This window comes from Alkalihalophilus marmarensis DSM 21297 (assembly GCF_000474275.2).
GTDB classification, from domain to species: domain Bacteria; phylum Bacillota; class Bacilli; order Bacillales; family Bacillaceae_D; genus Alkalihalophilus; species Alkalihalophilus marmarensis.
The window spans coordinates 1-81,903 of sequence record NZ_ATAE01000067.1 but is presented as its reverse complement, the minus strand read 5'-3'; the positions used below and the strand labels follow the sequence as shown (position 1 = coordinate 81,903).

Here is an 81,903-nt window from a genome sequence, read left to right as displayed (position 1 = left end):
TAGCATCTTGTTTTAAAAATTGACGAGATATCATGTATCTCTATTTCGCTTGGCTTTTGTTCAGTTTTCAAAGAACTTGTTTGTCGTTGTTGGCGACTTCATTATCTTATCAAATCGTGATTTGAATGTCAACAACTTTTTTTAAAATGTTTTTCGTGCGTAACAACTGTTGTTGTCAGCGACAAGTAATAATTTATCACGCACGTAAAACAAAGTCAACACTTTTCATCAATTTTATTTTAAGTATTTAATCTATAACGAATATGGTGGATTCCTTGTGCTTTTGATTCATGATGATCTATTACCAGAAACTCTTTCTCTATTAAGAAATTGACCAACAATTCAAGGTCGATCCGGTAATCTTGCACCTCTGGTATCTCCATCATTTCAGCAATCGTAAATGAGTCTCCTCTATCTGCTAGTAATGAACGAAAATGCTCAGAACCAATTTCTGTTTTAGAACGGACAGCTATTTCAGTTGCTAAGATTAATAATTCAATCCTTTGTTCAAGCGACTCCTCACTCTTAAGAAGTTCTCTATAGAGCTTGTATGTTTCAGGTTCAATCTTTCTTACTTGGTCCCACACAGTCACCTCTGGATAATACCCATGATTAATGACTGCAAGTCTTGCTAAGTGATGAAGAGAATGCATCATGTTACTGAACGCATCAAAAGGTTGTTCATTATAGAATAAAATCTTTCCCTCATCGAATCGTCTTAGCATCTTTGTAAATTGAATGGTCATCTTCTTCATTCGATCACCAGGAGGAAAGGTTTCAATTCTTTCTTTTACTCCTTTAAGGAATTCGTTGCGATCAAATACTACTTTACCATGAAAGAGCCAATCCACTAACCTGCGATGCGTTCCTGCTATTAATGAATGGTGCATTGTTGTTTGACTTAACGAATGCAGAGCTACTTTCATATCATCCATTTGATAGTGTTTAACATGCCAGTCTACTTCTGGATTATTTTTTATGACTAACACAATGGCATCAAAGCCATCTAATATTGATAACGGGGATAACTCTTTTTGGATCACTAATATTGCAAACGTATCATCCTCACTTGCTCGATCTTGATACAGCTGCCTCAGTAAAACATTCATTCCTATTCCTCCTCATTAAGCAAAACCTTACGCAAAACCTTACGCAAATTCTCTCGAAAAACCTCTCATAAAAACTTCTCACATCAACCTCGCATACCCTATTCGACAATTAATGGGGGAATCCTTCACAAAGTAGTGAAATTCTTACTTGATTCATAGGTTGTTCCTATCTTATATGCTATACTCGTATCTAGGAGGGACGAATATGGCTATTAAATATACAAACAAAATAAATAAGATTCGAACGTTTGCTTTATCGCTTGTATTTATCGGTATTCTCGTTATGTACATAGGAATTTTCTTTAGAGATTCTCCTATTCTCATGACGATCGCAATGCTAATAGGCTTTCTTTTTATTATTGGAAGTACGGTGGTTTATTTCTGGATCGGCATGCTTTCTACAAAGTCTGTTCAAGTAGTATGTCCAAGCTGTAAGAAACCCACAAAAATGCTGGGCCGCGTGGATGCGTGTATGCACTGCAGCGAGCCGCTTACACTAGACCCTTCTCTAGAAGGAAAAGAGTTCGATGAATCATATAATAATAAATCAAAACGAAGCTGATCGGCTTCGTTTTTTTATGCACAAAAAAACCTTAAGCAATGTGCTTAAGGCGTAAAATAATAAAAGATTTAATGCTGTACTTTTTTGGTGCACTCAGTACACGTTCCGTAAATTTCCATACGGTGGCTATGCACCTTAAATCCAGTCACATGCTCAGCAAGAGTTTCCACTTCATCAAGACCAGGATAGTGAAAATCAACAATCTTACCACAATCTTGGCAAATGACATGATAATGATCAGATGTAACACAATCAAAGCGGCTTGAAGAGTCTCCATACGTTAACTCTTTTACAATTCCTACTTCTTTAAACACACGCAGGTTGTTATAGACTGTTGCTACACTCATATTAGGGAAACGGCCCTCCAAAGCTTTATAAATGTCATCAGCAGTTGGATGCATTGACGTTTCATATAGAAATTCTAAAATGGCATGACGTTGAGGCGTCATACGAACACGGGTGCTTTTAAGTGCATCAATTGCATCTTGCAAGCGATGATTAGACATCGTCATGCACCTCACTTTCAACAAACATTCTTACTTTATAATATTTATAATTAGTATAATACATCTTGGCAGGATAAGTCAATGTTCTAGGCAGACTCCCCTATATGCGTTTTATCAATTATAAAAAAGGAACAGCATGCGAAGCGTTCACTAAAAATGACGTGTACCGATGAGCTGTACTTGATTTTCTTTTTTTCTTTCCTTCTACTGTAAGACACGCGGCCTTTAAAGCCGTTTTCAACTTAGGAAGGTCTTCTTCTTCTACACCAAACAAAAAGGTTGTATTCCCCTTCTTTAAAAAGCCACCTGAACTAGCAAGCTCGGTCATTCGATACCCCTCATCTCGCAGTTCCTTTTCCACTTCATCCGCATAAAAATCATCAATGATACAAATTAGAAGCTTCATGGCCTGCCCCCCCTTTTATTAATACCCTTTAGTTAGATCTATTCTATTTGTGAGGGTTTCGTTCCTTCCATTTAGATAGCCAATTAAGTTCTTTTTAAAGATTTCCATTGCTCTACTTTGGTATTTAGAGGACAACCCAGAGATATGAGGGGTGATCGTTACGTTTTCGTGCTTCCAAAAAGGATGGTTGGCATCTAATGGTTCTTCTTCAAACACATCTAATCCAGCTCCAGCCAATTGACCGGCATCTAACGCTTGGATTAATGCGTGTTCATCAACTGTTTTCCCACGTCCTATGTTAATAAAGTACGCTCCTTTTTTCATAGAAGCAAACTTTTCTTCATCCATAAATGAAGCTGTCTTCTTAGTAAGAGGCAGAACGTTTACAATAAAGTCTGACTGTCTTAGTAATGCATCTACCGTATCTTCTGTATACATTTGTTCGATAAACAAGGCATCATTACCTGAACTATTCATGCCAAGCGTTCTCATCCCAAAAGCCTGACATAATCTAGCGACTTCTTGTCCAATAGCCCCTGCCCCAAGGATTCCTACAGTTAATCCGTTAAGCTCAAAGACGGGTACGCTTCTCTCCCAGTTTGCTGACCCTTCATTTTTTATAAATGTTTTTGTCTTCTTAGCCATTTGCAGCATCATGTTAAGAGTATATTCCCCCATCGGAACAGCATGAATTCCGCGGACATTAGTCACGATGATATTACGTTTGCAAATAGCCTCATGCGGCATCTTCTCTAGTCCTGCAGCAAGGACCATAATCCATTTAAGCTGCTTGGCCTCTTTTATGTGTTCATCCGTTAAATCTTCTCCGTATGTAAGCAGCACCTCACAGTCCTGCACTTCCTCTCCTACTTCTTTCATGCCATAACAAAAGGAAAAGTCGATATGAGGAAAGTCCGCTACGAGCTGTGCTTTAACCTCATCTTTTAACCTTGCTGAAGAGACAATCTTCATAGTAGTCCCCACCTCCTGTATTCCAAAAAAAGCGAGAGTCCCCCCTCGCTTTTATGCTTTATGATTTTTACACTTCTACTTCTTCTTTAATGAAAGTCAGCGCTTCTTCTACGTGGTCTTTCACACGTACTTTACGCCATTCTTTTACGATTTTGCCTTCTTTATCAATCACAAAGGTGGATCTTTCAATCCCCATATATTCCTTGCCGAAGTTTTTCTTTAATTTCCACACATCAAATAACTCCGCCACAGCATGATCCTCATCTGCTAATAAAAGAAATGGGAGATCATATTTTTCAATAAACTTCTCATGTCTTGCTAAAGGATCCGGACTCACTCCTAGAATCACTGTATCTAACGATTCAAATGATTCAACTCGGTCACGGAAATCACATGCTTGAGTTGTGCATCCAGGTGTCATATCTTTTGGATAAAAATACAGCACAACATTCTTTCCTCTGAATTGACTTAAAGAGACTTGCTCCCCGCTGCTTGCTTCTAATGTAAAATTTGGCGCAACTTGTCCGATTTCAATAGCCATATTGCCACAACCTTTCTAGATCTAGTGATATGAATTAGGATACGGATTCTTCGTGTTTATTACAACTATTCTACCTTATTTTCTAGACGAATAACAGTTGTGACGACAAAAGCTGCTGGCAGCAGATAACCAAATAAAGCTTGTATGATCGCTAAAATCCTACCTACTCCCATTGGTACAATATCACCGTATCCGACGGACAAAAGTGTGATCGCACTAAAATACACCACATCTAAAACTAAATGAGTCAACTCTCCACCCACGTTTCGATTTGCTTCTGCTAATACAGGAATACCGAGTAACTCAAGCACCATATACATTAACGCAAACGCCAGCATTACCGTCACATACACATTTACCAACATTGCAAAATGTCTTAGCGAGACCTTGTGCCGCCCTCGCATCGGTTTATACCTAAGCAGCAACAAAAAGCTCATTATGACACCTAATGCTGCAACAAACATGCAAAAATACAACAGCCAATGGTCCATCAGCCCACCTCTTTACCAGAAAAACACTAATGTAATGTTGCTTATTAAATATATGACTGAGTATTCAAATAAATACTAGCCTTAATCATTTAACTGTATTATGATGAAAGGAGAACGATTGTTTGTTTTAATCACATCATACACCCTGTCTTTTATACCTCCTAGAATGTAGTGACGTTCATTGTAAAAAAGGAGGTCGTTTAGTTATGCACTCATTATCAGACGAAGTGTTGATTCTAAGTTATTGCCGAGCCCAAGAGTTTGGATTAGAAGAGGATTTCGTCGATATATTATTTCAAGAGTTATGCAAGCGCAATCTTCAACATCTCGCATCGCAACTTTCTACACACCCACAAGAATAAACCTCAATTTCTTCTATGCAGCACCTATACATACTGCTTAGCATTCCCTATAGCTTGTCCTATGTCCCAGCTTATGATTGAATATCTATATACATGATCTACATTTAACTGCTGTATTGAATGAATATGATTTAATCTATTATTTATAGTTCAATAGGCAGGATACTTGAGTGTTTGGAGGAAATATTTAGATGAACTTTACAAATTCAGAAGCCTTATATAAAGAGGCCCAAGAACATATCGTCGGCGGTGTGAACAGTCCTTCCCGTGCTTTTAAAGGGGTTGGCGGAGGCTCACCTGTTTTTATGGAACGTGCAAAAGGTGCTTATTTTTGGGATGTAGATGGTAATCAATATATCGATTATTTAGCCGCATACGGTCCTATTATAACAGGCCATGCTCATCCACATATTACGGAGGCAATTACAACGGCCGCCCAGAACGGAGTCTTATACGGTACACCGACTAAGCTCGAAAACAAATTTGCCAAAATGTTAAAAGAAGCGATTCCTTCATTAGAAAAAGTCCGCTTTGTCAATTCTGGTACAGAAGCTGTAATGACAACCATTCGTGTTGCCCGTGCGTACACAGGACGAGATAAGATTATTAAATTTGCCGGCTGCTATCACGGTCACTCAGATCTAGTTCTAGTAGCAGCAGGCTCTGGCCCATCTACACTAGGAACACCAGACTCTGCAGGTGTAACCAAAAATATCGCTAAAGAAGTTATTACTGTCCCATTCAATGATATTGAAGCTTATAAGGAAGCACTCCGGAAATGGGGCGATGAGATCGCTGCTGTTCTTGTTGAACCGATTGTCGGGAATTTCGGGATTGTGGAACCAGATCCAGGGTTTCTTGAGGCAGTTAATACACTAACCCATGATGCCGGGGCACTTGTTATTTATGACGAGGTAATTACAGCATTCCGTTTCATGTACGGCGGCGCTCAAAATTATCTAGGCGTGGAACCGGATATGACAGCATTAGGCAAAATTATCGGCGGAGGGCTTCCGATTGGAGCTTACGGCGGTCGTGTAGATATTATGGAAAAAGTTGCACCGCTTGGACCAGCATATCAAGCAGGCACTATGGCTGGTAACCCCGCTTCAATGAGTGCAGGCATTGCTTGTTTAGAAGTCCTTAAAGAAGATGGTGTGTATGAAGAATTAGACCGTTTGGGAGCCATTTTAGAAAAAGGGATTGTTGAACTTGCTTCTAAACATGAAGTGGAAATTACGGTGAACCGTTTAAAAGGAGCATTAACGATCTACTTTACAACTGAAGTGATCCGTAATTATGACCAAGCTGAGAAAACAAATGGAGAACAATTCTCTATTTTCTTTAAAGAAATGCTAAAACAAGGCATCAACTTAGCCCCATCGAAATATGAAGCATGGTTCTTAACAACCGCTCATACAGACGAGGATATCACTAAGACGTTAGAAGCTGTTGACCATGCATTTAAATGTGTCGCTGAGAAGATCTAACGAAGGTGATAGACCGCCGATTGGTAATTGCGTGATTTAGAGAGATTTATGCGCCGGTTGATTAGTAAATTGCGCTTATCTACTTGTTGATTGCGTTGTTTACCGGCCTAATTGCGTCTCTCTAGTCTTATTGCGTCCATTCAATCTTGTTATGCGTCATTCATTAGAATAAATGTATCACTTCATCGGTTGATTGCGTCACTTAGGTTCAATTAACCATCATACGAAAAAAGCGCTGGTTTAAACCGGCGCTTTTTTTAATACACTAAAAGAGGGTATGGTTAAACAAACAGACAAAAAAAATAAACGCTTACAATTTTTGTTTTTATAAAAAGTGGTTGATTCTTTTCAGTGGTCGTTGTATAGTACGTTCGGTATGATTTTATTAATGGATGCTATCGTTACTTCTTTTTAAAGACTAGTAAAAAAAAACGATGAGCAGAAAGGACATTTAGTTACCATGAAACTTGGAGCTCGTATATTTAAGACGGGTCTTGCCATTATTGTATCTTTATATTTTGCGATATGGGTTGGTCTTGAACCGCCAATGTTTGCAGCACTTGCTGCCGCATTTGCGATCCAGCCATCTATCTACCGCACATTCCAAACGATCTTAGAACAAGTTCAAGCGAATGTGATCGGTGCGGTCCTTGGAGTTATTTTCGTGATGACATTTGGTCATGAACCGTTTGTTGTCGGGTTGGTTGTTATTTTAGCCATTGCCATTATTCTTAAAGTGAAGCTTGAGCCTACAACGATTCCTTTAGCGATTGTTACCATTATCATCGTTATGGAAAGTCCAGCTGATAATTTTATCGAATTTGCTACAGGCCGATTTATGTTGATTATTATTGGGGTGTTTGCTGCCTTTTTAGTTAACCTGTTATTTATCCCGCCCCGATACGAAACAAAGCTGTATCATAAAATGCTAAAGGCAACAGAAGATATTATTCAATGGACGATGCTTTTCTTGCGGAAAGATGCTGACCCAAGAATGTTAAAACGTGATATCTCAAGACTTGATGAACAAATGGTTAAATTAGATAATTTGTATCTCCTTTATAAAGAAGAAAGAAATTATTTTCTGAAAAATAAATACGGAAAAGCACGAAAGATTGTGTTATTCCGCCAAATGCTGATCACAACGAAAAAGTCATTTATTGTCTTGAAGAATCTTGAACGGCGATCAGAGGAACTGCACCAGCTGCCTTGTGAAGTCCAAAAAGAAATCGAGATGCAATTAAATCGCTTAACCCAGTACCATGATCGTATCCTCTTACGATATGTAGGAAAAGTTCAATCACTTCCTGCTGATGAGACGGTACAGGAGATTATTGATGGGAAAGCCGCTTTAACGGATCTGTACATTAATTTATACGATGATCCGGATACTGTTCGAACGCAGTGGCTGCATATTCTGCCAGCCGTCTCGCAGATAGTAGAATATCAAGAGCAGCTTGAACACTTAGATCACCTAGTAGACAGCTTTTTCTGTTATCATAAAAAAGAAAATAAAGTAACCGTGCAAGAGCAAGAAGAAGAATAATTAAACAAAAGACGTCCATTACACTTAATCCTAAGTGATGGACGTCTTTTATTATGATAATTGCTGGACATCAAACAGTTTCTGATAATGCCCTGCTTTTTTCATTAATTCTTCATGGGTGCCGCTCTCAACAATCTCGCCGTTTTCAATTAATACAATCCGGTCGGCATGAGTAATCGTTGACAGACGGTGTGCAACAATAAAGGTCGTTCGATTTCTTGCTAATTTTTCAAGCGCTTCTTGAATGTAGTGTTCACTTTCTAAATCTAGAGCAGATGTCGCCTCATCAAAAATTAAAATAGGCGGATTTTTCAAAAAGACACGTGCAATCGCCACACGCTGTTTTTGACCTCCAGACAGCTTTACACCTCGCTCACCGACTTCGGTGTCATATCCATTCGGCAAGTTCATGATAAAGTCATGCGCATTCGCTGCTTTTGCTGCAGCAATCACTTCTTCATCAGTCGCTTCTGGATTTCCCATTAAGATATTCATTTTGACGGAATCACTGAACAAAATATTATCTTGAAGCACCATTCCAATTTTATCTCTGAGCATGCGCACTTGAAAATGTCTAATATCTACTCCATCAAGCGTGATCCGTCCGCTCGACACATCATAAAACCTTGGAATTAGACTGATAAGCGTACTTTTTCCGCCTCCGCTCATCCCTACAAATGCGACCGTTTCTCCCTCTTTTATATCCAGGGATACGTTTTTTAAGACCGGCTTCTCTTCATTATCATAATAGAACGAAACATCCTCAAACTGAACTCGTCCACGTGCGGAGTCGAGCGGTTGGGCATCTAAAGAGTCTTCAATATCATACTTTTCATCGATAAACTCAAATACACGGTCCATTGAAGCAATAGCCTGCGTTAAGGTTGTAGATGAGTTAACAAGCCGGCGCAGCGGACCATATAAGCGCTCCATATATAAAACAAAGGCCGTCATTGCCCCAATCTCTAGATTTCCTGTGATGACAAAGTAACCTGAGACTAAAATAACTAACAGCGGAGCTAAGTCTGTAATTGTATTTACCACCGCAAACGTTTTAGCGTTCCAGCGTGTATGGTCTAGGGCACGGTCTAAGAAATGATTATTACGCTTTGCAAACTGGTGCTGTTCATGCTCCTCAAGTGCAAAGCTCCTAATGACATTCATCCCCTGAACACGTTCATGCAAATGTCCCTGCACTTCTGCTAAAGCTTGTGAACGCACTCTCGTTAGATGCCTTAATCTTGCATAGAAAAACTTCACTGAAAAGCCGTATAATGGAAACATAGAAATGGCTACCAGCGTGAGCCACACATTAATATTTAACATAATTATAATGGCAATAATAATCGTAAATAGATCAAGCCAAATATTCATTAAACCAGTAATAACAAAGTTCTTCGTCTGTTCAACGTCATGTATCACACGAGAAATGATTTCTCCTACTTTTCGATTCGAATAAAATCTAAGACTTAATTTTTGGATATGGGTAAATAATTGATCACGTATATCATACAGCACCTTACTGCCTATCCACTGTGCATAATATTGCCTTAAGTATTCAATTGGAGGTCTGAGGACAAGGAAAATAAAGAACAATCCTCCCATAATCCAGAACAGCGTTGAAAGCTTCTCATCTTGCGGCATTCCTTCAACCAAAATAATATCATCAATGACATACATCATAACGAGCGGAAGCAATAAAGGAATCCCAAATTTTAATACACCGATCACGATTGTCCAAAAAATTTGCTTCCAGTACGGCTTAACAAAGACCATATAACGTTTCATACTATTCAATTATGCCCACCCCCTTTTTTAGTAGTATGACGGAAAAGAAAGCCTGGTAACCAGGCTTTCCTTCAGTGTCTAGTATTTTTATCTATATTGCAGAAAGCGCTCATACCAGCTCTCTACAAATTGCGGGGCAAATGGACCCTTGCGTTGATGAATCCATGAAATCAATTCATCGACACTACGTTTTAGAATATCATCAATCTCAGGCGGATAATTCATTAATTTACTATGCAGTTCGTATTCATCTTCATCTAAGAGCTTAAAGGTCATATCTGGATACACTTTAATATCAAGGTCATAGTCAATGTATTTTACTGCTTCTTCATCCCATGTAAACGGGGTGCCTAGATTACAGTAATAGTAAATTCCATCTGCTCGAATCATACCGATCGTATTAAACCATTGCTCAGAATCAAAATAACAGATCGCTGGCTCACGTGTTCTCCAGTTACGTCCATCTGATTCTCTCACAAGAATTCGATCATTACCTCCGATTACAACCTTTGACGTCCCTTTAAGCACTATTGATTCTTCCCAAATCCGATGAATGGATCCATTGTGTTTATAACTCTGGATCTGAATAGTACTGCCTACTTTGGGAAAATTCATAAACGTCTCCTTTCCACTAGAAGTTTGGACGTCTGTAAGTAGAGTAGTCTCTTTTACGCTTGTACATTGTTAGCCACACCATACACTTCTACATTCTACCCTACAAACTGCTTATCGCCATTCCAATTTCGTCAACTTTACTTTCATTCTCTTCTATTATACAGTGTTCCCCATCTTTTTGAAACGGTAAGCGCCTGTAACGAATAAAATTGGCCATTGACTCAAACATTTTTCATTTATTTTATGTAAAAAATATAAAAAAGCACCCACAAGACGTATTGTCTGTGAGTGCTTTTCTCATCGTTTGATTAACGATTTTGTTGGTTTTGTTGTTGCTTGTAGTTTGTAGAAGCTTGGTTTTTGTGAGCTTCTGATTGAGCGTTTTGTTGACGAACTTCTTGAGCGTTCGTTTCGCTAGCAAACTCAGTGTTGTAGCTGTTTCCTTGAGCAGAAGCGGCGTTTTGTTTTTGTACCTTTTGAGCGTTTGTTTTAGACGCTTGTTGCTGTTGGTTTTGTTGTTGGTTGTTCATGTGATATCACCTCCACAAAAGTTAATATGTACAGAGGTGAATCATTTTATTCAAAAAAAATTAAGTTAATAATGAAATCCCGCCATCAACAATAATCGTCTGTCCGCGAATCATTTTTGCTTGATCAGATAATAAAAACATTACCGTATCCGCTAAGTCTTCTGCCTCCACAATTCTTCCTGCCGGGGTGCGTTTCGCTGCATCTTCTAATAATTCTTCACGGTTTGGAAAATGAGTTAACGCATCTGTATCAACAGCTCCGCCAGACACGGCATTGACTGCGATTCCCATCTCAGCAAGCTCTACAGCAAGATAACGCGTTAATGCTTCAACTGCTGCTTTTGATACCCCTACAGTCGTATAGTTCTTTAAGTAACGAATCGACCCTAGAGAGCTTAAGCTGACAATTCTACCACCGCCCGTTTTCTCCATTCGCTTAGCAGCTTCCTGTGCACAAAACAATAATGCTTTACTGTTAATATCCATTGTCCAATCCCAATGACTTTCTTCAAGCTCCATTAAAGGACGAAGCACGCCGGATGCGGCATTATTTACAAGGATATCTAATCGGCCGTATTCTTCATCAATCTTCTCAAACATTTCTTTAATCTTCTCAGGCTTTCCTACATTCGCTTTAACTACAAATGCCTTTCTTCCTAGAGCTTCAATTTCAGCCGCTGTATCTAGGGCTGCTTGTTTACTTCTTGCATAATTAATCACCAAGTCATATCCCTGCTCAGCTAATCGTAGAGCAATTCGTTTGCCGATCCCTCGGCTGCTTCCTGTTACTAATGCCACTTTTTGTTCCATATGTATATCCTCCATCATTATTAGTCTTTTTACATTATATCGCATAGAGTTCATGACGAACAGAAACACTAAGGAAAACTTCTTCTACCTAGAAGACCATAGATTAAAGGAGCTGAGCTAGATGTATGTCGGACGAGATATGACGGAACTTACCATGATAAGCAAAAAAGAATGGACGGATAAAGAACTTGCCTTTTTTCATCATGGTCTCCAACAGATGACCCCCTACCTAAATAGTGAAGGTACGACCATCCACAGGGAAATCATTAAAGAAATTGAAGCAAGAGGCGGTCTTAAACAAGAAGCAACATGGACGCAAGGAACAGAAGTACATTATGACTAAGATAAGCTGCGGCTTATCTTTTTTTCTTGTGTGAGACTAGGTTTTTTCAGATTATTCAGCTAAAATAATATAGAAGAATATTTTATTTTATTTATTTAACTATAGGTTGATTGAGGAGAGTTACATATGTTTTCACCATCAAAGAAATTAGATCACTTAACAACTAGCGTATTTACAGAACTATCCTTACGAAAACAGGAGAAAGAAGCCGCAGGGGCCACTCTTATTGATTTAAGTATTGGCAGCCCAGACCTCCCTCCTCCTGCTTTTTTGAAAGAAGAATTAATCAAAGCCGTTTCAAATGACTCGGACTACGGATATGCGATTACAAGCGAATTGACGTTTAGAGAAGCAGTGTGCCGTTTCTACGCGGAACGTTACGGTGTCTCCTTAAACGAAGATCACATCCTGCAGTTAATGGGCTCTCAAGACGGGCTTGCTCATCTAGCTATGTCTTATATGGATGAAGATGATATCTTACTTGTCCCAAACCCAGGGTATCCCATATATGCAGCAAGCGCAGAAATTGCAGGGGCCACATTGCACCCTTATCCGTTAAATGAAGAGAACAGTTACCAATTTGACTTTCGTTCCTTGCCACACGATGTAGCTGATAAGGCTAAAATTCTTATTTTGAGTTATCCGAGCAACCCAACGGCAGCTACCGCTTCAAAAGATTATTTGGAACAGGTTATCGCCTACGCAAAAGAACATCGCATCCTTGTTGTACATGACTTTGCCTATTCTGAGCTAATGTATGATAACCAAACGCCTTTAAGCATCTTATCCATTGATGGTGCAGACGAGGTTGCGATCGAATTTAATTCAATGTCAAAAAGTTTCAACTTTGCTGGGGCTAGAATCGGCTATGCCCTTGGTAACCCTGAACTATTGAAGCCGCTTGCCATCATTAAATCTCATATTGATTACGGGGTTTTCAAACCAATTCAGCATGCTGCAACAAAAGCTTTAACGAACTCAGGAACATTTTTGGAAGACCAGCGCCTGCTTTATAAAAAACGGCGTGACACACTAGTCAGCGCGTTGAGCGAAATCGGCTGGGAAGTTCGCTATCCAGGCGGCGGGATGTTTTTATGGGCAAAGATTCCTCAGGCTTATACCTCAATGTCATTTACATTGGCTGCTCTTGACCTTGGTGTCGTCGTTACACCTGGTATGGCCTTTGGCAGTGAAGGAGAAGGCTTTGTCCGGATTGCTCTTGTTCAAAACGAAAAACGTTTAAAGGAAGCAGCGACAAGATTAAAACCACTATTTGACTAAGGGGATGAGAATATGCATGTAATTCAGTATAAAGAATATGGCGAGCCGAATGTGCTAACTGTAGGGGAAATGGAAAAACCGACTTTAAAACAAGGACAAGTGTTGGTAAAAGTAGGCGCGAGCGGAGTAAACCCTGTTGATACGTATTTTAGAAAAGGGATTAGAGAAGTTAACTCGTTTCCACATGTACCACATTTCGATTTAGCTGGTGAAGTCGTTGAAGCAGCAGATGGAGTTCAGAATTTGTCTATTGGTGACCGTATTTGGGCAACCAATGCAAAAGGCGCGTCAGCAGAATACGTGGCGCTTGATGCCTCTGCTGCATTTCCGCTCCCTTCTCATCTTACTTATGAAGAGGGTGCCGCTGTTGCGATGGCTTTTATGACCGCACATTTATCTCTTTTTTACCGAGCAAATCTTAAAAAAGAGGAAAAAGTACTGATTTACGGAGCAGCAGGTGCTGTAGGACAAGCTGCTGTTCAGCTAGCTAAACGCGCAGGGGCGTTTGTCATTGCTACAGCAGGAAATGATGAAAAGTCGCAAATTGCCATAAAAGCCGGTGCAGATGTGGTCATCAATTACAAAGAGGAAAATGTGACCGAAAGAGTTCTTGGACTTACTGATGAAAAAGGCATTGATGTTATTTTGGATATGAGTGTCAGTGAAAATTTAGATAAAAACTTAGACATGATTAGAAACGGCGGGCGGATTGTCACAATAGGCTCACCTGTAAACAATACGCCAGAGCTCCCTTGGAGAAAACTTAATATGAAAAATGCAGCTCTCCTCGGTATTCTTCTATTCACCGTTGATCCAAATGAGGTAGGAAAAGCAGGTCATGACATCTCAGCAGGCCTCGCTCAAAAATTATTAGGCGCACATATTGGGGAAGTCTTTTCATTTGAGGAAGCTGATAAAGCTCATGCTATGCTTGAGTCTAAATCAGTAGATGGCCGCATCATCATTAAACATTAATACGATTTATTTTTTGACGGGAAAGCTGTAGCTTTCTCGTTTTTTTAATGGATTCCTCATTTTTTGGTGATCATAAGAGTAGCACCTTAAAAGGAGATGAAGACGATGGAAAAGCAATTGTATTATGTTAATTTGAACCCTATCAGTATGGATACGATCAGCCCGACAAGAGTCGATGACGGGCAGCTAATCGAGTATGAAATTGAAGCAACTGCGACAGAAAAGAAAGCATTAGAAGAATTATTACATGAAGTACAGTCTCATGACGTCGAGCTTGGCAACTTAATTACATTCAGGCATTTTGATGATCAAAAAGGAGATCGTGATAAAAACGAGTACCAGCGAGGACTAAATGATGTATATGAAGCCCTATATAATTTAGGTACAGCAGAAACGAAGCAAAAGATTCAAGAGATCCACTTAGTAAATAATGATCAATAGTCTATGAGGGCAAACAAGGCTCGTGCTGGGCATTAATATGGTGAGGGCAAGGCTCGTGCTCAGCAGTAATTGTATGTTTTCAAGCTGTTTATGCGTCAGTCTAAAGAGTTTATTTCACGGGTTCAACATGTAATTGTATGGCTGCTCGGCTGATTGCGTCACTCTAGTCTAATTGCGTCCTTTGGATCAATTTATGCGCTAATGCGGGGCACAATAGTATCACTTCACCGGATAAATGCGCCTCTTCATTTATATGAACAATAACAAAAGAGCTGTCCCCTCAGGACAGCTCTCCCCATTTTAAAAGTTTGCATTTGATTGACCGCCATCTACATTAAGCGTAGCTCCGACAACCCAAGATGCTTTATCAGATGCTAAAAACAGCACCGCATTCGCCACTTCCTCGACTGTACCAAATCTTCCTGCTGGTATTTCCTGTTCAACAAATGCATTAATTTTTTCCGGGTTTTCATCTAAACGTTTTTGCCAGTTTCCTGTCGGGTGAAGGATAGACCCAGGGGCTACGCCATTTACTCGGATTCCGTCTTTGATCGCTTCATCAGCTAATGCTTTGGTAAAGCTGATCATCGCTGCTTTCGCACTGTTATACGTTGGCTTGCCTCCAGATTCACGTCCGAAGATGGATGAGATATTAACTATCGCACCACCCTGCTGTTTTTTCATTTCATCTAAAGCAAGTTTGCTGAAATGAACAGCAGAGAAGTAATTTAGCTCAAATGCTTCTCTAAATAAGGATAGCTCAGTCTCTGCTACCGTTGAGCCGTTGCTTCCGCCTACGTTGTTAATAAGAATATCAATGCGCTCCTCTTTAGTAAGGATTTCATTCATGACGTCATTGCGCGCATCTTCCTTAGTCAGATCAGCTTGAATAGCTGTAATTCCTTCTTTATGATCCATTTCGTTTAATGACTCTTCTCCTCTTGCTGTTACATACACTCGGGCCCCTTCATGAACGAAAGCTTCTGCAATCGCACGGCCAATCCCTTTCGTACCTCCTGTAACAAGAACCACTTTATTATGTAGGTTTAAATCCATGATCTCACTCCTAATTATTTTACAAACTCATTTTTAACATACTTACTTTTAAAATGCCTCACTAAAATAGTGTTTAATTATCTTTTGATGCGAGACAGGAAACGCAAAATCTTCAATCTGATATTGATCGACAAAACGCTGCCCTTCTTTTTCCCATTCTTTTATAGGGATCACCGCGGTATACACATCAATATCCCATACAATGTGAGAGAAGACATGCTCCACTTTTTGAATCCGGTCACGAATACTAATTGGCTTACCAATAGCCAGAGACAATGCTTCTGCCATCTCCTCTTTATTAAATGAATGACTCTCTACTTCTACGTTCGGGAACTGCCACAATCCAGCTAGCAGCCCTTTATCTGGACGCTTTTCAATGAGAACCTTTCCATCTTCATCTTTAACGACGAAAGCCGCCATCAGCTTGCGTTTCGCTTTCTTTTTCTTTGATTTTACAGGCAGTGTATCTTGAATTCCTTTATTATACGCCATGCAATGTTCACGAACCGGACAGAGCAGACAGCCAGGTGAAGTTGGTGTACAAATCAGTGCACCGAGTTCCATTAATCCTTGGTTAAAAGATGACGGGTCCTCTTTAGAAATGAGGTCATAAATGATGGCTTCGAATGTTTTCCTCGTCTTCGCTTTAGCGATATCTTCATCTATTTCAAGCACACGAGAAAGAACACGCATTACATTTCCATCTACTGCTGGTTCAGGTTTTGCATAAGCAATGCTTAAAATCGCTCCCGCCGTATAAGGGCCTACTCCCTTTAAAGCGGAAATTTCTTTCAGGGTATCAGGCACAGCCGCATTGTACTCTTCTACTACTTCTCGTACAGCTGTCTGGAGGTTTCTCACTCTTGAATAATAACCAAGTCCCTCCCATGCCTTTAAAATACGGTCTTCCTCTGCATAGGCTAAGTCCTCTAGTGTTGGAAACTCACGCATAAAGTTTAAATAATAAGGGATCACAGTGTCGACCCTTGTTTGCTGCAACATGATTTCAGAGACCCATACTCGATACGGGTCTTTATTTTCTCTCCAAGGGAGCGTTCGTTGATTTTCTTTAAACCAGTTAATTAAATCCTGTTGAAATTGACTGATGTTAAACTCATTTAACTTTTCGTGCTGCACAGCTCTCCTCCTAAATCATTTTTCTCTTAAATGCCCAGCAATGAACCTTACTAGATCCTCCTGCTACATAGGCTGCGAAATCTTTTGTTAGAGATTCACTTTCATCTTGTCTTAGTGACTTTATTTTTTCATAAGCGGCGTAATCTTTCACTTTAAACATTTCTACATATAAGTTGGGTTGATCGGCGGCTTCATACCACTCAAAATCTGATGCCCCCACTTCTTGTACTCGTTCTTTGATCTTTTTCATGCTCTCTTCATATGGTTTAACATATTTTTCATGAATTTTATACTCAATAAATACGTCTAATGCTTGAGTCATTGCCATTCCCCCTTTTGAATCATTTACAATTCGGGTATAACTAAACTATATCATGCCACGATCAAAAGCGATTGTCTTGAATTTTGCATGAGATTCTGTATGATTAATACACAATACTTACTGTAACTTATAGAAAAAGGGAGGTGCCATGTAATGGATACAGGTACACATGTAGTAATGGGTATAGCCATAGGAGGTCTTGCAACGCTTGATCCTAATGTCAGCGGCGACCCAACGATGCAAAGTGCCGTTATGATTGCTGCGATCATCGGTTCTCAAGCTCCTGATTTTGATACGGTTTTAAAGCTTAAAAATAATGCCGTATATATTCGAAACCATCGCGGCATTACCCATTCTCTGCCTGCCCTTTTAGTCTGGCCTGTATTGCTGACAGCCGGTATCACTCTCTTTATGCCAGGTGTTGAATGGCTGACGATCTTTTTATGGTCGCTTCTTGCCGTCGTTCTGCATGTGTTTGTTGATATTTTCAATGCCTACGGTACCCAGGCACTGAGACCAATTTCAAACAGATGGATTGCACTTGGTGTGATCAATATTTTTGATCCGTTTATCTTTTTTATGCATCTTGGTGCAATTGCTATGTGGGCATTTGGTTCTCATCCTGGCATAACCTTTTTACTGCTTTATGTTGTATTAGCCCTGTACTACATTTGGCGGATTTATGAGAAACAAAAAGTTGTTAAACATGCGCGCAGGCTTCACCCAAATGCAACTCACATTTTTGTGTCGCCAACAATCAGATGGAATCAATTCCATTTAGTTATTCGGACGCCGACAACTCTGTATGTTGCTGAATCACGTGATAACCAAATAAATTTCTTTGAGAAGTATTCCTTTGACCCTATTCCTGATGACCCGGTCATTAACGCTGCAAGAAAAGATAAAAATTTAGCAGCCTTTCTTTCCTTCTCTCCTACATACCGCTGGGAAGTAGAGATGAAGGATGATTTGACGGAAGTACGCTTTGTTGATTTACGTTACCGCAGCAAGGGTCACTACCCTTTTGTTGCCATCGTTCAGCTAGACGATAACTTGAACATTCTAAGTTCATATACAGGATGGGTGTTCTCTGAAGAAACACTGCAAAAGAAATTAAACTTAGAAGAACAGCTGTAAACATCAACAAGCCTCCAGCCCTAATTGGGTGGAGGCTTGTTATTTTGTTTAGTTTTTAGGTTGATTATCTTGGTTTAAATGCGCGAATTTTTCTTGTTTAGGTGCATATTTGTGCAAATGAGGACCATATTGCTTTATCCACTTTAGCACAATTTGTTCCGTTACTTCCTGCCCCTTATACTCACGCCCTGCCTTTGCTCGTGTCGTTTCAAAATCTTCCCATAAGCCTTCTACCCACGTACGAGCAGCTTCAGCAGATAACTCATCATTTACAGCTAATAATTCTTCTGTCAGTCGTTTAAAAATAGTCTCCATCTTTTCTCTTTCCTCCATTAACAATATCTACGTCTTATCTTTTATGAAAACAAGCTTATACTATTGATGAGCCAGTTACTAATTAAGATGATGGCTTACTGCCTTAAAATGGCGTTTAATTAAAGGAGGTTCACCTCACGATGCGTAATAAAGCGAAAGACTTCCCAGAATCAAGAAAATTTACCGAAAAAGAAAACGATGCTTTTTTATCTAAACGTCCAGATGGATCAATTAATGATCATCCCCAAGAAAGAATGGCACGTGCAAATAAAAATCAATAGCAACGATTCTTACGGAGGTGTATGTGATGGGCAAGCCACATAAGAAGTTTCCTTATAAAGATCCTTTTTGTTCGCCGCGCGCTAATCCTAAGCACGCTTTCCATCAAGTGAATGGTGAAACCGAACAAAGTTACCACAATATTGTACTTGAAGTACAAACAAGAAAACGTTCGTAGCCCTATATAAGGATGAAGCCTCGCTTCATCCTTATTTTTGTTTTAATAACGAAATCGGCACCGCATCAAGTGTAGTCCCGTTATCACGATACCCCCATGCAAAATGGCCATTTAAGTAGGAGATTTGAAAGGTGGATCCCTCATCATTTAACATGTATTCTTCGCCCGGTTTAAAATCAGCTGGGTCTAATAAATAGGCTTTAGCCATAATCATTCGTCTTTCGTGTACGGCAAATTCATTCATCATTCCAAGTTGTTCTGCCTTCTTTGCTTTCTCGTTCAACTTTTGAATTTCTTGTTGAAGTTCATATGTTGTCATTTCACTGAAACGTTTCTCATCCACTGTTTTAGCCCCCATTATATTTCTATTTGTAGTATAGCAAATAACCTAAAAAAATTAATCCATATCGTCTTCTTTTTCTCGTGATAAGTACTCATTAATCATATCGATTGGAAATCCCTTTTGGTATAAGGCTTGCTTCATTCGCTGCTGATATTCATATCCCTCATATTTAGAACTGTATTTCCGCTTAAGCTTGCTCGCTTGATACGTTAAAGCTTCCCATTCCTCTTCATTATCTACTTCAAAAGTAACTTCTCTCATGGCCTGTTCAATAATAGAGTGCGTAAAACCCTTATTCATTAACTGTCCTGCAAGCTTTTGTTTATAGGCACTTACAGATTGCTTTGGTTTACGGCTCTCTTTTTTTGCGATCCATTTTATAAGCTTATCGATTTGCTCTTCTTCTGTAAAATCCTCGAGTGCAGTTTCAATATGTGCTTGTCCAACTCCTTTTTGACTAAGCTCCTGTTTTAATTTTAAAGGGCCTTTTAATAACGTAAGTTTTTTTGATTCAATGTAGGATGCAGCAAACATTTCGTCGTTTAGGAGATTCTGATCAAGCAGTCTTTTTACTACAGTATCTATATGTTTTGGTTCACGTTCTTTTTTCTGAAGATACTCCATCATCTCTTTGACCGATCTCATTCGATAAGATAAGAAATGAAGAGCTAGATGATGTGTTTTCTTTTCCTCATCCTTGTCTAGAATTTCTTTTAACTCATCTTCCTCTATTTCAAGCCCCTTACGTAGTCCAATCTTGATTAGGATATCTTCATCTACACTAAATCCGTATTCTTCACCTTGCCCTCTGTCTATAAATATGTTGTACCGTTCTTTACTTCTTTTTTGCACGGAAACCTTTGTAATTTTGATCATTGAGTTCTCCTCGCTTCCCTTCCATACATCGCTTCAACTATCATGAAAGCAGCCCAATCAGTGAGACTATTTAAAGCTATAAATGGGTAAAGTCTTATATAACATCTAAATTAGGAGGCTCATTATGAAAATTGCTGTAACAGGTGGGACTGGATTTATCGGTTCTAAATTAACCTCTGCCTTAACAAAAGAAGGTCATTCTGTTTACATTTTAACAAGAAACCCAGATAACAAACCAGAACAACCGTCTGTCACCTATATAAAGTGGTTAAGTGAAGGGGCCAACCCGGAAAAGGAATTAGAAGGCATTGATGCGATTGTTAATCTTGCTGGTGAGTCTATTGGTGAGGGCAGGTGGACAGAAGAACGTAAAAAAAGAATTAAATCGAGCCGAATTGATGCAACAAAAGAAGTGATCTCCATTCTCGAAAAAGTAGATAAGAAACCTGACGTCTTAGTCAATGCTTCTGCGACAGGCTACTACGGAAACTCTTTAACAGAAACCTTCACTGAAGGGTCATCACCGGTTGAACGCAATTTTCTCAGTGATGTTGTGATTGAATGGGAAAAAGAAGCTCAAAAAGCACAAGAGCTTGGCATTCGCACTGTTTTTACCCGCTTTGGGATTGTCTTGTCAAAAGAAGAAGGAGCACTAAATCGAATGCTGCTCCCTTATAAACTATTTGCAGGAGGTCCATTAGGTTCAGGTAAGCAGTGGTTTTCTTGGGTTCATATCGATGATGTCGTCGGTTTAATCTTATTCTCTTTAAAACAAAAAGCCGCAGAGGGTCCGATAAATGTAACCTCCCCTCACCCGCTTCAGATGAATGATTTCGGGAAAGTGGTTGGGGACGTATTAGGTAGACCACACTGGCTGCCTGCTCCGTCTTTTGCTTTAAAAATGGCGTTAGGCGAAATGAGCACACTGGTGTTAGATGGGCAGAAAGTGCTTCCTGCAAAAGCTGAAAAGTTAGGCTACACGTATCATTTTAGAGACTTAAAACCCGCTCTTTGCGACCTGCTTAAATAGTGCTTGTTTTTGTAAAAATTTCTTCAATATTTTTTTACAAAAAACAGTATCTTTTTTAACAAAAAACATTTAATATAAAGAAGGATTAAGGAGCATACACGCGAATACGTATTTAATATACACCATATCACCACTTAACCTAATGTATTGCTACTATATCGTGTTATTTGACCTTATAAACAATTATATAAGCTTTGGGAAGGCAATTGGTGCGCCACCATTCTACTGGTTCTAGTGGGTTCGATTCCCACCCCGAATTTGATACTTCATTATATTAAATTCGAGGGTGGGAGAACTCACCTGCCCTCATGTTAAAAGGAGGGTTTTTTGTGATTTTAAAGAGACGAGACGTCGCTGATTCTCATGCTTTGTTCGAACTGATGGTGGACCCGGCTGTTTTTCCATATGTTCGTCATAAAGCTTCATCTTATGATGAGTTTGCTTTCTTAACAAAACAAACCATTGAAGCTGAAGAACGCGGCGAACTCATATCCAGAACGATCGTCGATGAGTGGGGCGAGCCGATTGGAACGATTAACTTGTTTGATGTTCACGATCATAGCGGGTTTTTAGGTACATGGATTGGCAAACCTTATTTTGGCAAAGGCTACAATCAAGCAGCCAAAGATGCCTTTTTTAGTGAATTATTTTTTCAACTTGAGATTCAAACGGTATTTATGCGCATTAGAAAAGAAAATATCCGTTCAATCAAAGCTGCAACAAAGCTTCCGTATTGTACGTTAGCAAATGAAATTAGACCAGATGTGTATCAACAAATTAATAAAGACCAAGAAGTATATGACTTGTTTCAAATTGAAAAAGATCAGTATCACCTGCACTTAATGAGACAAGAGCTTGAGCAATCTCAACCATTTTCTCAACCATACTCTCAACCATTTGAAGCAAAAGAAGCGTAGTGGATTATTTTTCTATTATTTGCCTACACTAAGACTATTCATAAGTGAAAGTGAGGGGTAAATATGGAGAGTAAAAAACGTCACGCAACAGAAGAACGAAGTACATTACGCAAAGCACAAGAAGTTCGTTTTGCTTCTGAATTCAGAGCTGCAGACCGTGCAGCAAGACGTCCTGCCAAAAGCTAACACTTATAGTACCTTTCGTTCCATCCATACTATAGGTAGATAAGCATATCACTTGCTTATCTGACATTTACCTACAGGGGGAATGAATCATGGCAAAGAAGAATCGTAATAAGCAACAACAAGCAATGCAGCAACAGCAACAACAACACCAAGCAGAATTTGCGAACGAATTTGCTGAAGGTTCAAGTGCTGAACAAGCTCGTCAACAACAGCAAAAAGCTGCTGGAAAGCGTCAAAAGAAAAACCAACAATAATCTTTACAAAAAACACACAATCGGCCCTTCGCCTGTTGTGTGTTTTTTTATAGGTCCTACATATCAGTCAAACCCTATGCTAGATAAGGGTTATATAACTTTAATACTAGATTTTTCTGATTGTTTGATTTTATCGATTTGTTAGAATACTTAACGATACTGAAGCATTTAAAACAATCACCGCCCTTACCTACCTTCACCCCATCTAAGCCCTATATAAGCGTGATAATCCTTGTTAAGCTAGTTTGCGATCATCCACGCATCATCATATGATTAAATACGTAATAACGACGATCAAAAGAAAAATGTTAAGGAGGAAACTGACATTACTAGTCAACAAGCAACTGCAACTGCTAAAAATGTAACTGATATTAACCTATTGAAACCAACTGTTAATGATGGGGCAGCAATGTGGGAATTAGTTAATCATTCTACATTGGATCAAAATTCTGCTTACAAGTACATTATGATGTGCGAATTTTTTGCAGAAACATGTGTCGTTGCAAAAGATGAAGATCGTGTCGTTGGTTTCATCACCGCTTTCATCCCTCCCACAAAACCAGATGTCGTTTTTGTGTGGCAAATTGGAGTGGATACCTCACAGCGAGGACGGGGCCTTGCCTCTCAAATGCTAAACGAATTAGTAAAAAGAGATGGTTGTAAGGACGTTCAATATGTAGAGGCTACAGTCACCCCATCCAACAAAGCGTCACAATCCTTGTTCAAAAGGTTAGCACGTGATCACAACACAGAGTGTGAAATCCTTGAGTGTTTTCCCGAAGAATTATTCCCTGGAGATAACCATGAAAAAGAATTAACGTTTCGAATTGGACCATTAAGGTAACTTAAAAGTTATTAATATGTTTCACGTGATAACCTATGAACCAACTAAATACCCATACCTAGTAAGGTAGTAAGTATATAAAGGAGGAGAAAGTAACGATGAAACAAACTGATATGAATATATTCGCTCAATTAGAATCTGAGGTAAGAAGTTATTGCCGTAGCTTTCCAACAGTCTTCACTAAAGCAAAAGGGTACAAAATGTGGGATGAAGCTGGAAAGGAATATTTAGATTTCTTCTCTGGTGCCGGCGCCCTTAATTACGGACACAATGAAGACAGCATGAAAGAAAAGCTGGTTAATTATATTATGAGTGACGGTATTACCCACTCTCTTGATATGGCTACTCAGCCAAAAGCCGAGTTCCTTGAGACATTCAATGAAGTTATTTTAAAACCACGTAATTTAGAATACAAAGTCATGTTCCCAGGACCGACTGGTACGAATACAGTTGAGAGTGCCCTAAAGCTTGCTCGTAAGGTCACGGGCCGCACAGATATTATTAGTTTCACTAACGGATTCCACGGCATGACAATTGGTTCACTTTCGGTAACTGGTAACGCCTTTAAACGTAAAGGTGCTGGAATACCATTACAAAATGTAGTAACAATGCCATACGACAGCTTTGTAAACGAAGGCCTCGACACTCTGGAGTATCTCGAACGCTTCCTAGAGGATGGCGGCAGTGGAGTGGACATTCCTGCTGCGATGATTCTCGAGACAGTCCAAGGTGAAGGCGGTATTAATGCTGCAAGTTTCGAGTGGTTACAACGAATCGAAGCGATTTGTAAGCGTTGGGGCATTTTACTCATTGTCGACGATGTTCAAGCTGGTGTCGGCCGTACGGGTACGTTCTTCAGCTTTGAAAAAGCAGGGATTAAACCAGACATCGTATGTATGTCTAAATCAATCGGCGGTTATGGTCTACCTCTTGCTATCACTCTTATTCGTCCAGACTTAGACATTTGGGCACCAGGTGAACATAATGGTACCTTCCGCGGAAACAACCATGCATTCGTCACAGCAACTGCTGCATTAGAATTCTGGAAGGATCCTGAATTTGAACACAACATTCAAAAGCGTTCTGAGCGTATTTACTCTTTCTTAGAAAGTATTGTAGAGAAGTACCCTGAAGTAAAAGGCGAAGTACGTGGACGCGGCTATATGGTTGGTATTGGATCTGAAGTGGAAGGGTTATCTGAAAAGATCGCTGCCGAAGCATTTAATCGCGGTTTAATTATGGAAACATCAGGACCAAAAGATGAGGTATTCAAGCTCTTCCCACCATTAATTATTGATGATGCAGGTCTTGAGGCTGGCTTTGAAATCATTGAAGCAAGTGTTAAAACAGCTCTTGAAGCAGCTGAGCCTGTTGCTAACTAAGGACGCACAATTATGAGGGAGTCCTGACTGCTCCCTCTTCCCTTATTATTTCAACACGATAATCATACTAAATTCGGAGGTAATCAAACATGAAAGTAGTAGCTCTTAAAGACATTATCGGATCAGATCAAGAAGTAAAAGGTGAAAACTGGACGAGCCGCCGTCTGCTTTTGAAGAAAGATGGCATGGGGTATTCTGTCCATGATACGGTTATTAAAGCAGGTACAGAAACTCATATTTGGTATCAAAACCACCTAGAAGCGGTCTACTGCATTGAAGGTGAAGGAGAAGTAGAAACGCTTAAAGATAATAAAGTTTGGCCGATCAAAAAAGATGAGATCTATGCGTTAGATGAAAATGATGAGCACCTTCTTCGTGCAAAGACAGATATGCGCATGGTATGTGTATTCAACCCTCCTATAACAGGAAACGAAACACATGATGAAAATGGTGTATATCCAGTAGTTGATGACGAATAAATGTTGAAGCACAAAAAGGCTGGGACAGAAGTGTTTAATTGATTGTCCCAGCCTCTTTTTCTGTCTAATGAAGGATCATTTGCTTGAACTCAACATCGTCTGCACTTAACCCTAATTTAGTTACAAAAAGCACGGCTTCAGATAGGTCTTCTACTGGGTATTGGGTAAGACAGATATTAGATGCCTGTTCTAGATTTACTTGAAAGTATTTGTCTTGTTCGAGATCATTTTTTAATTCATAAAGAATATTTAATACTGCTTCATCTTTTTCAAATGTAACATAGCCATCTCGCTCATTAAAATAAGCAATTAGAGGAATTTGAGTATGTGGATGAACAATATGAGCTTTATATACATTCATAATAGCTCCCCCTTTTCACTACGATTATCTTAAATCAAACGAACAGAACTATCCCTTTACCCCTTCCCCGCTTATGTATAAATAAACCATACTTTTTCACATTATTAAATATAACAGCTCTTTTCCCCTCTTGAAAAGAGAATGGTTGTTTTCTATCTTTGCTTTTTATTAAGGGAATCAGTTTACTCCCATATTCTACTATAAGTTCACATATTATTTTCAGAAAATTTTATTTTATGTTATAATTCTGTAATGTAGAGCCCTTGAATTATTTACATACGGCTCTTCTAAATAAAAAAGGGGGAATTTGATGAAGAAAAGTTATTGGAAATCAGTAGTATTTGGCGGACTGCTCCTTGTGGCTACTGCCTGTGGCTCAGAGGACACGAGCAGTGAGGCTGATAACGGTGCAGCGGCTGAAGACGGAGAAAGAGAATCTTACGTTGTAGCAACAGATAATGCCTATGTCCCTTTTGAGTTTTTAGATGAAGAGACTGGGGAACTTGTTGGGTTTGACATTGATCTAATGACAGCTATTGCAGAAGAAGCAGGTTTTGATATTGAATTTGAAGCGATGGAGTTTGATGGAATCGTAGCAGGAATTGGTTCTGGACGCTTTGATATTGGGATTGCAGGTATGACCATTACAGAAGAGCGTAAAGAGAATATCGACTTCTCTCAGCCATACTATGATGCCGGATTAATTGTTGCCGTTCACGCGGACAATGATGAAATCAACTCTGTTGATGACTTAGACGGAAAAGTAGTAGCCACTCGTACAGGCTCTACAAGTGAAACGTACATCCGTGAAAATACGGGAGGAACGCCAGAAGCATTTCCTCAAATTACAGAAGCATACCAGAATGTTATTCAGGGGCGTGCTGATGCTGTAATCTATGACATTCCAAACGTTCAGTATTATGCATCAACAGAAGGCGGAGGCCAGTTAAAAACAGTTGGTGAGGCGCTGACTGGTGAAGAATATGGTATTGCTTTCCCTAAAGGTTCAGAGCTTCGTGATATTGCAGATGAAGCCTTAACGACATTAAAAGAAAACGGAACTTATGCTGATCTATATGAAAAATGGTTCGGCGAGCGTCCTGATGGAATGTAAGTAAGATCGAAGTGGCGTGACAACTGCGTGTCACGCCATTTTTCTTCTAATCTATCAAATAATAGCTGAAAAAAATTAAATTGAGGTGAGAACGTTGACTACATTCGCATTCATCAGTCCTCATTATATGAATGTCCTTCCTTATTTGCTTAAAGGACTCCAATTAACATTGCTTATCACTCTAGTTGGTGTTGCAATTGGTTTTGTCATCGGAGCCTTTGTAGGACTTGCCAGAGTATCTAAAAACAAATTTATTTATGGACTTGCTACGGTGTATGTTGAGGTTATTCGAGGCACTCCCATCCTAGTGCAAATTTTATTTATCTATTTCGGTTTTCCAGATTTGCTCGGGATTACACTAGATAAAGTTACTGCCTCTATTATTGCGATCGCTTTAAATGCGGGAGCATATATTGCAGAAATTGTGCGTGGTTCTGTTGAGTCCATTGAAAAAGGCCAGCGTGAAGCAGGCCGCTCTCTTGGATTATCCGCTTCTCAAACGATGCGCTATATTATTTGGCCCCAGGCGTTAAGACGAATGATTCCACCGCTTGGAAATCAATTTATTATCAGTTTAAAAGATACATCCCTCTTCTCTGTTATTGCAGTGGGAGAATTATTATACCAAGGCAGACAATATGCCTCAGCAACCTTTACATATTTTGAACCTTATTTAATGGTATGTGTGCTCTATTTAATGATTACCATTCCAGCGAGTGTGTTTTTACGTCGAGTTGAACGGAGGTTAGACCGCTGATGATTCAAGTAAAAGATCTACGTAAATCATTTGGAGAAACAGAAGTATTGAAAGGGATCACTACAGAAATTCATGAAAAAGAAGTGGTCTGTGTCATTGGCCCTTCTGGTTCTGGTAAAAGTACGTTCTTACGGTGTTTAAATTTGTTAGAAGACGTGACCTCAGGCGATGTTATCGTTGATGGCAGCAATTTAATCGACCCAAAAGTAAACATTAACGATGTCAGGTCTAGAGTAGGGATGGTGTTTCAGCACTTTAATCTGTTCCCGCATATGTCGGTGCTTGATAATGTAACCCTTGCTCCTATCAAAGTAAAAGGCCTCTCAAAAGCTGAAGCAGAGCGCGCAGCTAAGCCTTTATTAGACAAAGTTGGATTAGGAGAAAAAGCCAACGTCTATCCAAACAGCCTGTCTGGGGGTCAAAAACAGCGAGTCGCGATTGCCCGCGCCCTAGCGATGAACCCAAAAATTATGTTATTCGATGAACCTACCTCTGCACTCGATCCAGAACTTGTTGGAGAAGTGCTTGAGGTTATGAAAGAGCTTGCCGAAGAAGGAATGACAATGGTAGTTGTCACTCACGAAATGGGCTTCGCCAAAGAAGTCAGCGACCGAGTCTTTTTCATTGATGAAGGAATTTTCATGGAAGAAGGAGAACCGACCCAAATATTCGATGACCCCCAACATCCAAGACTAAAAGCATTTCTAAGCAAGGTGTTGTAGGAAAAGCTGAATGATTCGTTTAGGTATGAGGGGGCTGGAGCTTTGACAATGAGAAGCGCTTTTTGCTTCGTTTGGCAAAGTGAAGGCACCGATTACCTGAATCATGAAGCTAGACAGTAGGAAAAGCTGAGGCGACTGGGCTGGCTTGCGGTAAAATAAAGGGGAGCGATATGAAGACGCTTTTTGTCTTCATACGATGCACCGTTTTTACCCGCAAGGCAAGGAGTCGAAGCTAGACAAGAGGAAAAGCTGAATTGGCTGTTTAGGTCTAAGGAGGGTGGAGCTTTGACAAGTAGAAGCGTTTGTTGCTTCGTTTGGCAAAGCAACAAGAAAAAATAAAGGAGCTAGCCCAGTGGCCAGCTCCTTTCACTATATTTGACGCAATAGTCAGCGGAAATAAAACAATTAAGCTTAGCACTGACGCATAACTTCGCTGAATAGACGCATATACACGAGATCGGCGCAATTAACTCTTCACCTCACGCAATAACTACAAACACCCACGCAATAAGCTCTTTGACTGACGCTTAAACAGCCTGAAATTATACAATTGCAGCCTAATGTCCAGCTGATCGCTCTCTCTTCTTACTTCTTTATCATCTGATCAATAAACTTCATTAACATGCACGGTGTGACATCTGTAAAAAATGGCAGATGCAGCCGCTCTGTACGTTTATGTGCATCTTTTCCATATGGTCCAATATTCACAGTAGCCATTTGTAAACTCTGTATGGCGGTGATTGGCAAGTCATATCCATTTGATAAGGCAGGCATTTCTCGCTCAAGGGTTTGTTTAACTTTTAAGTCCTTATCCATTTTCCCATAGCTAACATCAGACAGGCCCGGGAAATAATGCATTCTGCTAATGTTCTCTCCAAATGTTTCTTCGGTCCACTTTTGCAGCTCTCCTACCTCATGAAGCAATGCTGCTTCATCCGCATTTTTCTCTTCTAGTCTTACCGAAGGATAAAATGGCGGCGCGAGCATCACTAGATAGAAAGGCGCAAGGTCAACAAAATAGTCTCCAACTTCTTTTGCAAGGGCAATGGTGACATCTCGTGTATCTCCCCCATTTTGATATACACGCTTTGAAATGCTCTCTAATTGAGCTGTAAAAGATTCACCGTATAAAGCCGTTCCTCTCTCTTTAAGTTCTCCGTACGTATAAACAGAAACAGCAGGGTGCTGACGCTTCACTTTATACGTTTGATAACGGTCGCTTAGTCTTTGATTAATTTTAGTAGCAGAATCAGATACAACCTCGTTTACTTCATCTAATACATCCTGTACGGTTTTCGTATAGGTCAAAATATTAAATGTTGCATAAGCAAATGTAGGAGTTTGCACATTGTACTCATACTTCAAATCAGCAAGACGCAGCACCGTTGGCGGGGGAACGATCTCCTCCCCGCTTTGTTCATAAAAACGGTCAGATAACTCCATCTCAGAAACTACCTCTGAGATCATCCAAGATGCATTCACTCCGGCAAGCGGTTCACCAACATGCGTCTCAAGTCCAACCGCACAAACAAGCGGCAGCATTTTACCAACTGAGCCAGTATAGACATATTTAGATTGATCTCCAGGAAAGCTTGTGAAGCTAGGCTCTGAACAAATCCCGACCATTTGATCATATCCTTTTGTTTGCTTCAACTCAGCTAACCACTCAACAGCCGCAAGCATTCCTTCTGAGTTTCTTTCTTCATCTGGGGTTGCAAGCAAAATAAGATTGATTGGTTTCCGATTCTCAATCGCATCACTCATTACGGCCAGCTGGACTGCTAGACCGGCTTTCATATCCATTACTCCACGTCCAAAAAGCCATTCTCCAGTTGCTAAGTCTGCTGCTGCATCTTCTGAGAGATCTTCAAGCTGCTCTAATTGTTTCGTATATCTGTGGTGGTCAAAGGCTAGATCTTTATATTGACCGAAATCATCCACCCCTACCACATCAAAATGACTTAATAGAACGTAAGCCGACGAATCATCTGGATTGCCTTCATAAACTGCTGTTACACTAAAACGATTCCAATGGTCATCCTTAATAGGAATTCTGCAAACGGCCTCTGGATGTGCTTTGAAGTATTCAATCTGTCCAACAAGCTCTTCTATCTTCTCTCCCATTTCTACTTCTTTAGACGTTCCCACGACACTTTCTACTTCAGTCAGCTCTCCAAGTAAATGAATGAGCTTCTCTTTTGAATTCCAATTACCTTTCATATTCCCACTGCCTCTTATATCCCGATTCATTGCACCACCTCATTTCAAACCTTGCATGTCAATCTACATTAGCTTTTCACATGTCTTATGTCAGAATATCACAACTATTCAATCTTTCCTATGTATCCTTTTTAACTACCTGCAAGCCTTATGGTAAAATAATGAAAGATTAAATGAAAGATTAACGGAGGAGAGGGTAGAAATGAATTACTTAATTATCACAGGCGGGACAAGAGGTTTAGGAGAAGAGATTGTGAAATCATTTGCCAAAGAAGGTACTCATATTATTAGTATTGCACGAGGAGAGAATCAAGAGCTTCAAGCATTAGTTGAAGATAGAGGCGGAAAGTTCACACCTATTCAATTTGATCTTGTGAATATAGAAAAAATGGAAAATTTAATGGACGAAGTATTTAATCGTATCGATAAAAAGAGTGCTAAGAGCATCCATCTTGTTAACAACGCTGGCATTGTTGCTCCTATCAAGCCAATAGAAAGATGTGATGCTGAAGAGATCATTAAAAGCCAGCATGTAAATTTAGTAGCGCCGATGCTGATGATTTCATCGTTTTGCAAGATGACTGCATCACTTCAATGTGAAAAACGAGTGATTAATGTGTCATCAGGGGCAGCTAAGCGACCTATCTATGGATGGAGCAGCTATGGAAGTTCTAAGGCTGGGTTAGACTTATTTAGTCAAGGGGCAGCGCTTGATCAGGAAAAGACAGAGCATCCAGTCAAAGTGCTTTCGTTCTATCCAGGAATTATGGACACCGACATGCAAGCAGAAATCCGTTCTTCAGCAAAAGAAGATTTTATTAACGTTGAAACATTCCAGAACTATAAAGAAGAAGGAAAACTCCTTCCTCCGAAACAGGTGGCTGAAGTGGTCGTTCAGCTGTTAGAGACTGATTCTTTTCCTAATGGAGAAGTAGTAGCGGTTCAGGATTATCTATAATAAAGAAGGATCAGTCTCTTATTCGGACTGATCCCTTTTTTTTGCAGTGACGCATTCTTAGTTTAACAGACGAAAACTTAAGGTACTTCGTGTCCCATCGAACTATGCAAAATCTCAAACCATTGATCTAAGGTCAGTTCAATCTCTGCCGATGCAGCTGCCCCTTGAATCCGTTCGATATTTCCTGATCCAATGATCGGCATGATCTTTGCTGGGTGCTTCAACAGCCATGCATAAGCGACTTGATCCATAGAGGCTGCCCCTGTCTCGTGTTGGATCTTTGTTAATGATTCTCGCAGTCTAATACTCTTATCATCTTCTCCTGTAAATAGCTTCCCTCCTGCAAGAGGTGACCAAGCCATAGGAGCTATGCGCTCACGCAGACAAACATTCAGTGTCCCATCATGAATATTTTCAAGTTCATAAGGAGAAACTTCGATTTGATTTGTTACCAGCTTTTCATCTAGATATGATTGCAGCATCGACAACTGATGTTCCTTGAAGTTAGAGACTCCAAATGCTCTTACTTTCCCTTCTTTCTTTAACTGAGAGAATGCCTCAGCAACTTCACTAGGGTCCATCATTGGGTCAGGACGATGAATAAGTAAGACATCAATATAGTCCGTATGCAAATTGGCCAGCGATCTTTCTGCCGACTGAATAATATGTTTTTTTGACGTATTATAATGGTGGGAACGATGCTCTGGACGATTTTCAGACTCCAGTACAATACCGCATTTTGTAACAATCTCCATTTTCTCGCGGATTGATGGCATGAGAGCTAAAGCTTCTCCAAAACGTTCCTCACATGTGTAGCTCCCATAAATATCAGCATGGTCAAACGTTGTAATGCCCGTTTCTAACACTTCGTTGATTAAAGAGATAGCCTCTTGTTTTGTAATATTCCAATCTGATAAACGCCATAACCCATGTACAAAACGGGAAAATGACAGGTCTTCTGTTAGTTGGATACGCTCCATTACTAACACCTCCATTTCTTATATTGCCTCATTATATCGTGTTTACCCTACTTAGAAAATGATTCTCCTCTGTACACCACAAGCATGAATATCCATCCGCTTCGTGTCATACATAATGATGTAGTGCCTTTTCAAAAAATCTATTCAACTTAGAAATGAGGCGATAAGATGTCACAACCTGTTCAACCTCTTAAAAACGCTGGACTGGCGGCTGTATTAAGCGCACTCTGGTGTGGACTTGGGCAAATCTACAATGGACAAATCGGTAAAGGGCTCTTATTTATGTTTATTCAATTTATTAATGCGCTGCTTTTTTTTGTTGTTATCGGTTTTATCACTTATCCTATTATGTGGATTTGGGGTATGGTCGATGCTTACAGACAGGCTGAAGAGTTAAACAAACAGCAAAATGTGATTCAAGCAGATGCTTAACTAATAAAAATCCTCTATGCCTTATGCAGCATAGAGGATTTTTTTGCTATGGTGTCAGCATCAAATGCTTACTTTTTGTTTGGTATTCTTCAGGGTTGAGCAATGTTTTATGATAGCCTGCTTGTGTCCAATCTTTTATTTGGTTGTGGTACCAAGGGCTTCTAACATGACCTGATTGACCAGGGCCTACTACATGCTCACTTCTAGATAAATCTGAAAGATCCATGACCCCTCTCCAGCCTGCACCATTTGTAACATTTCCCGTGTCAGCATTCCAACTCGCCGCCATCACCGTGACACGACTTCCGCTCATTGGCGTCGGCTCGCTGTTAAATAGTAGATGAAGAGGAGCTACACTAGAGAGCGGATGAGCAAATGCGACTGAATGAAACTCTCCCCAATTCCATTCATTTGCATCACTTCCTTGCAGCCGAACGATTCGGTCAGTCGTCTCTTGTAAGGATGTCAACAACAACTGATCAATTCCTCCTTGTGCTTCGATCCATTCACTTCTCTCTCCGCGGTCTGCTCGCCTGATTAATTCATCTACTGCACCAGCACGGTTATCAAAAAGCTCCATCATTGATTCATTAATTCGATCTTTAAAGAGCTCATCAGAAACTTGCTGCATCCATAAATGAAAAATAAGCGGCGCCCCTAAATCTTTATGATCTTTAAAATCCCACTCGCGAAGAAGTTTTAACGCCTGTTGATCTTCATCCCTTAACTCTGCAGAATCTTCTACACTATTTAATAATATTGGGAGCATTTCTTCTGCTTGTAAATTATGAATATCATTCTGCAGCTGTTTCATATCTTCTGTCGTAAATGTATCTCCGCTTCCAAGTACATCATAAATCCGCTGCTGTCTAAACGGCTGAGCCCATGTGTGAGTGATATGATATGGGTAATCATCATTCACAATCTTATTGTTGGCCGTTGCAATAAACCCTTGTTCAGGATTGACCACAGTCGGCAGCTCCTCCCATGGGATAAAGCCTTCCCATTCGTATTCCCCAGTCCAGCCAGGCACAGGAGTTAAGCTGTCTCCTTTAGAGCGGATAGGAATTAAGCCGTTTGCACGATAAGCAATCGTTCCGTTGACATCTGCAAAGACAAAATTTTGTGCCGGTGTATGAAAGGATTCAAGTGCCTCGCTAAAGCTGTCCCAATCAGTTGCTTTATTAAACTTCAACACAGCTTCTAATTCAGGTGAAGGAAGATGTGCTGTCCATCTCAGGGCAAGGGCATATTCATCATCGTCATCATAGGCGAATTCTGAAATGATCGGGCCATGTCTTGTTTCAACGACTTCATAATGAACATCTTCCGCGTCTTTTACTTTAATCAGCTCATCATATACCGTTGCTTTCTCCCACTCTCCGATATACTCAAATAAGTAAGCGTCTTCAGCATGTCTTCTTTCGATATAAAGATCCTGCACATCAGGACCTACGTTTGTCACGCCCCAAGCAATGTTTTCGTTATGTCCTAAAATAATGCCTGGAACCCCTGCAAAAATAACGCCAGTCACATTTTGTTCAGGTGACTGCAGATGAGTTTCATACCAAATGGCTGGTGTCGCTAATCCTAAATGTGGATCATCCGCTAGAATCGGCATCCCCGTCTCGGTCTTATCTCCGCTTAGAACCCAGTTATTACTCCCGTTAAAAGGATCGGGAATGACAGCTGCGAGAAAACGGTCAGTTAAATCAAGCTTATGTGCTTTTAACTCCTCCATGACAAGCGCCCCGTCCTCAGGATAGCTAGGAAACAACTCAAGTGCTTCCTCCTCTGAAAAGTTTTGCGCTAAATAATATCTAAATGCTTGGCCTTCCCAATGTCCCCCTAAATCAAACGCCATGTATTTTCCGATTGTTAAAGAATCTGTCTCTGTCCATTCCTCCGGTTCATACCCTAAGATTCGGAACTCAATTGGCAAGGTACCCTTTTCTTTCGCTTCACGAATAAATGCATTAACACCGATCGCATAGGCGCTAAGCGCCTCTTTCGCTTCATCTGAATACAATTCTGCTGATGCCTCTGCTGCCCTTCTTAAGCCAAATGAGCGAAAAAATTTATCCGTATCAAGAGCCGCCTCACCTATAACTTCACTTAACATACCTGAAGCTTGTCTACGGCTTAAATCCATTTGAAATAATCTGTCTTGAGCTGTTACATATCCTTGAGCAATATAGAGATCCTTCTCATTTTCAGCTTCAATATGAGGAACCCCCATCTCGTCTCGCCATACAGATACCGGCACATCAAGAGCTTCGAGAGTGACTTCTCCCTCGACTGTTGGGAGCGGCTTAACAATCTGCATATATAGCCAGCTTCCCGCCCCAATGAGCACAATGAACAATACAACTGCTGTAATCCCTACAATTTTAGGCCATTTTCTCTTCGTCTTAACCGTCTGTTGCCCTACCCCCGTCTGAATCGCCAATGGAATCCCCCTTTATTCGTTTATACATACTTATTCACAGTCAAAACACGATAATCCTTTTTCCTAACAGGACTTTTTTATCAGAAACTAAAATAGCAGCCAGGAATATGTGATCCTGGCTGCTATTGATTAGTATTTTGTTACACAACCTATTTTTAGCGATTGCCTTTTGCCCACTGTTTATTATTATATCTCCCTATTCAACGGTAAGAGGGATTACAATGCTTCCAAGAAAGATGGGCTGCCCACCATTTGTGGAATAATCTTTGAGTCTTGCTGTGATCATTTGATTATTTTCATATGTTTTGAAGTAATATTCACATGTCTTCGTATTGATAAAAGCAACATATTTTGTGTAATCAATTGAATCTCTATCAGTCACCACAATACCTTTAGGAATATAAACACTGTTCATAATATGAAAGCACGACATAACGGCTTCAGAACGGCTTGCAGGAACTTCTATATGCGTTTTTAGAAATGCCGTACGAACAAAACGTTCAGGAGATGTAAAGCCCCCGGGAAGAAGTCTCGTTCCTGCCCCTTGGCTAAAAGGTGTTAGTAATACATTTTCCCATTCAGCTTCCTTTTTTTGAGTGGTTGAAACCCCCATGTAATTTCTTAGGTTGGTCATATGCCAGTGAAAATCCGGGCTATTCGCCATAACTCCTATTGGGTTATCAATTATCTCCAGGCCTGCTTTCGTTTGTTCAATCACAACACATTTACCACTGCGATCCGTTGCAATCCAATGCAGGGGAGCTGCTTTTTGTGTAACAGGGTCTGGGATACCTACGATATGAACGCTTTCTAATAGAGACTTTATATCCTCTATAGAGCTGCAGCGCCCAAGCATATAATGAACAAAATCTAGGGAAGCAATCGACTCTTTGTCTTCTACTGTTGGTACATCATAATTCGCATACCCTTCAAAATATAAAACGGCACAAGCAAAACCTTTTTCATTTACACCATCGAAAAAACCTAACATACCATCTGTTTGCTGGCCAATAGAAATAAAGCTATAGTCGTTAGCGAATGGTTTATTGGTAGCTAGACTGTGCCATTCATAATTTCTAGGTATAACATACATCCCAGGTTCAATTGGATAGGAAAAGTCCATCGTTCTTCCAAAGAAGTTCTCACCTTGGGTTGACTGTAAAGTAATAGCGGTACACATATAGTAATCCCTCCGATGCTATAAATATCCATAATTACTATTTATGTATTGAAGGTAATAATATGTCTTTGTTCCTAATTACTCTTACATATCAAACATTCTAGGCTGAGCCTTTTCAAGAAATAAGTATTACCAACCGGAATCAGTTGATAAATAATTGATACTCACTCATTTTGTTAATAAGATCACCATCACAAAAAATCCCCCGAATCATTAATCCGAGGGAACAAAAAATTCTTTATATTTAACTAAAACCATAAAATTAATGATCAAGCTATTTCAACTCTAACACCGTAACACTCTCAACCTGCGCCGTCCATGGGAACATGTCGACTGGCTGAATATTATCTACCTTATATCCTTTTGTTCTTAAGTACTCCACATCTTTGGCTAGAGTCGATGGATTACAGGATACATAGACAACTCGTTTTGGTTTGACATCCGTAATAGTACGAAGCAACGTCTCGTCACAGCCTGTTCTTGGTGGGTCTACTACGACCACATCTGGCTTCCATCCTTCTTTCACCCACTTAGGCAGCCATTCTTCAGCCGTTCCTACCTCGTACGTAAAATGATCATAACCATGCTTATCGGCATTCACTCTTGCATCTATAATAGAAGCTTCAATCACATCCATGCCTCGAACTTCTTCTGCGCCATCAGCAAGCCATAAGCCGATTGTCCCAACTCCGCAATACGCGTCAACCACTTTTTCCGTCCCAGTTAACTTTGCTGCACGCTTCGCTTCGTTATACAGTTTAACGGTTTGGGTAGGGTTCAATTGAAAGAACGCTCTTGCTGATAATTCAAATGAAATATCTCCAAGTTTCTCTTCAATTACTTCTTCCCCGTCTAGGTGGACTGTTTCTTCTCCAAAAATAAGCGACGTCTTGTTGCCATTAATATTCTGCATAAGCGAATTCACTTCAGGAAGGCGCTTCTTAATCTCTTCAATTAATACATTCTGTCTTGGTATTTCCTTTTCATTCGTCACTAATACGACCTGTACATGGCCTGTTTCAAATCCGACACGAGTAACGATTGTGCGAATAAGCCCTTTATGCTTACGCTCATCATAAATAGAGACGTTTAAATCAGCTAATATCTGTTTCATTACTCTCGTTACTTTATTCGTTGCTTTATGCTGTACCATACAGGCTGATAAATCGATTACCTTATGGGAATTCATCGCATAAAGTCCAGCAATGACACGACCGCCCTTTTTAGCAACTTGCAGCTGGCTTTTATTTCGGTAGTACCAAGGGTCTTCCATTCCAATTGTCGGCTGAATAACCTGCTTCTCCATATTAAGCTTTGTATGACGTTCAAAAGCTTGTCTAATAATATCTTGCTTACTTACAAGCGTAGCCTGATATTCCATATGCTGCAGCTGACAACCACCGCATTGATCATAGATCGGACAAGGCGGCTCGATTCGTTCCTTAGACTTCTTTCTGATCTTCGAAATCTTAGCTTCTGTGAACCTAGCACCTGCCTTTGTCACTTCCCCAACTATTTCCTCACCTGGTAATGCTCCTGGTACAAAGACAACCTTACGTTTAAAATAGCCGACCCCTTCCCCGTTAATACCAAGGCGTTTGATGGATAAAGGGATTTTCTGGCCCACGTTTAACTCAACAGACTGACTATCACCTTGAGCTTTCGTATTTCGTTTATATGGCTGTTTCATTTTATCAACTCCGTCCTCATTTCCGGCTCCTATTATAGCATGTATCGTACATTCTTCCTAAACTTACTAGGTCGCTTCCCGTTTCATCTCTGTTAGAATAAGTTAAGGAAACACTTAGTGGAGGAGAGATTGTTCGTGTCTATACCAACAGATGTTGCATCCTTACAAATCATGGCTCACGTGTACAAGCGTGCGAGTCTTCAATCGATTTTTAACAAAACGGTGGAAAGCCTTGTTGAACAAGTTCCATATATCGATTGGGTAGGGATCTATATGTATGAAAACTTAAATCACAAGCTTGTAGCCGCTTCCTGCTTAGAAGACGACCTAAAATGGGAATGTAACGGAGAATTAAAATTCCCAATTAAAAATGCAGCAGGAGAAGAAACAGGAATGATGATCGTTCGCAGCCGTCAGCCAATAGCATTTGATGTGACGGATGTATCAACATTAGAAACCATCGCTTCAGCTATCGGACAAGAAAGTCTTGTCAGTTAATAAAATCCCCGTCAATGACGGGGATTTTTTGTGCGTGGATTATTCCTCATGCCAAACCAGCCTCTTCCTATCTAAATGAATCAATCCGCTTTTCTTATTGTCCAGCTGCAGCTCCTTGTCCTGCGGGTAAAAATGGTGCATTGATTGAAGCCAAAGAACGGCTTCGAATCACTCCCCCTTATTTTACCGCATGCCAGAACAGTCGCTTCCGCTTTTCTTATGGAAATGGGAGTTGTTCGATTTTTTGGCTGAACATGTAGTCATCTAGGCTTTTGAAGGTGTAGCCTTGTTTTCTAGCCTCATCGATTACTTTTGGCAGAGCTTCTGCATTGTCACTAGAAATAGAGTGTATCAGCATGATGGCTCCTGGGTGAATTCGTTTCATGATTTGATCATATGCGTACTGTCCGCCTTTTTGATTATTCACTTCCCAATCTTTATAAGCCATGGACCAAAATACATTGGTGTAGCCTAATTTGGCAGATAAAGCTAACGAACGTTCGCTGAATTGTCCTCGAGGAGGTCTGAGGTAATGCATCTCTTTTTCGCCTGTGAGTTCTGTAAATCTGTTCTTTACCTTAGTTAACTCTTCCATCAATCTTCCCTCACCGATTTCAGGAAGACTTGGATGATGCCAAGAGTGATTACCGACAATATGGCCCTCATTGACCATTCTCACTACAAGGTCTGATGCAGAATCTAAGTAATGACCGGTGACAAAGAACGCAGCTGGTACTTCTTTTTCTTTTAACACATCTAAAATCTTCTCAGTGTATCCATTTTCATACCCATTATCGAACGTTAAGTACAATTCTTTTTTCGTTGTATCCCCGATAAAGAAGCCTCCTGTATCTTCGAGCATCTGAATATAAAGAGGCTCGGTTGTAACAGGCTTATTATCTTTTACAGGTTTGAAGCTCCAGTTATACGTTTTGGAGTCGTAAGCATGAATGCCGCCTGCTGTTATGTTGAAACAAACGAAGAAAAGAAAGAGGAGGACGGTTGTTTTTTTGATCATGATGTATCATACTCCCTCACTTTTTTCTTAGTTTGTCACTAGTACAGTGCAATATGTATGCTTTTCATTGATTAGACAATATAAGGAAGGATGTATCGTAGGTGATGAGAGACTTGGCTTGCGGAACTTGTATAGTGACTGAACTGCACATAATTGAATTTTTTCACACTGTTTATGCGCCTGTTGATAAGCTTATTGCGTGGGTATGAAATGTAATTGTGTCCTTTGCCATTTACATTGCGCTAATTACACACTATTGCGGCCTTTCAACCACGATATGCGTCGTTGTTAATCATTATTTGATCTTTTTAACGGAAGAATTGTGTAACTTCAGAAACGAGGAAAAAGCTGCCTTGTACAAGGCAGCTTCCTGTTCAACAAATACTTATTTAAATACCGGCTCTTTAAATTCAGCTAATTTTTCAAGTGAAGATTTATCCACATCAGCATGCAGACTGTTGCCGTGTGAATCCATCGTTACAATTGCAGCAAACCCTTCTACTTCTAGGTGCCACATCGCTTCTGGGATTCCAAACTCCATTAAGTCTACACCTTTTACTTCTTTGATACAGTCAGCATAATACTGAGCCGCACCGCCAATGGCATTTAAGTAGACGCCGCCATGCTCCTCTAAAGCTTTAAGTGTCTTAGGTCCCATACCGCCTTTACCCATTACTGCTCGGATACCAAATTTCTTCATGATATCACCTTGATAAGGCTCTTCACGAATACTTGTCGTAGGACCGGCCGCTTTCACATGCCAGTTTCCTTCTTCGTCCTTAAGCATTACTGGACCACAGTGGTAAATAATTTGTCCGTTCAAATCAATTGGTGCATCATGATCCATTAGGTGATGGTGAATCGCATCACGGCCTGTATGCATCATTCCGTTAATAATGACAACATCCCCGACTTTAAGATCACGAATTTGTTCTTCAGTGATTGGTGCTTCAAGAACCACTTCACGTGTTTCTTCCTGTACTTCAGCTGTTGCGGCAATCTCTTTGCTCGCCGTATTTAGATCAACTGTTTCGCCATCTTTGTATAACCACTCTTTAATATCACCAGTTGATTGATCAATAACTACACCTAAACGGCGATATGCCCAGCAGTTGTACGCTACGGATACAAAGAAGCTTGCTGGTAAGCGGTTCATTGCTCCAATTTTACAGCCGAGTAATGTCGCTTCTCCGCCGAATCCCATTGTTCCAATACCAAGTTTATTAGCATTTTCCATTACATAATCTTCAAGCTTCTTAAGGTCTTCAACCGGGTTTACATCATCTACTGTGCGGAATAATTGCTCCTTAGCTAAGGAATAACTCGTTGTACGATCGCCGCCAATTCCAACACCAATGAAGCCCGCACTACAGCCTTGTCCTTGTGCTTGGTAGACAGAGTGCATAATACACTTGCGAATACCATCAAGGTCACGTCCAGCACGGCCGAGTCCTTCTAACTCTGCCGGTAAGCTGTACTGTACATTTTTATTTTCACAGCCGCCGCCCTTTAAGATTAAGCGGACATCAATCACATCTTCTTCCCATTGAGAAAAATGAATAACCGGTGTCCCACCACCTAGGTTGTTGCCGCTGTTTTTACCTGTTAAGGAATCAACAGAGTTCGGACGAAGCTTTCCATCAGCTGTTGCTTGCTCCATTGCTTTATGAATGGCTTTTTTAATTTCGATTTGGTTTACGCCTACAGGAGTTTTAATTTCAAACGTAGGCATACCCGTGTCCTGACAAATAGGTGACACTTTCTCATCTGCCATTTCAATATTCTCTGTAATTGTTGATAAAGAAAGTGCTGCTCTTGTGCCTGCATTCTCTTGTGCTTTTGCCTTAGCAATCGCACGACGTACATCATTCGGTAAGTTTGTTGATGTTTCCACGATTAACTCATACATGCTTTGTTGCAATTTCTCCACTTCTGCCAGCTCCTTTTCCGTTCTTCTCTATGTTCTTCGTCTTCTATTATACTGCTAGTCTAAACATTCCGAAAGACCAAATTGAAAGCGTCTACAGATGCGAACACAAATAAAAAAAGGACCCCATTAAGGAGTCCTTTCTGTTATTACTTCTGTACGTTTGCAGCTTGAGGTCCGCGAGCGCCTTGCTCGATTTCAAATGAAACAGCTTGACCTTCTTCAAGTGATTTGAAACCTTCACCTTGGATAGCTGAGAAGTGTACGAATACGTCGTCTCCACCTTCAACTTCGATGAAACCGAAACCTTTTTCTGCGTTGAACCATTTAACTGTACCTTGTGTCATGAAAATTCCTCCATCGTGGATTACCCACATATTATTACTACTCTTGCTCATGTAATCCAATAGAAAGAAAACCACTTGTAAAAGAAAGGCTTAACTTTATCGAGATATCCGAACAAAAATAATGTAAGTTCATCATAACAGTTATGATGAGGAAAAGCAAATTTAAGTTGTAAGTTGTTCTAATTCTTCTTCAAAATAGAAAGTGTGGGGATATTCTTTGACTGTGTAGGAGTAACGTTTCATATTCGGCACGTAGCTGAATTTATTCACTGTGACCGTCTCTTTTAAAGACTTAAGTAATACCTTTTCATTTTTATCAAATTTATTTTTTCGCACTGTTTTTCCCACTTTCTATTTTATAACGTCCTTCTATTGTCTCATAGTTATCTCACTTGTAAACCATCAAAAAAAGGGAGCAATTAAAAAGACGCTAGGGAACACTGCTCCATAACGCCTTTTTTATGTATAAAATTATAATAAGCCCATTTTTTTTGAGGCCATTCCTTCCATCGATAAGTGATGGTCTCGATTAATGTAATGAAATAATGGCTTGCCTGATTTACTCCACTCAATATGTGAAATACTTGTATTCCCTATCTGAAACGGACGGTGAAATTCTCCCCAATTGTCACCAATCATAAGATACGTGAGGAAAATACTAATGAAGCCGCCATGTGAAACGATGGCAACATGGTCGTTTTTATGTGCCCTATTTAATTGGTCAACAACGTATTTACATCGGTCTGTCAGCTCGTGAACAGACTCTGTTCCAGCAATGCCTGAGGTTAGAATCGATGTTTCTCTCACTTTAGGAAATTGTTCATAGATCTCATCGCGTGATAACCCTTGAAACGGACCTAAGTTTACTTCACGGACTTTCTCCCATTTATGAACGGTCAGGTCTTTTTCGCTTCCAATTGCAAGAGCCGTATCGTGTGCGCGGGTTAAGTCACTGCTGTATAGATAATCGAGTTGAATTCCTTGAAAGAAGTTTCCAAGCTTTAATGCTTGTTTTTTTCCTAGCTCAGAAAGAGGAAAATCACTCCAGCCTTGAATCTTACCTAATCGATTACCTTCTGATTCACCGTGACGGATTAAATAAAGATTCATTTAAATGCCTCCTTATTCAGACCAATCGTTACGGAATTGCTTACACTTTACTTCAATATCATCCAGCATAGCAAGTAATCGATCAATCTCTTCAACACCAGCATCTTCGGGGTCGATTGAATCCAGTACACTCATTACTAAATCTAACCTGCGGTGCAGGTAATCCATTTGTTCTTTCTTGTTGTGAATAGCTCCGCCCACTCTTAATCGCTCCTTTATAGTACATTTACTTTTATATTCATTCGATCTAACATGTCATACGTAACGTACTCTTCATTAAAACTGCTTAAAGTTTAACAGATTCAATTGATCGGGACAACTAAGGAACGGGATGTCAATTGTTGTTAAGTCTTTTTCTTACTTTCTATTTACGTTATGATTAGGGTTAGTATGAGAATTCATGATGTTTTGCATGTTGCATATGCAGAACTGTAACTAAAGTAAGGAGTTCGATTTTTTTGAATCAAACATTACCAAAAATCACCCCCTCCTATGACCCATGGGAGGCTTATGAAGATATCATCTCTTTTGGCAGACAAGAACTTACAAACATCGAGTTCACTACGACTACCCTTTGTAATATGAGGTGTGAACATTGTGCAGTCGGTTACACCCTGCAGCATAAAGACCCGACTCCACTGCCGCTTGATTTACTTATTAAGCGATTAGATGAAATTCCTCATTTAAAAGCATTTAGTATTACTGGCGGAGAACCTATGCTCTCGATGAAATCGGTCGATCAATATGTCGTTCCGTTACTAAAGTATGCGCATGAACGTGGAGTCCGTACACAAATCAACTCCAACTTAACACTTGATTTAAAGCGGTATGAAAAAATCATTCCATATCTCGATGTTCTTCATATCTCTCATAATTACGGAAGTGTAAATGATTTTGCGGAAATTGGATTTGCGGTGATGGAACGTAAACCGAGCTACGAGCAGCGTGGAGCTCTATTTGAACGCATGGTTAACAATGCAAAAGAATTAACCAAACGAGGGGTTATCGTATCAGCGGAAACGATGATTAACAAACGAACGCTTCCTCACTTAGATAAGATTCATCAACAAATTGTAGAAATGGGCTGCCAAAGACATGAGGTGCACCCTATGTACCCTAGCGACTTCGCTTCGACTCTTGAAGTGGCCTCATTAGATGAGATCCGTGCTGGCATCCACCGACTCCTTGACGTACGAGACCCTGATACATGGATGTTATTTGGCACTTTACCATTTTACCCTTGTAGTGAGAACGCGGATGACCTTCTCCTTCAAAAGAGGTTATTTAGTGAGAAGAATGTAACGGTACGAAATGATCCAGACGGTCGTTCACGCTTAAATGTAAATATTTTTGACGGAGACATTATCGTAACTGATTTTGGAGATACACCACCTCTTGGCAACATTACAAACACATCTTTAAATGAGGCGTACGAAACATGGCGAAACACTGAATTAAACAAGTCTTTATCTTGCCATTGTCCTTCCGTTAAATGTCTTGGCCCGAATGTCCTTGTAAAAGATGCGTACTATAAAGAGCTAGATTTTACGAAACGCAAATCAAATATTTAACGAAAAAGGAGCTTGTCCCTGAGGACAGCTCCTTATTTCCCGTATAAACGAGCAGGTGATGGACGCAAATATCCTTTGAACAGATACAATTCTCCCTCGCACCGACGCATATGTTAGTTGAAGTAACGCAATTACTCGAGACTGGCGCAATTAACCCGGCAAAACATATAATTCCATGAAATATCGGCGCAATCAGCTCACGAACTAACGCATAAACGACTCCCAATCATACAATTATACCTTCTCAAACCAATTCACCCTGTTACTACTTAGGCTGATTCGCGGCAATAAAGGCAAAGGATAAATGATCTTGAACAGGAATCCATGCGCCTACCCCTTGCTGTGTTACATTTTTTACTTCAAGTTTGCGTTTGCCGCCTTTAAACGTTAAATAAACTTCTCCGTAAGTCACTTTTCCCTTTTCATGTGCTGCTGGCACATAGCTATGCAAATATCCTACCTGCTTAGGGGCAATATGATACGAATTATTCTTTTTTGTTCCTTGACCAATCACTGTATCAAATGCGAGCGGTAAATTTGTATGCTCAGCTGCTTTAATCATCATCATTTTCTTTACTGCTTCACTATTTGGTATCTTTGCTGTTAACCCGCCATTCACACGTTTTTGTTGTTCCTGAGTATAGGCAAGCTTCTGCGGAGACTGTCCCCCGCGATTATCGATGAAATTAGTGTTCACTTTCTGGTATTCCCAGTTCACTTCGGTTCCATTTGATTCATAAGCTAACGGCCATTCACCCAAGTAAATAGAAGCACGGAACCCGATTGCCAGCTTGGAATCGTTAATGGTTGATTCATTAAAAATTCGGATAAGGTCAGGGTTTTCAATTTTAACATCTGTTGTACCTAGTAACTCTTCAGCTAACGTGCTCGGCTGAAGATAAGGAAGGTCTTGGGTAGGGTTTGTGTACGTATTCTCTTTAGATATAGGCAAAACTGAGCTTGGAATGGTAAAATCTTTCTTTGCTTCAGCGACTTTTTCATCTTTACCATCTTTCCCTTCACTATCTCCTTGGGCCATTACTGTATATGGTGCGCTTTGAAATGAAATACACACAAAGAGAAGCATCATAAGAACCGTTATTGTCCGCTTCATCATTATTTCCTCCTTAATTTAAATGTTATTGTTAACGGTAGTGTAAGCAGGAAATAAAAAAATATCCGTCACTTTCCGTTTCCACTTCTTTTTGGTACGGTATAGGAATAGAAAGGATGATGAGGGATGCACATACTATTTATCGGGGCTGGTCGAATGGCAGAAGCTATTTTCGCTGGAATTCTTCATAAAAACGACAGAGATGTAAAAGTTACCGTCACAAATTTACATAATAAAGAAAAATTAGCTTCCTTAAAAACACGCTATCATATCGAAACAATCAATCATTGGAGCGAGGGGATTGATGAGGCAGATACAATTTTGCTTGCTTGTCCGCCTAGTGCCCATGACCAGTTATTAGAAGATCTTTCTCCGCGTATAAACGGTCAATTTGTTATTACCGTTGCTGCAGGAGTTGATCCAACATTCTTAGAGGCTCGCCTGCCAAATAAAACACCAGTTGCCTGGGTTATGCCCAACACAGCAGCAAGCGTTGGAAAATCGATGTCAATCTATACATACGGACAACATGTTAACGAAGCTCATAAAGAGCAGCTTAGAATGATTTTGAACGCCATAGGTGCATCAGAACAATTGACCGAAGATCAGATCCACAACCTTACAGCAGTTACTGGGAGTGCTCCTGCTTTCTTATATTATTTCACAGAAGCATTACAAGTTGCGGCTGCTGAATACGGACTTAGTCAAAATCAAGCAGAAAAGCTAGTCCAAGAAATGGTTATAGGAAGTGCTGAAATGCTAAAAACATATAAAGATCCAGCTTTGTTAAGAGAGCAAGTAACCTCTCCTGGCGGTGCAACAGATGCTGGCCTGAAATCGTTAGAGAAAAATCATTTTCAAGCAGCGATTATGGAAGCTGTTAAAGCGACGAATGACCATGCGAAAGCTAAGAAAAATTAAGAAAAGGCCTGACATGATGTCAGACCTTTTTTCTTATGCTTCATTTGTGCCATAAACCATTTTCTCAAGTTTAGGAAAGAAATACTGAATCATCGGCCCAATTAAAAAGGTAACTAATATCGTTCCAACACCAATCGGCCCGCCTGCAAAGAAAGCCGCGATTAATGCTGTCACCTCTCCAATCGTCTTTGCAACCATAAGTTTAACCTTGAACAAGTCTTGTAAGACAAACATAAAACGATCAATCGGAATGACAGCAAATTTAGCTTGAAGATATGTTGCAATACCTAAAGCCATCATCACTATCCCTACGAATAAAACAATGTATTGCAAGATCACTTCGGTTATAAACATATTAGGAAATACGATTAACAGCCAAAAGTCAATAAAGAACCCTAATACCACAATTGTGATTAATGAAAGAACTTCCGGCTTTGATTTCGATAATAATGCATTCAAAATTATTAAGATAATCCCGACGAAAATAACCCAGTTCCCCACTGTAAATGGTGTCATTAATGACAAACCAACATTTAGAGCATCCCATGCACCTGCTCCAAGCCCAGCTAAGATCGTCATTGTAATTCCAAAGGACAAAATTAAGAGCCCTACTAAATAAAACAGCCCTCGTTTAACTGATACAGACATTCACTATTCCTCCATCATATTACTTTTTCCAACTTTACCACTATACCTTATTTCGTTCCTTCTGTGTGCTTTATAACATCTTCACTTATCTTTCGCCAATTTCCGAGGAAATAATAGCTTGCTGCGATGATACTGCTCACTACAAAGCTCATTCCCATACCAACTGCTATGCCTCTCTCACCGAGCCATTCAGCAAAAAGATAGGTTAGCGGAAAACGCAGCACCCAAAAAGAAATAATATTTAATACGAGGACTTGTACCATCGCTCCAGAGGCACGAACAATTCCATTTAACACGAAGTTAATACCTAAAAACGGATAAAAGAAAGCGATCGTTTGCACATACATCGCACCAAATGCAACGGTTGCAGGGTCTTGAATAAATAAAGACACAAAGTACTCTGCAAATAAAAACATGATCGTGCTGATCAGCAGAGTGACAGCTACAATCAACTTGATTGCCTCTTTAGCTACCTCTCTAACACGCTCCCACATTCTAGCGCCTATATTTTGACCGGCCATACTATTCACCGCAGAACCTAGGGTAAGTGCTGGCAGCATAATAATACTATCAAGCCGTTGAGCAGCTCCAAATCCAGCTACAACATCTTCACCAAAGCCTGTTACAACTGTCATAATCGCTAAAATCCCAGCTGAGATAGCCATCATTGAGAGTCCGGCTGGCAATCCCATTTTAAAGAGAACGACAAAGTATTTCCGCTCAGGAAGTGTCGGAATACTAAAGGGCACACCTGCACGTAAAATCGAGTACAACAGCCCATAAATAAAAGCTGTACCTTGTGCGATAATCGTTGCATAAGCCGCACCATCTATACCTAGATTAAACACGCTGATAAACAAGGGATCTAAAATGGCGTTTAAAATGACGGCAAGCATGACAAATCGAATGGGAGTCTTACTATCCCCAAGCGCTCTGAGTACCGTCCCTATAAAGTTATAGCCAAATAAAAACAAGATCCCAATAAAGTTTATTTTCAAGTAGGATTCAGCATAAGGTAAAATCGCATCGGGAGTTCCCATGGCACGCAAAATACTGCCTGAAAAAAGGAACCCAATAGCACCTAATATAAGAGCGAGTGATCCAAGAACAAAAACGAATGCATTCAATGATTCTTTAAGTCCCTTCTCATCATTCGCTCCTTTTCGTTGAGAAAGAACTGTTAACGTCGCACCATTTACTCCGATAATAAATGATAAAATCGTAAAGACGACCGTAGCCGAGATCGAGATCGCTCCTAATGCATTGGTTCCAAGTAAGTTTCCGACCCAAAGAGAGTCCACAAACTGATACGAGGCTTGTAGCATATTAGCAAAAAAGATCGGCCAAGAGAATAGAATTATCTTCTTCCTAATACTGCCTTCTGTAAAATCAATTTGCTTAGTCTGCGCGGTTTTCATATAAATCCCTTCTATTCATATTAGCTTCAATTCATTTTAATTCTCATTATTTCATCCAAGCCTCATTATAGTATGAAATAGGTTTTAATAAAAAGAGTAAGCCCTGCTGAGCATGTTAGACCAGCAGGGCGGAAAAGGTTTATCTTAATTCAAAGGACTCAGTAATCTCAATACTTTCTTTCACTGATTGTACCATTGAGCAGTTTTTTCTTGTTACTTCTAATGACTTTTCAATTTTTTGCTCACTAGCATCGCATCCGCTAATCGTAAAGTGCATATGTACAGCTTGGATTTCTTGCGCTCCTTCTGTATTGCGTACTACATCTGCTTTAATATGAATATCCTCATAGGCAACTCTCTTTTTCTCGAGCACCTTGCGTAATACTCCTCCGCTGCATACAGCAATCGAAGAAACGAGCAGCTGATAAGGTCTGAAGCCGTACTCGGCATTTCCTGAAACCTGTAAAGTTCCAAATTCCACATCCGTTTCAAAGCCATTTTCTTTCATTTTAAATTCCATCATACATCCTCCTTTATATCCTACTACACTTAATACTAATCCCCTGTATCATCTTCTATTGTACCATTTTTTCTCCAAACTTCATCGTTTGATAGTCAGAAGGATAGATAGAAGGTACAATAGACGATGTTGTATGTAAATGAAAAGAGGTGAACCCTGATGATAGGTGAACAACAAGAGGAAAACCGCCCTTTATACCGCTTAATCGTATTAATAATTATGGTTGCTATAGCAGGCTTTGCTCAAGGAATGCTCTTGCCTCTTTTAGCTATTATGCTAGAAGATGCCGGCGTCTCATCATCCCTTAACGGCTTAAATGCAGCAGCTCTTTATATTGGTGTTTTGCTTGCTTCACCTTTTATCGAGCACCCTGTAAGGAAGTATGGATATAAGCCTGTCATTACGATCGGTTTAATTCTTATGATCACCTCTCTTTTATTACTTCCTGTATGGCAGGCTTTTTGGTTTTGGTTTATCCTTAGAATCATTATTGGCATCGGCGATAATATGGTTCATTTTGCTACACAAGTATGGATTACAACGACCAGTACACAGAAAAACCGTGGTCGAAATATATCATTATACGGCCTCGCATTTGGCTTAGGGTTTGGAGCAGGTCCATTTATGACTAGGCTTCTAGCCATCAACGAATGGCTGCCATTTTTAATATCTGCCGGTCTTAGTTTACTCGCATGGTTATTAATTCTTCAAATGAGAAATGAGTTTCCTTTATCTGACTTGGAAACCGGAAGCAAGCTTTCAACGTGGAGTCGTTATAAAGAAGTATTAAAACTTGCATGGTTTGCCTTTCTGCCGGCCTTTGGATATGGCTTTCTTGAAGCATCTCTTCACGGGAATTATCCTGTTTATGCGCTGAGGTCAGGTATGACAATAGAGCTCGTATCCATTCTTTTGCCAGCCTTTGTAATCGGGGGCCTGATTACTCAATTGCCTCTGGGTCTTCTTAGTGATCGTATCGGCAGAAAACGAATCTTGTTAATTCTATCCGCCCTTGGTGCCTTCTGTTTTTTTGCAATGATCACTTTTGAATCATCTAGCACAATCCTGTTTATCTTATTTATTTTGGCTGGAGCGTTTGTCGGCTCCTTCTTTTCTCTAGGAGTTATGTACTTAGCCGATCTTATCCCTGCCCACCTTTTGCCGACTGGAAACGTAATGATGGCGATTAGTTTTGGCGTAGGAAGCATGACAGGTCCGCTTATCGGGGGTGTGTTTATTGATATCTTTGAATCAGGCAGTATTTATTATTCGATTGGCGGCATGCTCCTCTTCATCTTAGTAACAGGAACTTTATTTAAGTCTGCTCAAACGAATACAAACCAAGAAGTTACGTTATCCAAATAATAAAAAACCCTCATTCTAAAAAGAATGAGGGTTATATGTTTTAGTGATATCCATTTTGTTTATTAGCAGAACTGCTTGTCTTATGATTATTGGCATGTTTATGCCCAGAGTGATGTGCATTTGCTTTTGGCTTTTTCTTCTGGCTCATATCAGACACCTGCCTTTTTGAAAGTAATGGAGGTGACCGACGCAATGTGGCCACCTCCATTTCACCAAATCCTAAAACAGATATTCTTTATTCAATGAACAATCTGGGGTCGTAACGATCTTTGTTTTTAGGAGACACCTCACTCAATATTGTAAAAAACATATTGTTAAGAACAAATGTTAAAAACAATCTGAACGTACTAGTAATACTCCTTCAATGTAATCACCTCATGTAAGGATCTTACTCAAAATTCGTAACTTGCCTATTGTACCTCTGAACAACTTCTTGCCTTAGGGTTGGTGGTAAGAACAGCAGATCAACTGCCGTCCTCAAACATTATGATGTCCGCAATTTTTAATATTATGCGCCAGTTTTATTCTTTATTTTTAAGTTGCTTTACTTCTTCGGCTGCTTCCTTCGTTGCTTGAATAATCTCTTCTGAACTTTCCTTCAGGTGACCTGCAGTCTCAGAAAGTTTTTTAACATCTTCTGATATATCACGGATAACTTGAGAAACTTCTGTAGCTGTTTCACGCACTTGATCAAAAATCTGCTGACGATTATCACGGATAAATGTCACCGCTTCTGTTGTGCCTTCTTTTAAATCAGTTACTTCTTCTTTAAGTTTTTGACGCCATTCTTTTTTTGCGAGTACAATCGTTAATGCAACAGCCCCGCCAATCCATAAACCTTTGCAAAGCGACTGGCACCCTTTTTTTTCCGTTTCCATTACAACTTCCTCCTTAAGAAAATGCTCTTTCTCATTATTTTACCAATAATTGAGCTGAAATAGAAACGAATGTTGTCTGAATAATTAAATCTTAGTTATATAATGAATGATTGACCATTCATTTCGCTTTAAAATAAATAAAATCTCCATCATTGATCTCAGACACTAACTCATCTTGTGCTAATAAATCAAGGTGCCCGAACACTTCAGAAAATGTTAATTCCGGCTGTTTTTCATGGCTTCTGCCAAACATCTTTGCACCAAGCTCATTGACTGTCATCGGACCTTCTTTTAAGTAGCCATAAATGACTTTCGCTCGTTCCTCTTGAGAAGCTAAGCGTTTATCTACTAAAGCTGCTACGTCCTTAATTTTTTCTCCATGTCCTGTATAAAGTTCTTTAATATCGAGGTCTTTTAACTTTTGAAGAGAATCGCGGTATTGTAATAATGTTTTTGGCCTCTCTTCTCCATCTAAAGGGGCTTCAAGCAAGGCATTTGAAGAAACAGATGCTAATAAGACATCTCCTCCTATAGCCATACGGTCAGTGTCTCTAATAAAAAACAAATGACTTTGCGCATGACCTGGCGTTTCCACTACCTGCCAATGAGGCAATCCAGGGAGCGTATCACCTTCACTGATGAAAATATCTACATTGGTTCGATCAACAAAATGTAGATAACCTAATGACGAACGTTCAATGACTTTTAACTGATTTTCATTTAGGCCATGCTGCATATAAAAGGTTTTGAAATAGCTGGCATACTGCTCAAAAAACAATCGGTCTCGCGACAACCACAGCTGATTTAATTTATGACCGATCACTTTGGCATGAGGAAATGAAGCAGTGAGCCCAACATGATCAGGGTGATGATGAGTGAGAACAATTTGTTCAATATCATTCATCGTGTAGCCAATTTCTTTAATTCGAGATTTTAAAACGTTTAATCCTTCCTCTGTTTTAGGGCCTGTATCTACTAAAGTAAGGACAGCGCCTTCAATGAGGTAACAATTCACAGGGCCTACAAGAAAAGGCGTAGGTATCGTTATACAATGAATTTTCTCGGTCTTGACAGTCATCACAATACTCCTTCCATTAACATAATAAAAAGAAGATGCTTAACAGCTGTTAAACATCTTCATCTTAACATTAATTGTAAGCTTGTGTAAGAAAATGATCTGTTTCAAGAGGCTCAAAGCCTTCTTGTTGAACTTTCTTTAATTCATTTAACTCATGAGTAAGACTTTCAATCTTTCTTTGTAGATCCTCAAATTTTTTCTTTTCTGATACTGTCATGCCTCTCTCCTCCTATACGTTTCTCTGTGTATTTTGGGAATAAACCCAGCTGTCGAACAATCGTTCAACTAACGAATGGGTTAATCCAGTGAACTTTCTTTAAATGTTAAAAATATTCTAACAATTAAACAACCTCTTGTAAACACCTAATTTTTACGGTAAACGCTTACATTTAAAATTAATTTTTTCCAGTTCTAGAATGAATAAAAAGAGCATATCATGGTGAAATGATATGCTCCTTTTAGAACCGTCTAAGATGTCTAAGCAACAACTCTTCATACAACAATTGATTATAAATGATTTGAAGAGATTGACTGAAATATACAGATGCATATAGCATTTGATTCATTAAACTCTGCATATGGAGTTTTCTTCTTTCTGTTCTTGTAAATTGGGTTGTAAGTCCTTCCTCATATGAAGAAGGACGCCTAAAAATTTCTTGATCTACCTCCGGCCACCTTCCGTTTAGTTGATAATACACGCTCCTAAGCCAATCATAATGTCTTCTTCTACTTTCTAATATTTGCTTCCATAAAAAAGAGGCTTGCTCACTAGGAGAAATTACAGAGAGATAATCAATCATCAATACATCTGAACTCTCCGTCTCCATCAAATCCTCTAACATCTCATTCACCTGTATCGTTTGTCTAAACGCAGATCTGTCCATTCCAACACCCTTTCCACGTTTTTACCATCCTATGCGTTCAAATGAATCAATAGAAACGTTAATAGAAATGTTCGACATCATCCGTCATTTTTCACCTTTATCAAAAAATTGTAACAATTTAACCTGTATATACGTCTTTTTCTTGTTATAATTACTGTACAGCAAGGTTTTACCCCTTGTTAATAAAATGTATAAGGAATGGTGCTAAATGAGACGTCAAACAGTTAATTTTGATAAATTAGTACTTGAAAATAAAAAACAATTACTAAATGATCCTGAATTTCTCGATAAGCTTGAGAAGCGGCTAGAAGAGAAAAAGATAGCTTCACAAAAAATAAAACATTCATAACCATATAAACCACCTGTCCATTATTCAGTGTATTGCTGCTGTATGGATGAGGTGGTTTTTTTATGCTGGAAAATATAGTGCATAATTCCATTAGCCCTGACACAAAGTAATCACAGCGCTACATACTACTGTGATGGACTTACATCAGCTAGAAGGGAACGAACTAGATGGATAATGTACTATTAGCACGCAGCTTATTCGGATCATCAATGGCCTTTCATATTATTTTTGCCACATTAGGTGTCGGAATCACATTAATGATACTGCTGGCTGAAATATTACGGCTGATCAAAAAAGACGAGGACTATGGGTTACTTGCAAAAAGATGGACAAAAGGTGTGGCGATCTTGCTTGGAGTCGCGATCCCATCAGGAACAATTGTAGCTGTCATGCTGTCTTTATTGTGGCCGGGTTATATGGAAATTGTCGGACAAGTCATTGCCCTGCCGTTTCAAATTGAGATCTTCGCCTTCTTTATCGAAGCCCTCTTTCTCTCTATTTACGTGTATGCTGCAGACCGCCTTTCTCCCACAATGCGGATTATCACGGTATTCTTTGTCGCATTAGGTGCGACGGCTTCTGCTGTATTAATTACGGATGCGCATGCCTGGATGAATACGCCGAGAGGATTTGATTATGTAGATGGAGTCGTTTCAAATGTCCGCCCTCTTGAAGCTGTATTTAATCCCAGTATTTATGTAACGGCTATGCATGTACTGGGAAGCGCTTATATGACTGGCGCCTTTATGTTAGGTTCTGTTGCTGCGTATAAGCTGTTTCGCGGAGGGTTAACTGCTCGTGAAACAACTTATCACAAGAAAGGGCTGATGCTCTCGCTTGGTGTCGCACTCGTTATGTCATTTTACACGGCTAATAACGGCCATGACACAGCAATCATGCTGCATGAAGAAATACCTGTGAAACTGGCTGCGGCTGAAGGATTGTTTGAAACACAGGACAATGCACCGCTTGCCATACTAGGCACCCCGGATCCTGAAGCAGGTCGAGTGATCGGAGGAATTGAAATTCCAGGGATGCTAAGCTGGCTTGCGACTGGTTCAACCGACGGGGTAGTCCAAGGGTTAAACGACTTTCCTCGGGATGAGTGGCCGCCTTTATTCGTCCATACGTTATTTAATGTCATGGTTGGGATCGGGACCGTTCTGTTAGGACTTGCCGGTATCTTTTGGGTTATTTGGTTTTTGGGAAGAAAAAAACAAAAAGCATTTCCAAAATGGTTATTAGGAGCCCTTGTTTTATGCGGGCCGCTTTCGATGATCGGCATTGAAACGGGATGGATATTCAGCTGTACCGGCAGACAGCCTTGGACGATTTTCGGAGTGCAAAGAACGGCGGAAGCCGCGACAAATTCCGGAAACTTAGGCATGCTCTTCTTTTTATTCCTGACTCTTTATTTGAGCTTGCTCGTATTGACTGGACTTGTCATGTATTTTTATTTCAAGAGAAATCCTGTCACTCACGAGCTGCATTCGACGACACCTACAGCTTAAATCATGCTTTAAATAGAAGGGAGTTTAAAAGATGGAAAATGTCTATATTGCCATTATCATTTTGTGGGTGTTCTTATTTGTCTATGCCATTGCAGGCTCTATTGATTTTGGCGCAGGTTTCTGGGCGATGTTTTATCGTAAGCGAACGGACACAAAAGCCGCAAGTATTGCGAATAGGTATCTCTCACCTTCATGGGAAGTAACGAATGTTTTTTTAGTACTCCTTGTCGTGGCTCTTGTCGGTTTCTTTCCAGGAGCTGCCTCTTCATTAGGTACAATTATGATCGTTCCTTTTTGCCTTGTGTTAATTCTGTTAACGATCCGGAGTGCCTTTATGGTGTATTCATATTCCGTACAGAAATATACGAATATGCTTGTCATCATCTCAGGTGTGACCGGCTTATTAATTCCAGCCCTGCTTATTAGCATCCTGCCTGCAGCAATCGGCGGCTTTGTAGAAACAGTAGGGGACAGGCAATATGTATTAGTTAATCAGCTTTTCACAAGCCCTACTTTCTACACTCACCTTGGCTTTGGAATTAGTACAGAGCTGTTTTTATCTTCACTATTATTAAGTGATTATGCAAGAGAAGCCAATTCTGAAGAGACCTACCATGTGTATAGAAAAAATGCGATTATTCTTGGTCCAATTACTCTGGCGTTTGCAGTCGCTGCGATTTTCACGTTAATTCCTGAAGCATTCTGGATGTTTGAAAATATGGCGAACGAATGGCTTTTGTTCTCGCTATCCTTGTTAGCATTCAGCATAGGGTACAGTGCGCTTTGGTGGCCGTCAAAAAAAGTAAGTGTAGGACAACCTAGAGCAGCTGTCCTTTTAATTGCTGCCCAGTTCGGTCTTGCAAGCTTTGCTTACGGGTCCGCCCACATGCCTTACTTCCTCTATCCAGATGTCACAATTTATGATGCGTTTACAAACGACACGATGTTTGGACTGCTCCTGATTGGTTATGGGGTAGGAATGGCTGTGCTGGTTCCGATCTTCATTTTCTTCTGGAGATTGTTTATGAAAGATAAACGATATTTGAAACAAGAGGGCTGACAATCATTTCTTTTATATGTGTTGTGCTGGTCCGCTCTAAATTATGAGTAGAGGGTCACCGATTGTATGTTTTCATCCTGTTTATGCTTCAGTTGAAGAGTTTATTGTGTTCATGTTTCGAGTAATTGAGTCGTTTACTGGGTGAAATGCGCTTGTCTCTGGGAATTACGTCGCTTCAACTAAGTTATGCGTCCATGTGAATTGGAATTGTATTCATTGACTGAGGATATGCGCCTCTTCCCATGGACCAAACGAAAGAAGCTGTCCTCAGCGGGACAGCTTCTACTTTACGTATTAACGATCAATTTTAAATGTTTTCACAAGCTGCTGCAGCTCTTCAGCCATTGTTGTCAGCGCATGAGCAGAAGACGTTACTTCTTCCATCGATGCTAATGTTTCTTGAGCCGAAGCACTTACTGTCGAACTGTGCTCTGATGATTCTTTAGCAATATCCGTCATCTCATTTACAGAATACGAGACAACCTCTGATCTCTCAGCCATTGTTTGAGCAGTATCATTGATTTGTTCGATCTGCTCGTTCATTAATTCAATGGCCTCGCTAATCGCTGTAAATTTACGATCGGTATCATTTGCCGTAACAAGTCCTTCCTGTACCTCTTCTTTTACAAGCCCCATCATGGTAACAGAATGTTTTGTTTCATTTTGCATTTCAGAAATAAGATCATTAATTTTCAACGTACTGTCTGAAGATTGTTCAGCAAGTTTTCTCACTTCATCTGCTACAACCGCAAAGCCTCTTCCATGCTCCCCTGCTCTCGCTGCTTCAATTGCTGCATTTAATGCAAGCAAATTCGTCTGATCTGCAATCCCGCGGATCACATCCAAAATGCCTCCAATCTCCTCTGCCTTAGTAGACATTCCTTGAATCGCCTTATCTGAATCTTTGACAGATTGATCGATTGCTTTCATTTTGTCGACGGTCTCACGAACAAGCTTGCCCCCATCTGCAGCATACTGACGAGATTTTTCGGACTGTTCCTCAACTGCAGCAGTACTTACAGCCATTTCTTCTACACTTGATGAAACTTCACCTAATAAAGTATTACTTTTTGCCGCTGTAGCTAATTGATCGTCGCTGCCTTTCGCAATCCTCTCAATAGCCGACGCTGTATGTTCGGTTGCTCTTGAAGTCTGTTCAGCACTTGCTGAGAGTTCCTCAGATGCTGCTGCCACTTGATCAGAATTGTATAAAAGCTGGCCCACAAGTGTACGCAGCTGTTCTTGCATCACAGCAAAGGAAGCAGATAGCGCTGCGATCTCATCATTCCCTCTCACTCTTGATGTATTAACAGTCAAATCTCCATTTGCCATTCTCTCAGCAGCGGATTTCATTTCTTTTAATGGCTTTGTCAACAGCATTGATAAAGCAATGCCAATCCCAATTGCGACTAAGAAGGCCACTATACTAATTACAACTGTTAACACAATCGCATTTCTTACCTCTCTAGCAATAACTGATGCCCGTTCTTCTCGGTAATCTTGAATTTGTGCAGTAAATTGGTCCGCTTCGTTAATCATATCTCTTGCAATCGGCAGGACGTCATTGTTAACAATTTCAATGGCCCCTTCAGGATTAAGCTGAAATTGATTAATCGCTGTATTAGACAGTTGTAAATAGCTTGTATTTAATTCCTCAAGAAGCACCATCTGCTCAGCAACTTCCCCATCAGGAACGAGTTGCTGCAATTCTTCTATGTAGAGATTCACTTGTCGGTTATAATCATAAAACCGCTCAAGCATCTCACGTTCCCCTGTTAATAGATACCCTCGTAAATTACTGCTCGTACGATTTAAATTACTTTCCATACGAAGGGTCGTTACTTCAAGATCTCGCACAAAACCAGTTAAATCCTGATATGATTGATCAACATTTTTAACATTTATGTATGAAAAAACACTAGCAATACTGAATATGATAGCAACCACCACAAACCCTGCTATCATTTTTTGAGCTACTGATCCCCTTTTCATCTGCTTCTCTCCCCCCCATTGTTTCGCAATATTTGTTGAATTTAATCGATTGCAAATATATAGTACCATAACCTCTCAATAAATAGTTATTTTTGTTACCTATTTTACCAGTAATAAAGTCCTGTTTTAAGAAGAATTAAAAGAACCAAGGAAATCATCTCCTTGGTTCTGTCTATTATTTATTTGTTAATCTCATAAACTCGTCTACATCAGCTAAAACGACGTCAATTGCTTCCTGCCAGAATTCTTTTGTAGTGAGGTCTGCTTGTAGATGCTTCATAGCAAGCTCTTCTACACTCATACTCGCTGTATCTTCAAGCAAGGAAATATAATCATCTTCAAATGATCTTCCCGCTTCTAGTGCGCGCTTATAGATTCCCATACTGAACAAGTAGCCAAACGTGTATGGGAAGTTGTAAAAAGGGACTCCTGTAATATGGAAATGGAGTTTAGATGCCCAGAAGGTCGGTGAGTAATTTTCAAGCTGATTTCCATATGCTTCACGCTGAGCCTCTTCCATTAAAGCATTTAGTTCACCAGTAGATACAAGTTTCTCTTTACGAGCCTCATAGAATCTCGTTTCAAATAGGAAGCGGGCATGGATATTCATAAAGAAAGCAAGCGCACGGTTTACTTTATTTTCAAGTAATGAAAGTTTTACATCGGCATCCTTCGCTTCATTTACTAGAGCATCTGCTACGATTGTTTCTGCAAATGTAGAAGCTGTTTCTGCTACATTCATTGCATAACGCTGTGCAAGCGGCTGCTTCGTTTTTAAACAGTGACTGTGATAAGCATGACCTAACTCATGAGCCAATGTTGCCACATTCGCCATAGAACCGTCATAGGTCATGAAGATTCGAGATTGTTTCGATACAGCAAACGAAGTGCAAAAGCCGCCAGGACGTTTACCAGCTCGATCTTCTGCCTCTACCCAGCCATCACGCAGGGCTCCTTCAGTGAAACTCGCAAGCTTTGGACTAAATTTATTAAAATGCTTAATAATTAAATCACAAGCATCATCGTAAGAAATAGAAGCATCCCCCTCGGTCGGAAGCGGTGCGTGAACATCATGCATCGCAAGCTTTTCCACTCCAAGCAATTGTGCTTTACGATTCATAAATTCATAAAAGCGCGGTTTATTATCATTAATCGCTTCCCACATCGCGTTAAGCGTCTTCTCACTCATTCGGTTAATATCTAGCGGTTCTTTTAATACGTGATCCCAGCCTCTTGCTTCGTACAATTTCAAGCGAAAACCCGCTAGGTGGTTAAGAGTGGATGTAAATAAAGGGGCTTCTTTCTGCCATGCCTCTTCAGAAACATCAAATGCCTGCTCTCTTGTTTTGCGATCTGCGCTATTGAGGCGGTTTTGGAGCTGGCCTGCTGATAATAATTTGGTTTCGCCGTTCTCTTCAAATGGAATCTGCATGCGTCCCACTGCTTGATTATATACCGTCCCCCACGCATGGTACCCGTCAACAGCAAGAGCTGCAGCAAGCTTCTCCTCTGCAGGGTTTAATTTTTCATCGGCTGCTTTCTTTTTTTCTTCTAAATTATAGGCAATTTCCCTTAAAGATTCTGTATTTATCAGAGCCGTCCACTCATCTGCAGTCAGATCAGTTAACTTTTCTTCTAAGCCTACCGTGACATTTTGTACAGAAGTAAACAGCTCTTGGACGCTACCTTGCCAAAGTGATGCCTTTTCATCTTTCACATCCTGCGCAGTAAGACAGCTGACAAATGCTCCAGCTTCTCTAGCATGCTGCATTAAGGTTTGAAGGTCATGAATGAAAGATTCTAGCTCTTTAAGCGATAAGGACTGCTGTAATCTTTCGTTTAACTCCTTGCTCATTTCATTTGCCTTTTTTACAAATGTCTTAAATTCCTCCGAATCACTGCCTCCTTTAAAGAAGGTCTCTAGGTCCCACACTTGAGGGTATTTCATATGTATGTTCCTCCTTAATTATTTCGCATTCCGTACTAACCTTACTTTAACAAACCTTTTTTTATACCGCTATAAGATTTTGAACATTTCAAAAATAAAAAAGGATGAAGGCTAAGGAAATCACTCCTGCTGACAGCGACTGTTGATTTCCGCTGCAGGCACACGCTTTCCGTGGGCGGCCCGGGAGCTTCCTCGTCGCTTTGTGCACTGCTCCCTAAATCTTAGAAGTAATTGAATGATCTTAGTAAGCGAGGTCGCGGATTTCAGGTTAATCATTTTGAACTGATCCATAACAAAATCACCCCACTTAATAATTCTACAAAGCATTACCCTAGCGGATGAACTATACGGAGACTCCTGTGTGGACTAGAACAGGAGTGAGATCCCGCAGGGCAGTAGCCCGAGGAAGCTCACTAGCTCCACACGGAAAGCGCAGTATAGTTCAGAAGCGCAGAGCATACTCAAGCACCTTTGAACCTAGAATCCTCCCTCCTACACCGCGCCGTGTCCGAGGAATAAGCCGCCGTATAGTAAGGCTCCTGCTATGACTAGTGCAGGGTGTACTTTCCATTTTTCAAGCAACAGGTAGCTAATAACAATTAGAAAGATCGTTTGAGCCCACCCTGAGCTGAATACAGATGTATCAAAAAACTCAAAGGCAAGGACGCCAAGTAAAATAGCAATGGTAGGTTTAATAAGCCCTGTCATTCTTTTCACACGCGGCGAATCTTTGAACTTATACAAAATGCCCAAGAGGAAAATCATAATAATTAAAGAAGGAGCGATCGTTGCAAATAAAGCAACAGATGCACCGAGTACACCACCTACTTCATAGCCGATATAACCTGCCATTTTTGTGGCAATAGGTCCAGGCAGCGCATTTCCAATGGCAAGCAGCTCTCCAAATTCTTCTACTGTCACCCACCCATAGCGGTTGACAACCTCTGTCTGGATGAGAGGAATAGACGCTGGTCCTCCCCCATAGCCGACAATACCAGGAATGAAGAAGGCTAAAAACAACTCCCAATAAATCATGATGCCGCCCCCTCTTTTTCACGTCTTGGACGTACAGTTAATCCGTACACAATTAATATCCCAATCACAATGGCAGGATGAATGCCTAAAAATTGATAAGCAGCTAAACTGACGATACTTAGGACAACTGTTACAGCAAGACCAATACCTTTTTTAGACTGCTTTAGAAATTGCATCGTTAAAACGAACAGCATTACGCCGACAACCGGGGCCACTGCAGCTGTCATTCCAGCCACCACACGCGACTCTCGGAATGACGACAAAAGACCAATTAGCCCGACCATTAAAAGAACAGTAGGCAGGACTGTGGCAATGAGGCTATTGATTAAACCAACCCATCCCCCTACTTTGTAGCCGATATAGCCCGCCATTTTTGTCGCAATTGGACCCGGCAGCGCATTTCCAAGCGCTAATACGTCCGCAAACTCTTGATCATTCATCCAGCCAAAGCGCTCGACCACTTCCTTATGGACAAGCGGAATGGTCGAAGGACCTCCTCCGTATCCAAGGATGCCCGAACGAAAAAAGGCAATAAATAAGTCTCTTTGCAATATAATATCCATTCTCCCACTCCCTGCAAAACGTTCCTGCTAACATTTAAATAGTATATTAATGATTACATAATACCTTATCACACTTACAAAATGAACATTTTTCGATATATTTTATTCCTTTTTATTATAGACTACTCTTCAAACAAAGACATTATGTTTGCTCGAACCAAAAGTGACAGATGATTTTTGGTTATATATAATAAACGTAGCCTAATGAATAAGTGGTGAATGAGATGAAAATAGATGCAACAGACCGAAAGATTCTAGCTTTGCTTACTGATAACGGCAGGATGTCTTATGTTGATATAGCTAAAGAATTAGGGCTCTCACGTGTGGCGATCAGGGAGCGAATTCATCAGCTCCAAGAAGAAGGAGTCATTGAGAAGTTCAGTGTCGTTATCAACTCTGATAAAGTCGGTAAATCCGTCTCTGCGTTTTTTGAAGTGGATTGTGAGCCAACCTCTCTTGTCCAAGTGGCTGAGACATTAGCTGAAAACCCTAAGGTGGCTAGCTGCTATCAAATGACCGGACCAAGCACTCTGCATATGCATGTCCTAGTCGAAGACTTCGATCAATTAGAGAACTTTATAAATGAAGAACTGTATGCACTTGAAGGGATCACCCGCGTAGAAAGCCATATTCTCCTTAGACGATTTAAGAGTCGAAGCGGATTAAAACTATAATAATTTAGAACACTGTTTTTAAGCCGTATTTTATAGTTACTCTGCCCGTTTTGCGGAATTTTACGTAAAACATTATTTCTGAGAAGGTACATTGTGGTGAGACAGTTTCTAAATAAAAAACAAAACAGGTTCAAACCAAATAGGATTGAACCCGTTTTTATTCACATTACCAAGCAGCTACTTCACCGTCTGTACGATGTTCTGTGCCCCCTGCTAGTACGCCCGTCTCGGCATCTCTCCAAATAATCTGTCCTCTTCCAAATGGACCTCCATCAAGAGCGACTTGAATGTCATGACCTTTTCTTTTTAAGGCTTGTGCTAAATGAGAAGGCAAGCTCCCTTCTACATGTACTGTTTTCCCTTCTGACCACATCCAGCGTGGTGAATCTAGAGCAGCTTGCGGATTTAGATGAAAATCAACTGTATTCATCACCACTTGAACATGTCCTTGCGGCTGCATAAAACCCCCCATTACACCAAATGGTCCTACTGCCTCATCGCCTTTAGTTAAAAAGCCCGGAATAATAGTATGATAGGTTTTCTTGCCTGGCTTTAAACAATTATCATGGGTTTCATCTAAAGAGAAATTATGACCGCGGTTTTGCATCGCAATGCCAGTTCCCGGAACGACAATACCAGAACCGAAGCCCATATAGTTACTTTGAATAAAGGAAACCATATTCCCCTCACCATCAGCTGCAGCAAGGTAAACGGTTCCTCCTCTTGGCGGCGTTCCTGGCTCCGGTGTGAGTGCTTCTTTACCAATTAGCTCTCTGCGCTCTTTGGCATAGCTTTCTGAAAGCAGGGCATCCGGTGTCACCTTCATGTCTTTTGGATCGGTAATGTATTTCATTCCATCAATAAATGCAAGTTTCATCGCTTCAATTTGCTTATGAAGGGTATCAACTGAATCTTTCTCGGTAAATTCATAGCCTTCTAGAATCTTCAGCGCTTCTAATGCAATTAGACCTTGGCCATTAGGCGGGATTTCCCACACATCATATCCACGGTAAGAAACAGAGATCGGCTCTACCCACTCAGGTTGGTATGCTTCTAAGTCCTCCTTGCGTAAATAACCATGATATTCTTTAAAATAAGCATCAATCTGATCGGCAATTTCTCCTGTGTAAAAATCTTCTGCATCTGTTTGGGCAATCCTTTTTAACGTAGCAGCATGACCAGGAGATTTCCACATTTCCCCCGTACGCGGAGCACGCCCTTCTGGTGCAAACGTCTCAAACCACGCCTTAAATTCTTCTCCTTTAAACAGCTTAGAAAAGGTAGTAAATGCCCCATTCCAATATTTCGCAAGAGTTGGCGAAACCGGAAAGCCACCTTCAGCATAATCAATCGCTGGTTTAAGTACCTCTGTTAAAGGAAGCTTACCAAATTTCCTAGATAGCTCAGCCCACGCGCGCGGAGTTCCAGGAACCGTGACTGGTGTCATCCCGAATGTAGGGAGCTCCTTTTCATATCCTGCAGCCTTAACAGCATCAATAGATAAAGCGTTCGGAGCTTGACCGCTGCCATTTAATCCGTGAAGCTTGCCATCTACCCACACTAGTGCAAAGCAATCTGAGCCAATTCCATTAGATGTCGGCTCTACAACTGTCAGACAGGCTGCAGTAGCAATAGCTGCATCAATTGCATTTCCGCCCTGTTTCAAAATGTCTAAACCCGCTTGAGCGGCAAGCGGCTGTGAAGTAGAAACCATCCCCTTCCGACCATAGACGACATTCCTTTGGGAAGGATATGGATACATTTGTGGATCATGCTGTACATTCATTCAAAATTCCTCCTTGTTAATCAAATGATATATTTCTAGTCAAATAAGAAAGAAAAATATTAATTTTCTTACAATATGTATTTTTTTTATTATATTACTAGTTTTTTTGTACGTAAAGCTAGAACTACCTTTAAAAAAATTGATTGATCGGAGTCTATACCCATGATATGGTAATAGAAATTTTACCCAAATGGAGGTCTGTGCTATGTTTTATCACCGTATTCGTGAAGATCTTGCTTTAAAATTAGTCGCTGTACAAGACGTTGAAGAAACGTTTCAACTGATAGACCGCAATCGTGCTTATTTGAAAGAATGGCTTCCTTGGGTTGATTACTCGAAAACAGCAGAAGATACTAAATCATTTGTACTTGCTAACTTAAAGAATTATGCAGAACAAAAAAGCCTAACCACCTATATTGTCTATAACAAACAAATTGCAGGTATTGTTAGTTTTAATACGATCGATTGGAACAATAAGAGTGTCTCCATCGGCTATTGGATTGGGCAGGAGTTTCAAGGAAACGGCATCGTGTATGATGCAGTCAAAGCATTAACCAATCATGCTTTTCATGACCTCGGCTTAAACCGGGTTGAAATACGAACAGCTGTTCAAAATGAAAAAAGCCGTGCTGTAGCTGAGCGTCTTGGTTTCACGCAAGAAGGCATTGTCAGAGAAACCGAGTGGCTTTATGACCATTATGTCGATCATGTGATTTATTCGATGTTAAGACGAGATTGGTACTCCATCTCTAAGCCTGAGACTTTATAAAGTCTCAGGCTTTTTATATTTATGTATAAATCTTTCTCTAGGAAAGATAATACCATCAAAGGAGAGAGAAATATGCCATTTGGAATTGTTACACTTGCTTTTATAATCTTTTTAACTGTTGGTTTATTTGCGCATGTTCAAGTGATCCCTGCATTGTTATCTGTGTCTCATCGTGATTCATGGATCAGCATTATCTTAACGAGCTTCTTATGGGTGGTATGGGCATTTGTTATTTATAAAATTTTACGGCTTCTCTACAAAAAAGATATCCCTGTTTTTCTAAAGAAATATTCAAAGTCTCCTGTTTGGTATTACGTTATCACTCTCCCTTTTGCAGCTTATCTTTTTCTGGGGGTGATCATCACTATTAAAGATATTGCCTATTGGAGTCAATTAACCTATGCACCTAATCTGTCTATATGGATTATCAATGGATTACTACTTTTATTTTGTTTTTTCTGTGTCAGTTCAGGTTTTAACACAATCGGAAATGTAAGCTTATTACTCTTACCTCTCGTTGTCTTTTTAGGCTTTTTCGTCGCGACAGCTAATATCCCAAAAAAGCATTACGAGTTACTGCTCCCGTTATTTGAAAATGGGTTTATGCCGACATTACAAGGATTAATCTATACTTCCTTACCAATCATTGAGTTTTTCATTTTGTTTTTTATTCATTCGCATTTCAGTAAACACTTCTCGTATAAAAGTATCCTGATTATCGGGATATTAGTTATCGGACTAATGTTAGGTCCGACCGTCGGTACCATTGTCGAATTTGGTCCAGAGTACGCCGCTTTATTCAGGTATCCGGCCTATGAACAATGGAGAATCTTAACGATCGGGAAGTATTTTTCAAATGTAGATTTTTTCGCTACTTTTCAATGGCTCTCAGGTGGTATTGTACGGATCAGCCTTTTTTTATTTGTTCTAGTAAATATATTCAAAAGTTATAAACGACAAACAAACAAAACCATCTATGTTATTTTCTTTTTAGTTTATCTCATTTCAGTTCTACCGCTAGATCCCTACCTTTTTTATGACTGGACCTTTCAATATTACTTTCCAATAGCTTTAATTGTTTTAGTTATTCATACTCTCTTCTTACTATTAATCCTTTATATAACGGATCGAAAATCAAAAGAAAGGAATGTTTCGCTATGACACCTGACAACGCGTCCTCTGCTCATAATGATGTACAATATACGGATAAAGACTGGTTATCTGAACAGTTTCACAACTCCTCAGACATAGTGATTAAAGACTATCCTAATCAGAACGTGCTGTTGATGTTTTGTGACCCGTTAATTGATCATAACGCCCTGCATTCCAATCTTTTAAACTTTAAAGAGAGAGAGTTTAATTTAGAAGAATTATCGACATTAGTTCAACTGACAACGATAAAGAAACAATCTTTTTCGTTTGATTTATTATGTAAATATCTTTATGATGGGTACCTTTATATTGCATCTAAAGAGGCATCATCTGATTATGTATTCTTTTTAAATATCGCAAAAATCCCCGCTCGTTCTCCAGATGAATCTGTTGCAGAAGTTTCTACAAGGGGGCCAAAGGATGGTTTTATTGAGCAAGCTTCAGTAAATATTGGGTTAGTTCGTAAACGATTAAAAACCTCTAGTTTTGTTGTTGAAAATTTCACTATAGGTACCCGTTCTAACACAAGTGTTTCCTTACTATATGTTTCAGACATCATAAACGAAAATATATTAAAAACAATTAAAGACCGAATAAATAATGTTAATACCGATGTTATTACGAGCAGCGAAGGATTAGGAGAGTTTCTTTCAGATCAAATATTTTCTTTATTCCCTTTAATTAATTATACGGGCCGGCCGGACTTTGTAGCTCAATCAATTAACCAAGGCCGTTTTGCTGTGATCGTAGACGGCTCTCCCACCGCTCTAATCGGTCCTGCTAATTTATCTTTTTTATTGAAAACTGCTGAAGATAGCAGCAGCAGTTTTTACTTTGCTTCTACAGAGAGGGTCATTCGTACCATTGGATTGTTGATAAGTATTTACCTTCCAGGTTTTTATACTGCTTTGACTTCCCATAATATAGGACAGCTTCCATTTCCATTAATCGCTACAATATCGGTCTCAAGAAGCGGCTTACCATTTTCCAACTTTTTAGAAATGCTTATTATGTTAATTATGTTTGAGTTATTTAAAGAGGCTGGTGCAAGACTTCCGAAAGGAGTCGGTCAAACAGTAGCAGTTTTAGGTGGATTAATTATTGGAGATGCTGCAATAAGGGGCGGCATTACTTCACCGACCATGCTGGTGGTTGTGGGTGTCACAGCCATATCTAGCTTCACATTAGTCAATCAATCACTTACAGGAAATTTATTTATTGCCAGGCTTTATATCCTCTTTTTAAGCTCAGGATTCGGATTATTTGGATTTTTTATAGGGTTTCTTTCTTTAACTATTCACGTCGCTTCTCTAAGATCTTTTGGGACTTCTTATGTGATATTCAATAAAATGGAGTCAATCAAAGATTTAGTCAGCATATTTATCAATCTGCCTAGACCTTTACAAACCAAACGAGCACCTGATCTAGACCCTAACGATTCAACTAGAGGGCAGTCATGAGAAAAATATTATTCATTCTATTTTTATGTACAATATTAAGCGGGTGTCTTGAGAGTAAAGAAATACAGTCTATCGCCTATGCTATTTCAATGGGGATTGATTTTAAAGAGGAACAGTTTGAACTCACTTTGCAATTTTTAGATTTTAGTAATGTAGCTAAATCTGAGCAAGGAAAGGGCGGAGAAGTCCCATTATGGTTAGCTGTAGGTCGCGGAAGAAGCATTGATGATGCTGTTTCAGAAATATATCGAACCATTCAGCTTCCTGTAAATTATGAGCATCTATATAACATTGTCTTAGGTAAAGCAATACTTGAGGAAAAAGCAAGCGAAACACTAGATATGCTAACTGAAAATTTTCTTATTCCTTATTCCGCATGGGTTTACAGTACAAATCAACCTGTACAAGAAATTTTGACGAGTAAAGTCATTTTTAATTACCCTTTCCTCTATTCGAGATTAACACAGCCAGAAGATATGCAGGAACAGCTCTCTTCAGTGCCTTCACTTTTCTTACAGCAATTTATGCTTGAATACGAAGAACCAACAAAAACCATTGTGCTACCGTCTATTAATATTGAGGATAATGCGATTAAAGAAGACCTAACAGGAGTATCCGTACCATATTTCGAAGGGGCTCATATCATAAAAGACAAGCAATATAAGGGGTATCTTTCAATTAACGATCTCAAAGGATTTATTTTAACCAATAACGAATCGAAACGCTCTCTTTTTGATGTAAAGGAAGAAGAGATATTTTTGACCGTTGAATTGAATAATCCTACCTTTAAAATAAAGCAGACATCATCAGCTGGAGGAACAAGCTATACATTAGCAGTTACTATACCAAGTGTCCTTCGCGAGAACTCAACAGAGCTGACAATGGATGAAGTGAAACGAAAAGTAGAAAAAGCAATTGAAGGGGAAGTCTCCAGCTCTATCATTAAGGGGCAGGAAATAGGCGCTGATGTTTTCCAATTTGAAGACTTTCTTTTTAGACGAAATCACACTGAATGGCTAAGTATAAAAGAAGCCTCTAATAACTTTGAATTCGAAACAATTGAAGTTACATTAAAACCATTTAACTCTGTAAATAAAACCAATTACAAATTTCAAAAATAAAAGCAAGGAGTGAGCTCACTCCTTGCTTTTATTTTTTTACATTTGCTTTAGTTTTTCCACATACGGCGTAATATCTTTACCTAGTGAATCTGCTAAACGCTGACCAAATTCTTCATCGGCTCTGTAGAAATTGCAGATTGCAAGCATGACTGTTTGTTCTGCTACTCCTTGAAGATCGGCAGTCATATTCTTAATAACGGCATCCTGTTCTTCTTTAGAATAACGTCTCCACACTTGACCTGCTTGACCAAAGTTATTTGGCTTATCAATCGGCTGACGGCCTGCCATCCCTTGAACAGGCATCATAGGATCAGTATGAGCGCCATCTTCTTTCGGTGTATCCGCATAACGGTTAGGTTCGTAATTGATATGACCTGGCTGCTGTTTAAAAGCCATTGCCCCGTCACGCTGGTTGTTGTTTACTTGGGCAAACGGGCAGTTGATTGGAAGCTGCATATAGTTAGGTCCCACGCGGTAGCGCTGTGTATCTGAGTATGAGAATAGTCGGCCTTGCAGCAGTTTATCTTCAGATGGCTCGATACCAGGAACCACCACACCAGGGTTGAATCCTACTTGCTCGGTTTCAGCAAATACATTCTCCGGGTTTCTATTTAATGTCATTGTTCCAACTAATTGATAAGGAATATCTTCTTCAAACCAATCTTTTGTTGCATCAAGCGGATCAAAGTCAAACTTGTCCATATCAGCTGGATCTAGAATCTGAACATAAAGGTCCCATTCCGGATAATCCCCATTCTCAATCGCTTCATATAAATCTTGTGATGCATGGTTGAAGTTCTCAGCTTGAATTTCAGCCGCTTCTTCCATTGATAGATTTTTTACCCCTTGATTTGGTACCCAGCGAAATTTAGCATAGACGGTATTTCCAAACTCATTAATCAGCTTAAATGCATGAACACTTGACCCGCGCATGTGGCGGTAACTAGCTGGAATACCTTCATCAGAGAACAAGTGGGTTAACATATTTGTAGACTCAGGACGAAGCGTCATAAAATCCCAGTAACGGTCTGGATCTTGACGATTTGTACGTGGGTCTGGCTTCAATGAATGAACCATGTCAGGGAATTTCATTGCATCTCGTATAAAGAACACCGGCAAATTATTCCCTACAAAGTCCCAGTTTCCTTCTTCAGTATAAAATTTTACCGCAAATCCACGCGGGTCACGTAATGTTTCAGGTGAATGCTGACCGTGTATTACGGTTGAGAAACGAGCGAATACAGCTGTTTGGGCTCCTTCTTGAAATACAGCAGCTTTAGAGAAACGTTTTAGACTGTTTGTTACTTTAAATACACCATGAGCTCCTGCACCGCGAGCATGAACGACACGCTCAGGAATACGCTCACGATCGAAATGAGCAAGCTTTTCAATCAATTGATAATCCTCAAGCAGCGTCGGACCGCGTTGACCGGCTGTACGAGAATTTTGGTTGTCATAAATTGGGGCACCTTGGTTTGTCGATAATTTTTTCATCGTTGCAATTCCTCCTAATTGAACCTGATTAAATAAAGATCATATATTTAACTTTTATTTCTTTTTTCTTCTTTTTCAGAAGCCATTGTAATAATAACTACTTATTTATAATAATTATTAATTGATTACAGTTATCATTGTACTCAGAGTAAACCTCAATGTCAACACTTATTAATAATAATTTTAATTAAATAATTAACATTAATAAATATCCTCTTCTTTCTTCTAGCTAAATGGCTTGGTGGATAGTTGAAACAACCTCCTATTCATTAATCTATTTAACTCACTTTATCAATCAGTCAATATTATTGATAACTACTCCACTTAACAGAACGTAAAAAAGGATCACAGCCTAAGGCTGTGATCCTTCATTTTTCCGATCAAATTGTTGAAAAACCGTATCGTTATTAAGAGAGAAAATCTCATTGCCTGTAATGGTATTGATAATCGTTTGATTTCTACGAACAGATAAAGCTAGGTTCGTTGCACTTGCACCATGCGAATGTTCAAGATTCGTAAGAACAAACAAATGATTTTCACGTTCATCTTTGAACTGGAGACGATAATCATTTGTTACAGCAAATTCTTTCTCGCTTTCCCACTTAAATTCACCTTTCATATCGAGAAGCCAATCCGGCAGATGCGGTTTATACCCAGTAGCAAATACAACTTTCTCTGTTTCATGTGTAAATTCTTCTTCTTGCTGCCATTGCTCGCACATTAACTCATATTTCATCGGCTCTTTTTTGATGACATCATTCACTGAAGTCATCGCCTGGATCGTTACTGCCGGGTCTTCTCTTCTAATAGAACGGTGGTACAGCAGATCATAAATCGCATGTAGAGTTTCTGCTTCTACGCCATTACGCAGCCCGCCAAGCATCGGCAAAGCATCTTTTCTTTTTTCGTAAGAAAGCTCATGAAAATACTGGACATAATCTGGTGAGAATACCTCTTGTCCAAGTTTCCCTGATTCAAGCTGAAAGAAGCCTGGCGAACGTGTAAACCATGTTAATTGGTAGTTATTTTCCCGCTGAGTAAACAGCAGATCATAGAATACTTCTGCCGCACTTTGCCCAGACCCTACAACTGTCACACTTCTTGATTCTTTAAATTCTTTTTCATAATGCTTATAGCGGCTCGTATGAATGACATCTTCATTTAATTTCTCATCGATTGGAGAGGGGATAAGCGGAGTGCTCCCCGTACCGATAACAATATGAGTTGCTGTATAGGAGGTCATTTTACCCGTCTGTACATCTTGGACCTCAATATTGTAAAGCTTATAATCACGATCGTACTCCACTGATGTGACCATTTTCCCAAAATGAAGCGTGGACAGATCTGATACGACCCACTGACAATAGTCATTATATTCTACTCTAGGTACATCAAAGCGTTTAAAGAAATAAAACTGATACATCCGGTTATGCACATGCAGGTAGTTAAGAAAACTGTACTTGCTTGTCGGATCTGCTAATGTGACGAGATCTGCTAAGAAAGGGACTTGAAGATCCGACTGCTCAAGCAGCATACCAGGATGCCATTGAAACACTTCTGTTTTATCAAAAAATGCCGCTTTTAGTTCAGTGTTTTCTTCAAGTAATGCAGCCAGACCCAAATTAAACGGCCCTATACCGACCCCTATCACATCATAATGACTGTCTTTCATCTAGTTCCCCTGCCTATCTTCTTATTTAAACACTGAATTCTTACTTGGTTAATTAAATAATTTACGCAATACTTTCATTGTTAGTTTCCCTTGTTTATATCTAAGAGGCAAATCCACCTTCGTTGATTGCTTTAAAATGCTCTTCCGATGAGAGAAGGTGCGGAAGCTTTCTACCCCATGGTATGCACCCGTCCCGCTCTCTCCTACACCGCCAAAAGGCAGATAAGGGGTAGCTAAATGCATGACCGTATCATTAATACATCCGCCGCCAAAGGACAAGTTTTGTGTAATCAGCGCCTCAACTTTTTTATTTTCAGTAAATACGTATAAGGCAAGTGGATTCGCTTTGTCTCTTACTTTATCTAATACCTCCTCCAACGATTGATACGTAAAAATAGGAAGGATCGGTCCAAAAATCTCTTCCTGCATGATAGACGCTTCCCAATTTACTTCTGTTAGAATGGTCGGTGTTAAAGTGCGTGATTCCTTATTGTACTGCCCGCCAAGTTCGACCTGCCCATCTGAGAGGAATCCAGCTAACCGCTCTAGATGGCGTCCGCTGACCACTTGAGGATAGGTTCCTTTAAGCAAAGCCTCATCAAATAACGCTTTCGTATGCTTCTTAACCTTTTTCAGAAAGGCTGGATAGACTTTCTCATGAACAAGAACATAATCAGGAGCTACACAGGTCTGCCCTGCATTAAGAAATTTACCCCACGCAATTCGTTTAGCAGCAAGATCAAGCTTCGCATCTTCATGAACTATAGCAGGACTCTTCCCACCAAGCTCTAAGGTAATAGGAGTCAAGTTCTTTGAAGCAGCTTCCATGACAATCTTTCCGACACCAACACTTCCCGTAAAGAAAATATAATCAAACGGCTCTTTTAACAAAGCCTGGCTGACATCGACGGCCCCTTCAACGGTTTTAATATAAGCCTCATCAAAGGTTTGATCTAGGAGCTTTGCTATTGCTTTTGATGTGTGCGGAGTTAATTCTGATGGTTTGACGATCGCACAGTTCCCTGCAGATATGGCCCCCACTAGTGGTGAAAGGGCTAATTGGAGTGGATAATTCCAAGGGGCAATGATTAACGCCACTCCGTAAGGTTCATAATGTATTTTCCCAACTGAACCAACATGAGAAGCTGGTGTCTTCACTTTCTCCGGCTCCATCCATTCTTTTAAATGCTTTAATGTATGATTTATTTCTTGATAGGTTGGTCCAAGCTCTGTTAAAAAAGCTTCTTCATTTGTTTTATTTAGATCAAGCTTTAACGCTTCTAAAAGCTCTGCTTCATTTGTTTGAATCGCTTCTTTCAAGCGCTCTAACTGTTTTTTTCTAAAGGTATACTCTTTTGTCTGTCCTGTATAGAAGAAATGCTTTTGTTTTTCTCGTAAAGACGTAAACATCGCTAAAGTCCCCCTAACATGTAATAACATAATCTCATTCTTACTATACCTTTATTTGCGCCCGTAGTCTGCTTTGATCTCTCCCCATTTTTCTGTGTGCCATTTTAGGATCGGCGTATCATACTCATTTTCTTGCAGCCACTTCTCTGCACGGTCGACAAGCGACCAAATATAAGCCGTCCGTTCGTTGCGATCAAGTGTAGACTTTGCCTTCTTTTGTTTTACCCATTTAATTGCTGTTAGAGAATCCGAATAGATCGGCTTGTTCAGTCCGTGTTCCTTTAAATAAGCAAGCCCGTGTACAATGGCTAAAAATTCTCCCATATTGTTTGTCCCGATATGAATCTCATCATGTGCAAACAGTATTTCTCCCGTTTGTGTATGTACCCCTTTATACTCAACAATTCCAGGGTTTCCCCGGCATCCAACATCAACAGAAATGCTGTCCCAATTGACTTCAGCGATTACATCGGTTTCCTTTTTTTGTGTGGAAGTCCTCGCTTTACTCTTTGTCTTTGAACTAGAGGATGCAGACGCCCCGCCGCCGCTAAATGCAGCTTTCGCCTCCGCCTCTGTCGGAAAGGATTTAAAACGAGCTCCTGTAAAACCTTTCACTTGCGCCTCACATTCAGCCCAAGTCGTAAAAATACCTTTTTTTCGTCCATTCCAAACCACGTAAAATTTCTTTTTTGCCATAGGGACACCTTCTTCGTATAAGTTTTCCATTTAATCAAATAGTAACAATGAAACACCTTTTACACAATCAAACACCTTTTACACATCAAGCGCATATCACAAAATGAAAGGAGCATCACCCATGACTAAACGAAATAAACAGCACAATAAAGCAGTTACAAATAACCAAACTCCGACTGAGAGTATGTTTAATCAGGAAGTAGCAAGTGAGATGATTGATAACGGCGGGAACAAATCCAACGAAAAGAAAAAGAAATAACGTATAAAATCAATACAATGTGGATACCCTGTTGAAAAAACGTTTAGGAGGGTAAACTCATGAACATTACGATTAATCGAAAGCGCTCAGTGAAAGAAGTTGGGGATCTTGTTAGTACGAAGAGTAATAAGCTCTATGCGATTATTGAGGATAAAGGAGAGAAGTATCCTTATCATCTCCTTTGTCTTGAGAGCTTTACGATTATCGAAAGTTATGATGAACTCCCTTCTAATCAGGAAATTGAAGAAGATATCGGGGAGAAGCTTGATGGAATATATCAGCATCGCGACTCACATATCACATTAAACTAAATAGGAGCTGCCCGGTTTAGGGACAGCTCATTTTTATTAGGGTGAAGAGAATGAAATGAAGTGACGCAATAAATGGATAGTACGATACAATTTCGTCTGAGAGGGACGCAATAGACTGTTGAATCGGCGCAATTAGAGCAGATTGACGCATAAGACTCAGCAAATGATGCAATTACACGATGAATAAGCAAGATTACCTCACCTACAGGCACATATACAGCCGCAAATCGTACAATCCACCTGCCCCATCGCAATCAACGCGCACTCACCTTTTCTCTTACCTCTCTAATTGAACTTTCGCTCGTTTCTCAACTGTATATAATCTCCATAATAAAGCAGCTGCACATACGGCAAGTCCTGTTATCAAGCCGATCCAATATCCAAACGGTCCGAATTCTGTGTAGTTGGCAAGTATATATCCTGTAGGAAGACCGATCAGCCAAAACGAAACTAACGCCATTACAAATGGGATGTTAACATCTTTATGACCGCGTAACACCCCTTGTATCGGGGTAGCAAGTGCATCAGACAATTGGAAGAAAATCGAATAAATAAGGAACTGTTGAATTAACCGCGCAACATTCGGATCATTTGTATAAAGCCCGGATACAGGTCCTCGCATGACATAAATAATAAGGCCAGCAATGACACCCATGCCGAGCGCCATCCATATCCCCATTTTGCTATACTGCTTTGCGTCATCAAATCGTTTAGCGCCTACCTCATACCCAACAGCGATCGTTAAAGTGAACGCAAAACTTAATGGGATCATATAGAGGAAGGAAGCGAAGTTAATCGCAGCTTGGTGTGCTGCAATAGTGGCCGTATTAAACTCACTCATTAATAACGTAACGGCAGCGAAAATACTCGTTTCAAAGAAAATAGTAAAACCAATAGGCAGCCCTAAAATTAAAAGCTCTTTCCATTTTGCAAATGATATTTTATATACATTCTTAAAGATCTGGTACGTTGAAAAGGGCTGTACGCGAGCAATGAAATAAATCGTAATTGCAAGTATGCTCCAATAAGTGATCGTTGAAGCAACCCCGGCTCCAATCCCTCCTAAGCGCGGAAAGCCCCAGGCACCAAAAATAAGGACATAGTTAAAGAACACGTTAATCGGCAGCGACAAAAGCGTAATAAACATCGTCACACGTGTTTGGCCAAGAGAATCAATAAAACAGCGCAGCACGGTGTACATAAATAAAGGTATGACACCAAAGCCAAGTGCGACTAAATAATAATAAGCCACCCGGTGCACTTCTGCTTCTAATGACATTAGATTTAAGATCGGCTCAAGTACTAGACCTCCGCCTATAATAATGACGATTGATACAGCAATTGATAAATACAAGCCTTGAACCACTGTATACGGCACTTCCTCTTTATTACCTGCACCGATATTTTGAGCGATCATCGGCGTCAGTGCTAAGAGAACACCACTTAACCCAGTAAATACGGGCACCCATAAACTCGAACCAATGGCCACACCGGCTAAATCTTCAGCACCAGCCTGACCGGACATTGTGGTATCAAAAAAGTTCATGGCATACAGCCCTAATTGTGTAATGAGAATCGGCATCATAACAACAAGGAACAGCTGAAGCTTCTCTTTTAATGTTTTTGTTTCTCTCATCTTACTCCTCCTTGCCACCCCTTCTTGTATAAAACTATGCCATTATATCACGCTTCTTACATAAAGGTTAATCATAAATCTTTCGTTTCACTAAAAAAATCACTGACAAAAAAGCTGCAGACTCGTTTAGTCTGCAGCTTTCCTTAATGTATTTATACACAAGTGAACATACGCTCAATAGCCAGTTTAGCCGATTGGGCTGTTTCTTCGTCTACTGTTATAACATTTACAGGCTGTCCTTCTGCTATTTGTTCAAGCGTCCATACAAAATGAGGAAGATCAATCCGGTTCATTGTTAAACACGGGCACATATCAGGATTAAGTGAGCGGATTGACTGATCTGGATGTGTGTTCATTAATCGATTCACTAGATTCATTTCCGTTCCGATTGCCCACTTTGTCCCTGTTGGAGCCGCTTTGATTTGATCAATGATATACTTTGTGGAACCTGCATCATCACTCGCATTAACCACATCCCATGTACACTCCGGATGAACAATGATTTTACGTTCAGGCTCTTCTGCTCTTATCTTGTTTACATGTTCTAGGCGGAACTTTTCATGAACTGAACAGTGTCCCTTCCATAAAATCATTTTCACTTTATCCTTCTTACAAGATCCTTCTACTTCCTCAGTTAGTTGATTCCATATGACCATCTCATCAAGAGGAATCCCAAGTTCATATGCCGTATTCCTCCCTAAGTGCTGATCAGGCAGAAATAATATGCGTTTCTTTTTTGTAAAAGCCCATTCAAGCATCGCTTTTGCATTAGAAGAGGTTACCGTCGCTCCCCCGTTCCTGCCAACAAATGCTTTTATTTCAGCCGAAGAATTCACATAGGTTAACGGGATTATCGTGTCTCCAAATTCGTCGGTCAACTTTTCCCATGCAGCTTCTGTCTGCTCTTTTGTTGCCATGTCGGCCATTGAACAGCCCGCCCGCATGTCAGGGAGAATGACTGTTTGTTCGTCATCCGTTAAGATATCTGCTGTTTCTGCCATAAAATGAACCCCGCAAAACACAATGTAGCGTGCTGTCTGGTTGGAAGCAGACAGCCTTGCAAGCTGCAGGGAATCACCTGTCACATCAGCAAATTGAATGACTTCATCTTTTTGGTAATGATGACCAGGAATAAACAACGTATCACCGAGCTCACTTTTTATATAGGCAGCTCTTTTTATTAAATCTTGGTCACTCATTTGTTTGTAATACGCTGGGATTGTTGGACCTGCTTTTGAAAAAAGATCCATCTTAAGCATGGGACACACCTTCTTTCACTAAAACATCCAGGCTGATATCTAACGCCTTAACCGAATGCGTCAGGGCCCCCATCGAAATATAGTCTACCCCTGTGTGAACATACTCTTCTAATTGATGAAGCGTAATCCCTCCTGATAATTCGACCACTATGGAATCAGGAACAAGCTTTCGCCATTCTTTTGCTTCAGTTGGAGAACAGTTATCAAACATAATCACATCTACGTGTGATGCAACGGCTCTCTTTACCTCTTCACACGACTCAACCTCTACTTCAACTTTCACCATATGGCCGAGCTTCTCTTTTACTCGTTTCACGGCAGTATCTAAATCTCCTCCGCATTGAGCAATATGATTGTCTTTTATTAACACAGCATCATGCAGCCCAAAACGGTGATTAAACCCGCCGCCGCATGTTACCGCGTATTTTTCTAGCATCCGTAGACCTGGTGTTGTTTTTCGTGTATCACAAATTCGAATCGATGTTCCTTCCACTTTCTTAACTGCTTTGTTCGTTTCTGTGGCAATTCCTGAAAGCCGCTGAATGATATTTAAGATCACTCGCTCAGAGGTGAATAGATCACGAGCTTTGCCATAGACTTCACAGATTATCTCGCCACCCCTGACTGCATCCCCGTCGTTCTTATGCATAATCACCTCGATAGCAGGATCGAATAACTGATATGAAGAAAAAATAACCTCTTCTCCACAAAAAATCCCTTCATCCTTTGCCAGAAAATAAGCCTTACCTTTTTCATTATCAAAGATAGCTTCTGATGTTAGGTCTCCATGTCCGATATCTTCAGAAAAAAACTGAATTAATTGCTCCCTTAACATAAGTTTGTTCACTTCAACACCCTCTCCTTCTCTTTCACAGGTTTTGCCCATATATCGCCTCTTGCCTGCATCATAGCTTGGGGGTTCATTGGCATCCTGCCTATCTCTTGTGAATCATTTCGAAAATGGGCTCCTAAGCTCTCTTTTCGTGCTAGTGCAGACTTGGCAATGAGCATTGCAGCCGTACACATCGTGTCTATTTCAATTTGTTCTCTCGTCCAATTCACCCGACTGTATACGTCTTGATCAAACTGTCTAAAGCCGCCTAACCATGAAAGTAACTGTTCTAGATCGTGGCTGGTGCGGGTAATGCCTAAAGCTTGTGTCACTTTACGTTTTAACTCATTTTTAGAAGGCAAAGCAGAAGGGTCATCGACTTTCTCAGCACGAATATATCGATCATCGTCACTAGTCAGCTCTCTTTTAAGCGGTTGGCTTAAAAGAAATTCTCCTAAACGTTCACCGAATACAAGAGCTTCTAACAAAGAATTGCTTGCGAGCCTATTTGCCCCGTGAACATTATTCCCGCTCACTTCTCCTACCGCATATAAGTTTGCAATAGAAGCGGCCCCGTTCGCATTCGTCTCCACTCCCCCCATATGGAAATGAGCGCCTGGACATACAGGAATACGCTGCTTTTCTAAATCAACTTGAGCTTGATTACACAAGCTGGTAATCTGAGGAAATTTATCTTTAAAGTTAGGAATGGGTGAAATATCTAAGAAAATGGGCTCCTCTTTTTTTGTATACTCGTAAATTACCCGTGCCACCACATCTCTTGGGGCAAGGTCACCACGGTCGTCTCTTCCATCCATAATAGGAGTACCCTCTTGATCTACAAGCCGAGCTCCTTCTCCTCTTAAAGCCTCTGATGCTAATCCCGCAGTCCTTCCTTGTGAATAAATGAGCGTAGGATGGAACTGAATAAACTCTAAATCTCTCAAAATAGCACCCGCTCTATAAGCCATTACTAAACCTTCGCCTATTAAAGACGGATCATTCGTTGTCGCTTCGTATAATCCTCCAATTCCACCTGTTGCTAGAATTGTTGCAGAGGCTCTGACTTCTATTAATTCATTTTGCTTATTCTTAAACCAGGCACCATCACAAACCTCATTCTCTATAATTAGATCAATCGCTTGATAATGTGATAGAATACGGACCTTTTTCTGCTGCAGTTTACTCCAAAAATAAGTCATGCAGACTTTCCCTGTCTGATCCCCTTGGTTATGTACGATACGCCGGATCGAATGGGCTCCTTCTTGACCGAAGAGAAGCTCTCCATCCATCGTTTGATCAAAGTTGAGTCCTTCTTTCATCCAACCTCTCAGCCGCCTTGGCCCTTCTTTGACAAGCATTTCTACTAGCTGCTTATTATTTTGATAACAACCAGCCTTCATCGTGTCTTTATAGTGAACAAATGGATGATCTAAAGATGAAAGTGCTGCTGCAATCCCTCCTTGAGCCCTCCATGAATTGCCGCTCTCAATCGACCCTTTCATAGCTATCGTTACTTCGTAGCGGTCAACGAGCTTCAATGCACATACGACGGCTGCCAGTCCTCCGCCAATGATTAGTACATCTGTTTTCAACATGCAACCACCCATTCTTTACATGTGTCTTGACACCTATATTTACATAAAATTAAACTAAAGACAAGACTTAACTAACAGGAGTGAGGATGTTGATCTATTTAGACCATGCCGCAACGACCCCTATTTCAAAATCAGTGATCGGTGCATGGATTCGTGCGAGTGAACATTATTTTGCCAACACCCAGAGCCTTCATGAAGAGGGTGAAGAGGCAAGGCATTTATTTGAGATATGTAAAAAAGAAATGGGAGAACTTCTTGGTTGCGAGGGGCCTGAAATCTACTTTACTGGGAGCGGTTCTGAGGCAAATCAATTACTATTAGAAAGTTTATTCAAATCTATTAAAACAAGAGGAAATCATGTGATCACTTCCTCTATTGAACACCCTTCTGTCTTATCCTTTTTTCAAAAGCTAGAAGAGCAAAGAGTGGAAGTTACGTACTTACCTGTTTCAAGTGAGGGCTTGATATCTATTACCGAGCTTAAAGAATCCATTCGAAGCGATACGGTTTTAGCTTCGATTCAGCACGTCAATTCAGAAACAGGTTCCATTCAACCGCTTAAAGAGATTGGAGCCATATTGAAAGAGAAGAATATCATTTTCCATAGTGATTGTGTGCAATCTTTCGGAAAGCTTCCGCTTAATGTCCGTCGGTACCAGCTTGATGCCATTTCAGTGGCCAGTCATAAAATTTACGGCCCTAAAGGAGTCGGTGCTGCTTACATCAACAAACAAACCGCTTGGAGTCCGACTCTTCCCTTCACTCATCATCAAAATGGATTTAGGCAAGGAACGATTGACCTGCCTGGAATAGCTGCCTTCACTACAGCTGCACTGGAGATTCAGGAAACGCTTAGTCAGCAGCTTGATCATTTTTGGAAGCTTAGAGAGCAATTATTATCTGCACTGTTTAACGCAGGCATTTCATTTAAAGTTGAGGGGAGTACAGCAAAAGATAGGCAGCTCCCTTCAATCATCGGACTTTCGATAGAGGGCATTGAAGGTCAATGGATGATGCAGATGCTTGACCGGCACCATATTCAGATCTCTACTGGCACAGCCTGTCAAACAGGAAGTCAAACCCCCTCAAAAACAATGATTGCATTACAAAAAACCGAACAGGAAATTAACCGCTATTTTCGCATTTCTCTAGGCAAAAGTACGACCAGCGAACAAATATCCTATACGGCAAATAAAATCATTGAAATTGTTAACGAATTTCGAAAAAGGAAGGTGGGTTAACTAGTCTCTCCCTGCAGTAGTTGTTGATTTCCGCTCCAGGCACTCGCTTTCCGCGGGCGGTCCGGAAGCCTCCTCGTCGCTTTGCTCCTTTGGGGTCTTCCTGGTCACGCACATCCCGCAGGAGTCGGCGCCTTCCGCTCCAATCAACGGAGGAAGGGATTTGGTTAAGTTGCTCCCATTTTTATAAGGAGCAGTTCAGTGATCTTAGCAGATTAACCTAATAATGTCTGCATTCGTATAATTTGAAATGGTACATAACTAAATCGTTCCACTAAATAAATGGACGAAGCAAGTAACATAGCGGATGAAATATGTGAAGACTCCTGCGCTGCCTAGAGGAGGCCACTGAAAAAGTCCTTTTGTTTTCTGAGAGTGGTTGGTCGAATTTATTCGACCAACCACTCTCTTTTTC

Annotated in this window: 88 protein-coding genes; 38 read left to right on the top strand and 50 right to left on the bottom strand. The window is 40.2% G+C overall.

Annotated elements, in window-relative coordinates; translation table 11 throughout:
- Positions 1-239 precede the first annotated feature (239 nt).
- Complete coding sequence (locus A33I_RS19140; RefSeq protein WP_022629922.1) at positions 240-1,109, bottom strand: nucleotidyltransferase-like protein; 870 nt, start codon at positions 1,107-1,109, stop codon at positions 240-242.
- A 205-nt stretch (positions 1,110-1,314) separates the two neighbouring features.
- On the opposite strand from A33I_RS19140, the gene A33I_RS19135 reads away from it, so the two are divergent.
- On the top strand, positions 1,315-1,671 hold the full coding sequence (locus A33I_RS19135) for a YgzB family protein (protein ID WP_012957604.1): 357 nt from the start codon (positions 1,315-1,317) through the stop codon (positions 1,669-1,671).
- Positions 1,672-1,739: 68 nt separating this feature from the next.
- Here the strand turns inward: A33I_RS19135 and perR are convergent, their stop codons facing one another.
- The 5 genes from perR to A33I_RS19110 form a co-directional block, all read right to left on the bottom strand.
- Positions 1,740-2,177 (bottom strand): peroxide-responsive transcriptional repressor PerR, encoded by a 438-nt coding sequence (gene perR / locus A33I_RS19130; protein ID WP_012957603.1) that lies wholly within the window; start codon positions 2,175-2,177, stop codon positions 1,740-1,742.
- A 118-nt stretch (positions 2,178-2,295) separates the two neighbouring features.
- Positions 2,296-2,583, bottom strand: a complete 288-nt coding sequence (locus A33I_RS19125; protein WP_012957602.1) for a cyclic-di-AMP receptor — start codon at positions 2,581-2,583, stop codon at positions 2,296-2,298.
- Positions 2,584-2,601: 18 nt separating this feature from the next.
- Positions 2,602-3,555: a D-2-hydroxyacid dehydrogenase gene (locus A33I_RS19120; RefSeq protein ID WP_022629921.1), complete on the bottom strand. Its 954-nt coding sequence runs from the start codon at positions 3,553-3,555 to the stop codon at positions 2,602-2,604.
- A gap of 67 nt (positions 3,556-3,622) precedes the next feature.
- The gene (bcp, locus tag A33I_RS19115) at positions 3,623-4,096 is read right to left on the bottom strand and encodes a thioredoxin-dependent thiol peroxidase (protein ID WP_022629920.1); all 474 of its coding nucleotides are present in this window, start codon (positions 4,094-4,096) and stop codon (positions 3,623-3,625) included.
- A gap of 65 nt (positions 4,097-4,161) precedes the next feature.
- Positions 4,162-4,587 carry a potassium channel family protein gene (locus tag A33I_RS19110; RefSeq protein ID WP_012957599.1) on the bottom strand — a complete coding sequence of 142 codons (426 nt, stop codon included), beginning with the start codon at positions 4,585-4,587 and terminating at the stop codon, positions 4,162-4,164.
- Between the two features lie 206 nt (positions 4,588-4,793).
- Between A33I_RS19110 and A33I_RS20410 the strand changes: the two genes are divergently transcribed.
- The 3 genes from A33I_RS20410 (at position 4,794) to A33I_RS19100 (ending at position 7,985) form a co-directional block, all read left to right on the top strand.
- Entirely contained in the window at positions 4,794-4,949 is a 156-nt protein-coding gene (locus tag A33I_RS20410) for a sporulation histidine kinase inhibitor Sda (RefSeq protein ID WP_022629918.1), read from the top strand.
- Between the two features lie 191 nt (positions 4,950-5,140).
- On the top strand, positions 5,141-6,439 hold the full coding sequence (locus A33I_RS19105) for a glutamate-1-semialdehyde 2,1-aminomutase (protein WP_022629917.1): 1,299 nt from the start codon (positions 5,141-5,143) through the stop codon (positions 6,437-6,439).
- Positions 6,440-6,899: 460 nt separating this feature from the next.
- Positions 6,900-7,985 (top strand): FUSC family protein, encoded by a 1,086-nt coding sequence (locus A33I_RS19100; RefSeq protein WP_022629916.1) that lies wholly within the window; start codon positions 6,900-6,902, stop codon positions 7,983-7,985.
- A 51-nt stretch (positions 7,986-8,036) separates the two neighbouring features.
- Here A33I_RS19100 and A33I_RS19095 read toward each other — a convergent pair whose 3' ends face one another.
- From A33I_RS19095 to fabL, 4 genes are all read right to left on the bottom strand, one after another.
- Positions 8,037-9,782, bottom strand: a complete 1,746-nt coding sequence (locus tag A33I_RS19095) for an ABC transporter ATP-binding protein (protein ID WP_022629915.1) — start codon at positions 9,780-9,782, stop codon at positions 8,037-8,039.
- A 78-nt stretch (positions 9,783-9,860) separates the two neighbouring features.
- Positions 9,861-10,388 carry a nucleoside tri-diphosphate phosphatase gene (ntdP, locus tag A33I_RS19090; protein ID WP_012957594.1) on the bottom strand — a complete coding sequence of 176 codons (528 nt, stop codon included), beginning with the start codon at positions 10,386-10,388 and terminating at the stop codon, positions 9,861-9,863.
- A 308-nt stretch (positions 10,389-10,696) separates the two neighbouring features.
- On the bottom strand, positions 10,697-10,918 hold the full coding sequence (locus A33I_RS19085) for a gamma-type small acid-soluble spore protein (protein WP_022629914.1): 222 nt from the start codon (positions 10,916-10,918) through the stop codon (positions 10,697-10,699).
- Between the two features lie 60 nt (positions 10,919-10,978).
- Positions 10,979-11,728 carry an enoyl-[acyl-carrier-protein] reductase FabL gene (fabL, locus tag A33I_RS19080; protein WP_022629913.1) on the bottom strand — a complete coding sequence of 250 codons (750 nt, stop codon included), beginning with the start codon at positions 11,726-11,728 and terminating at the stop codon, positions 10,979-10,981.
- A gap of 121 nt (positions 11,729-11,849) precedes the next feature.
- On the opposite strand from fabL, the gene A33I_RS19075 reads away from it, so the two are divergent.
- The 4 genes from A33I_RS19075 (at position 11,850) to A33I_RS19060 (ending at position 14,768) form a co-directional block, all read left to right on the top strand.
- Entirely contained in the window at positions 11,850-12,071 is a 222-nt protein-coding gene (locus A33I_RS19075) for a hypothetical protein (RefSeq protein ID WP_022629912.1), read from the top strand.
- A gap of 126 nt (positions 12,072-12,197) precedes the next feature.
- On the top strand, positions 12,198-13,352 hold the full coding sequence (locus tag A33I_RS19070) for an LL-diaminopimelate aminotransferase (protein WP_022629911.1): 1,155 nt from the start codon (positions 12,198-12,200) through the stop codon (positions 13,350-13,352).
- A gap of 12 nt (positions 13,353-13,364) precedes the next feature.
- Positions 13,365-14,327, top strand: coding sequence for an NADPH:quinone reductase (locus tag A33I_RS19065; protein WP_022629910.1), 963 nt, complete (start codon positions 13,365-13,367; stop codon positions 14,325-14,327).
- Positions 14,328-14,432: 105 nt separating this feature from the next.
- Positions 14,433-14,768 carry a hypothetical protein gene (locus A33I_RS19060; protein ID WP_022629909.1) on the top strand — a complete coding sequence of 112 codons (336 nt, stop codon included), beginning with the start codon at positions 14,433-14,435 and terminating at the stop codon, positions 14,766-14,768.
- 300 nt (positions 14,769-15,068) lie between these two features.
- Here A33I_RS19060 and A33I_RS19055 read toward each other — a convergent pair whose 3' ends face one another.
- Genes A33I_RS19055 through A33I_RS19045 form a run of 3 tightly spaced genes read right to left on the bottom strand, consistent with a single transcriptional unit; the run spans position 15,069 to position 17,283 of the window.
- On the bottom strand, positions 15,069-15,824 hold the full coding sequence (locus A33I_RS19055; protein WP_012957587.1) for an SDR family NAD(P)-dependent oxidoreductase: 756 nt from the start codon (positions 15,822-15,824) through the stop codon (positions 15,069-15,071).
- Between the two features lie 48 nt (positions 15,825-15,872).
- Positions 15,873-16,961 (bottom strand): A/G-specific adenine glycosylase, encoded by a 1,089-nt coding sequence (gene mutY, locus A33I_RS19050; RefSeq protein WP_022629908.1) that lies wholly within the window; start codon positions 16,959-16,961, stop codon positions 15,873-15,875.
- A 10-nt stretch (positions 16,962-16,971) separates the two neighbouring features.
- Positions 16,972-17,283, bottom strand: a complete 312-nt coding sequence (locus tag A33I_RS19045; RefSeq protein WP_022629907.1) for an MFS transporter — start codon at positions 17,281-17,283, stop codon at positions 16,972-16,974.
- Positions 17,284-17,436: 153 nt separating this feature from the next.
- Here A33I_RS19045 and A33I_RS19040 point away from each other — a divergent pair, with 153 nt between their 5' ends.
- Positions 17,437-18,420, top strand: a complete 984-nt coding sequence (locus A33I_RS19040; protein ID WP_012957584.1) for a metal-dependent hydrolase — start codon at positions 17,437-17,439, stop codon at positions 18,418-18,420.
- A 48-nt stretch (positions 18,421-18,468) separates the two neighbouring features.
- Here the strand turns inward: A33I_RS19040 and A33I_RS19035 are convergent, their stop codons facing one another.
- Positions 18,469-18,735 carry a YfhJ family protein gene (locus A33I_RS19035; RefSeq protein WP_012957583.1) on the bottom strand — a complete coding sequence of 89 codons (267 nt, stop codon included), beginning with the start codon at positions 18,733-18,735 and terminating at the stop codon, positions 18,469-18,471.
- Positions 18,736-18,875: 140 nt separating this feature from the next.
- Between A33I_RS19035 and sspK the strand changes: the two genes are divergently transcribed.
- Both sspK and A33I_RS20400 read left to right on the top strand, forming a co-directional pair.
- The gene (gene sspK / locus A33I_RS20405) at positions 18,876-19,016 is read left to right on the top strand and encodes a small acid-soluble spore protein K (RefSeq protein WP_012957582.1); all 141 of its coding nucleotides are present in this window, start codon (positions 18,876-18,878) and stop codon (positions 19,014-19,016) included.
- Positions 19,017-19,042: 26 nt separating this feature from the next.
- Positions 19,043-19,192, top strand: coding sequence for a YpzG family protein (locus A33I_RS20400; protein WP_012957581.1), 150 nt, complete (start codon positions 19,043-19,045; stop codon positions 19,190-19,192).
- Positions 19,193-19,223: 31 nt separating this feature from the next.
- Here the strand turns inward: A33I_RS20400 and A33I_RS19030 are convergent, their stop codons facing one another.
- Together A33I_RS19030 and recX are read right to left on the bottom strand one after the other, a co-directional pair.
- A complete protein-coding gene (locus A33I_RS19030; RefSeq protein ID WP_012957580.1) occupies positions 19,224-19,535 on the bottom strand; it encodes a YfhH family protein in 312 nt (103 codons plus the stop codon).
- A gap of 54 nt (positions 19,536-19,589) precedes the next feature.
- Positions 19,590-20,411 carry a recombination regulator RecX gene (recX, locus tag A33I_RS19025; protein ID WP_022629906.1) on the bottom strand — a complete coding sequence of 274 codons (822 nt, stop codon included), beginning with the start codon at positions 20,409-20,411 and terminating at the stop codon, positions 19,590-19,592.
- A 124-nt stretch (positions 20,412-20,535) separates the two neighbouring features.
- On the opposite strand from recX, the gene A33I_RS19020 reads away from it, so the two are divergent.
- The 7 genes from A33I_RS19020 (at position 20,536) to A33I_RS19000 (ending at position 25,503) form a co-directional block, all read left to right on the top strand.
- A complete protein-coding gene (locus tag A33I_RS19020; RefSeq protein ID WP_022629905.1) occupies positions 20,536-21,441 on the top strand; it encodes a TIGR01777 family oxidoreductase in 906 nt (301 codons plus the stop codon).
- A 332-nt stretch (positions 21,442-21,773) separates the two neighbouring features.
- Positions 21,774-22,358, top strand: coding sequence for a GNAT family N-acetyltransferase (locus A33I_RS19015; RefSeq protein ID WP_051320864.1), 585 nt, complete (start codon positions 21,774-21,776; stop codon positions 22,356-22,358).
- Between the two features lie 63 nt (positions 22,359-22,421).
- A complete protein-coding gene (locus A33I_RS20395) occupies positions 22,422-22,544 on the top strand; it encodes a YfhE family protein (RefSeq protein ID WP_012957576.1) in 123 nt (40 codons plus the stop codon).
- Between the two features lie 89 nt (positions 22,545-22,633).
- On the top strand, positions 22,634-22,798 hold the full coding sequence (gene sspA / locus A33I_RS20690; protein ID WP_022629903.1) for a gamma-type acid-soluble spore protein SspA: 165 nt from the start codon (positions 22,634-22,636) through the stop codon (positions 22,796-22,798).
- Between the two features lie 370 nt (positions 22,799-23,168).
- On the top strand, positions 23,169-23,642 hold the full coding sequence (ectA, locus tag A33I_RS19010) for a diaminobutyrate acetyltransferase (protein WP_338012144.1): 474 nt from the start codon (positions 23,169-23,171) through the stop codon (positions 23,640-23,642).
- 98 nt (positions 23,643-23,740) lie between these two features.
- Positions 23,741-25,024: a diaminobutyrate--2-oxoglutarate transaminase gene (ectB, locus tag A33I_RS19005; RefSeq protein ID WP_022629901.1), complete on the top strand. Its 1,284-nt coding sequence runs from the start codon at positions 23,741-23,743 to the stop codon at positions 25,022-25,024.
- Positions 25,025-25,113: 89 nt separating this feature from the next.
- The gene (locus tag A33I_RS19000) at positions 25,114-25,503 is read left to right on the top strand and encodes an ectoine synthase (RefSeq protein WP_022629900.1); all 390 of its coding nucleotides are present in this window, start codon (positions 25,114-25,116) and stop codon (positions 25,501-25,503) included.
- A gap of 64 nt (positions 25,504-25,567) precedes the next feature.
- Here A33I_RS19000 and A33I_RS18995 read toward each other — a convergent pair whose 3' ends face one another.
- Complete coding sequence (locus tag A33I_RS18995; protein WP_022629899.1) at positions 25,568-25,864, bottom strand: hypothetical protein; 297 nt, start codon at positions 25,862-25,864, stop codon at positions 25,568-25,570.
- 310 nt (positions 25,865-26,174) lie between these two features.
- Here A33I_RS18995 and A33I_RS18990 point away from each other — a divergent pair, with 310 nt between their 5' ends.
- From A33I_RS18990 to A33I_RS18980, 3 genes are all read left to right on the top strand, one after another.
- Entirely contained in the window at positions 26,175-26,978 is an 804-nt protein-coding gene (locus tag A33I_RS18990) for a glutamine ABC transporter substrate-binding protein (protein WP_012957570.1), read from the top strand.
- Positions 26,979-27,105: 127 nt separating this feature from the next.
- The gene (locus A33I_RS18985) at positions 27,106-27,735 is read left to right on the top strand and encodes an amino acid ABC transporter permease (protein WP_031311884.1); all 630 of its coding nucleotides are present in this window, start codon (positions 27,106-27,108) and stop codon (positions 27,733-27,735) included.
- A complete protein-coding gene (locus tag A33I_RS18980; RefSeq protein WP_012957568.1) occupies positions 27,735-28,457 on the top strand; it encodes an amino acid ABC transporter ATP-binding protein in 723 nt (240 codons plus the stop codon). Before A33I_RS18985 ends, A33I_RS18980 begins: the two co-directional genes overlap by 1 nt.
- A gap of 585 nt (positions 28,458-29,042) precedes the next feature.
- Here the strand turns inward: A33I_RS18980 and A33I_RS18975 are convergent.
- Positions 29,043-30,707 carry a M20/M25/M40 family metallo-hydrolase gene (locus A33I_RS18975; RefSeq protein ID WP_022629896.1) on the bottom strand — a complete coding sequence of 555 codons (1,665 nt, stop codon included), beginning with the start codon at positions 30,705-30,707 and terminating at the stop codon, positions 29,043-29,045.
- 172 nt (positions 30,708-30,879) lie between these two features.
- Here A33I_RS18975 and A33I_RS18970 point away from each other — a divergent pair, with 172 nt between their 5' ends.
- A complete protein-coding gene (locus tag A33I_RS18970; protein WP_022629895.1) occupies positions 30,880-31,635 on the top strand; it encodes a (S)-benzoin forming benzil reductase in 756 nt (251 codons plus the stop codon).
- Between the two features lie 77 nt (positions 31,636-31,712).
- Here the strand turns inward: A33I_RS18970 and A33I_RS18965 are convergent, their stop codons facing one another.
- Positions 31,713-32,615 carry an aldo/keto reductase gene (locus A33I_RS18965; protein ID WP_022629894.1) on the bottom strand — a complete coding sequence of 301 codons (903 nt, stop codon included), beginning with the start codon at positions 32,613-32,615 and terminating at the stop codon, positions 31,713-31,715.
- A gap of 168 nt (positions 32,616-32,783) precedes the next feature.
- On the opposite strand from A33I_RS18965, the gene A33I_RS18960 reads away from it, so the two are divergent.
- The gene (locus tag A33I_RS18960; RefSeq protein WP_022629893.1) at positions 32,784-33,047 is read left to right on the top strand and encodes a hypothetical protein; all 264 of its coding nucleotides are present in this window, start codon (positions 32,784-32,786) and stop codon (positions 33,045-33,047) included.
- A gap of 46 nt (positions 33,048-33,093) precedes the next feature.
- Here A33I_RS18960 and A33I_RS18955 read toward each other — a convergent pair whose 3' ends face one another.
- The 3 genes from A33I_RS18955 to rlmD all read right to left on the bottom strand — a co-directional run bounded on the left by A33I_RS18955 (position 33,094) and on the right by rlmD (position 38,366).
- A complete protein-coding gene (locus A33I_RS18955; RefSeq protein ID WP_022629892.1) occupies positions 33,094-35,496 on the bottom strand; it encodes a penicillin acylase family protein in 2,403 nt (800 codons plus the stop codon).
- A gap of 196 nt (positions 35,497-35,692) precedes the next feature.
- A complete protein-coding gene (locus A33I_RS18950) occupies positions 35,693-36,676 on the bottom strand; it encodes a linear amide C-N hydrolase (RefSeq protein WP_022629891.1) in 984 nt (327 codons plus the stop codon).
- 274 nt (positions 36,677-36,950) lie between these two features.
- A complete protein-coding gene (rlmD, locus tag A33I_RS18945) occupies positions 36,951-38,366 on the bottom strand; it encodes a 23S rRNA (uracil(1939)-C(5))-methyltransferase RlmD (RefSeq protein WP_022629890.1) in 1,416 nt (471 codons plus the stop codon).
- A gap of 135 nt (positions 38,367-38,501) precedes the next feature.
- On the opposite strand from rlmD, the gene A33I_RS18940 reads away from it, so the two are divergent.
- Positions 38,502-38,864: a hypothetical protein gene (locus A33I_RS18940; RefSeq protein ID WP_012957558.1), complete on the top strand. Its 363-nt coding sequence runs from the start codon at positions 38,502-38,504 to the stop codon at positions 38,862-38,864.
- Between the two features lie 217 nt (positions 38,865-39,081).
- Here the strand turns inward: A33I_RS18940 and pdaA are convergent, their stop codons facing one another.
- From pdaA to A33I_RS18915, 6 genes are all read right to left on the bottom strand, one after another.
- A complete protein-coding gene (gene pdaA, locus A33I_RS18935; protein WP_022629888.1) occupies positions 39,082-39,882 on the bottom strand; it encodes a delta-lactam-biosynthetic de-N-acetylase in 801 nt (266 codons plus the stop codon).
- A gap of 385 nt (positions 39,883-40,267) precedes the next feature.
- Positions 40,268-41,791 (bottom strand): fumarate hydratase, encoded by a 1,524-nt coding sequence (locus A33I_RS18930; RefSeq protein ID WP_031311878.1) that lies wholly within the window; start codon positions 41,789-41,791, stop codon positions 40,268-40,270.
- Between the two features lie 167 nt (positions 41,792-41,958).
- Entirely contained in the window at positions 41,959-42,156 is a 198-nt protein-coding gene (locus tag A33I_RS18925) for a cold-shock protein (RefSeq protein ID WP_012957554.1), read from the bottom strand.
- Between the two features lie 162 nt (positions 42,157-42,318).
- Positions 42,319-42,492: a hypothetical protein gene (locus A33I_RS21165; protein ID WP_022629886.1), complete on the bottom strand. Its 174-nt coding sequence runs from the start codon at positions 42,490-42,492 to the stop codon at positions 42,319-42,321.
- Positions 42,493-42,627: 135 nt separating this feature from the next.
- Entirely contained in the window at positions 42,628-43,266 is a 639-nt protein-coding gene (locus A33I_RS18920) for a histidine phosphatase family protein (protein WP_022629885.1), read from the bottom strand.
- 12 nt (positions 43,267-43,278) lie between these two features.
- Positions 43,279-43,467 carry an SE1561 family protein gene (locus tag A33I_RS18915; RefSeq protein ID WP_022629884.1) on the bottom strand — a complete coding sequence of 63 codons (189 nt, stop codon included), beginning with the start codon at positions 43,465-43,467 and terminating at the stop codon, positions 43,279-43,281.
- A 257-nt stretch (positions 43,468-43,724) separates the two neighbouring features.
- Between A33I_RS18915 and yfkAB the strand changes: the two genes are divergently transcribed.
- Entirely contained in the window at positions 43,725-44,837 is a 1,113-nt protein-coding gene (gene yfkAB / locus A33I_RS18910) for a radical SAM/CxCxxxxC motif protein YfkAB (protein WP_022629883.1), read from the top strand.
- A gap of 265 nt (positions 44,838-45,102) precedes the next feature.
- Here the strand turns inward: yfkAB and A33I_RS18905 are convergent, their stop codons facing one another.
- Entirely contained in the window at positions 45,103-45,951 is an 849-nt protein-coding gene (locus tag A33I_RS18905) for a YfkD famly protein (protein WP_022629882.1), read from the bottom strand.
- Between the two features lie 126 nt (positions 45,952-46,077).
- Between A33I_RS18905 and proC the strand changes: the two genes are divergently transcribed.
- Positions 46,078-46,872, top strand: coding sequence for a pyrroline-5-carboxylate reductase (gene proC / locus A33I_RS18900; protein WP_022629881.1), 795 nt, complete (start codon positions 46,078-46,080; stop codon positions 46,870-46,872).
- A 33-nt stretch (positions 46,873-46,905) separates the two neighbouring features.
- Here the strand turns inward: proC and A33I_RS18895 are convergent, their stop codons facing one another.
- The 3 genes from A33I_RS18895 to A33I_RS18885 form a co-directional block, all read right to left on the bottom strand.
- Entirely contained in the window at positions 46,906-47,520 is a 615-nt protein-coding gene (locus tag A33I_RS18895) for a YczE/YyaS/YitT family protein (protein WP_022629880.1), read from the bottom strand.
- A gap of 47 nt (positions 47,521-47,567) precedes the next feature.
- Positions 47,568-48,938: an MATE family efflux transporter gene (locus A33I_RS18890; protein WP_022629879.1), complete on the bottom strand. Its 1,371-nt coding sequence runs from the start codon at positions 48,936-48,938 to the stop codon at positions 47,568-47,570.
- Between the two features lie 139 nt (positions 48,939-49,077).
- Positions 49,078-49,458, bottom strand: coding sequence for an OsmC family protein (locus A33I_RS18885; protein ID WP_022629878.1), 381 nt, complete (start codon positions 49,456-49,458; stop codon positions 49,078-49,080).
- Positions 49,459-49,617: 159 nt separating this feature from the next.
- Here A33I_RS18885 and A33I_RS18880 point away from each other — a divergent pair, with 159 nt between their 5' ends.
- Positions 49,618-50,823, top strand: coding sequence for an MFS transporter (locus A33I_RS18880; protein ID WP_022629877.1), 1,206 nt, complete (start codon positions 49,618-49,620; stop codon positions 50,821-50,823).
- Between the two features lie 40 nt (positions 50,824-50,863).
- Here A33I_RS18880 and A33I_RS21160 read toward each other — a convergent pair whose 3' ends face one another.
- The 5 genes from A33I_RS21160 to A33I_RS18865 all read right to left on the bottom strand — a co-directional run bounded on the left by A33I_RS21160 (position 50,864) and on the right by A33I_RS18865 (position 53,663).
- The gene (locus A33I_RS21160; RefSeq protein ID WP_158305547.1) at positions 50,864-51,016 is read right to left on the bottom strand and encodes a hypothetical protein; all 153 of its coding nucleotides are present in this window, start codon (positions 51,014-51,016) and stop codon (positions 50,864-50,866) included.
- Positions 51,017-51,344: 328 nt separating this feature from the next.
- Positions 51,345-51,701: a hypothetical protein gene (locus A33I_RS18875; protein ID WP_022629876.1), complete on the bottom strand. Its 357-nt coding sequence runs from the start codon at positions 51,699-51,701 to the stop codon at positions 51,345-51,347.
- 118 nt (positions 51,702-51,819) lie between these two features.
- Complete coding sequence (locus tag A33I_RS18870; RefSeq protein ID WP_022629875.1) at positions 51,820-52,779, bottom strand: MBL fold metallo-hydrolase; 960 nt, start codon at positions 52,777-52,779, stop codon at positions 51,820-51,822.
- 70 nt (positions 52,780-52,849) lie between these two features.
- Complete coding sequence (locus A33I_RS21155) at positions 52,850-52,996, bottom strand: hypothetical protein (RefSeq protein ID WP_012957540.1); 147 nt, start codon at positions 52,994-52,996, stop codon at positions 52,850-52,852.
- A 241-nt stretch (positions 52,997-53,237) separates the two neighbouring features.
- On the bottom strand, positions 53,238-53,663 hold the full coding sequence (locus A33I_RS18865) for a hypothetical protein (RefSeq protein ID WP_152976502.1): 426 nt from the start codon (positions 53,661-53,663) through the stop codon (positions 53,238-53,240).
- Between the two features lie 208 nt (positions 53,664-53,871).
- On the opposite strand from A33I_RS18865, the gene A33I_RS20390 reads away from it, so the two are divergent.
- The 3 genes from A33I_RS20390 (at position 53,872) to A33I_RS18855 (ending at position 56,583) form a co-directional block, all read left to right on the top strand.
- Entirely contained in the window at positions 53,872-54,012 is a 141-nt protein-coding gene (locus A33I_RS20390; RefSeq protein WP_012957538.1) for an FbpB family small basic protein, read from the top strand.
- A 167-nt stretch (positions 54,013-54,179) separates the two neighbouring features.
- Entirely contained in the window at positions 54,180-55,523 is a 1,344-nt protein-coding gene (locus A33I_RS18860; protein WP_022629873.1) for a cytochrome ubiquinol oxidase subunit I, read from the top strand.
- Positions 55,524-55,554: 31 nt separating this feature from the next.
- Entirely contained in the window at positions 55,555-56,583 is a 1,029-nt protein-coding gene (locus tag A33I_RS18855) for a cytochrome d ubiquinol oxidase subunit II (RefSeq protein WP_022629872.1), read from the top strand.
- 294 nt (positions 56,584-56,877) lie between these two features.
- Here A33I_RS18855 and A33I_RS18850 read toward each other — a convergent pair whose 3' ends face one another.
- The 4 genes from A33I_RS18850 to A33I_RS18830 form a co-directional block, all read right to left on the bottom strand.
- Positions 56,878-58,575: a methyl-accepting chemotaxis protein gene (locus tag A33I_RS18850; RefSeq protein ID WP_022629871.1), complete on the bottom strand. Its 1,698-nt coding sequence runs from the start codon at positions 58,573-58,575 to the stop codon at positions 56,878-56,880.
- Between the two features lie 175 nt (positions 58,576-58,750).
- A complete protein-coding gene (locus tag A33I_RS18845) occupies positions 58,751-60,523 on the bottom strand; it encodes a M3 family oligoendopeptidase (RefSeq protein ID WP_022629870.1) in 1,773 nt (590 codons plus the stop codon).
- Positions 60,524-61,015: 492 nt separating this feature from the next.
- Positions 61,016-61,558: a chromate transporter gene (locus A33I_RS18835; protein WP_022629868.1), complete on the bottom strand. Its 543-nt coding sequence runs from the start codon at positions 61,556-61,558 to the stop codon at positions 61,016-61,018.
- Positions 61,555-62,121, bottom strand: coding sequence for a chromate transporter (locus tag A33I_RS18830; RefSeq protein ID WP_022629867.1), 567 nt, complete (start codon positions 62,119-62,121; stop codon positions 61,555-61,557). The genes A33I_RS18835 and A33I_RS18830 overlap by 4 nt, the downstream gene beginning before the upstream one ends.
- Positions 62,122-62,345: 224 nt before the next feature.
- Between A33I_RS18830 and A33I_RS18825 the strand changes: the two genes are divergently transcribed.
- The gene (locus A33I_RS18825) at positions 62,346-62,795 is read left to right on the top strand and encodes an Lrp/AsnC family transcriptional regulator (protein WP_022629866.1); all 450 of its coding nucleotides are present in this window, start codon (positions 62,346-62,348) and stop codon (positions 62,793-62,795) included.
- 166 nt (positions 62,796-62,961) lie between these two features.
- On the opposite strand, the gene A33I_RS18820 is transcribed toward A33I_RS18825, so the two are convergent.
- On the bottom strand, positions 62,962-64,581 hold the full coding sequence (locus A33I_RS18820) for a gamma-glutamyltransferase family protein (RefSeq protein WP_022629865.1): 1,620 nt from the start codon (positions 64,579-64,581) through the stop codon (positions 62,962-62,964).
- Positions 64,582-64,786: 205 nt separating this feature from the next.
- Here A33I_RS18820 and A33I_RS18815 point away from each other — a divergent pair, with 205 nt between their 5' ends.
- The 4 genes from A33I_RS18815 (at position 64,787) to A33I_RS18800 (ending at position 69,083) form a co-directional block, all read left to right on the top strand.
- A complete protein-coding gene (locus A33I_RS18815; protein WP_022629864.1) occupies positions 64,787-65,350 on the top strand; it encodes a GNAT family N-acetyltransferase in 564 nt (187 codons plus the stop codon).
- A gap of 72 nt (positions 65,351-65,422) precedes the next feature.
- Positions 65,423-66,511 (top strand): endospore germination permease, encoded by a 1,089-nt coding sequence (locus tag A33I_RS18810; RefSeq protein WP_022629863.1) that lies wholly within the window; start codon positions 65,423-65,425, stop codon positions 66,509-66,511.
- Entirely contained in the window at positions 66,508-67,962 is a 1,455-nt protein-coding gene (locus A33I_RS18805; RefSeq protein WP_022629862.1) for a spore germination protein, read from the top strand. The genes A33I_RS18810 and A33I_RS18805 overlap by 4 nt, the downstream gene beginning before the upstream one ends.
- Positions 67,959-69,083, top strand: a complete 1,125-nt coding sequence (locus A33I_RS18800; protein WP_022629861.1) for a Ger(x)C family spore germination protein — start codon at positions 67,959-67,961, stop codon at positions 69,081-69,083. The genes A33I_RS18805 and A33I_RS18800 overlap by 4 nt, the downstream gene beginning before the upstream one ends.
- A gap of 36 nt (positions 69,084-69,119) precedes the next feature.
- Here A33I_RS18800 and A33I_RS18795 read toward each other — a convergent pair whose 3' ends face one another.
- From A33I_RS18795 to rnhA, 4 genes are all read right to left on the bottom strand, one after another.
- The gene (locus tag A33I_RS18795; protein WP_022629860.1) at positions 69,120-70,577 is read right to left on the bottom strand and encodes a catalase; all 1,458 of its coding nucleotides are present in this window, start codon (positions 70,575-70,577) and stop codon (positions 69,120-69,122) included.
- Positions 70,578-70,929: 352 nt separating this feature from the next.
- Complete coding sequence (locus tag A33I_RS18790) at positions 70,930-72,249, bottom strand: lysine N(6)-hydroxylase/L-ornithine N(5)-oxygenase family protein (protein ID WP_022629859.1); 1,320 nt, start codon at positions 72,247-72,249, stop codon at positions 70,930-70,932.
- A 48-nt stretch (positions 72,250-72,297) separates the two neighbouring features.
- Positions 72,298-73,659, bottom strand: coding sequence for an aldehyde dehydrogenase (locus A33I_RS18785; protein ID WP_022629858.1), 1,362 nt, complete (start codon positions 73,657-73,659; stop codon positions 72,298-72,300).
- A gap of 51 nt (positions 73,660-73,710) precedes the next feature.
- The gene (gene rnhA / locus A33I_RS18780; protein ID WP_031311874.1) at positions 73,711-74,355 is read right to left on the bottom strand and encodes a ribonuclease H; all 645 of its coding nucleotides are present in this window, start codon (positions 74,353-74,355) and stop codon (positions 73,711-73,713) included.
- A 121-nt stretch (positions 74,356-74,476) separates the two neighbouring features.
- On the opposite strand from rnhA, the gene A33I_RS21150 reads away from it, so the two are divergent.
- Both A33I_RS21150 and A33I_RS18775 read left to right on the top strand, forming a co-directional pair.
- Entirely contained in the window at positions 74,477-74,614 is a 138-nt protein-coding gene (locus A33I_RS21150) for a hypothetical protein (protein WP_012957521.1), read from the top strand.
- Between the two features lie 59 nt (positions 74,615-74,673).
- Positions 74,674-74,925, top strand: coding sequence for a hypothetical protein (locus A33I_RS18775; protein WP_012957520.1), 252 nt, complete (start codon positions 74,674-74,676; stop codon positions 74,923-74,925).
- A 277-nt stretch (positions 74,926-75,202) separates the two neighbouring features.
- Here the strand turns inward: A33I_RS18775 and A33I_RS18770 are convergent, their stop codons facing one another.
- From A33I_RS18770 to nadB, 4 genes are all read right to left on the bottom strand, one after another.
- On the bottom strand, positions 75,203-76,561 hold the full coding sequence (locus A33I_RS18770; RefSeq protein ID WP_022629856.1) for an MATE family efflux transporter: 1,359 nt from the start codon (positions 76,559-76,561) through the stop codon (positions 75,203-75,205).
- A gap of 152 nt (positions 76,562-76,713) precedes the next feature.
- A complete protein-coding gene (nadA, locus tag A33I_RS18765; protein ID WP_031311872.1) occupies positions 76,714-77,811 on the bottom strand; it encodes a quinolinate synthase NadA in 1,098 nt (365 codons plus the stop codon).
- 1 nt (position 77,812) lies between these two features.
- Positions 77,813-78,667, bottom strand: coding sequence for a carboxylating nicotinate-nucleotide diphosphorylase (nadC, locus tag A33I_RS18760; protein ID WP_031311870.1), 855 nt, complete (start codon positions 78,665-78,667; stop codon positions 77,813-77,815).
- Entirely contained in the window at positions 78,664-80,250 is a 1,587-nt protein-coding gene (gene nadB / locus A33I_RS18755) for an L-aspartate oxidase (protein WP_022629853.1), read from the bottom strand. The genes nadC and nadB overlap by 4 nt, the downstream gene beginning before the upstream one ends.
- Before the next feature lie 86 nt (positions 80,251-80,336).
- On the opposite strand from nadB, the gene A33I_RS18750 reads away from it, so the two are divergent.
- Positions 80,337-81,491 carry an IscS subfamily cysteine desulfurase gene (locus A33I_RS18750; RefSeq protein ID WP_022629852.1) on the top strand — a complete coding sequence of 385 codons (1,155 nt, stop codon included), beginning with the start codon at positions 80,337-80,339 and terminating at the stop codon, positions 81,489-81,491.
- The last annotated feature ends 412 nt before the right edge of the window (positions 81,492-81,903 follow it).

Coding starts and splice junctions, on each gene's coding strand:
- A33I_RS18965 (WP_022629894.1), bottom strand. CDS start 32,615: ATGGAGCGTATCCAACTAACAGAAGACCTGTCATTTTCCCGTTTTGTA.
- A33I_RS18990 (WP_012957570.1), top strand. CDS start 26,175: ATGAAGAAAAGTTATTGGAAATCAGTAGTATTTGGCGGACTGCTCCTT.
- A33I_RS19110 (WP_012957599.1), bottom strand. CDS start 4,587: ATGGACCATTGGCTGTTGTATTTTTGCATGTTTGTTGCAGCATTAGGT.
- A33I_RS20400 (WP_012957581.1), top strand. CDS start 19,043: ATGGGCAAGCCACATAAGAAGTTTCCTTATAAAGATCCTTTTTGTTCG.
- A33I_RS18790 (WP_022629859.1), bottom strand. CDS start 72,249: ATGAAAGACAGTCATTATGATGTGATAGGGGTCGGTATAGGGCCGTTT.
- A33I_RS18815 (WP_022629864.1), top strand. CDS start 64,787: ATGTTTTATCACCGTATTCGTGAAGATCTTGCTTTAAAATTAGTCGCT.
- ntdP (WP_012957594.1), bottom strand. CDS start 10,388: ATGAATTTTCCCAAAGTAGGCAGTACTATTCAGATCCAGAGTTATAAA.
- A33I_RS19075 (WP_022629912.1), top strand. CDS start 11,850: ATGTATGTCGGACGAGATATGACGGAACTTACCATGATAAGCAAAAAA.
- A33I_RS18905 (WP_022629882.1), bottom strand. CDS start 45,951: ATGAAGCGGACAATAACGGTTCTTATGATGCTTCTCTTTGTGTGTATT.
- A33I_RS18750 (WP_022629852.1), top strand. CDS start 80,337: ATGTTGATCTATTTAGACCATGCCGCAACGACCCCTATTTCAAAATCA.
- A33I_RS20390 (WP_012957538.1), top strand. CDS start 53,872: ATGAGACGTCAAACAGTTAATTTTGATAAATTAGTACTTGAAAATAAA.
- A33I_RS19060 (WP_022629909.1), top strand. CDS start 14,433: ATGGAAAAGCAATTGTATTATGTTAATTTGAACCCTATCAGTATGGAT.
- A33I_RS18925 (WP_012957554.1), bottom strand. CDS start 42,156: ATGACACAAGGTACAGTTAAATGGTTCAACGCAGAAAAAGGTTTCGGT.
- A33I_RS18930 (WP_031311878.1), bottom strand. CDS start 41,791: ATGTATGAGTTAATCGTGGAAACATCAACAAACTTACCGAATGATGTA.
- A33I_RS21155 (WP_012957540.1), bottom strand. CDS start 52,996: ATGACAGTATCAGAAAAGAAAAAATTTGAGGATCTACAAAGAAAGATT.
- A33I_RS18800 (WP_022629861.1), top strand. CDS start 67,959: ATGAGAAAAATATTATTCATTCTATTTTTATGTACAATATTAAGCGGG.
- A33I_RS21150 (WP_012957521.1), top strand. CDS start 74,477: ATGACTAAACGAAATAAACAGCACAATAAAGCAGTTACAAATAACCAA.
- pdaA (WP_022629888.1), bottom strand. CDS start 39,882: ATGATCAAAAAAACAACCGTCCTCCTCTTTCTTTTCTTCGTTTGTTTC.
- A33I_RS18810 (WP_022629863.1), top strand. CDS start 65,423: ATGCCATTTGGAATTGTTACACTTGCTTTTATAATCTTTTTAACTGTT.
- A33I_RS18860 (WP_022629873.1), top strand. CDS start 54,180: ATGGATAATGTACTATTAGCACGCAGCTTATTCGGATCATCAATGGCC.
- recX (WP_022629906.1), bottom strand. CDS start 20,411: ATGATCAAAATTACAAAGGTTTCCGTGCAAAAAAGAAGTAAAGAACGG.
- A33I_RS18960 (WP_022629893.1), top strand. CDS start 32,784: ATGTCACAACCTGTTCAACCTCTTAAAAACGCTGGACTGGCGGCTGTA.
- rnhA (WP_031311874.1), bottom strand. CDS start 74,355: ATGGCAAAAAAGAAATTTTACGTGGTTTGGAATGGACGAAAAAAAGGT.
- A33I_RS18820 (WP_022629865.1), bottom strand. CDS start 64,581: ATGAATGTACAGCATGATCCACAAATGTATCCATATCCTTCCCAAAGG.
- A33I_RS18980 (WP_012957568.1), top strand. CDS start 27,735: ATGATTCAAGTAAAAGATCTACGTAAATCATTTGGAGAAACAGAAGTA.
- A33I_RS18855 (WP_022629872.1), top strand. CDS start 55,555: ATGGAAAATGTCTATATTGCCATTATCATTTTGTGGGTGTTCTTATTT.
- A33I_RS18880 (WP_022629877.1), top strand. CDS start 49,618: ATGATAGGTGAACAACAAGAGGAAAACCGCCCTTTATACCGCTTAATC.
- nadA (WP_031311872.1), bottom strand. CDS start 77,811: ATGGATCTTTTTTCAAAAGCAGGTCCAACAATCCCAGCGTATTACAAA.
- A33I_RS19045 (WP_022629907.1), bottom strand. CDS start 17,283: ATGACTCAAGCATTAGACGTATTTATTGAGTATAAAATTCATGAAAAA.
- A33I_RS18995 (WP_022629899.1), bottom strand. CDS start 25,864: ATGAATGTATATAAAGCTCATATTGTTCATCCACATACTCAAATTCCT.
- A33I_RS18985 (WP_031311884.1), top strand. CDS start 27,106: ATGAATGTCCTTCCTTATTTGCTTAAAGGACTCCAATTAACATTGCTT.
- A33I_RS18890 (WP_022629879.1), bottom strand. CDS start 48,938: ATGAAAACCGCGCAGACTAAGCAAATTGATTTTACAGAAGGCAGTATT.
- A33I_RS18850 (WP_022629871.1), bottom strand. CDS start 58,575: ATGAAAAGGGGATCAGTAGCTCAAAAAATGATAGCAGGGTTTGTGGTG.
- perR (WP_012957603.1), bottom strand. CDS start 2,177: ATGTCTAATCATCGCTTGCAAGATGCAATTGATGCACTTAAAAGCACC.
- A33I_RS18870 (WP_022629875.1), bottom strand. CDS start 52,779: ATGACTGTCAAGACCGAGAAAATTCATTGTATAACGATACCTACGCCT.
- A33I_RS18845 (WP_022629870.1), bottom strand. CDS start 60,523: ATGAAATACCCTCAAGTGTGGGACCTAGAGACCTTCTTTAAAGGAGGC.
- A33I_RS20395 (WP_012957576.1), top strand. CDS start 22,422: ATGGAGAGTAAAAAACGTCACGCAACAGAAGAACGAAGTACATTACGC.
- rlmD (WP_022629890.1), bottom strand. CDS start 38,366: ATGAAACAGCCATATAAACGAAATACGAAAGCTCAAGGTGATAGTCAG.
- A33I_RS18805 (WP_022629862.1), top strand. CDS start 66,508: ATGACACCTGACAACGCGTCCTCTGCTCATAATGATGTACAATATACG.
- A33I_RS19035 (WP_012957583.1), bottom strand. CDS start 18,735: ATGGAGACTATTTTTAAACGACTGACAGAAGAATTATTAGCTGTAAAT.
- A33I_RS18825 (WP_022629866.1), top strand. CDS start 62,346: ATGAAAATAGATGCAACAGACCGAAAGATTCTAGCTTTGCTTACTGAT.
- A33I_RS19135 (WP_012957604.1), top strand. CDS start 1,315: ATGGCTATTAAATATACAAACAAAATAAATAAGATTCGAACGTTTGCT.
- A33I_RS18885 (WP_022629878.1), bottom strand. CDS start 49,458: ATGGAATTTAAAATGAAAGAAAATGGCTTTGAAACGGATGTGGAATTT.
- A33I_RS18950 (WP_022629891.1), bottom strand. CDS start 36,676: ATGTGTACCGCTATTACTTTACAGTCAACCCAAGGTGAGAACTTCTTT.
- bcp (WP_022629920.1), bottom strand. CDS start 4,096: ATGGCTATTGAAATCGGACAAGTTGCGCCAAATTTTACATTAGAAGCA.
- A33I_RS18920 (WP_022629885.1), bottom strand. CDS start 43,266: ATGAATCTTTATTTAATCCGTCACGGTGAATCAGAAGGTAATCGATTA.
- A33I_RS19055 (WP_012957587.1), bottom strand. CDS start 15,824: ATGGATTTAAACCTACATAATAAAGTGGTTCTTGTTACAGGAGGTACG.
- A33I_RS19040 (WP_012957584.1), top strand. CDS start 17,437: ATGGATACAGGTACACATGTAGTAATGGGTATAGCCATAGGAGGTCTT.
- A33I_RS19140 (WP_022629922.1), bottom strand. CDS start 1,109: ATGAATGTTTTACTGAGGCAGCTGTATCAAGATCGAGCAAGTGAGGAT.
- A33I_RS19125 (WP_012957602.1), bottom strand. CDS start 2,583: ATGAAGCTTCTAATTTGTATCATTGATGATTTTTATGCGGATGAAGTG.
- A33I_RS19065 (WP_022629910.1), top strand. CDS start 13,365: ATGCATGTAATTCAGTATAAAGAATATGGCGAGCCGAATGTGCTAACT.
- A33I_RS18865 (WP_152976502.1), bottom strand. CDS start 53,663: ATGGACAGATCTGCGTTTAGACAAACGATACAGGTGAATGAGATGTTA.
- A33I_RS19000 (WP_022629900.1), top strand. CDS start 25,114: ATGAAAGTAGTAGCTCTTAAAGACATTATCGGATCAGATCAAGAAGTA.
- A33I_RS18775 (WP_012957520.1), top strand. CDS start 74,674: ATGAACATTACGATTAATCGAAAGCGCTCAGTGAAAGAAGTTGGGGAT.
- A33I_RS18795 (WP_022629860.1), bottom strand. CDS start 70,577: ATGAAAAAATTATCGACAAACCAAGGTGCCCCAATTTATGACAACCAA.
- sspK (WP_012957582.1), top strand. CDS start 18,876: ATGCGTAATAAAGCGAAAGACTTCCCAGAATCAAGAAAATTTACCGAA.
- ectB (WP_022629901.1), top strand. CDS start 23,741: ATGAAACAAACTGATATGAATATATTCGCTCAATTAGAATCTGAGGTA.
- A33I_RS18770 (WP_022629856.1), bottom strand. CDS start 76,561: ATGAGAGAAACAAAAACATTAAAAGAGAAGCTTCAGCTGTTCCTTGTT.
- A33I_RS19020 (WP_022629905.1), top strand. CDS start 20,536: ATGAAAATTGCTGTAACAGGTGGGACTGGATTTATCGGTTCTAAATTA.
- A33I_RS18975 (WP_022629896.1), bottom strand. CDS start 30,707: ATGAATCGGGATATAAGAGGCAGTGGGAATATGAAAGGTAATTGGAAT.
- A33I_RS19085 (WP_022629914.1), bottom strand. CDS start 10,918: ATGAACAACCAACAACAAAACCAACAGCAACAAGCGTCTAAAACAAAC.
- A33I_RS19070 (WP_022629911.1), top strand. CDS start 12,198: ATGTTTTCACCATCAAAGAAATTAGATCACTTAACAACTAGCGTATTT.
- A33I_RS18875 (WP_022629876.1), bottom strand. CDS start 51,701: ATGGAAACGGAAAAAAAAGGGTGCCAGTCGCTTTGCAAAGGTTTATGG.
- nadB (WP_022629853.1), bottom strand. CDS start 80,250: ATGTTGAAAACAGATGTACTAATCATTGGCGGAGGACTGGCAGCCGTC.
- sspA (WP_022629903.1), top strand. CDS start 22,634: ATGGCAAAGAAGAATCGTAATAAGCAACAACAAGCAATGCAGCAACAG.
- A33I_RS18895 (WP_022629880.1), bottom strand. CDS start 47,520: ATGTCTGTATCAGTTAAACGAGGGCTGTTTTATTTAGTAGGGCTCTTA.
- fabL (WP_022629913.1), bottom strand. CDS start 11,728: ATGGAACAAAAAGTGGCATTAGTAACAGGAAGCAGCCGAGGGATCGGC.
- A33I_RS18785 (WP_022629858.1), bottom strand. CDS start 73,659: ATGTTTACGTCTTTACGAGAAAAACAAAAGCATTTCTTCTATACAGGA.
- A33I_RS18835 (WP_022629868.1), bottom strand. CDS start 61,558: ATGATTTATTGGGAGTTGTTTTTAGCCTTCTTCATTCCTGGTATTGTC.
- A33I_RS19100 (WP_022629916.1), top strand. CDS start 6,900: ATGAAACTTGGAGCTCGTATATTTAAGACGGGTCTTGCCATTATTGTA.
- A33I_RS19120 (WP_022629921.1), bottom strand. CDS start 3,555: ATGAAGATTGTCTCTTCAGCAAGGTTAAAAGATGAGGTTAAAGCACAG.
- A33I_RS19105 (WP_022629917.1), top strand. CDS start 5,141: ATGAACTTTACAAATTCAGAAGCCTTATATAAAGAGGCCCAAGAACAT.
- A33I_RS18970 (WP_022629895.1), top strand. CDS start 30,880: ATGAATTACTTAATTATCACAGGCGGGACAAGAGGTTTAGGAGAAGAG.
- proC (WP_022629881.1), top strand. CDS start 46,078: ATGCACATACTATTTATCGGGGCTGGTCGAATGGCAGAAGCTATTTTC.
- A33I_RS18830 (WP_022629867.1), bottom strand. CDS start 62,121: ATGGATATTATATTGCAAAGAGACTTATTTATTGCCTTTTTTCGTTCG.
- A33I_RS20410 (WP_022629918.1), top strand. CDS start 4,794: ATGCACTCATTATCAGACGAAGTGTTGATTCTAAGTTATTGCCGAGCC.